General features: G+C 60.4%; 109 protein-coding genes and 1 tRNA gene (2 of these 110 only partly in view). 62 read left to right on the top strand and 48 right to left on the bottom strand.

The window, feature by feature from the left end:
* Positions 1-67: the 3' portion of an NAD(P)/FAD-dependent oxidoreductase gene (locus BM225_RS00515; protein WP_072706001.1), read on the top strand. The gene continues 1,259 nt to the left of window position 1, outside the view; only the last 67 of its 1,326 coding nucleotides appear in the window; the start codon falls outside the window, past its left edge; it ends in the stop codon at positions 65-67.
* A gap of 5 nt (positions 68-72) precedes the next feature.
* On the opposite strand, the gene BM225_RS00520 is transcribed toward BM225_RS00515, so the two are convergent.
* The gene (locus BM225_RS00520; RefSeq protein ID WP_072706002.1) at positions 73-1,173 is read right to left on the bottom strand and encodes an NAD(P)/FAD-dependent oxidoreductase; all 1,101 of its coding nucleotides are present in this window, start codon (positions 1,171-1,173) and stop codon (positions 73-75) included.
* Between the two features lie 102 nt (positions 1,174-1,275).
* Here BM225_RS00520 and BM225_RS00525 point away from each other — a divergent pair, with 102 nt between their 5' ends.
* The 8 genes from BM225_RS00525 to BM225_RS00560 all read left to right on the top strand — a co-directional run bounded on the left by BM225_RS00525 (position 1,276) and on the right by BM225_RS00560 (position 12,058).
* The gene (locus BM225_RS00525) at positions 1,276-2,151 is read left to right on the top strand and encodes a LysR family transcriptional regulator (protein ID WP_072706003.1); all 876 of its coding nucleotides are present in this window, start codon (positions 1,276-1,278) and stop codon (positions 2,149-2,151) included.
* Between the two features lie 75 nt (positions 2,152-2,226).
* On the top strand, positions 2,227-4,311 hold the full coding sequence (locus BM225_RS00530; protein ID WP_245780386.1) for a hydantoinase/oxoprolinase family protein: 2,085 nt from the start codon (positions 2,227-2,229) through the stop codon (positions 4,309-4,311).
* Between the two features lie 4 nt (positions 4,312-4,315).
* Positions 4,316-6,301: a hydantoinase B/oxoprolinase family protein gene (locus BM225_RS00535; protein WP_072706004.1), complete on the top strand. Its 1,986-nt coding sequence runs from the start codon at positions 4,316-4,318 to the stop codon at positions 6,299-6,301.
* Positions 6,298-6,603, top strand: a complete 306-nt coding sequence (locus BM225_RS00540) for a (2Fe-2S)-binding protein (RefSeq protein ID WP_072706005.1) — start codon at positions 6,298-6,300, stop codon at positions 6,601-6,603. The genes BM225_RS00535 and BM225_RS00540 overlap by 4 nt, the downstream gene beginning before the upstream one ends.
* Positions 6,600-7,961: an FAD/NAD(P)-dependent oxidoreductase gene (locus BM225_RS00545; protein WP_072706006.1), complete on the top strand. Its 1,362-nt coding sequence runs from the start codon at positions 6,600-6,602 to the stop codon at positions 7,959-7,961. Before BM225_RS00540 ends, BM225_RS00545 begins: the two co-directional genes overlap by 4 nt.
* A 126-nt stretch (positions 7,962-8,087) precedes the next feature.
* Positions 8,088-9,551, top strand: coding sequence for an aldehyde dehydrogenase family protein (locus tag BM225_RS00550; RefSeq protein ID WP_072706007.1), 1,464 nt, complete (start codon positions 8,088-8,090; stop codon positions 9,549-9,551).
* Positions 9,552-9,571: 20 nt separating this feature from the next.
* Positions 9,572-10,618: a tartrate dehydrogenase gene (locus tag BM225_RS00555; protein ID WP_072706008.1), complete on the top strand. Its 1,047-nt coding sequence runs from the start codon at positions 9,572-9,574 to the stop codon at positions 10,616-10,618.
* A 3-nt stretch (positions 10,619-10,621) separates the two neighbouring features.
* Positions 10,622-12,058: an NAD-dependent succinate-semialdehyde dehydrogenase gene (locus BM225_RS00560; protein ID WP_072706009.1), complete on the top strand. Its 1,437-nt coding sequence runs from the start codon at positions 10,622-10,624 to the stop codon at positions 12,056-12,058.
* Between the two features lie 69 nt (positions 12,059-12,127).
* Here the strand turns inward: BM225_RS00560 and BM225_RS00565 are convergent, their stop codons facing one another.
* From BM225_RS00565 to BM225_RS00590, 6 genes are read right to left on the bottom strand one after another with little or no spacing between them, the layout of a single operon-like run.
* On the bottom strand, positions 12,128-12,556 hold the full coding sequence (locus BM225_RS00565) for a c-type cytochrome (RefSeq protein ID WP_072706010.1): 429 nt from the start codon (positions 12,554-12,556) through the stop codon (positions 12,128-12,130).
* 18 nt (positions 12,557-12,574) lie between these two features.
* Positions 12,575-13,024: a c-type cytochrome gene (locus tag BM225_RS00570; protein ID WP_072706011.1), complete on the bottom strand. Its 450-nt coding sequence runs from the start codon at positions 13,022-13,024 to the stop codon at positions 12,575-12,577.
* Between the two features lie 4 nt (positions 13,025-13,028).
* Complete coding sequence (locus BM225_RS00575; protein WP_072706012.1) at positions 13,029-13,553, bottom strand: methylamine dehydrogenase light chain; 525 nt, start codon at positions 13,551-13,553, stop codon at positions 13,029-13,031.
* Positions 13,554-13,586: 33 nt separating this feature from the next.
* Positions 13,587-14,174, bottom strand: a complete 588-nt coding sequence (mauD, locus tag BM225_RS00580; protein WP_072706013.1) for a methylamine dehydrogenase accessory protein MauD — start codon at positions 14,172-14,174, stop codon at positions 13,587-13,589.
* A gap of 27 nt (positions 14,175-14,201) precedes the next feature.
* Positions 14,202-14,729: a MauE/DoxX family redox-associated membrane protein gene (locus BM225_RS00585; protein ID WP_072706014.1), complete on the bottom strand. Its 528-nt coding sequence runs from the start codon at positions 14,727-14,729 to the stop codon at positions 14,202-14,204.
* A 2-nt stretch (positions 14,730-14,731) separates the two neighbouring features.
* Positions 14,732-15,871 carry an amine dehydrogenase large subunit gene (locus tag BM225_RS00590; RefSeq protein ID WP_072706015.1) on the bottom strand — a complete coding sequence of 380 codons (1,140 nt, stop codon included), beginning with the start codon at positions 15,869-15,871 and terminating at the stop codon, positions 14,732-14,734.
* Positions 15,872-16,228: 357 nt separating this feature from the next.
* On the opposite strand from BM225_RS00590, the gene BM225_RS22260 reads away from it, so the two are divergent.
* A complete protein-coding gene (locus BM225_RS22260) occupies positions 16,229-17,005 on the top strand; it encodes a helix-turn-helix transcriptional regulator (RefSeq protein ID WP_177218550.1) in 777 nt (258 codons plus the stop codon).
* A gap of 509 nt (positions 17,006-17,514) precedes the next feature.
* Positions 17,515-18,555: a fatty acid desaturase gene (locus BM225_RS00600; protein WP_072706017.1), complete on the top strand. Its 1,041-nt coding sequence runs from the start codon at positions 17,515-17,517 to the stop codon at positions 18,553-18,555.
* 8 nt (positions 18,556-18,563) lie between these two features.
* On the opposite strand, the gene BM225_RS00605 is transcribed toward BM225_RS00600, so the two are convergent.
* Positions 18,564-21,116, bottom strand: a complete 2,553-nt coding sequence (locus BM225_RS00605) for an outer membrane protein assembly factor BamB family protein (protein WP_072706018.1) — start codon at positions 21,114-21,116, stop codon at positions 18,564-18,566.
* A gap of 257 nt (positions 21,117-21,373) precedes the next feature.
* On the opposite strand from BM225_RS00605, the gene mprF reads away from it, so the two are divergent.
* The 3 genes from mprF to BM225_RS00620 all read left to right on the top strand — a co-directional run bounded on the left by mprF (position 21,374) and on the right by BM225_RS00620 (position 26,733).
* Positions 21,374-23,926, top strand: coding sequence for a bifunctional lysylphosphatidylglycerol flippase/synthetase MprF (gene mprF / locus BM225_RS00610; protein ID WP_072706019.1), 2,553 nt, complete (start codon positions 21,374-21,376; stop codon positions 23,924-23,926).
* Between the two features lie 243 nt (positions 23,927-24,169).
* Positions 24,170-25,459, top strand: coding sequence for a calcium-binding protein (locus BM225_RS00615; RefSeq protein WP_072706020.1), 1,290 nt, complete (start codon positions 24,170-24,172; stop codon positions 25,457-25,459).
* 137 nt (positions 25,460-25,596) lie between these two features.
* Positions 25,597-26,733 (top strand): cytochrome-c peroxidase, encoded by a 1,137-nt coding sequence (locus tag BM225_RS00620; protein ID WP_072706021.1) that lies wholly within the window; start codon positions 25,597-25,599, stop codon positions 26,731-26,733.
* Positions 26,734-26,742: 9 nt separating this feature from the next.
* Here BM225_RS00620 and BM225_RS00625 read toward each other — a convergent pair whose 3' ends face one another.
* Positions 26,743-27,441, bottom strand: a complete 699-nt coding sequence (locus BM225_RS00625) for a DUF2161 domain-containing phosphodiesterase (protein WP_072706208.1) — start codon at positions 27,439-27,441, stop codon at positions 26,743-26,745.
* Between the two features lie 93 nt (positions 27,442-27,534).
* Here BM225_RS00625 and BM225_RS00630 point away from each other — a divergent pair, with 93 nt between their 5' ends.
* Positions 27,535-28,686: a WD40/YVTN/BNR-like repeat-containing protein gene (locus tag BM225_RS00630; protein ID WP_072706022.1), complete on the top strand. Its 1,152-nt coding sequence runs from the start codon at positions 27,535-27,537 to the stop codon at positions 28,684-28,686.
* Here the strand turns inward: BM225_RS00630 and BM225_RS00635 are convergent.
* Positions 28,683-29,279: a glutathione S-transferase family protein gene (locus tag BM225_RS00635; RefSeq protein ID WP_072706023.1), complete on the bottom strand. Its 597-nt coding sequence runs from the start codon at positions 29,277-29,279 to the stop codon at positions 28,683-28,685. The two genes, BM225_RS00630 and BM225_RS00635, sit on opposite strands and share 4 nt — an antisense overlap.
* Positions 29,280-29,353: 74 nt before the next feature.
* Between BM225_RS00635 and BM225_RS00640 the strand changes: the two genes are divergently transcribed.
* From BM225_RS00640 to BM225_RS00655, 3 genes are all read left to right on the top strand, one after another.
* Complete coding sequence (locus BM225_RS00640) at positions 29,354-30,055, top strand: helix-turn-helix transcriptional regulator (protein ID WP_072706024.1); 702 nt, start codon at positions 29,354-29,356, stop codon at positions 30,053-30,055.
* A 104-nt stretch (positions 30,056-30,159) separates the two neighbouring features.
* A complete protein-coding gene (locus tag BM225_RS00645; RefSeq protein WP_092463646.1) occupies positions 30,160-31,599 on the top strand; it encodes a TrkH family potassium uptake protein in 1,440 nt (479 codons plus the stop codon).
* 548 nt (positions 31,600-32,147) lie between these two features.
* Complete coding sequence (locus BM225_RS00655) at positions 32,148-33,032, top strand: DMT family transporter (RefSeq protein ID WP_218157034.1); 885 nt, start codon at positions 32,148-32,150, stop codon at positions 33,030-33,032.
* A gap of 55 nt (positions 33,033-33,087) precedes the next feature.
* Here BM225_RS00655 and BM225_RS00660 read toward each other — a convergent pair whose 3' ends face one another.
* The 13 genes from BM225_RS00660 to BM225_RS00720 all read right to left on the bottom strand — a co-directional run bounded on the left by BM225_RS00660 (position 33,088) and on the right by BM225_RS00720 (position 47,502).
* Positions 33,088-34,041: a DUF808 domain-containing protein gene (locus BM225_RS00660; protein WP_072706028.1), complete on the bottom strand. Its 954-nt coding sequence runs from the start codon at positions 34,039-34,041 to the stop codon at positions 33,088-33,090.
* Positions 34,042-34,100: 59 nt separating this feature from the next.
* Positions 34,101-35,090 carry a zinc-binding metallopeptidase family protein gene (locus tag BM225_RS00665; RefSeq protein WP_072706029.1) on the bottom strand — a complete coding sequence of 330 codons (990 nt, stop codon included), beginning with the start codon at positions 35,088-35,090 and terminating at the stop codon, positions 34,101-34,103.
* A gap of 130 nt (positions 35,091-35,220) precedes the next feature.
* The gene (locus tag BM225_RS00670; protein WP_072706030.1) at positions 35,221-36,204 is read right to left on the bottom strand and encodes an ABC transporter substrate-binding protein; all 984 of its coding nucleotides are present in this window, start codon (positions 36,202-36,204) and stop codon (positions 35,221-35,223) included.
* A gap of 51 nt (positions 36,205-36,255) precedes the next feature.
* Complete coding sequence (locus BM225_RS00675; protein ID WP_072706031.1) at positions 36,256-37,083, bottom strand: ABC transporter permease; 828 nt, start codon at positions 37,081-37,083, stop codon at positions 36,256-36,258.
* Positions 37,080-37,943, bottom strand: coding sequence for an ABC transporter permease (locus BM225_RS00680; RefSeq protein ID WP_072706032.1), 864 nt, complete (start codon positions 37,941-37,943; stop codon positions 37,080-37,082). Before BM225_RS00680 ends, BM225_RS00675 begins: the two co-directional genes overlap by 4 nt.
* Positions 37,940-38,716, bottom strand: a complete 777-nt coding sequence (locus BM225_RS00685) for an ABC transporter ATP-binding protein (protein WP_072706033.1) — start codon at positions 38,714-38,716, stop codon at positions 37,940-37,942. Before BM225_RS00685 ends, BM225_RS00680 begins: the two co-directional genes overlap by 4 nt.
* Before the next feature lie 60 nt (positions 38,717-38,776).
* Complete coding sequence (hydA, locus tag BM225_RS00690) at positions 38,777-40,228, bottom strand: dihydropyrimidinase (RefSeq protein ID WP_092463649.1); 1,452 nt, start codon at positions 40,226-40,228, stop codon at positions 38,777-38,779.
* A 64-nt stretch (positions 40,229-40,292) separates the two neighbouring features.
* Positions 40,293-40,688: a tautomerase family protein gene (locus BM225_RS00695; protein ID WP_072706035.1), complete on the bottom strand. Its 396-nt coding sequence runs from the start codon at positions 40,686-40,688 to the stop codon at positions 40,293-40,295.
* A 151-nt stretch (positions 40,689-40,839) separates the two neighbouring features.
* Positions 40,840-42,090 carry a Zn-dependent hydrolase gene (locus tag BM225_RS00700; protein WP_072706036.1) on the bottom strand — a complete coding sequence of 417 codons (1,251 nt, stop codon included), beginning with the start codon at positions 42,088-42,090 and terminating at the stop codon, positions 40,840-40,842.
* Positions 42,091-42,329: 239 nt separating this feature from the next.
* Positions 42,330-43,634 carry an NAD-dependent dihydropyrimidine dehydrogenase subunit PreA gene (gene preA / locus BM225_RS00705; protein WP_072706037.1) on the bottom strand — a complete coding sequence of 435 codons (1,305 nt, stop codon included), beginning with the start codon at positions 43,632-43,634 and terminating at the stop codon, positions 42,330-42,332.
* On the bottom strand, positions 43,634-44,971 hold the full coding sequence (locus tag BM225_RS00710) for an NAD(P)-dependent oxidoreductase (protein ID WP_072706038.1): 1,338 nt from the start codon (positions 44,969-44,971) through the stop codon (positions 43,634-43,636). Before BM225_RS00710 ends, preA begins: the two co-directional genes overlap by 1 nt.
* A 230-nt stretch (positions 44,972-45,201) precedes the next feature.
* Entirely contained in the window at positions 45,202-46,263 is a 1,062-nt protein-coding gene (locus tag BM225_RS00715) for an FAD-binding oxidoreductase (RefSeq protein WP_072706039.1), read from the bottom strand.
* A gap of 3 nt (positions 46,264-46,266) precedes the next feature.
* A complete protein-coding gene (locus BM225_RS00720; RefSeq protein WP_072706040.1) occupies positions 46,267-47,502 on the bottom strand; it encodes an aromatic ring-hydroxylating oxygenase subunit alpha in 1,236 nt (411 codons plus the stop codon).
* 169 nt (positions 47,503-47,671) lie between these two features.
* On the opposite strand from BM225_RS00720, the gene BM225_RS00725 reads away from it, so the two are divergent.
* On the top strand, positions 47,672-48,580 hold the full coding sequence (locus tag BM225_RS00725) for a LysR family transcriptional regulator (protein ID WP_072706041.1): 909 nt from the start codon (positions 47,672-47,674) through the stop codon (positions 48,578-48,580).
* Between the two features lie 264 nt (positions 48,581-48,844).
* A complete protein-coding gene (locus BM225_RS00730) occupies positions 48,845-50,536 on the top strand; it encodes a methyl-accepting chemotaxis protein (RefSeq protein ID WP_072706042.1) in 1,692 nt (563 codons plus the stop codon).
* 93 nt (positions 50,537-50,629) lie between these two features.
* Here BM225_RS00730 and fdhF read toward each other — a convergent pair whose 3' ends face one another.
* The gene (gene fdhF, locus BM225_RS00735; RefSeq protein WP_072706043.1) at positions 50,630-53,398 is read right to left on the bottom strand and encodes a formate dehydrogenase subunit alpha; all 2,769 of its coding nucleotides are present in this window, start codon (positions 53,396-53,398) and stop codon (positions 50,630-50,632) included.
* Positions 53,399-53,400: 2 nt separating this feature from the next.
* Entirely contained in the window at positions 53,401-55,092 is a 1,692-nt protein-coding gene (locus tag BM225_RS00740) for an NAD(P)H-dependent oxidoreductase subunit E (RefSeq protein ID WP_092463652.1), read from the bottom strand.
* Positions 55,093-55,253: 161 nt separating this feature from the next.
* Between BM225_RS00740 and BM225_RS00745 the strand changes: the two genes are divergently transcribed.
* Positions 55,254-55,481: a sulfurtransferase TusA family protein gene (locus BM225_RS00745; protein ID WP_072706045.1), complete on the top strand. Its 228-nt coding sequence runs from the start codon at positions 55,254-55,256 to the stop codon at positions 55,479-55,481.
* On the opposite strand, the gene BM225_RS00750 is transcribed toward BM225_RS00745, so the two are convergent.
* From BM225_RS00750 to BM225_RS00765, 4 genes are read right to left on the bottom strand one after another with little or no spacing between them, the layout of a single operon-like run.
* Complete coding sequence (locus tag BM225_RS00750; protein ID WP_072706046.1) at positions 55,478-57,559, bottom strand: molybdopterin-binding protein; 2,082 nt, start codon at positions 57,557-57,559, stop codon at positions 55,478-55,480. The two genes, BM225_RS00745 and BM225_RS00750, sit on opposite strands and share 4 nt — an antisense overlap.
* A 2-nt stretch (positions 57,560-57,561) precedes the next feature.
* Positions 57,562-58,053, bottom strand: coding sequence for a molybdopterin-guanine dinucleotide biosynthesis protein B (gene mobB / locus BM225_RS00755; RefSeq protein ID WP_072706047.1), 492 nt, complete (start codon positions 58,051-58,053; stop codon positions 57,562-57,564).
* Positions 58,050-58,658 carry a molybdenum cofactor guanylyltransferase MobA gene (gene mobA, locus BM225_RS00760; protein ID WP_072706048.1) on the bottom strand — a complete coding sequence of 203 codons (609 nt, stop codon included), beginning with the start codon at positions 58,656-58,658 and terminating at the stop codon, positions 58,050-58,052. Before mobA ends, mobB begins: the two co-directional genes overlap by 4 nt.
* Complete coding sequence (locus BM225_RS00765; RefSeq protein WP_072706049.1) at positions 58,651-59,520, bottom strand: formate dehydrogenase accessory sulfurtransferase FdhD; 870 nt, start codon at positions 59,518-59,520, stop codon at positions 58,651-58,653. The genes mobA and BM225_RS00765 overlap by 8 nt, the downstream gene beginning before the upstream one ends.
* 88 nt (positions 59,521-59,608) lie before the next feature.
* On the opposite strand from BM225_RS00765, the gene BM225_RS00770 reads away from it, so the two are divergent.
* From BM225_RS00770 to BM225_RS00785, 4 genes are all read left to right on the top strand, one after another.
* Entirely contained in the window at positions 59,609-60,112 is a 504-nt protein-coding gene (locus BM225_RS00770; RefSeq protein ID WP_072706050.1) for a DUF2478 domain-containing protein, read from the top strand.
* A gap of 108 nt (positions 60,113-60,220) precedes the next feature.
* Positions 60,221-60,925 (top strand): ABC transporter permease, encoded by a 705-nt coding sequence (locus BM225_RS00775; RefSeq protein WP_072706051.1) that lies wholly within the window; start codon positions 60,221-60,223, stop codon positions 60,923-60,925.
* A gap of 8 nt (positions 60,926-60,933) precedes the next feature.
* Positions 60,934-61,629 (top strand): ATP-binding cassette domain-containing protein, encoded by a 696-nt coding sequence (locus BM225_RS00780; protein ID WP_245780387.1) that lies wholly within the window; start codon positions 60,934-60,936, stop codon positions 61,627-61,629.
* Positions 61,626-62,429 carry an ABC transporter substrate-binding protein gene (locus tag BM225_RS00785; RefSeq protein ID WP_072706053.1) on the top strand — a complete coding sequence of 268 codons (804 nt, stop codon included), beginning with the start codon at positions 61,626-61,628 and terminating at the stop codon, positions 62,427-62,429. The genes BM225_RS00780 and BM225_RS00785 overlap by 4 nt, the downstream gene beginning before the upstream one ends.
* A 61-nt stretch (positions 62,430-62,490) precedes the next feature.
* On the opposite strand, the gene BM225_RS00790 is transcribed toward BM225_RS00785, so the two are convergent.
* The 5 genes from BM225_RS00790 to BM225_RS00810 all read right to left on the bottom strand — a co-directional run bounded on the left by BM225_RS00790 (position 62,491) and on the right by BM225_RS00810 (position 65,660).
* Positions 62,491-63,027, bottom strand: coding sequence for a cytochrome b (locus tag BM225_RS00790; protein ID WP_072706054.1), 537 nt, complete (start codon positions 63,025-63,027; stop codon positions 62,491-62,493).
* 147 nt (positions 63,028-63,174) lie between these two features.
* Complete coding sequence (locus BM225_RS00795) at positions 63,175-63,672, bottom strand: DUF6505 family protein (protein ID WP_072706055.1); 498 nt, start codon at positions 63,670-63,672, stop codon at positions 63,175-63,177.
* 1 nt (position 63,673) lies between these two features.
* Positions 63,674-64,405 (bottom strand): biotin/lipoate--protein ligase family protein, encoded by a 732-nt coding sequence (locus BM225_RS00800; RefSeq protein WP_072706056.1) that lies wholly within the window; start codon positions 64,403-64,405, stop codon positions 63,674-63,676.
* Positions 64,402-65,466 (bottom strand): iron-sulfur cluster carrier protein ApbC, encoded by a 1,065-nt coding sequence (gene apbC / locus BM225_RS00805; RefSeq protein ID WP_072706057.1) that lies wholly within the window; start codon positions 65,464-65,466, stop codon positions 64,402-64,404. The genes BM225_RS00800 and apbC overlap by 4 nt, the downstream gene beginning before the upstream one ends.
* The gene (locus tag BM225_RS00810) at positions 65,463-65,660 is read right to left on the bottom strand and encodes a DUF6494 family protein (RefSeq protein ID WP_072706058.1); all 198 of its coding nucleotides are present in this window, start codon (positions 65,658-65,660) and stop codon (positions 65,463-65,465) included. The genes apbC and BM225_RS00810 overlap by 4 nt, the downstream gene beginning before the upstream one ends.
* Before the next feature lie 62 nt (positions 65,661-65,722).
* Between BM225_RS00810 and BM225_RS00815 the strand changes: the two genes are divergently transcribed.
* Positions 65,723-66,463, top strand: coding sequence for a c-type cytochrome (locus BM225_RS00815; RefSeq protein WP_143095333.1), 741 nt, complete (start codon positions 65,723-65,725; stop codon positions 66,461-66,463).
* On the opposite strand, the gene BM225_RS00820 is transcribed toward BM225_RS00815, so the two are convergent.
* The gene (locus BM225_RS00820; RefSeq protein ID WP_072706060.1) at positions 66,457-68,406 is read right to left on the bottom strand and encodes a 4Fe-4S binding protein; all 1,950 of its coding nucleotides are present in this window, start codon (positions 68,404-68,406) and stop codon (positions 66,457-66,459) included. The genes BM225_RS00815 and BM225_RS00820 overlap by 7 nt on opposite strands.
* A gap of 347 nt (positions 68,407-68,753) precedes the next feature.
* Between BM225_RS00820 and BM225_RS00825 the strand changes: the two genes are divergently transcribed.
* The 10 genes from BM225_RS00825 to BM225_RS00865 all read left to right on the top strand — a co-directional run bounded on the left by BM225_RS00825 (position 68,754) and on the right by BM225_RS00865 (position 79,305).
* Positions 68,754-69,317 (top strand): DUF3305 domain-containing protein, encoded by a 564-nt coding sequence (locus tag BM225_RS00825; protein ID WP_245780388.1) that lies wholly within the window; start codon positions 68,754-68,756, stop codon positions 69,315-69,317.
* Positions 69,317-69,940 carry a DUF3306 domain-containing protein gene (locus BM225_RS00830; RefSeq protein ID WP_072706061.1) on the top strand — a complete coding sequence of 208 codons (624 nt, stop codon included), beginning with the start codon at positions 69,317-69,319 and terminating at the stop codon, positions 69,938-69,940. Before BM225_RS00825 ends, BM225_RS00830 begins: the two co-directional genes overlap by 1 nt.
* 8 nt (positions 69,941-69,948) lie before the next feature.
* Positions 69,949-70,560, top strand: a complete 612-nt coding sequence (locus BM225_RS00835; RefSeq protein ID WP_072706062.1) for a TorD/DmsD family molecular chaperone — start codon at positions 69,949-69,951, stop codon at positions 70,558-70,560.
* Positions 70,561-70,642: 82 nt separating this feature from the next.
* On the top strand, positions 70,643-70,837 hold the full coding sequence (locus BM225_RS00840; protein WP_092463658.1) for a twin-arginine translocation pathway signal protein: 195 nt from the start codon (positions 70,643-70,645) through the stop codon (positions 70,835-70,837).
* Between the two features lie 78 nt (positions 70,838-70,915).
* Complete coding sequence (locus BM225_RS00845) at positions 70,916-73,810, top strand: formate dehydrogenase subunit alpha (protein WP_072706064.1); 2,895 nt, start codon at positions 70,916-70,918, stop codon at positions 73,808-73,810.
* A gap of 12 nt (positions 73,811-73,822) precedes the next feature.
* Positions 73,823-74,419, top strand: coding sequence for a formate dehydrogenase FDH3 subunit beta (gene fdh3B, locus BM225_RS00850; RefSeq protein ID WP_072706065.1), 597 nt, complete (start codon positions 73,823-73,825; stop codon positions 74,417-74,419).
* 106 nt (positions 74,420-74,525) lie between these two features.
* Positions 74,526-75,767, top strand: a complete 1,242-nt coding sequence (locus BM225_RS00855; protein ID WP_420809837.1) for a formate dehydrogenase subunit gamma — start codon at positions 74,526-74,528, stop codon at positions 75,765-75,767.
* An 18-nt stretch (positions 75,768-75,785) separates the two neighbouring features.
* A complete protein-coding gene (locus BM225_RS22265) occupies positions 75,786-75,911 on the top strand; it encodes a hypothetical protein (protein WP_276326918.1) in 126 nt (41 codons plus the stop codon).
* A 24-nt stretch (positions 75,912-75,935) separates the two neighbouring features.
* Positions 75,936-77,312 carry a sigma-54-dependent transcriptional regulator gene (locus BM225_RS00860; protein ID WP_083595643.1) on the top strand — a complete coding sequence of 459 codons (1,377 nt, stop codon included), beginning with the start codon at positions 75,936-75,938 and terminating at the stop codon, positions 77,310-77,312.
* Positions 77,305-79,305 (top strand): sensor histidine kinase, encoded by a 2,001-nt coding sequence (locus BM225_RS00865; protein WP_072706067.1) that lies wholly within the window; start codon positions 77,305-77,307, stop codon positions 79,303-79,305. The genes BM225_RS00860 and BM225_RS00865 overlap by 8 nt, the downstream gene beginning before the upstream one ends.
* On the opposite strand, the gene BM225_RS00870 is transcribed toward BM225_RS00865, so the two are convergent.
* The 7 genes from BM225_RS00870 to BM225_RS00900 form a co-directional block, all read right to left on the bottom strand.
* On the bottom strand, positions 79,302-81,530 hold the full coding sequence (locus BM225_RS00870) for a hybrid sensor histidine kinase/response regulator (RefSeq protein ID WP_072706068.1): 2,229 nt from the start codon (positions 81,528-81,530) through the stop codon (positions 79,302-79,304). The genes BM225_RS00865 and BM225_RS00870 overlap by 4 nt on opposite strands.
* A 160-nt stretch (positions 81,531-81,690) precedes the next feature.
* Positions 81,691-82,959, bottom strand: coding sequence for an OpgC family protein (locus tag BM225_RS00875; protein WP_083595644.1), 1,269 nt, complete (start codon positions 82,957-82,959; stop codon positions 81,691-81,693).
* Positions 82,946-84,733 carry a glucans biosynthesis glucosyltransferase MdoH gene (gene mdoH, locus BM225_RS00880; protein WP_072706069.1) on the bottom strand — a complete coding sequence of 596 codons (1,788 nt, stop codon included), beginning with the start codon at positions 84,731-84,733 and terminating at the stop codon, positions 82,946-82,948. The genes BM225_RS00875 and mdoH overlap by 14 nt, the downstream gene beginning before the upstream one ends.
* Before the next feature lie 22 nt (positions 84,734-84,755).
* Complete coding sequence (locus tag BM225_RS00885; RefSeq protein WP_072706070.1) at positions 84,756-84,935, bottom strand: hypothetical protein; 180 nt, start codon at positions 84,933-84,935, stop codon at positions 84,756-84,758.
* The gene (locus BM225_RS00890; RefSeq protein ID WP_072706212.1) at positions 84,932-86,521 is read right to left on the bottom strand and encodes an OpgD/OpgG family glucan biosynthesis protein; all 1,590 of its coding nucleotides are present in this window, start codon (positions 86,519-86,521) and stop codon (positions 84,932-84,934) included. Before BM225_RS00890 ends, BM225_RS00885 begins: the two co-directional genes overlap by 4 nt.
* 629 nt (positions 86,522-87,150) lie before the next feature.
* Positions 87,151-88,341: an alpha/beta hydrolase gene (locus tag BM225_RS00895; RefSeq protein ID WP_143095334.1), complete on the bottom strand. Its 1,191-nt coding sequence runs from the start codon at positions 88,339-88,341 to the stop codon at positions 87,151-87,153.
* A gap of 89 nt (positions 88,342-88,430) precedes the next feature.
* Positions 88,431-88,504 (bottom strand) — tRNA-Cys (locus tag BM225_RS00900).
* A gap of 144 nt (positions 88,505-88,648) precedes the next feature.
* Between BM225_RS00900 and BM225_RS00905 the strand changes: the two genes are divergently transcribed.
* The 3 genes from BM225_RS00905 (at position 88,649) to BM225_RS21535 (ending at position 91,548) form a co-directional block, all read left to right on the top strand.
* Positions 88,649-89,299, top strand: a complete 651-nt coding sequence (locus BM225_RS00905) for a protein-L-isoaspartate O-methyltransferase family protein (protein ID WP_072706072.1) — start codon at positions 88,649-88,651, stop codon at positions 89,297-89,299.
* A 64-nt stretch (positions 89,300-89,363) separates the two neighbouring features.
* Positions 89,364-90,803 carry a TolC family outer membrane protein gene (locus BM225_RS00910; RefSeq protein ID WP_072706073.1) on the top strand — a complete coding sequence of 480 codons (1,440 nt, stop codon included), beginning with the start codon at positions 89,364-89,366 and terminating at the stop codon, positions 90,801-90,803.
* Between the two features lie 73 nt (positions 90,804-90,876).
* Complete coding sequence (locus BM225_RS21535) at positions 90,877-91,548, top strand: hypothetical protein (protein ID WP_072706074.1); 672 nt, start codon at positions 90,877-90,879, stop codon at positions 91,546-91,548.
* Between the two features lie 141 nt (positions 91,549-91,689).
* Here the strand turns inward: BM225_RS21535 and BM225_RS00920 are convergent, their stop codons facing one another.
* Positions 91,690-92,013, bottom strand: a complete 324-nt coding sequence (locus BM225_RS00920; protein ID WP_072706075.1) for a DUF6280 family protein — start codon at positions 92,011-92,013, stop codon at positions 91,690-91,692.
* 213 nt (positions 92,014-92,226) lie between these two features.
* Here BM225_RS00920 and efp point away from each other — a divergent pair, with 213 nt between their 5' ends.
* Positions 92,227-92,790, top strand: a complete 564-nt coding sequence (gene efp, locus BM225_RS00925) for an elongation factor P (protein WP_072706076.1) — start codon at positions 92,227-92,229, stop codon at positions 92,788-92,790.
* Positions 92,791-92,869: 79 nt separating this feature from the next.
* On the opposite strand, the gene BM225_RS00930 is transcribed toward efp, so the two are convergent.
* The 4 genes from BM225_RS00930 to BM225_RS00945 form a co-directional block, all read right to left on the bottom strand.
* Complete coding sequence (locus BM225_RS00930; protein ID WP_072706077.1) at positions 92,870-93,727, bottom strand: universal stress protein; 858 nt, start codon at positions 93,725-93,727, stop codon at positions 92,870-92,872.
* A 12-nt stretch (positions 93,728-93,739) separates the two neighbouring features.
* Positions 93,740-95,227 carry a SulP family inorganic anion transporter gene (locus tag BM225_RS00935; protein ID WP_072706078.1) on the bottom strand — a complete coding sequence of 496 codons (1,488 nt, stop codon included), beginning with the start codon at positions 95,225-95,227 and terminating at the stop codon, positions 93,740-93,742.
* Between the two features lie 130 nt (positions 95,228-95,357).
* Entirely contained in the window at positions 95,358-96,110 is a 753-nt protein-coding gene (ygfZ, locus tag BM225_RS00940; RefSeq protein WP_072706079.1) for a CAF17-like 4Fe-4S cluster assembly/insertion protein YgfZ, read from the bottom strand.
* A 51-nt stretch (positions 96,111-96,161) separates the two neighbouring features.
* On the bottom strand, positions 96,162-96,854 hold the full coding sequence (locus BM225_RS00945; protein WP_072706080.1) for a tyrosine-protein phosphatase: 693 nt from the start codon (positions 96,852-96,854) through the stop codon (positions 96,162-96,164).
* A 129-nt stretch (positions 96,855-96,983) separates the two neighbouring features.
* Between BM225_RS00945 and BM225_RS00950 the strand changes: the two genes are divergently transcribed.
* Positions 96,984-98,180 carry a pyridoxal-phosphate-dependent aminotransferase family protein gene (locus BM225_RS00950; protein WP_072706081.1) on the top strand — a complete coding sequence of 399 codons (1,197 nt, stop codon included), beginning with the start codon at positions 96,984-96,986 and terminating at the stop codon, positions 98,178-98,180.
* A gap of 9 nt (positions 98,181-98,189) precedes the next feature.
* Here the strand turns inward: BM225_RS00950 and BM225_RS00955 are convergent, their stop codons facing one another.
* A complete protein-coding gene (locus tag BM225_RS00955; RefSeq protein WP_072706082.1) occupies positions 98,190-99,140 on the bottom strand; it encodes an MBL fold metallo-hydrolase in 951 nt (316 codons plus the stop codon).
* 143 nt (positions 99,141-99,283) lie between these two features.
* Between BM225_RS00955 and BM225_RS00960 the strand changes: the two genes are divergently transcribed.
* From BM225_RS00960 to BM225_RS01060, 21 genes are all read left to right on the top strand, one after another.
* Positions 99,284-100,144: a hydroxymethylglutaryl-CoA lyase gene (locus tag BM225_RS00960; protein ID WP_092463661.1), complete on the top strand. Its 861-nt coding sequence runs from the start codon at positions 99,284-99,286 to the stop codon at positions 100,142-100,144.
* On the top strand, positions 100,137-100,919 hold the full coding sequence (locus BM225_RS00965; protein WP_072706084.1) for a crotonase/enoyl-CoA hydratase family protein: 783 nt from the start codon (positions 100,137-100,139) through the stop codon (positions 100,917-100,919). The genes BM225_RS00960 and BM225_RS00965 overlap by 8 nt, the downstream gene beginning before the upstream one ends.
* 175 nt (positions 100,920-101,094) lie before the next feature.
* A complete protein-coding gene (locus tag BM225_RS00970) occupies positions 101,095-101,460 on the top strand; it encodes an NADH-quinone oxidoreductase subunit A (protein WP_072706085.1) in 366 nt (121 codons plus the stop codon).
* On the top strand, positions 101,451-101,984 hold the full coding sequence (locus BM225_RS00975) for a NuoB/complex I 20 kDa subunit family protein (RefSeq protein WP_177218551.1): 534 nt from the start codon (positions 101,451-101,453) through the stop codon (positions 101,982-101,984). Before BM225_RS00970 ends, BM225_RS00975 begins: the two co-directional genes overlap by 10 nt.
* A gap of 6 nt (positions 101,985-101,990) precedes the next feature.
* On the top strand, positions 101,991-102,599 hold the full coding sequence (locus BM225_RS00980; protein ID WP_072706086.1) for an NADH-quinone oxidoreductase subunit C: 609 nt from the start codon (positions 101,991-101,993) through the stop codon (positions 102,597-102,599).
* A gap of 18 nt (positions 102,600-102,617) precedes the next feature.
* A complete protein-coding gene (locus tag BM225_RS00985; RefSeq protein WP_177218565.1) occupies positions 102,618-103,838 on the top strand; it encodes an NADH-quinone oxidoreductase subunit D in 1,221 nt (406 codons plus the stop codon).
* 96 nt (positions 103,839-103,934) lie between these two features.
* Positions 103,935-105,101, top strand: coding sequence for an NADH-quinone oxidoreductase subunit E (locus BM225_RS00990; RefSeq protein ID WP_072706088.1), 1,167 nt, complete (start codon positions 103,935-103,937; stop codon positions 105,099-105,101).
* 27 nt (positions 105,102-105,128) lie between these two features.
* Positions 105,129-105,449, top strand: coding sequence for a hypothetical protein (locus tag BM225_RS00995; protein WP_092463664.1), 321 nt, complete (start codon positions 105,129-105,131; stop codon positions 105,447-105,449).
* 69 nt (positions 105,450-105,518) lie between these two features.
* On the top strand, positions 105,519-105,746 hold the full coding sequence (locus BM225_RS01000) for a DUF5337 domain-containing protein (protein ID WP_072706090.1): 228 nt from the start codon (positions 105,519-105,521) through the stop codon (positions 105,744-105,746).
* Between the two features lie 6 nt (positions 105,747-105,752).
* A complete protein-coding gene (nuoF, locus tag BM225_RS01005; protein ID WP_072706091.1) occupies positions 105,753-107,054 on the top strand; it encodes an NADH-quinone oxidoreductase subunit NuoF in 1,302 nt (433 codons plus the stop codon).
* Between the two features lie 6 nt (positions 107,055-107,060).
* Entirely contained in the window at positions 107,061-107,564 is a 504-nt protein-coding gene (locus BM225_RS01010) for a DUF3291 domain-containing protein (protein ID WP_072706092.1), read from the top strand.
* A gap of 5 nt (positions 107,565-107,569) precedes the next feature.
* On the top strand, positions 107,570-107,893 hold the full coding sequence (locus tag BM225_RS01015) for a hypothetical protein (protein ID WP_072706093.1): 324 nt from the start codon (positions 107,570-107,572) through the stop codon (positions 107,891-107,893).
* Entirely contained in the window at positions 107,890-108,285 is a 396-nt protein-coding gene (locus BM225_RS01020; RefSeq protein ID WP_143095335.1) for a DUF5333 domain-containing protein, read from the top strand. Before BM225_RS01015 ends, BM225_RS01020 begins: the two co-directional genes overlap by 4 nt.
* A 2-nt stretch (positions 108,286-108,287) precedes the next feature.
* Positions 108,288-108,680 (top strand): DUF5333 family protein, encoded by a 393-nt coding sequence (locus BM225_RS01025; protein ID WP_072706095.1) that lies wholly within the window; start codon positions 108,288-108,290, stop codon positions 108,678-108,680.
* A 4-nt stretch (positions 108,681-108,684) separates the two neighbouring features.
* Positions 108,685-110,685, top strand: coding sequence for an NADH-quinone oxidoreductase subunit NuoG (gene nuoG, locus BM225_RS01030; protein WP_092463666.1), 2,001 nt, complete (start codon positions 108,685-108,687; stop codon positions 110,683-110,685).
* Entirely contained in the window at positions 110,685-111,083 is a 399-nt protein-coding gene (locus BM225_RS01035; protein ID WP_072706097.1) for a hypothetical protein, read from the top strand. Before nuoG ends, BM225_RS01035 begins: the two co-directional genes overlap by 1 nt.
* A 6-nt stretch (positions 111,084-111,089) precedes the next feature.
* Positions 111,090-112,127 carry an NADH-quinone oxidoreductase subunit NuoH gene (nuoH, locus tag BM225_RS01040; RefSeq protein ID WP_072706098.1) on the top strand — a complete coding sequence of 346 codons (1,038 nt, stop codon included), beginning with the start codon at positions 111,090-111,092 and terminating at the stop codon, positions 112,125-112,127.
* 1 nt (position 112,128) lies between these two features.
* Positions 112,129-112,314, top strand: a complete 186-nt coding sequence (locus tag BM225_RS01045) for a hypothetical protein (RefSeq protein ID WP_072706099.1) — start codon at positions 112,129-112,131, stop codon at positions 112,312-112,314.
* Positions 112,314-112,808, top strand: a complete 495-nt coding sequence (gene nuoI / locus BM225_RS01050) for an NADH-quinone oxidoreductase subunit NuoI (RefSeq protein WP_072706100.1) — start codon at positions 112,314-112,316, stop codon at positions 112,806-112,808. Before BM225_RS01045 ends, nuoI begins: the two co-directional genes overlap by 1 nt.
* Positions 112,805-113,212, top strand: coding sequence for a carboxymuconolactone decarboxylase family protein (locus tag BM225_RS01055; protein WP_072706101.1), 408 nt, complete (start codon positions 112,805-112,807; stop codon positions 113,210-113,212). Before nuoI ends, BM225_RS01055 begins: the two co-directional genes overlap by 4 nt.
* Positions 113,209-113,749, top strand: the 5' portion of a protein-coding gene (locus tag BM225_RS01060; protein ID WP_072706102.1) for an NADH-quinone oxidoreductase subunit J. The gene runs 68 nt beyond the window's last position; the window shows 541 of its 609 coding nt (coding positions 1-541); its start codon is at positions 113,209-113,211; its stop codon lies beyond the right edge, outside the window. Before BM225_RS01055 ends, BM225_RS01060 begins: the two co-directional genes overlap by 4 nt.

Genomic DNA, 113,749 nt, shown 5'->3' on the forward strand with positions numbered 1-113,749 from the left:
CGAGACGGCACAGTACAAACTGTCCCGCTTCCAAGGCACCCAATGGGGCAAGGTGGCCGAGTTCTGATGCCATCACGCGAACCGCGATATGCTGAACGCCTCCAGCGGCGTTTCGCACGCGCCGGTGGTGATCAGTTCGGCCATCGCATCGCCCACACCGGGCCCCAGCTGGAACCCGTGCCCGCAAAAGCCAAAGGCGTGGAACAACCCCTGAGTGGTGCCCGAAGCGCCCATCACGGGCAGGCCATTGGCCACGTATCCCTCGCACCCCGACCACTGGCGGATCACAGCCACATCGCGCAGGGCAGGGAAAATCTGCACCAACTGGCGGAGTTGTTCGGGCAGCACATCGAACTGCACCTTGGCATAGCCATCCGGCCCCACATCGGACCGCGGGACCCCGCCACCGAACACGATACTCCCCCGCTCGACCTGCCGGAAATAGGCCCCATGATGCTGCGCCCAAACGCCGATCACGGGCAGGATATGGTGGGGCATGGGCTCGGTCACGCCCATCTGCGGGCCGTGCATGGTCAGGGGGACGATTTCCCCGAAATCCGCGGCGATCTGGCGACCCCAAGCACCGGCGCAGTTCAGAACGGCCTCCGCGTGATAGGTTCCTTTGGTGGTCTCGACCGTGAAACCGGCCTCTGTCCTCTGAATGCTGGTGATGGTCGTGTGATCCAAAATCTCCGCCCCATCCCGCGCCGCCGCGCTGGCGAACGCTGGCGCGGCCAGCCTCGGGTTCGCCGATCCGTCATTGGGGGAAAAAGACGCCCCGATAGCGGTGGGCCCCAATATCGGGTAACGGTGGTGCAGTTCGGCGGCGGACAGTTCCTCCAACTTCAGCCCCCAATGCACGGCATCCTGAGCAAATCGGCGCATGTCGGCCAAGCTGGCCTCGTCAAAGATCAGCCGCAAGTGGCCCGTCGCGCGGAATTCGACGTCGCGTCCCAGCAGGGCTTCGGCTTGATGCCACAAGGCCAGCGACCGGTGCGCCAAGGGCAGTTGCGGCAAGTAGCGCCCCGACCGCCGAATGTTGCCGAACGACGCCACCGTCGCCCCCGCGCCGATATACCCGCGCTCGATCAGGCGCACCCGTGCCCCGCGCCGCGTCAGAAAGAACGCCGCCGCGCTGCCCATCAGCCCGCCCCCGATCACGATCACATCCATTCCGGCCCCCTGTTGCGTTTAGTCCATCTCAGCCCGACCACGAGGCAGGGGTCAAAGACGGGAAACAGGGTCGGCCATAAGCCGCTCTTATAGGAGGCCGCGATGCGCGCCAGACAGCTCGAGGTTTTCACCGCCGTCATGCGGGCGGGCACCGTGACAGGGGCGGCGCGGCTCTTGAACATTTCCCAGCCCGCGCTGTCTCAAGTTCTACTGCATTGCGAGGACGAGCTGGGCTTCCCACTGTTCGACCGTGAAAAGGGACGTCTGCGGCCCACCCCCGAAGCATTAGAATTGTACCCCGAGGCAGAGCGCCTTTTCGCCAGCCTCGAAGGGCTGCGCCGCAAGACGCAGGATCTGCGACTCGGGCGGGCGGGTCTGGTGCGGATCGCATCCTCGGCCCCACCCGCGATGTCCCTGCTGCCGCAGGTCATGGCGACGTTTCGGGCGCGTCATCCCGATATTTTGCTCCGGTCCCATGTTGCGCCGCTTGCCAGCTTGATCGCGATGCTCAGGGCGGGCGATGCGGCGCTGGCGCTGGCTTTGGATGACCGGCTCGCCCCTGACATTGACGTGGAAATCTTGCAGCGGGTGGGGTTCTGTTGCTTGCTGCCCGAAGGGCATCATTTGGCCGAAAAAGCCGCGCTGACCTTTGCTGATCTGGAGGCTGAACACGTCATTTCTTACCGCGCCGCGACCCGCCCCCATGACGAGTTGGACCAAGCCGCCAGAGCACAGGGCCTGCGGTTCACTCCCCAGCTCGAAATTGACGTATCTATCTCGGCCGTTGGATTTGTGCAGGCTGGTCTGGGGATCGCGGTGGTCGATGACCTGCTGCCTTGGGGGCAGTTTGCGGGGGTTGTCACGCGGCCTCTGACTGGATCGCCGGACATGCCGCTGGCCTTGCTGACATTGGCGGGCAAAGCCTTGTCCCGCGCCGAAACGCTGATGGCGGACCAGATCCGCGCCGCCATTCCATAAGTCCGCCTTATGGCCTGCCGCGCCATGCGTCTTGGACGGACGGGCCGCTTTCTGATGCCATCGAAGCCAACGGAAATGACCCAACCAGAGGCTTATCAGATGGACGGCAGCACCCCGATCCCCGACGGCGCGGACTGGAAAATCGGCGTCGATATCGGCGGCACTTTCATGGATTTCTGCGCGCTGGAAACGCGCTCGGGGTGGATTGCCTCGCTCAAGGTGCTGACCACCCCCGATGATCCGGGGGCCGAGCTGCTGACCGGCCTACGGTTGCTGACCGAGCGCGAGGGGCTGGCTCCCGAAACCGTCAGCCGCTTTGTTCACGGGACGACCGTCGGGATCAACACGATCATCCAGCGCAAAGGGGCCGATCTGGCACTGATCACCAACGCGGGCTTCGAGGATGTGATCGAGCTGGCCCGCCTGCGGATGCCTGACATGTATTCGCTGTTCTGCCACCGGCCCGACCCCCTGATCCCCCGCGAACGGATTTTCGGCGTGCCAGTACGGATGCGGGCGGGCGGTCAGGAAACGGTGCCCTTGGACCGCGCGGCCTTGGCGAACGCGGTGGCGGAGGCGCAGAATGCTGGCGCCGAGGGGGTGATCATCGCCTTTTTGCACAGCTGGTCGGACCCTGCCCAAGAGGCGCAGGCCAAGGCGTGGGTGCAGGAAATGGCGCCCGATCTGTTCGTCTTCACCTCGTCCGAGGTTTGGCCCGTGATCCGCGAATACGAACGCACCTCGACCGCGATCTTGAACGGCTATGTGCATCCGCGGGTGTCGGGTTATCTGACCGCTCTGCAAGACCGGCTGGTCGGGCAGGGTGTGCCAGCGCGGCCCATGCTGACCAAGTCGAACGGGGGCCTCATGACCGCTGGTGAGGGGCGCCGTGACTGCGTTTCTATGCTGCTGTCCGGTACGGCTTCGGGGGTGATCGGGGCGTCTTGGCTGGCACGTCAGGCAGGCGCGGACCGCGTGCTGACGCTGGATATCGGCGGCACATCTGCGGATTTCGCGCTGATCATCGACGGAGAGGTCCGGTTTGGCACCGACGAATTGATCGGGGAATTCCCGCTGCACATCCCGTCCGTTTCGGTCAGTTCAATCGGGATCGGAGGCGGCTCTATCGCGTCGGTGGACGACCACGGCGTGCTGCGCGTTGGGCCAGAGTCGGCTGGGTCTTTGCCCGGACCTGCCTGCTATGCTCGGGGGGGCGACCGCGCCACAGTGACCGACGCGATGGCGGTTTGCGGCTGGCTGGGGCATTCCCAGATGGCTTACGGGCAGCTCCAGATGGATGTGGATTTTGCTCGGGAAGTGATTGGCAGGCTGGCCGCGCAACTGGGCCGCGGGCTGGAAGAAACTGCCCAAGCCATCCTCGACATCGCCATTTCCGAAATGTTCGTCGAGGTCGAGAAACTGTCCTCTCGCGCGGGGGTGGACCTGCGGGACTTTGCCCTGATGCCGTTCGGCGGGGGCGGCCCGATGCTGGGGGCTTTTCTGGCCCGCGAATTGGGGATGCGCAGCGTGATCGCGCCGCGCAGACCGGGGGTTGTGTCCGCGTTGGGCGGACTTGTGGCGGATCTGCGCGGCGATTTCATCCGCACGATCTTTGCCGATCTGGAGGCGCTGGCGGGTGCACGTCTGACTGACGCCTACGACGATCTGGCCAGCGAAGGGCAGGCGTGGCTTCTGGCCCAAGGGCACCGAGGGGCGGGCGACCTGCGCCTCTCTGCGGATATGCGCTACGCGGGCCAAAGCTATGAAATCGAGGTGGCGATTGACACGGGCTGGCTGAACGACCCGAAAATGATTGCGCAGGCGTTCCACGAAACCCATCGCCGGATTTATGATTTTGACGACCCCGCAGGCCGGATCGAAGTCGTCAACCTGCGCCTGTCGGCCATTGGCGCGGCGCCGAAGCCCGAATTCCCAGTTCAAGCGGCTGATAGCGCGGCCGCCAATCCCAGCCGTCTCGTCCCCGTTTATCTGGCTGGCTGGCAGGACGTGCCCTTGTTCGACCGCGCCACCATTGGCGCTGGGGCCACGTTCGCAGGCCCCGCCATCGTGGCGCAAGAGGACACGACCTTTGCGATCCCCGATGGCACGACGGCCCACGTGGACGCCCACCTGAATATTCACCTGACCTATGCGGAGTGAGCCTATGTTCGACAAAATGACCCTTTCGGTGCTGGCCAACCATGCCCGCGCAGCGGCCGAGAACATGGCCCACACTCTGCACCGCACCGCCCATTCCGCGTTCGTCAAGGAAACTCAAGACTTCACCGTCATGCTGATGGACCGCGCGGGCGATACCTTTGCTGTCCCGATGAAACTGGGGGCCACGTGGTATCCGGGCCTGACCTATGGCCGCGCAATCGAGATGGTCGAGGATTACCGCCCCGGCGATGTGGCATTTACCAACGATCCTTATTCGGGCCACGTCGCAACCCACGCGCCGGACACCCACCTGTGGAAACCGGTCTTTGCGGACGGAGAGATCGTCGCGTGGACCGGCGGACACATTCACAACACGGATATGGGCGGCGCGGTGCCGGCGTCCTTGTCCCGTTCGCTGACCGAAATCCACCAAGAGGGCATCCGCTTTCCTCCGATGAAGCTGGTCCGCGAAGGCGTCTTTGACGAGCAAATCCTGCGGATTATGGAGACGAACGTCCGCAAGCCCACGCTGAACATCGGGGACATCAAGGCGCTCGTCGGCGCGCTCAATACCGGCGAGCGCAAGGTGCAGGCGATGATCCAGCGCTTTGGCAAGGCGGGGTTCGTGAACGGCGTCGCTGCCCTGATGGATCAGGCTGAGGCGCAGGCCCGTGCTGTGCTGACCGAAATCCCCGATGGCGATTATGTCTTTGCCGATTATGCCGACGAGGACAGCGATCAGGCTAACCCGTGCCGTCTGAAGCTGACCCTGAAGATCAGGGAGGACAGTGCGGTTCTGGATTTCACAGGGTCTGATCCGCAGCTGGCGTCATCCTTGAACGTGCCAAGCGGGGGTGACCCTCGCCATACCATGTTGCTTGTGGGGGTGTATTACGTGCTCTACACCATGAATCCGAGGATTTTGCTGAACACCGGCCTGACGCGCCCCTTCACCTGCATCGCGCCCGAAGGGACCGTCTTGAACCCCGTTGCCCCGGCTGCCGTGGGGATGCGGTCACTGACCTGCGCCCGCCTGCGGTCGGTGATCTTTGGCGCGTTCTCTCAGGCCATTCCCGACAGGATGCCTGCCGCGCCTGCGGGCAACAACTGCATCGTCAATGTCATGACCCGCGACGAGCGCACCCAGAAAACCGTGATCGCCGCCGTAAATCCTGTGGTCGGCGGCGGTGGAGGGATGCCTCATCGCGACGGCACGAACGGCTCGGGTGCGGACGCGGCCTATCTGAAAAACACGCCGATCGAGATCACCGAGACCGAAGTCCCCGTGGAATTCGTCTGCTACGGGCTGGCGCAGGACAGCGGTGGGGCGGGCTATTGGCGCGGCGGGCTGGCGACCGAGATGGCGTTCCGCGTCTTTGCACCCGACACGCGGATCACGGCGCGGAACCGCGACCGGTCGTTCTTTCGCCCTTGGGGGGTGATGGGGGGCAAGGCGGCGGGCCTGTCCGACATGGTCGTGAACGCAGGGACCAAGGCCGAGCACCGGTTGGGTGCAGTGGACACCGCTATTCTAGAGCCAGGGGATGTACTGACCGTGCGTTCGGCGGGCGGTGCGGGCCGAGGGTGCCCCTTGGACCGTCCTGCCGAACGGGTCGCGCGGGATGTGGCAGGGGGCTATGTCTCCGAAGCGGCTGCGCGGGATGAGTATGGCGTCGTGCTGGTGGATGGCGCGGTGGATGTGACGGCGACAGAGGCTTTGCGGGCATCGATGCCCCGCCACACAGAGCATTTCCATTACGGTCCAGAGAGGTCAACGTACGAGCAGCAGTGGACCGATGGGGCCTATGATTTGCTGACGGATATTCTGGCGGATCTGCCCATCCATTGGCGCTTCTTTGTGAAAACCGAGGTCTTCAAGCGGATGGAAGGGCGGTCCGGCGCTGCGGGCGTGGCTGCGGCCTTTGACGAAGTGTGCGTGCGGTTCTCTGAAGTGCCCCGTCCCGCTGCCTATGCACGAGCCGCAGAATGACCGGCGGCCGCGTACACAGATTGGCAGAAAGGGACCGCGCCGTTGTCGCCTTTCATCTGGACGGAGCGCCTGTCAGTGCGTTGTCCGGTGATACAGTGCTAACGGCGATCCTGAGTCTGCGTCCCATCCTGCGGCAGGCGGAATTCGGACCCGAGGGGCGTGCCGGCTTTTGTCTGATGGGGGCCTGTCAGGACTGCTGGATCTGGCAGGAGAGGGGCTTCCGTTTGCGTGCCTGTTCCACCGAAATCCGCAGCGGGATGCGGCTACGCACCGTAGCGCCGCAGGCGTGGGACAGGCCATGACGCGGGTGCTGATCGTCGGTGCGGGCCCTGCGGGAATGCGCGCTGCAGAGATGCTGGCCACGGCGGGTATCACCCCTGTGGTTGTGGACGAGGGCGCTCGGGCCGGCGGGCAGATCTACCGCCGTCCGCCGCGTGGGTTCATAAGACGCCCCGAGGCGCTATACGGCTCTGAAGCGTCCAAAGCCGTCGCGTTGCACCAATGCTTCGACACGTTGGTGACGCAGAATAGGGTAGAGTATCGCGCGCAGACCTCTGTCTTGGGGCTGGGGGATGGGACGGCGCACCTGTCAGGACCTGCGGGGTACGAGCAGATTGGTTTTGAGCGGCTCATTCTGGCAACGGGGGCGATGGACCGTGTTGTGCCCATTGCTGGCTGGCAAACAGGCGGGGTTTACACGCTGGGGGCCATGCAGATCGCGCTCAAGGCGCAGGGCGTTGCTCTGGGGCAGCAGATTGTGCTGCTGGGAACGGGGCCTTTGCTGACTTTGCTGGCCGCGCAGTTAGTGCAGTCTGGGGCAGATGTGCGCGCGGTGCTTGATACTTCTGACATGCTCGGGCAAGTGCGCGGAGGCGTGGCGATGGCTGCGGCGCGGCCTTGGGTCACTTTGCGCGGGCTCGGAATGCGCCGCCAATTGGGGCGCCGATATCACGCGGGGATCACTCCGCTGCGTATCGAGACGGACGAGCAGGGCCCAACCGCCGTGCACTGGCGCGATGCCAAGGGGACCCAGCACGTGACGTCTTGCGATGCGGTCGGGATGGGCTGGCACCTGCGCGCTGAAACGCACCTTGCTGATCTGGCAGGCGCGCAATTTTACTGGGACAAAGATTTCGCGCAGTGGCTGCCAGAGATCGACGGATTTGGCAGGGCGCGCGCAGACCTTTATCTCGCAGGGGACGGCGCCCGTTTGCTTGGGGCCGATGCGGCTGAAATCGCAGGGCGTTTGGCGGCCATAGCGTGTCTGCGTGATATGCACCTCGCTGCCCCTGATCCGACTGCAGATTTGCGCAGGATTGATCGGATGGAGCGGTTCGCGCGGGCCATGCAGCACGCGTTCCCTTGGCCCGCTGATCTAGTGCGTCAGGCCGACGATCACACGGTCCTATGCCGCTGCGAAGGCGTGACGGCGGGCGATTTGCGACAAACCGCCGACTGGTCCGGCCCCGAAGCGAACCGTGCCAAATCGCTGGGGCGTGTCGGAATGGGACGGTGCCAAGGGCGCTACTGTCAACTGGCCGGGGCAGAGGTGATTGCGGCCAAGGCTGGAATGCGCACCGAAGATGTCGGTCGACTGCGGTCTCAAGCGCCCGTGCGGCCCGTTCCCATCAGCGCTCTGATCCAAGACAGCTCTGACTGACGGCACAATCTTCTGCGCGGTGCCCCGTGCGCCGCAGTGGATTATGCCGCGTTGCCCAAGCATTCGGCAGCATTGCCCGCGCCCACCGCGGGATTTTCAACCTGACCCCTTGCGAAAGAACTTGCGATGACACTGGCCTTTGATCCTGCGACCCTGACCTTGCCTTGCGCGCACTACATCGGCGGCGCATATGTTTCGGCGACCGAGGAGATGACCGTGACCTCACCTTCGACTGGAATGGCGGTGGGCGCGGTGCCTATGGCTGACGCGGACACAGTGGATCGGGCAGTTCAGGCAGCACGCGATGCGCTGGCGACTTCTGGTTGGGCTGGATGCGCGCCGCGGGACCGGCTGAAGGCGTTGCACAAGTGGGCCGATCTGATCGAGGCCGAGGCCAGTACTCTGGCGGGGCTTGAGGTGATCTGTTCTTCGCGTCCCTACGCCCATGCCTTGACCGGAGATGTGGCTGTCACTGCTGAACAAATCCGGTTTTGCGCTGAATTCGCAGACAAAGAAGCAGGCGCGCTCGCCCCGACCAGTGACAGCAGTTTTGGCTATATCGACGATGCGCCCTATGGGGTGATCGGGGCGATCACGCCATGGAACTTTCCGATTTCCATGGCGGGGTGGAAGCTGGGTCCGGCCTTAGCCGCAGGAAATGCTGTGGTCCTGAAACCGTCCGAGATGACGCCTTATTCCACGCTCTACATGGCGGAATTGGCCGTGCGGGCAGGCATTCCCGCAGGCCTGATCAATGTGGTGATTGGCGATGGCCCGACCACGGGGAACGCGATTACAGGGCACGGGGGCATCGATAAGGTGTCTTTTACAGGATCGACCCGCGCAGGTGCCGCGATCATGGAGAATATCGCCCGCACCGGCATCAAACCCATGACGCTGGAATTGGGGGGCAAGAGCCCGATGGTGGTCTTTGCCGACGCCGATCTGGATCTGGCGGTAGACTGTCTGGATCGCGGCATTACCCCCAATGCAGGCCAATTCTGCGTGGCCGGATCGCGCATCATCGTCGCCCGAGAGATCGCCGATGAACTAGCCGCGCGGCTGGCCGAACGGTTCGCCAAATACCGCCCCATGGATACCTTTGCCGCTGATCCGGGGTTCTGCCCGATCATCTCGGACCGCCAGCTGCAGCGGATCGATAGCATCGTGAAGGCGGGTGCGCAGCAGGGCGGAGAAATCCTGTGTGGTGGGGCACATTTCGACCATCCGGGCAGCTTCTATCAGCCGACCCTGATCGCTGGTGTCGATGCCGCAAACCCCGCCGTGACCGAGGAAATCTTTGGCCCCGTTGCGACATTCCAGACCTTCGAGACCGAAGAAGAGGCGATGCAACTTGCGGTCCATCCGACCTACGGCCTTTGCGCGGGGCTCTTTACCCGCGATCTGTCCCGCGCGCTGCGTCTGTCGCGGAAACTCGAGGCAGGGACTGTCTGGATCAACCGCTATGGCCGCAGCCGCGACCACATACTGCCCACCGGCGGATGGAAAGCCTCTGGCCTAGGCAAGGATTTGGGCCGAGAGGCCTATCACGCCAACCGCCGCACGAAATCGGTGCTGATCGACCTCTGATCAGCCAAAGGAGACTATGAATGACCCCCTACAAGATCGCTCTGATCCCCGGTGATGGCATCGGTGTGGATGTGACCCAGGCCACGATGCAGGTGCTGGACGCGGCCGCCGCCAAGTTCGGTTTCGCGTTGGAGCCGACGACGTTCCCATGGTCCTGCGAATACTATCTGGAGCATGGGGCCATGATGCCCGCCGACGGGATCGAGACGCTGAAGGACTTCGATGCGATCTATCTGGGGGCGGTCGGCTGGCCCGCGACGGTGCCCGATGCGGTATCCTTGCACGGGCTGCTGCTGCCGATCCGCAAAGCCTTTAAGCAATACGCCAACATTCGGCCCCACCGCCTGCTGAACGGTGTCGAAGGCCCGCTAAAGGCCGAAGGGTTCGACATCCTGTGTATCCGTGAGAACACTGAAGGCGAGTATTCCGGCGCCGGTGGCCGTGTCCATCAGGGGCAGGGCAACGAGGTCGCTGTTGAAACCGCCATTTTCACCCGCGAAGGGGTGGAACGGATCATCCGGTTCGGCTTTGAACAGGCGATGATGCGCCGCAAGCATCTGACATCGGTCACAAAATCCAACGCGCAGAAATTCTCGATGGTGTTCTGGGACGAGGTGACGCGCGAGGTTGCCGCCGATTGCCCCGAAGTCACCGTCAGCCACATGCATATCGACGCTATGGCCGCCAAGATGGTGATGGCCCCGCAGGATCTGGACGTGATCGTCGCCTCGAACCTCTTTGGTGATATTCTGACCGATCTTGGGGCGGCCATTCAGGGCGGGCTAGGGTTTGCGGCCTCGGCCAATATCAGCCCCGATCGCGCGCTGCCGTCCATGTTCGAACCTGTCCACGGCTCGGCCCCCGATATCGCGGGGCAGGACATCGCGAACCCGATCGCGGCGATCTGGTCGGGGGCGATGATGCTGGACCATCTGGGTCAGACCGAAGCCTCAGCCGCTGTTCTGAAAGCGATTGAGGCCGCCACGGGACAGGGCATCGGCATCCGTCCGGGCCTGAACTCTACATCCGAAATCACAGCGGCGATCCTGTCCGCGCTGGAGGCTTGAGCCATGCAGTTGAACGATCCCGATCTTTTCCGTCAGGCCGCGTTGATCAACGGTGACTGGATTGCCCGCGATGATATGCCGGTGATCAACCCCGCCACCGCCGCGCCCATGGGCCATATGCCGGACTGCACGGCCGATGAAACGACCGAAGCCATCGCCGCCGCCGAAGAGGCGATGGTCGCGTGGAAGGCCAAGACCCATCTGGAACGCGCGGACCTGCTCATGGCGTGGTACGATCTGATGCTGGAACACGCCGACGATCTGGCGATGATCCTGACCTGCGAACAGGGTAAACCGCTGGCCGAGGCCAAGGGCGAGATCCTGTACGGCGCATCCTTCGTCCGCTGGTTCGCCGAAGAGGGGCGCCGCATCAACGGACACATCATCCCGTCGCCTGTCGCGGGCAAGAAGATTTTCGCGATGAAAGAGCCCGTGGGTGTCTGCGCGATCATCACCCCTTGGAATTTTCCGAACGCCATGATCACCCGCAAGGTCGCGCCGGGCCTCGCGGCGGGCTGCACCATGGTGATCAAGCCGTCGGACTTCACGCCCTATTCGGCGCTGGCCTTGGGTGTCTTGGCCGAGCGGGCGGGCATCCCCAAGGGCGTCCTGAACATCCTGACGGGCCGCCCCGAAGTCATCGGCGCGACCCTGACTTCCAGCCCCGTGGTGCGCAAACTGTCCTTTACCGGTTCGACCCGCGTGGGGGCTCTGCTGGCGGAACAATGCGCGCCGACCCTGAAAAAGATGTCGCTGGAATTGGGCGGCAACGCGCCGTTCATCGTGTTCAACGACGCCGATCTGGACGCCGCAGTCGAGGGCGCCATGGCCTCGAAGTTCCGCAATGGGGGGCAGACCTGCGTCTGCGCCAACCGAATTCTGGTGCAGTCGGGCATTCATGATGCGTTCGTTGCGGCTCTGGCGGCCAAGGTGGATGCGTTGAAAGTCGCTGCAGGCACCGAAGAGGGCGCGATGATCGGCCCGATGATCAACGCCGCCGCCATCGACAAGATCGATGCGCATGTGGCCGATGCCATGTCAAAAGGCGCGACCAAAGCCACCGCCGAGCGCGACTTGGCCGAAGGGTTCGCGGACCCTGTGGTGCTGGTGGGCGCGACTACCGACATGCGCTTGGCGTCCGAGGAAACCTTTGGCCCCGTTGCGCCGATCTTCAAGTTCGAGACCGAGGAAGAGGCGCTGGCCATCGCAAACGGCACGCCGTTCGGCCTCGCTGCGTATTTCTATACCACAGACATGGCGCGCGCGTTCCGCGTGGGCGAGGCGTTGCAGGCGGGCCTTGTGGGCCTGAACACCGGCGCGGTCAGCCATGCCGAGGCCCCGTTCGGGGGCGTCAAATCCTCGGGCCTGGGCCGCGAGGGCGCGCAGGAGGGGATTGAGGAATACCTAGAAACCAAAGCCTTCCACTTTGGTGGGCTCTGATCCGCGTAAAGCAATAAAAAGGGCCGCCAGAATGATCCGGCGGCCCCAATGCGTTCTGATGTGAGTGGTTTATGGCCAAGGGTAATCGACGATGCTGATCCCTTTTGTCTCTAGTTCTTGGACCACCGCGCGGCGGGCGACGACGATATCGGTCATCGGCAAGGCGCGGCGGCGGGTGACCTCTTGGGTGGTGAAGTCGGGGGCCTCGGTGGTGTCAAAGGTCGCAATGACATAGTTCATGACCGACGCGATTTCGCTGTCCGACAGGGACGAGGCGATCACGCCGGGAACGTGCATCATGTAGTCACGGCCCGCCTCGGTGTTGGCGATATGGCCGACCGAGCCGGGGAATGGGGGGACGCCGCCCTCTGCGGTGCCCATGCCTTCGATCCCGTGGCAGCCTGTGCAGCGCAGGATGTAGTTGCCGCGCGCCGACATCTCGGCGGTGGCAGGGCTGGCTGTCAGGGCGATCAGCCCAAGGGCAAAGAGTCGTTTCATCGGTGCGGCTCCTTTCGGTTATTCAGCCGGACGCGCCGCCATCAGGGCGGCATTGTCCGGCAATTCCGCGCGTACGGCGGCGACGCTTTCGACAGTGGCGTCGGCTTCGGTTTCCCCGAGTTCACCCGCGACATATGTTGCGATGGCGGCCAGCTCAGCGTCCTCGATCTGGGGCAGAGGCGGCATGCGCAGGCCCGCATACATCTGGCCATCCACGGTCATAGTCCCGTGCAATCCGGCGATGACTACGGCGGCCACATAATCAGTCGGCGCGTCCATGGCCTGCCAGAAGGCAGGGCGGTTCAACGGTGGCGCAAAGCCAGGGTTTCCGGTGCCGCCCTCGGCGTGGCAGACCGCGCAGTTGTCGTTAAATAGGGTCGTTCCGTCGATCTCTTGGGCTTGCGCAGGGAGGCTGGCGCCAAGGATCAGGCAGCCCGCGACACGGGCTGCAAAATAGTTCAGATGCATCGGGTTACTCCGCAAGGCCAACCACGACCGACACGGTGCAGTGGTAGCCCTTGTCGGTGTTCGCCATGCACCAGTTGATGTCGTTATACAGGCCCATGCGGTAGCCGGGGCGCTCGCCTTCGGAGGTGTAGCAGAAGGTTGCCGAATTCACGGTCGGCTTGCCACAGCAGTCGTTGTAGCTGACCAGATAGTCCTTGCCATCATCAGGGTTCGAGCAGGTGCCGACCCAAGATACGGCCGAGACGGTCGACCCCGGAGGGCACGAGGTCAGCGAGCCGCCAGAAGCCGAGCACAGGTTGCCATCCAACGCGCAGTGGCGCCAGTAGCTGCACTCGTCCTCGGGCAGGGCTCCGGCGGCAGAGGCACGGCGGTCGAAGGGCAGGATCGGGGTCGCGACGGCGGCACCCAGCACCGACACACCTGCGCGGGCCAGAAAACTGCGGCGGCCGAATTCGCGGGCACTTGCGCGGGTGCGGGTCTCGACCACTTTGTCGAGCTTGGAGAAGAGACGGTCAAACAGACTGTTCATGTTGGTTTCCTTTGTCAGAAAATTCGGGATGGATCAGGCCGGCAGGGCAGCGGCGGCCTGAACCGAGGCGATGCCGGTTTCCGAGGCGGTAAAGAGGCTTTCGAGCTGTTCGCGGCTGTTCACGAGACCTTTGGCGCGGACTTTGCCATCGGGGCCGATCAGCACGGCAAAGGGCAGCTTGGCGACCTTGAAGGTCATCCCCAGCTCGGAACTGAGCGCGTAGGGGAAGCTTTGCAGGTTCTCGGATTCGATCAGGCGGCGGTGGATGGCCTCGCGGCCATCCGAGGCCAGAACGACGTCCAGCCAGCGGCCTTCGTCATCGCGGATAGAGCGCAGGGCGGGCAGCAGGGCCTTGCAGATCGGGCAGGTGGTGGACAAGAAGAACACCAGTTGCGCGCGTCCCTCTGGGCCGCCAAGGGGCAGTTCCGCGCCGTTCAAGTTGGGCAGGGTCAGGGCGGGTACCCGTACGCCGATGTCGGGGCCAGAGTCGCTGATCATCGCGCCCACGGGGGACACACGCTCGTACAAAATGCCGATCTGGCGGGCGAGGGCAAAGATCACCGCAATCTGCACCAGAACCGCAATCCACAGGGCGATGTTCGAAAAGATAAGAAGTTCCATGAAATTATCCTTGTGTCTTACGTCAAGTCACGGGGTCTGGCGGATGTTGGGCAGGTGCGAGGCCAGCTTTTCCACGACCGAGTAGATCGCGAAAAAGGTCAGCCCCGTGGCAATCGCCACAGCCGCGCCTGCCGGCCCCACGGTGCCCGAAGGCAGCAGCGCGACGGACAGGGCGATCAGCGCCAGCACAGCGTTCCGGCCCAGAGTCAGCCCCGACACGATCTGGGGCGCACCCCCGCAGCCGCAGTCGATCCGGTCGCGGCCCGCTCGCAGGGCCAGCGTCATCAGGACGCCGTACCCTGCGAACAGCCCCGCAGCGGCCAGAGCCGCGCCCTCCCGCGTGAGGGGCAGCAGCAACCCCAACACGATCAGCGGCTCGATGACGGCGAGAAACCGGACAATTGCGGGTGTTATGGTGTCAGGGACCAGCCCGTAGCCTTGGGCAAAGCCGACCGTTTCGGGATAGTTCTGCCATTTGTGCAGGGCTGCCCGCACCAGCACTGCGGTCAGGAAACAGACCGCCGCTGCCGAGGTATATGAACCCAGATCTGCCATGCTTATTGATCCAGCTTGATCAGGGTCGGGAAGCCGGCCAGACCTTCGAATTCACCTGCCATCTCAAAGGTGACTTCGTCGCCAAGGGTCACGTCATACTTGACCAGAGCGCCTTCTTCGCTGGCGGCAAAGATGATCGGGGCTTCGGTCTGGGTGACGGCTAGGCCATTCTCGTGGTGCGCGTGCCCACGGCCGACCACGGTTTTCGAGGTCATGTTGACGGCCCAGATTTCTTCGGCTGCGTTCTTGTGGCTGCCGTCATACTTGCCCGAATGCATCAGGACGAACGCGGTGTCAGAGGGCGCGTGATAGGCGATCAGCTCCGACCCGCTGGGGGCCCAACCGCCAAGAGTGCCTTCGGTGATCGAGAATTTGTCCAGCAGCACAGCGGATTCGCCGCTGTCATCAACCACATAGAGATTGCCGGTGAACGAGACGAACACCAGATTTTCGCCGACGCGGGTCGGGTTGCTGAAAAGTGCATCGTCATCGACGTCAAAGATCTTCTCGGAGCTTGCGGGCTCGGAATATGTGCCGTCCGCCTCGAAAGTGAAGGATTTCAGAGTGCCGTCGCCGCAGATGGTGCTAAACTTCATGCCCTCGGTCGCGGGAATGGCCAGCCAGCAGCCGGGGATCGGGATTTCGGCAATTTGCTCACCCGCCGCCAGATCGACCAGCGACAAAGAGGTCGCGGGGGTCGCGTTCTGGGCCAGCAGGTAGTCTTCGCCGCTGACAAAGGTCAGCAAGCCGGGCTGGCTTTCGACCTGTGCCATCTTGTTGGACACTTCGATCTCGCGCTTCAGCTTCAGGGTCTGGACGTCCCACTCCTGCACAACCGCGGTCAGATCGCCGAAGGTGTAGCGCTCCATGTAAACCGAGGAGGTGAACAGGGTGTCGCCCGCCGCGTTCAGGGTCATCTGGCCCACGGTGCCGGGGCCGACGTTGCCCTTCATTGTCAGTTCGTCCGAGCCCACCACGTAGACAGAACTGGGACCGGCCCAAGCCTGATCCATGACGAACACGTTGTGGCCCGGATCGATGGTTTCTTTGACGGTCAGGGTTTCGGGCTCGATGGCCTCTTGCGCAACGGCGGGCGCAGCCAGAGCCATCAAGGCCAGAGCCATGGCGGTACTGTATTTCATTCTTGGTCTCCTGTCGGTGAGTTCCCGATCAGGCTATGCCGCAGGTGCAGCACCGGACTATCCACGTTCCCCCATTAAATTTGCGCAAAAATCGAGCACTCTGCGAAAACTGTTCGTGCGGTAGAATGTAACGCTTTGACAAAAGGCGTCTTGCAGGCGCAGCAATAGAAAGAAGAATAAGACCACTCCCCTTGTTTTCAGGATATTTACATGGTTCCCGACCAAGTCTTGTGTCGCGCGCCGTCCGATCCGCAGATTTCAGAGCATAAATTTTCAAGCTTTGTGGATCAGGAAAAGGCGCTCCCAAAATTTGATCAAATTTATCGTCAACTGACCCCCGGTTGCTTTGAGGGATTCGTGAAATCCGTTGATTACGGCACGCTGACGCTGACCCACGAAGCGATGAATCAGGGACTGGAACAGCAGGTGTCAGTGAACGATGGCACGGTCGCGATCGGCTTTGTCATGGGGGCAGGGCACATGTACGACCTGTTCAAGAACGAGGTATTCAACGGACAGGTCGCTGTTTTGCCCGGCGGGCACGAACATGTCAGCTACGTGGCTGAAAAGACAGAGTTTGTGATCGCGTCGATTGCGCGAGAAGAGGTGCCGGACGACATGCTGACGGGCCGGACCTTGCCGTCCGAGGTTGCCAAGCCCGTAGGGGCATGGATTAGAGGTTTGATCGGCATGGCGGGCAGTGCGAGCGAGGCCAAGGGCCTGACGACGATGCTACCGGAGCTAGTGATGGACCGCTTGTCGCTGCTGTTCGGCTATCCAGAGGCGCGGGTTTTGCGCAATAATCACCACGACGTGGTCGTGCTGAAGCGGATCCTTGAGGCCTGCGAAGAGCTTCCAGCCGAGGAAATGACCGTCTCGCGGTTGTCGAAACACCTCAACATGTCGCGGACGGATTTGCGGACTGCTTGCCAGACGACAACCGGATTTCGTCTGGACGAGATGCTAACGTCGCGCCGCCTGAGCGATGTGTACCGCATCCTGCGCGAAGGTGAATTTGGTCAGGTCAACGTTACCCAAGCCGCGCTGGATCATGGGTTTACGCACTTTGGGCGGTTCTCTGCCGCCTATCGCCAGATGTTCGGCGAAAGGCCATCCGAGACCCTGCGCGCCTGAGCGTTGACGCCGAATGACCCATGAAATCTGCTGATTTCCGACGATACCTCGGAAATAATTTTGCTAGCGCACGCGCCCTTTGGACGCAGCGCTCTGGCTTGATTTACGCTCAGAAAGAGAGCGCGCCAGATACCGTGAAGGGGCGGGATCTGTAAGCATCGCATTCAGTGCTCGATGCGACCGGCGCTTGAAGGCGCGCTACATAGCTCCCGCACTCTGTCAACGTTTTCATGACGTTGTGCGTCAATTTTCACGCGTGAAAAGTCCGTCTTGCCACTAAAATGCGCCACGGACTGGTTGATCCTAGGCGGCAGCGGCCCTGTCCAAGTGGCCCCTACGTCACCCATTGCGGGCACAAACTTTGGCGAGCGCATTCGCATAGATTGACTGTCAAAGGGCGGGCTCATCTGCAATTCTTCTTTCTCGATAGGTGTGTTTTGTGTAAATCGGCGCACGGCTTGTTCGTTTTTGCGAATGGAGCCCCATTAAAAAAGTGAACGAGCCGGACAATGAACGCAGAGAAAACCGAAGCAGTGATCCGCACCGAGCGGGAATGGGTGCGGGTGCTTGCCAAGTATCGTGATCCCGTACTGTCCCGTAGCATCACCGAAATCGCCGTCACTCTGGGGCCGCTTCTGGCGCTTTGGGGTGTGGGCATTTGGCTGTCGAGTGTTTTGCCGATCCTGGCACTACCCGTCGCGGCGGTTGCAGGCCTGTTTCTGGTCCGCGCGTTCATTCTGCAGCACGACTGCGGGCACGGCTCATTGCTGCCCAATCGCAAGGCGCAGGACATGCTGGGCCGCATGATGGGCATTCTGACCGTCACCCCCTATGCAGTATGGCGTCAAACTCACGCGGTGCACCACTCGGCTGCGGGCCATCTGGACAAGCGCGGCATGGGAGACGTGACCACCCTGACCACCGAGGAATACCGCGCGCGCGGCTTCTGGGGGCGTCTGGGCTATCGCGCGTACCGTCATCCTCTGTTCCTGTTCGGCTTGGCGCCTGCGCTGTTGTTCCTGTTCCAGAACCGCATCCCGCTGGGTCTGATGAACGAGCGTCGCTACTGGACCAGCGCAATGGGCACCAATCTGGCGATCCTTGGTCTGCTGGCGGTGTTCTGGCTGATCGGCGGCTGGTCCGCGATCCTGCTGGTATGGCTGCCTTCTGTGGTCGTGGGCGCGACTGTGGGCGTGTGGCTGTTCTACATCCAGCACCAGTTCGAAGAGACCTGCTGGGATGACAGCACCGATTGGGATTTGCACCACGCGGCTCTGCACGGCAGCTCGCATTACATCATGCCCGGTTGGATGGCGTGGATGGTGGGCTATATCGGCATCCACCACGTGCACCACCTGTACAGCCGTATTCCGTTCTACCGTCTGCCTGAAGTTCTGCGCGACTACCCCGCGCTGGGAGAGGCGCAGCAGCTGACCATTGGCGAAAGCTTCGCCTGCGCACGCCGTCACCTGTGGGACGTGAAAACCCGTCGCCTGCTGACCTTCCGCGAATATGCGGCGCTTCTGCGCAATGAAATGGCTGTTGCCTGAGCCGCGGCTCAGAGCAACAGGTCACCTTCGGTCAATACATTGATCCGCGTGACGAGCACCGAGAAATCTGCTTGCCCGTCACCTGTCACATCCGCACTCAGCAGCATGTGACGTCCCGTATCCTCGGCCCAGACAGAGTAGGCAGCGGCGCTGTCCGACCACTTCAGAGCCTGCGATCCGGCCTTGTTCTCGTTTCCATCAATAGCTGACAGGTCGATCAGGTCCTCGCCTGCGTTGAACTGATAGAGCTTGTCCCGCTCGCGCGCTCGCGGCCCGCTGTCCTCGGTGTCGGTAAAGACAAAGGTGTCGACGTCGCTATCTCGCCCCGCATAGAGCCGATCCTGACCTTCGCCGCCGGTGATGGTATCTGCCCCAGCGTTGCCCTTTATCGTATTGTCTTGGTCAGAGCCCGTCAGGCTGTCGTCGCCGCGCCCTGCGATCACATTCTCGATCGAAATGAATCGGTCTTGCCCTTGGCCGGTGTTCTGGAACCGGATGCTCGACAGATCAATGGTCAGGTCGTCGTCGCCTTTGAAGAGGGCGGTGTCCTCTCCGATCCCGCCGGCCAGAATATCTTTGCCATCGCCGCCGATCAGGGTGTCGTCGCCCTCCAGCCCCAACAAAGTGTCCCCGCCACGTTTGCCGATCAGCCTGTCGCCCCCAGCGGTTCCATCCAGATCATCTGCCCCACGTGTGCCGCGCAGGGTTTCTCCATCACTGTTCAAAGCCGCCTCGTTTTCCCAGATGGTGATGCCGCGCTCGGACGGGTCGGACATGTCGCGCCCCAGAACCACAAAGTACCCATCGTTCTCGGTCAGGAAAGACCACTGAGCTTGTTCGCCGCCATCGCGGGTGGTGTCTGAGGCGTCCTCGTATCCGGTTTCGGTCGCGCCGGTCAGGTCGCTGACCGTGATCCCGCCGCGGTCCGCCTGATAGAGCCATTGCTCGTCCGCGCTAAACTGCACCGTCCCATAGCGCCCCGAATTGCCGATCAGATCGCCCGTTTCCGCGTCATAAATCCCGCCAGAGGAATCCGCCACATAGGCTCCATCGGGGGAAAACACCGCGTCCATCCACGCCTCTTTGCGCCAGAGTACATCTCCGGTGTCGAGGTCGATGACGGACACTTCCTTGGACTTGGTGCCCACGGCCACCTTGGTCCCGTCGGGCGAGATGTCGAGCCCGTTCACAAAGGGCCAGCCGCCGATCTCGGCCTTCCAAATCAGATCACCGGTCGCGGTGTCCAACTTGTACAGATAGTTGTCTCCTGCGCCGACCAGCACGGACTCGCCATCCTCGCAAAAGACGATCTTGCGCACCTGTCCCTGAACCAAGGTGCTGTCCCAGATCATGTTGCCTTTGCGAACGTTGTACATGGACAGATTGCCGAAACTGCCGCCCGACAAGAGCCGCGTCCCTGAGGCGTTCATCCCGATCTCTAGGCCTTCGATCGCGCGGTTGCCGGTCTGGCCATAGCTTTCCCGCCAGATTTCGCTGCCATCGGTGCCGTCCAGCACAACCAGATCGCCTGTATAGCCGCTGGGGCCTGTGTGCGGTGTGGTCAGATAGGCCACGAACGCGCCGTCTTCGGACATGGCGCCGCCCCACGCCTCCCATCCGGTGTCGTGGGTCCACAAGACATCACCGTCAAAGGTCATTTTGACTAGCGTGCTGTTTTCCTTGTGATCGGCACGTTCTTCATCCGTCGATCCGGCCCAATTCTCCTGTCCGGGGATGGCGACAAACGTCCCCTCCATTTCAGAGGCGGCCCCGCGCCAAAATCCGGTGTCCGTGTCCATCGCGGTGCCCACCGTGAACACATCCGGCGTTGCGTCCGTCTCCAACAGCGTTTCGCGGATACGCTCGTCCAGATCGGCGCCGGTGTAGACCGCGCTCTCGATCTCTTCGCCAGAGACGCGCACGAACCAATCGTCCCGCTCGGGAACATCGACAGAAAACCGCAGCTTGCCGTCATTGATCGTGCTCTCGACGCTGTACCACTGGCCATATTCTGTGCCCACCTCGACCATCACACGGTCGATCCCCGCGGGCAGCGTAAATGTCCCCGACAGGTTCTGATCGCCAGAGGGCAGGGCGGCTCCGTCCGTGTTCACAAAGGTGATCGGGACCGTCAGCGACATTGTCACGTCAGCGTCTTGCAGTAGTGACAGATCGCGCCAAGCATCCTGAGTTTTGCTGATGTAGAAGGTAAAGCTGTAGGTGGCGGTCTCGCCGACCTCTGGCGGGGTGTTGCCAAACCGTGTCTCGTAGACGCCGCTGAGCCAGTTCTGAACAATCAGGCTCTCGCCCGCGTCCAGCGTGATTAATCCGCCGTTGGGAAAGGTGGCAAAGCCTCCCGAATCCACAGGCAGGGGCCAGCCTTCTAATCCGTTGCCCTCTTCGTCCTGCACGGCGACTTGGTAGTAGAGCGTCGGGGTCGTGTCGGAGGAAGTATTCGTCAGTAGAAGTTGAGCATTCCGGTGGACCCCGTCGAGCACTGCATCAAACTCGTCTTGTGATAGATAGCTGAGGGTCAGCCCGTTCCAGTGCGTTGTCGTCATCCCCTGCTTCCTCTGACCTATTGAACAATCCTGACGAGAGTTTACGCTTCGCTCCCCACTGCGAAAGATATCAAACGGAGTGGGTCGGTGACCCATTTTGGCCCCCAAGGTCGGCACAAACGGGCCACGTGACGGCAGGGAAGCGTTTGGTCCTACTTTACAAATCCCGCGGATCGCGCAGTTTGATCATGAGAAGTCATTCCATACCGCAGCCGTTCTGTGCCATAGCAGCACAATTCCAAAGGGCAGGAGCACACGTGTCGGGTCAAACTCTTCAGGTTCTGCGCAGGGCGTTTCCGATCCTGCTGGGGGCTGTGCTGTTTGCTATGGGCATTTACGCGCTGCTCCATTTGCTGCGTGATGTGGACTCCGGCGCGATCCTGGCCCAGATCAAATCAACTCCGTGGACGGCGCTTTGGGGGGCCATCGGCGGCACGTTTGTCGCCTATGTCGCGCTGGCCTTTTATGACGTTTACGCCCTGCGTTATATCGGGAAATCCTTGTCCGGCGGGATCGTCGCCCTTGGCGGTTTTCTGGGATACGCCTTTGGCAATACGATTGGTGTCAGTGTCGTGTCGGGCGGTGCAGTCCGCTACCGGATCTATTCTGCCTATGGTTTGAATGCGTTCGAGGTTGCGGCTATCTCGGGTTACATCGGGCTTGCGCTTGGGACGGGGCTCACACTGGTCGGATTGGCTGCGTTGGCGGTCCATCCCCACGCCGTGATCGGCTATCTGCCATATGGTCCTATGACTGTGCGTGTCGTCGCGGGCGGTCTCTTTGCTGTGTCCGTTGCGTTGATTGTCTGGATGTCCTTTGCCGACAGGCGGTTGACTGTGATGGGCTATCAGCTGCGCATGCCGCCGCCGCGCGATTTGGGCGGGCAGGTGATCGTAGTGCTCCTCGATATTGCCAGCGCCTCGTTTGCCTTGTGGATCCTGCTGCCTGCGGGCAAGCCGGATTTCGCAACCTTTGTCGCGATTTATTCGACGGCCATGATGGTCGGCGTCCTAAGCCACGTGCCCGGCGGGGTGGGGGTGTTCGAAACGGTTGTGATCGGCACGCTGCCCGCCGACGTTCCTGTGGGGGATGCCGCCGCCGCGCTACTGCTGTTCCGCTTGATCTACTATCTCGTCCCCTTTGCAATTGGCTTTTTGATTGTCGCCTTGAACGAAGCGCGCGTGGCTGGCGGCTGGGTGGGCCGCTTGCTGTCCCGCCTGCCAGCGCCGATGCAGCCCGCGCTGTCGACCTTGCACGGGCTCGTGCCGTCGCTGACGGGGTTGGTGGCCTTTGGATACGGGATTTATCTGCTCGCGATTACCATGATCCCGTCCGTGCGGACCGACGCAATGGCCGAAGGCGATCTGATCTCCACACTGCTCCGCGAGGGCGGCACGCTCGCTTCTGCCGTGGCAGGGGTTACGCTCCTGATCATCGCGCACGGCCTCGCGCGGCGGGTGTCTTCGGCCTATTGGCTGGCGATTGTGACACTCTTGGGCGGCGCTGCGGGGGCGCTGCTGGACGGTGGCAACTGGCCAAGTGCGCTCGTCCTCTCGCTTGGCGTCTTGGCGCTGTTGCCCCTGCACAAGTCCTTTGACCGCCACGGCCCGCTGACCCAAGGCGTCTTTGGCCCGCGTTGGTTCCTGATGATGACGGCGGTGGTCTGTGCCACGGCGGCTTTTGCCTACTATGTGAACCGCACGGTGCCCTATACCACCGATCTCTGGGTCGAATTTGCGCCGGATTCTGACACGCCTCGGGCGCTGCGATCTGGGCTGGCGGCGTCGGCAATGCTGCTTTTCTTCTGTTTGTTCTTGGCTTTGCGCCCCACACAGCAGCGCAGCGGCTCGGCACCAGACCCGATGGCCCGCGCGGCCGCCATCTTGCAGCAGACCCAAGATCCCGCAGGCTGGCTGGCCCTGACCGGAGACAAAAAGCTGCTCTTTTCCGAGCAGAACGATGCCTTTTTGATGTATGCGGTGTATCGCGGGCGCTGGGTGGCCTTTGGTGATCCGATTGGCAACCCAGAGCGGTTTGCAAGCCTTGGGGCGCAGTTCATTGATCAGGCGGCGCGGGCCAATGCCCGACCAGTGCTGTATGGCGTCAGTCAGGCGCATTTGCCGATCTGGACCGATCTGGGCTTTGGTATGAACCGGATCGGGGACGAGGCCATCGTGAACCTGAAGGGTCGCGGCACAACACCCCCGACTGACCTGACCTTCGAGGTCCTGCATCCGCCGCACAACCACGTTTTCACAGAGCTCAAAGAGGTGTCTGATGCGTGGCTTCACGGTGCCTCTGGGCAGGACAAAAAATTCTCGGTCGGGCTGTTCGCACCCGAGTATTTGTCGAATTTCGAGATTGCGGTGCTGCGCCGCGCAGGCCAGATCGTGGCGTTTGCCAACCTGCTGCCGGCCAATAACGGCCAGACCCAAGGCGTCGATTTGCTGCGATATCGCCCCGAAGAAGGGGCAGAGATCATCGGCACCCTGCTGTCACATTCTATGGCCTATGCAGCCGAGACGGGCGCGCAGTATTTCAGTTTGGGCATCGCGCCGCTTGCAGGTCTGTCGGACAAAACAGTGGGCCGGACATGGAACCAGTTTGGCCGCTTGATCTATCGTCACGGCGGCGCGTTCGACAGTTTCGAAGCGTTGCGCACTTTCAAGCAGTGGTTCGACCCCGAATGGCACCCGCGCTATGTCGCGCTGCCACCAAACGTCTCGCCTTTGGTGATCATGAGCGACATGGCATCCTTGGTGTCCGGGTTGCCTCGGCGTCAGCGGTTGCGCCAATCAAAGACCTCGTGATCTGATTCCCGCAGGGGATCGTTGTCCTATTCTTTCAAAATGATCGCGTTTGGCGCACCGCTCCCAAGCGGCTCGAAACACCTGATATCCCCCGAATGATATAGGAAAATTCCACGAAATCGGGCCCTAAACTTCAGGTCTATATCCGTTCTTGACGTAAAATCTAACATTCCGACGATTATCAACCTGCCTGTTTTTCGGTCATCTTTGGGTCAATCTCAGACGCACTAACGGAGCACGACGATGTCCTCGAACGACCTGTACAGCTTTACCTTCGACAACACTGGCGCCATCACAGCCGTATTCGAAGTCTCTCATAATGGCACACTTGAGGCTGAGGGGATCGATTGGGACGAGACCTACAGCCTGCTTGATGGCTATGTGGTCAAGACCGAAACCGAAAACGGCCAGACCGAGTACGAAATCTACGAAGAGGACGCGACTACCGGCTACTGGCGCGAGATCGCAGAAGGCTACGGCACCGTCGACAGCACCACATTGGCGCAGATCGTGGCGGCCGGCACGACGTCTTCCAGTTCTGACGACGACGATGGCTCTGACGACGACCACGACGGGTCGGGCGACGATCACGGTGGCCTTTCGGGTGATTTGTACAGCTTTGTGCTGGATGCAACAGGCACGTCTGTGACTGCAGTTTACGAGGTCGAAGACGACGGCTCCCTTGAGCAGGAAACCATCGACGCAAACGAAACCTATACCGTTTCGGGCGACTACGTGGTCGAGGTTGAGACCTATTCCTATGGGACCGAATGGAGTGTCTATCAGCTAGATGCCACCACTGGCTATTACGCCGAGGTTGCAGAAGGCGAGGGCACACCTGACCTGACCGACATTGACGCTCTTGTCGCGGCCTACGTGCCTGGTTCCTACACGCGCTACCACGACGACGACAGCTATGACGGGTCGGACGACCGCGACGACTTTGAGGGCAACTCGGACGACAACCGTTTCGTCGGAAACGGCGGCCACGACCGGATGCGCGGCAATGGCGGCAACGATGACATGGACGGTGGCCGTGGCAAAGACCGTCTCTTTGGCGGTGCGGGCGACGACACGATCTCTGGTGGAGAGGGCCGCGACATGATCAAAGGCGGCGCGGGCAATGACAGCCTTGCGGGCGAGGCTGGCAATGACCGCCTGTTCGGCAACGGTGGAAATGACACGCTGGACGGCGGCGATGGCAAAGACCGCCTGAAGGGCGGCGCCGGCAATGACGTCTTGGATGGCGGTGCGGATAACGACCGTCTGTTCGGGAACGCGGGCGATGACACTCTGACCGGCGGTGCGGGCGAAGATCGCTTTATCTTCAAAGACGCCGATGGCGCTGACACCATTTCGGACTTCGAGATCGGCGTGGACCTGATCAAGATCGATACGGAACTGGAAGAGACTTTCGCGGATATCACGATCACAGACAGCGGTGCGGATGCGCTCGTGACCTACTCGGGGGGCAGCATCACGCTAACCGACGTTGATGCCACTCTGCTGACGGCGGACAGCTTCGACTTCTGATCGGGCCGCGATCCTGAAATCCAAAAGAGGCTCCTTCGGGGGCCTCTTGCGTTTTGTCGCATGGGGGTGCATGCCTCGGGCACTGTACCTTATTGAAAGACTCGGCAACTCAGCTGGCGCAGTTCAGGAGCGTACCCATGGTTCAAATTCGAAACGGTTTTCTGGCCTGCGTTCTGTCGGGGATGGCTGCGCTACCCGTCGGGGCGGCTGGGCCCTTGGATACGGTCGAGGCGCTGGGAGAATCTCTGTTCTTTGACACCAACCTCTCTGCGAACCGGACACAGGCTTGCGCGACCTGCCACGATCCCGAGAGCGGGTTCGCCGATCCGCGCGGAATGGCATCCATCGGGGATGATGGGGCGTCATTCGGGGACCGCAACGCCCCCACGCTGACCTATGCCGCCCTGACGCCAGAGTTCGGGCGCAACAAGGATGGACGCTGGCATGGTGGCCAATTCTGGGAGGGACGCGCCGCGCGGCTCGAGGATCAGGCGGGCGGACCGCCCCTGAACCCGATCGAGATGGGGATGCCGGACAAAGCGTCTGTGGTGGACCGCCTGAAAGAGAACGAAAGCTACGTTGCGGCCTTTGGATCGCTGTACGGCGAAGGGACGCTGGATGATGCCGACGCTGGCTTTGCAGCCATGACCGCTGCACTCGCCGCATTCGAACGCACGGGCCAGTTTCAGACGTTTGACAGCAAGTACGACCGCTACCTGCGCGGCGATGCAAAGCTGACATCCGAAGAGTTGTTGGGCGAGACGCTGTTCTTTTCCCAGCAGTTCACCAACTGCAACATGTGCCATCAGCTCAATGAACGGCCTGGGGCAGAGGGCGAGACCTTTACCAACTACCAGTTCTTTAACATTGGCGTTCCGCGGAATCCTGACCTTCGGGCGCTGAACGGGATCGGGATGGATGTCTTGGACGCGGGCTTGGGCGCGCACCCCAAACTGAAGGAAGACGGCCACCGCGGGAAGTTCAAAGTACCCACTCTGCGCAATGTCGCTGTGACGGCTCCTTACATGCACAACGGAGTGTTCGAGGACCTGCGCACGGTCGTTCTGTTTTACAATAAATACAACTCTGTGTCCGAAGCCCGTCAGATCAACACAGAGACCGGAGAGCCATTTGGCCCGCCGCCCGTGCCGGAAACGTTGGCCGAGGTGGAGTTGACCGAAGGACCGGCTCTTAAGGATCGCGAGATCGACGCGATTGTTGCGTTCCTCAAAACTTTGACCGACGCGCGGTACGAGCATTTGCTGGCCGACTAGGCGCAGCGCTTACGCATTTAGCGCGGCGATGTCGTCTGCATGCAGCGTGATGGCTTCGAGGCCTTTGGGCGTGACGATGTAGCGCCCGCGTTCAGGCCGCTCAAACCAGCCATAGTGATCGGCCCGCAGGATTTTGCCCGCTGTCGTCACCCCTGTGGCGCGGGCGATCTCGGCGGGTGGGCAAGGGTCTTTGCCGGCCATGTAGACCAGACAGCGCAAGGCATCCTGCCGATACGCTGTCATGCGTTTGGTGCCCGTTGTGCCGCCCTTGTTCGGGTCGCCCACGCGGCGCTCGAATTCGCGCAGCAGACGGCCAAGCCGCTTGGTGTTTTTGCGCGGCGTATAATCCTCGGGGTCCAAATGAGCGGTGACGCTGCATTTTTTCACGTCGACGGCCAGCAGCCCCAGCCCTAAACGGCGGCACAGACGCGTGATGTCTTTGTATCGTAGTTTCCACCCGCGATCGCTGGACACAGGCACTGCCAGATATACCGTGTCGCTCACAGTCTGACGCTCGACCCCCTGAAAGATCAGAGCGAGCGAAAAAGTCGTTTTCAGCTCCACGATCACAGGCGGCTCTTCGCCGCGCACGGCCATGACATCGCAGGCTCCGATCTCGGCTTTGACGGTGTAGCCTTGGCCTTCGAGATAGTTTTTGACAGGTTCATAAAGGTCGGCTTCGCGCATGGGGCCGAGGTAACAGCGCATCTGCAGGATCGTCAACGTCGCACGCAAAAGACACTGAGCGGACGCGCCGGCCTGTGATACCCTGGGGTTGTATATTGCCAGAGGGAAAGCGCGATGCGCGTTACGCAGGTACTGATCGGCACGACCAAAGGGGCTTTCTTGTTGCATGGGTCGGTGGACCCCGATGGATGGACCGTCTCGGGCCCACATTGCGATGGGTGGCCCATTCATCATGTCATTGGCGATCCTGAAACAGGGCATCTGTGGGCGGGGGGCGGCGGCGATTGGTCCGGCGCTGGTGTCTGGCGTTCGACCGATGGGGGCCAGACATGGACGCTGGCAAGGCTGACCAAAGGCATGATGGATGACTGGGCCGAAAATGACCCTGATTTCGCGCAGATGGTCGGCTGGACTTCCGAGCCGACGCCCTTTGGCGAGGAATTTTCGCAAGTCTGGTCCATGGCGGTCGCGCACGGCGTTGTCTATGCGGGAACGAAGCCTGCGGGACTGTTGGCCAGCCATGATGGCGGTGTCACTTGGCAGAAGGTGTCAGGGCTGACCGATCACCCATCACGTCCCGATTGGAATGGTGGCGCTTCGGGGCTCATTTTGCACAGCATCGTCCCAAGCCCGGACGACCCCCGGAAAATGTGGGTGGGCATCTCTGCCGCTGGGGTCTTTGCTACCGAAGATGGCGGCGCGACATGGGAGCGGCGCAACCGGTTGGCCAATGCAGCGGCCTGCACCCATCACCACCATCCCGCGGCTCCTAAGGATGGTGAAACAGGCCACTGTGTGCACAACATTGCTCATGGTGCGGGGCAGGGGGACCTGCTGTACCAACAGAACCACCACGGTGTCTGGCGCTCTGTTGATGGTGGCCGCAGTTGGGAGGATGTGACCGATGGCTTGCCCTCGACCTTTGGCTTTCCGATTGGGGCGCATCCCCGCGATCCGCAGACGGCATGGACGATCCCCTTGAACGGTGACACGCAGGGTCGGTTCCCGCCTAACGCTGCCGCTGCTGTGTGGCGCACGCGCGATGGTGGGCAAAGCTGGCACGCCATGCGCCAAGGACTTCCACAAACCGCCTGCTTTTTTACGGTGCTGCGGCAGGCCATGGCGGTGGATCCTGCCAGTCCGGCAGGGGTGTATTTCGGCACCAACAGCGGATCGGTCTTTGCCAGCTTTGACGAAGGGGACAACTGGCACGAGATAGCCCGCCACCTGCCCACCATTCAATCTGTCGAGGTGCTGGGGCCCTAGGCTGGGGCCATCTCTTCTGCGACGACCTGCGCAACCGAGGGGCGTTCACTGCAGCGCGCCACCCAGTCGCGAATGCGGGCATTGTCGGGCACCATATGCGGCATCCATTGGAACGGGCTGGCGCATAGCAAATCCGCCGCAGAATAGTGCTTACCAAGCAGATACGGTCCCTTCTGAAGCGCACGGTCGAGGCTGGCGATGACATCGTCAAAACTGCCATAGGCCCTGATCAACTCAGGCGTGGCCTGATCCAGCATAGTCATGATGAAAACCGGCTCCATCACCCCTTGGTAATAGGACAGCCAAGCGAGATAGGCTCCGCGTCCCGGTTCGCCGACCTTTGGCGCCAGTCCGGCGTCGGGGTATTTGTCCGTCAAGTACAGCACGATGGCTCCGCGTTCGCGCAAATGTTCGGCGCCGTCGACCAGATAGGGCACGCGGCCTTCGGGGTGGGGGTTCTTGGGATCGGGCCCCCCCGATCCATCGGGGCGCCGGACGGTGACGGTCTGCACGTCGATCGTCGGGTCCAACTCGCGTACAAGTGCCAGAATGGACGAAGAGCGCGACATCGGGGCGTGGTAGAGCGTGGTCATGGGATTGTGTCCTTTCGGTTGTAATAGGACTCTTCTAATCTGGCCCTGCTGACAATTCCTGTCAGGAGGATGCCATGGCCCGTACAGATCGTTTGATGCGTTTGATGGATGCGCTGCGCCGCACACGCGGGCCTGTCACTGCACAGCAATTGGCTCAGGAAACGGGTGTTTCTAACCGCCAACTCTATCGTGATATTGCCACGCTGCGCGCAGGCGGTGCACTGATCGACGGCGAGGCGGGCTTGGGCTACACGCTGACCGAAGACAGCGCTTTGCCGCCTCAAAGCTTTAGCCGGCTCGAGATTGAGGCACTGGTGCTGGCGCTGTCTGGGTTGGACCAACTGGCCGATCCGGCGCTGACGCGGGCGGGGCAGGACGCGATGGCACGTATCATTGCCACTCTGCCCGACCGTCAGGCGCGGCAGGCCATGAATACCGCCTTGCGCAGCTTTCGCCGCCCTGATGACCGCCCGCCCGTGACTATCGACATGACCCTGCTGCGCGAGGCGATCTGGGAAGAGCACAGCGTCACCTTTCACTACACCGACCTGAAGGGGCGCGGCACCGATCGCGAAGTCTGGCCGCTGGCGCTGTCCTATGGCGAGGGCCATCTGATGCTACTGGGGCATTGCCGGACCCGTATGGATTTTAGGCTGTTTCACGTCCCCAAGATGCAAGATTTGGCGACAGGCACCGAAAGCTTTCGCCCGAGGCGCGTCGCACTTGTCCGCGAATTTGCGCAGACACGGGGTAAACTGCCAGAAGTTCGAAGCTGATCACATCCGTGTGTCCCAACGCTCGCAGGCTCGTACCTCGCGGCCCGCAGGCGTAAGCGTTTGGGCGTGGGCCCCGTCTGGTCTGCTCTGTTGGGGTGCCGCAGATGCACTTTGTCATATTCATCAACGGCGCCGTGCTCATCTTCTTTGGTGGGGCGATGGGGCTGGATGCGATCCTTTTTCAATCGACAAACCGGATCTTCTTGCTGGGTGGCCTTCTGACAGCCTTTGCGGGCAGCATGCTGACCCTCGCGGCTCGCCAATCGCAGGTGCAGATGGCGCGGCTGGATGCCTTTGTCATGACGTCGTCTGTGTGGATGACAGCGGCTGTCGCAGGCGGAGTGCCCCTATTCCTGTGGGGTATGACCCCAGCAGACGCATTCTTTGAGGCGATGTCGGGGATCACCACCACAGGCTCTACCGTGATGAGCGGGCTCGATAAGACACCCCGTGGGATTATCTTCTGGAGGGCCATGCTTCAGGCGGTCGGAGGCGTCGGCTTTGTCGTAACTGCGATTGCGGTTATGCCGGTGCTCAAGGTTGGTGGCATGCAGCTGTTTCGCACCGAAAGCTCTGACAAAGGTGACAAGGAGATGCGAAACGCGGCCATGTTCGCGGCGGCCACGTTGCGGGTTTATCTGGCGCTGATCACGCTTTGCGCTCTGTTATATCTGGCGGGGGGCATGTCGCTTTTCGATGCGATCACCCATGCGATGACCACGCTGTCGACGGGGGGATACTCTGGCTATGACGCGTCTTTCGGTCATTTTCAGAGCCCATTTCTGCAGTGGACCTGCACCGGATTTATGTTGCTCGGGGCGTTGCCTTTTGCGTGGTATATCCGCGTGGTGAACCGGCGCGTGTTCCGCAACGATCAGGTCAGTGCAATGCTCTGGTGTTTGGCGATTGTCATCCTGCTCCTGACGGCGCGGTTGATCGCGACCTCCCACCATGCCCCGCTCGAGGCGCTGCGGCTTGTGGCCTTCAACGTCGTTTCTGTGGTGACAACGACGGGTTACGCAACAGCGGACTATACGGGGTGGGGGCCGCTCTTTGTTACGGCGTTTTTCTTCCTGACCGCAGTCGGTGGGTGTACCGGATCGACCGCCGGAGGGGGCAAAGCGATGCGCTGGCTGCTGGCTTGGCGCGCCGTGGTGGCCAAGGTCACGAACCTACAGTCCAAGCACCGCGTCACCCGCATTAAGTTTCAGGGGCAAGCCGTTGAAGAAGATGTGTTAAATGGCGTTGTTGTCTTCTTGGTGTTCTATTTTGCGACGTTCCTTATGTTGACCATCGTACTGGCGTTGTTGGGACTGGATTTGGAGACTGCAACAAGCGGCGCCCTGACCGCTTTGGCGAATGTGGGGCCCGGGGTTGGGTCCCTCATCGGACCGGCTGGAAACTTCGCCGCGCTTAGTGATGCGGTGAAGACTGTTCTTGCGTTCGGAATGTATCTGGGACGGCTGGAGATGCTGACGGTTCTGGTCTTGTTCACTCCAGTGTTCTGGCGTGAATACGGGCTGCACTTGCGCCCGCCTCGCTGACACGGCGCGTAGGTTTCCATTTACAGACCAAGAGCCGCGGGCGTATCCTGTGCGCGACTGTTGCATCCCGTGCGGCAGTCAAGGTGCAAGCCCGTCGGCGAAGCAATGCGGGAGGAGAGGATCAATGACACCAACCGGATGGCGCAGCTTGTCAACATTGCGTCAATATCGGGATTGCGCGCATCAACCTTGCGCGCGGCCTGTGCCACATCCAAAGCTGCCGTAATACCGCTTATAAAACAGCAGGCCGTAGAGCTTGGCGAATATGGCACCTGCGCCAACGCCGCTGACTGGCGCGCATGCGCACCAAATTGTCGGTCGGATCCCAAGCGCGCATCGAAGCCATGTCGCTAAACCGCTCGGGGCAAAGCGCTGGAGCACCGAGGTCATCGTCTTTCTCTGCTCGGATCGTGCCAGTGACGGAATTGCGCAAATGGATGGCCGCTGGCGAGGGGGTTGGACAGCACCAGCGGCTGCCACCTAAATGCCGCTAAAGATACAGGGCGTGGCCGTCCGGCCGCGTTTGAACTCATTTTACATAGGTCTCTATGACACAGATTTCCGCGCGCTCGAATGTCAAAGGGATCGCTCTTATGACGCTCGGGATGTTTAGCTTCGGCTCTGCTGATACGATCGCCAAATTCATGACGGGCGGATACCACCCCATGCAGATCGCAGGCATACGGCAATCCGGCCTGCTGATCGGTGTCCTGCTTTTTGTGCTGCTCACGCGCACCAATCCGCTGCGTACCAAGAAACCAAAGCTGCAAGTGTTTCGCGGGCTTTGCGCGACCGTGTCGGGCGTGCTGTTCGTCGTTGGTCTGCGGTACATCCCCTTGACCGACGCCAGTTCGATCGCCTTTGTCGCGCCGTTCTTTGTGACGATCCTAGGGGCTGTCTTTTTGGGGGAATACGTCGGTGTGCGCCGAATTGTGGCGATCACGATGGGATTTGTCGGCACTTTGGTGATTATCCGGCCGGGCTTTGACAGTTTTCATCCAGCCTACCTCATCGTCGTATTCTCTGCCTTCCTGTTTGCCACGCGGCAGGTGGTGTCGCGCTCTTTGGCTGGGGTAGACTCCACTGTGACCACGGTTGCCTTTACTGCGATTACCAGCGTGTGCCTCTTGGCGGTGGTGCAGCCCTTTGTGTGGAAGCCTGTCGCCCAAGAAGACATCCTGCTTTTCGCCATCTATGCGGCGTGCAGCGGATTTGGCGAGCTTTTGGTGATCAAGGCGCTCGAGATTTCCCAAGCTGTGGTTGTGGCGCCCTTGCAGTACACCATGATTTTTTGGACGACGGGCTATGGCTACCTGATCTTTGGCAACCTGCCGGATATGTTCACGGTCATCGGCGCTGGCATCATTGTCGCCTCGGGGCTTTATACTTTGCTGCGCACCAAAGCGCGGGTGCCGCGTGTTGGACCGTTCTAAACTGAAAGCCTTGGTCGCCATTGTTCAGCGACCAAGGTAGTCGAGCGGGAAACGATCAGTGGGCTTTCTTGCCGAGCAGACCCATGACAAAGCCGACCAGCGGGATCAAAACCGCGCCGACCGCCAAGCCGATCAAACCGTCAAGGAAAGCCGTCACGAACCATTCCAACGCACCTTGGAACTGCACGACCATCTGCGAGAGGTTGACCGCAATGTGGTGGATGAAATCATAGGGGCCGTGGACGCCCAACTCGTGCAGACTGTGGACCAGAATAGAACCGCCCACCCAGATCATCGCTGCAGTGCCGACAACGATCAGAACGTGCATCAAGATGGGCATGGCGCGAACGATGAACCGGCCCACAGCGCGCGTTGCACCAAGCCGACCGTTCTTTGCCAACGACAGACCGACATCGTCCGCTTTGACGATCAGTGCCACGGCGCCGTAGACGACGATCGTGATCAGCAGCCCGGCGACGGCCAGTACGGCTGCCTTCATGATCAGGCTTTCCTCGGCTGGGACCGCAGACAGCACGATGGTCATGATCTCGGCCGATAGAATGAAATCCGTCTGGATTGCGCCTTTGACCTTGTCGTCTTCCATGGTCTTGCCGGCGGCCTTTTCCTTGATCGCGTCGGCTTGATCATGGTGCTTGGGGCTGATGGCGTGCCAGACTTTCTCTGTGCCCTCATACGCCAGATAGCAGCCGCCAATCATTAGCAGGGGGTAGACGAGCCACGGGGCAAAGATCGACAGCAGAAGCGCCGCAGGCAGCAAAAGCACCAGCTTGTTAAAGAGCGAACCCTTGGTGATTTTCCAGACGATGGGCAATTCGCGCTCTGGCTTGAAACCGTGCACGTATTTGGGGGTCACTGCGGCGTCGTCGATCACCGCACCTGCTGTCTTGGTCGAGGCTTTGACAGCCTGTCCCACCACGTCATCCACCGAGGCAGAGGCCACTTTGGCAATAGCTGCCACGTCATCCAGTAGGGCGATCAATCCGCTCATGAGGTTCTTCGAAGTCCTAAATCGTTATCTCTGGTGTATAGCCGAGCCGTCCGCAGCGGTCACGCCACCAGATTTGTCTGCGTCATGCTTTGCGCGTTCCGGCGCAGATAGCGGTGGGCCAGGGCGAGCTTGGTTTTGACCTGATCGGTTAGAATAAATGGATAGAGATCAGGAAGATCCAGCGCGCGGTTCACGTGGTTGATCGCGAGGGTCGCGTCTACCGCCATGCGGATGAGTGTGTCGGTATCACCAGAGGCATAGGCGTCAAACCCACTGTCAGGCCCGCCTTGGACATGGATGCCAGCCGCTTGGGCGCTGTCCAACAGATCGACCAGGTGCAAGAGATGCGCCGTGGTTTCAGCCCAGTCCTCGTGCGGGTGAGAGGTCGCGTAGCTGGTGATATGGGTTTGCCCTGCGGGGGCGGGGTTCTCGTAGTGGACTTTCAGTGCTTCGCCGTAGTCGGCGCGTTCGTCACCGAACAGATCGCGGAACTCGGTCAGGAACTGCTGATCTTCGGACAGGCGCAGGAACAGGAAGTGCGCCATCTCGTGGCGCATGTGGCCGACCATGGTTCGGTACAGCTCGCCTAAAGCTGCGCGGCGGCGGGCCAGAATGACAGGGCTTGCCTCGGTGACGTTGATGGTGATCTCGCCATCCGCGTGGCCCATGATCACGTTTTCTTTGCCCTCTGTCGTCTTTTCGCCAAGCAATTGGAAGACGGGCCGAGCGCCAGAGTCGGAGGCATCGAACCAACCCCAGCGGCCCAAATTCGCCAGCATCCAGCGTTTGGCGGCCTCGGTCTGGGCCCACAGACTGACATTTTTCGGCAGTTCAATGTCCGGCACGGTCTCGGTCATCGCGCAGGATCGGCAGAATTTCCCATCAGTCGCAGCCCAGTTGCAGTTGATCTGTTCGCGGTTTGCACAGACCGGCGCGTTGGTGGTCATCACCTGCGCTTCGGGGTCAAACACGAGCGTCTGCCCACAGGTGCAGGCGAGATTGTCGAAATAGACGCGGCGGGAGCAGGCGGGGCAGTGGAAAATTTGCATGTCAAAACTCAGGGAGAGAAGGTGTATCCGGCTCAACCTATAGCAGGTCGCTCTGGTTCCGCATGCCCTTAGTTTTCGACAAGAGGATGAAGTCAGCCGGCGCATCGCAAAAATGCGCCGGCTGTGTCGATTAGTTCAGCGCTTTGTCGGTGATCGCGTGGGTCCACGCGCCTTCGGGCTCTTTGGTGATCACGGGGTCAGAACCGCCGCCCATCAGAGTCTCGACGGTGCGGGTGTAATCCGCCTCGTCCAGAGCGCCGTTCGAACCTGCGGTCAGCTTCGCCACTTCGCCCATCATGCGGACCTGATGGCTTAGGGTCTGCGCGCCGGTTTCATCGTATTCCAGCACGATTTCGGCGGCCGCTTCGGGGTTCTCTTCGGCCCATTTCCAGCCCTTCATCGAGGCGGCCACGAAGCGCACCATCTTGTCCTCGAACGCGGGGTCGCCAAGGTTCTCTTCCAGAACGTACAGGCCGTCTTCCAGTGTCGCGACGCCCTCGTCCTCGTACTTGAAGGTGATCAGGTCATCCTCGGAGATGCCCGCATCGATGACCTGCCAGTATTCGTTATAGGTCATGGTCGAGATACACGCCGCCTGACCCTGCAGCAGAGGATCGACGTTGAAGCCTTGCTTCAGGACTTCGACGCCCTCTTCGCCGCCATCGGTCGGGATCTCCAGCTTCGACATCCACGACAGGAATGGGTACTCGTTGCCAAAGAACCAGACGCCAAGTGTCTTGCCGGGGAAATCCTCGGGCGAGGCGACGCCGTTCTCTTTCAGACAGGTCAGCATCATGCCCGACGATTTGAAGGGCTGCGCGATGTTCACGATCGGCGCGCCGTTTTCGCGGGCCGCGAGAGCTGAGGGCATCCAGTCCACCATCACGTCCGCGCCGCCACCCAGCAGCACCTGAACGGGGGCAATGTCGGGGCCGCCCGCTTTGATTTCGACGTCCAGATCGGCCTCTTCGTAGTAGCCGTTTTCCAGCGCCACGTAGTAGCCTGCGAACTGCGCCTGCGTGACCCACTTCAGTTGCAGGGTGACATCATCGGCGGCAAACGCGCCGGTGGCCATCGCGGCCAGAGATACAGCACTGGTCAGTAGAGTTTTCATGTGAACAACCTCCGAGTTGTGGTGCCGGATTTCCGGCTTTTTGTGACGGGATTACCCGCGTTGGGACGGGTGCCAGAAAGTCACCCGTTGTTCGATGTAGGACACGAGCCCATAGAGCGCGGAACCTGCAATCGCAGCTACCGTGATTTCGGCCCAGACCATGTCCAGATTCAAGCGCCCGACCTCGGTCGAGATGCGAAAGCCCATGCCCTTGATCGGAGAGCCGAAAAACTCGGCAACAATGGCTCCGATCAGCGCCAGGGTGGTCGCGATTTTCAGACCGTTAAAGATGAACGGCATGGCGGTGGGGATGCGCAGCTTGGCCAGCGTCTGGACGTAGGACGCATTGTAGGTCCGCATCAAATCGCGCTGCATGTTATCGCTGGCTTGCAGGCCTGCAACGGTGTTCACCAGCATGGGGAAGAACACCATGATCACAACGACGGCGGCTTTGGACTGCCAGTCGAAGCCGAACCACATCACAAGGATCGGTGCGACGCCCACGATGGGCAGGGCGGCGACGAAGTTCCCGATGGGCAGCAGGCCCCGCTGCAGAAACGGCGAGCGGTCGATGATGATCGCAGTAACGAACGCCGCGCCGCAGCCGATGATATAGCCACTGAACGCGCCCTTGATGATGGTCTGGACGAAATCCTCCCACAGGGTCGGGATTTCGCTGGCAAAGGTCAGCGCGATGTCCGTGGGCGGGGGTAGGATCACGGGGCTGACCCCGAATAGGCGCACGGTCAGCTCCCACAGCAGCAGAAGGGTGATGCCGAACAGGATCGGCACGAACCACGCGGTTTTGGTGCTGCGGGCAAGGCGGGTGTTCAGCCACCACAGGCCGATCCACACCAAAAGGATAATCGCGATCTTCATGCGGCCATCCCCATTTTGCGCAGGGTGATCTTTTCGATCACGCCGACGATGATGACGAGGCTCGCCGCCAGTAGGGCGGCCGCAAACAGCGCCGACCATATCTGCACGGTTTGCCCGTAATACGACCCACTCAACAGACGCGCGCCAAGACCACGGGTCGCCCCAGAGGGCAGCTCGGCCACGATGGTGCCAACCAAGGATGCCGCCACACCCACTTTGAGCGAAGCAAACAGATAGGGCATCGAAGAGGGCAGGCGCAGTTTCCAGAAAGTCTGGTTGTCCGAGGCGCTATAGGTCCGCATCAGGTCCAGCTGCATGGCATCGGGCGCACGTAGGCCTTTGACCATGCCGACCGCGACGGGGAAAAAGCTGAGGTAGGCGGCGATGATGGACTTCGGGATCAGCCCCGAGATGCCCATACTGTTCAGAACCACAATGATCATGGGCGCAATGGCAAGGATCGGGATGGTTTGGGACGCAATTGCCCAAGGCATCACCCCCAGCTCCATCGCGCGGTTATGGGTGATGCCGATGGCCAGCAGAATGCCCGCCGTGGTGCCAATCGCGAAGCCCAGCAGGGTCGCGGACAGGGTGACCCAGCCGTGGAACACCAGACTACGTTTCGACGTGATCTTTTTCTGGGCCGTGGTGGCCCAGAGTTCTGCGGCCACCTGATGGGGCGCGGGCAGGACGGGGCGCTCTTGGTTCAGGGTGTCGCGGACAACTTCGCTGAAGGTGACCTCGGTGCCCGCACGGTTCGCTTGGGCATAGGTCCAAGCTGCGTTCATCTTGATCGCGGCGGCATACCAGACTGCCACGATGACCAAGAGCACGGTCAGGATGGGCAGGATATTCCTCATGTGTTGTGCCCCTCGCGCAGACCTTCGCGGACGCGGTGGGCGATCTCGATGAATTCGGGCGTATCGCGGATTTCGAGGGGGCGCTCACGGGGCAAGGGGCTCTCGATCACGTCGGTGATACGGCCGGGGCGGGGGGACATGACCACGATCTTGGTGGACAGATACACCGCTTCGGGGATCGAGTGGGTGACGAAACAGATCGTCTTGCCGGTACGGTCCCACAGCTTTAGAAGTTCCTCGTTCAGCTTGTCGCGGACGATTTCATCCAGCGCGCCAAAGGGTTCGTCCATCAGCAGGATATCCGCGTCAAACGCCAAGGCCCGCGCGATCGAGGCGCGCTGCTGCATCCCGCCAGACAGCTGCCACGGGAATTTCTTGCCGAAACCGGACAGGTCCACCAGATCGAGCACGCGCTTAACCCGTTCGTCCATCTCGGCCTTGGGGTAGCCCATGATTTCCAAAGGCAGCTTGATGTTCTTCTCAATCGTGCGCCACGGATAGAGCCCTGCGGCCTGAAACACATAGCCGTACGACCGCGCCTTGCGCGCCTCGTCCGGCGACAGCCCGTTGACGGTCAGCGATCCGCCTGTAGGTGTTTCCAGTGCTGCAATACAGCGCAGCAGAGTGGTCTTGCCGCAACCTGACGGGCCGATAAAGGACACGAAGTCTCCTTTGTCGATCTGCAGGTTCACGTCTTTGAGGGCGTGGACGGGTGCGTCTTTGGTCTGGAAGGTCAGGTCGACCCCCGACGCATCAATCACTGGCTTTTTCATAAGGTCTTCTTTGCTGGCAATTTTATTGGGGGCAGGCGCGGGGCCCGCCCCAAACGGGCTTTATACGCCAGTGGCCGGAATGCCGCTACGCTCGACGGGGCGGGGCGCGGTCAGTTCCTTCCACTTGGACAGGGCTTTGTTGACGGTCGCATTGGGATCGCGTGCAACGAATTCACCATGCCCTTCTTTCGCTTTCAAGTCGCCCTTGTCGACAGCAACATAACCGCGGGTCAGCACGTAACGAGGCAGGGCCGAGACCTCGACGCCTTCGAACACGTTGTAATCAATGGCAGAAGCCTGTTTGTCCGCGCTGATAGTTTTCTTCATCGAAGGATCCATGACCACGATATCTGCGTCCGATCCCACCAGAATAGCGCCCTTCTTTGGGTAACAATTCAGGATTTTCGCGATGTTGGTCGAGGTGACGGCCACAAATTCGTTCATCGTGATGCGGCCGGTGTCCACGCCATACGTCCAAAGCACGGGCAGACGGTCTTCGAGCCCGCCTGTGCCGTTCGGGATCTTCGAGAAATCGCCCACGCCGTAGCGTTTCTGATCCGTGGTAAAGGCGCAGTGGTCGGTTGCCACACAGGACAGAGTGCCCGACGCCAGACCGGCCCAAAGGCTGTCCTGATGCTGTTTGTTGCGGAAGGGCGGCGACATCACGCGGCGGGCGGCGTGGTCCCAGTCTTCGTTGAAGTACTCGCTTTCATCCAGAACAAGGTGCTGGATCAGCGGCTCGCCCCAAACGCGCTTGCCCTGCATCTTCGCGCGGCGAATGGCCTCGTGCGCCTCTTCGCAAGAGGTGTGGACCACATAGAGCGGCGCCCCCGCCATATCCGCGATCATAATGGCGCGGTTGGTGGCCTCGCCTTCGACTTGCGTGGGGCGCGAGTAGGCGTGTCCCTCGGGGCCTGTGTTGCCCTCGGCCAGCAGCTTGGCGGTCAGCTCGGCAACCACATCGCCATTTTCCGCATGGACGAGCGGTGTCGCCCCCAGCTCCGCGCAGCGGCTGAAGCTGGCGTAAAGCTCGTCATCGTTGACCATCAGCGCACCTTTGTAGGCGAGGAAGTGCTTGAAGGTGTTGATGCCCTTTTCGGTGACGGCCTTCATTTCGTCAAAGACCTGTTCGCTCCACCATGTGATCGCCATGTGGTAGCTGTAATCACAAGAGGCCTGCGCCGACTTGTTGTCCCAGACTTGCAATGCGTCCAGCAGGCTCTGACCGGGAGAGGGCAGGGCGAAATCGACAACCATCGTGGTGCCGCCCGCCAGTGCAGCACGGGTGCCGCTGGCGAAGTCGTCCGCCGAATAGGTGCCCATGAACGGCATCTCTAGGTGGGTGTGGGGGTCGATCCCGCCGGGCATGACATAGCAGCCGGCTGCGTCCAGAACCTCGTCCCCGCTCAGTTCGGGGCCAATCTCGATGATCTTGCCCCCGTCGATTTTCACATCTGCCTTGTAGGTCAGATCGGCGGTGACAACGGTGCCGCCCTTGATGACTGTGGTCATTGGTATCTCCCTGTTCTGGATTGGGCGCGGGCAGACCTGTCCGCACCCATCCAGTGCAGAGAGATCAGCCCAATTCGCCGGTAACGTATTGGGCGCGACCAAAGCCAAAGCTCCAGTCGGCCTGAGTGTTCTCGAAGATCGAGATCATAAGGTCTTTCGGATCGAGCCCGCAGACATCTTGCAGCTTGGCCGCGAGCTTGTCGAAAAAGGCCAGCTTGGCCTCTTGCGAACGGGGCGAGGTAAAGACCTGCACCAGAATTTGCTCGGACGGGTCCCGTTCGAAGCCAAGTCCCGTGTCCTCTAGGATCATCTGATCGGGCTTGTGCTCTGTCACGATCTGGTAGCGGTCGCGCTGAGGGACCCCAAAGACGTCGACCACCACCTCGTGTGCCGCATCCAGCAGGGTGCGGGTGGCTTCGGGTGTGCGGCCTTCTTGAACATAAAAGCGGATAAGAGGCATGATCGCTCCTTTCGGTCGAAAACTGGTCACTGTGCGCCGCGCGGGTTTGATGCGCGGCGCTTCCTGACCAGAGATAAGACTTCGGGGCTCTCATAAAACGCTCAATGTTGCAGTGTGGTCTTGCAGAATTTCCTGTACGAGTTGGGGTATCTCACTCTTGGATTTGCGCAGTTTCCAGTGCGGCGTGCAGCAAGACGTCGGTTCCGGCGGCCGCCCATTCCGGGCTGATCTCTTCGGCCTCGTTGTGGGACAGGCCGTCCACGCAGGGGCACATGATCATCGCGGTCGGGGCGACATCGTTGATCCAGCAGGCGTCGTGACCCGCACCGGACACGATGTCCATGTGCGAATACCCCAGCGTTTCTGCCGCGTTACGGATCGACGTGACCAACCCTTCGTCAAAGGCGGGCGGGTCGAACTGACCGACCACCTCGGTCTCTAGGCCGACGCCAATCTCTTCGCACAGCTTCGGCGCCTTCTCGTAGAACTCATCAAGCATCGCGTCGATGATCTCTGGCAGGTGCGAGCGCAGATCGACGGTAAAAACCACCTTGCCTGGGATGATGTTGCGCGAGTTCGGGTAAACGTCGATATGCCCGATCGCACCAACGGCGTTGGGCTGGTGCTTCATGGCGATCTCGTGCACCAACTCGGTGATGCGCGCCAATCCGCGCCCTGCATTCTTGCGCATGGGCATGGGGGTGGAGCCTGTGTGGCTTTCTTTGCCCGTCACGGTGCACTGGACCCAGCGAAGGCCCTGACCGTGGGTAACAACGCCGATATCCTTGCCCTCAGCCTCCAGAATGGGGCCCTGTTCGATATGCAGCTCCAGCATGGCGTGCATCTTGCGAGCGCCAACGGGCTCGTCGCCCTTCCAACCAATACGCTCCAGCTCGTCGCCAAAGCGTTTGCCCTTGGCGTCCACGCGGTCATAGGCCCAGTCCTGCGTGTGAATGCCTGCGAAAACGCCAGACGCCAGCATAGCAGGGGCAAAGCGTGTGCCTTCTTCGTTCGACCAGTTGGCGATGACGATCGGGTGCTTGGTCTTGATGTCCAGATCGTTCATGGTCCGGACCGCCTCTAGCGCGCCCAAAACCCCCAGAACGCCGTCATACTTCCCGCCCGTGGGCTGGGTATCCAAGTGGCTGCCCATATAGACGGGCAGAGCGTCGGGATCGGTGCCCTCGCGGGTCATGAACATGTTGCCCATGGTGTCCACGCCCATGGTCATGCCCTCGGCCTCGCACCACTTCTGGAAAAGGGCGCGGCCCTCGGCATCCTCGTCAGTGAGGGTCTGGCGGTTGTTGCCCCCCGCAATTCCGGGGCCGATTTTGGCCATCTCCATCAGGCTGTCCCACAGCCGTTCTTTGTTGATCTTCAGGTTCTCTCCGGCGGCAACCATCGGTGGTATCCTTTTCGTTCTGTCGGCAGTCCCGTGTGGGGGCGGGAGGGGCGCCCAATGCGGCGCCCTGCGTCTGCCCTTAGTGGAATGGCGTCTTGACCATCTGGTCAAACCTTTTCGCAAAACCTACGCAAAAACATCGCGGAAGGGGTGGGGCGTAGGCCGGACGGCTCGGGTGTTTGCGTAAAAAATAGGCAAATGGAAAACCTGTATCCGGCCCGTTGAATTGCCCTGCAGCGTCACTCGGCCGCTGTGGCGGATGGATTGTTTGGGTGCGTGGTCCAGTTGGCATAGTCGCCCGACACAATCTTGCCCGTGCGTTCATCCACAGCGCCTGCGGGCAGAGTCTCCATCGTGATGCAGTTTTCGACGGGGCAAACGTTGACGCACAGATTGCAGGCCACGCATTCGTCGTCTTGCACCTCGAACACGCGGTCCTCGGACATGGTGATGGCTTGGTGGCTGGTGTCTTCGCACGCGGCATAACAGCGGCCACACTTGATGCAGTCGTCTTGGCTGATCCGCGCCTTGGTCACGTGGTTCAGGTTCAGGTACTGCCAGTCCGTGACGTTCGGAACTGCCGACCCGATAAAGTCCGAGGTGCTGGTGTATCCCTTTTCGTCCATCCACTGGGACAGTCCGCTGATCATCTCCTGCACGACCTTGAAGCCATACGTCATCGCTGCCGTACAAACCTGTACGTTGCCAGCGCCCAAGACCATGAACTCGGCCGCGTCGCGCCACGTGGTCACGCCGCCAATGCCACTGATCGGAAGGTCACGTGTCTCTGGATTGCGCGCGATCTCTGCCACCATGTTCAGGGCAATCGGCTTGACCGCTGGGCCGCACATGCCGCCATGGGTGCCCTTGCCGTCAATGGTGGGTTCTGGCGCCATGCTGTCCAAGTCGACAGAGGTGATTGAATTGATCGTGTTGATCAGGGACACCGCGTCCGCGCCGCCTCGTTTCGCTGCCTCGGCAGGGTAGAGCACATTGGTGATGTTCGGCGTCAGCTTCACGATCACCGGCAGGTCAGTGGCCTCTTTGCACCATCGGGCGACCATTTCGATGTATTCAGGCACCTGACCGACGGCAGAGCCCATCCCGCGCTCGGCCATCCCATGCGGGCAGCCAAAGTTAAGTTCGAACCCGTCACAGCCGGTCTCTGCTATGCGCGGCAGGATCTCTTTCCACGCGGCCTCTTCGCAAGGCACCATGACAGAGGCAATGAGCGCACGGTCGGGGTAGTCCTTTTTCACACGGGTCATTTCCTCGAGGTTCACCTCGAGCGGTCGGTCGGTGATCAGTTCCAGATTGTTCAGGGCAAGCAGTCGGCGATCCGCCCCATGGATCGCACCATATCGGGGACCGTTTACATTAACCACGGGCGGGCCTTCCATCCCGAGGGTCTTCCAGACCACGCCACCCCAGCCTGCTTCAAAGGCACGTCGGACGTTGTACTCTTTGTCTGTGGGCGGGGCAGAGGCCAGCCAGAACGGATTGGGTGAGGAAATGCCAAGGAAATTTGTCGTAAGATCGGCCATTATTTGCCTCCCATCAGAACGGTGTGGATGTTCATGGCAGCGTCGCGCCCTTCGGCAACGGCCGTAACGGTCAGGTCGTCTCCGCCGCTTGCACAGTCTCCGCCTGCCCACACACCGGGGGCCGAGGTGTGTCCGGCCGCATCAACCTTGATCTTGCCTTTCTCGAACTCCAAACCTCGGGGGGCAGCACTCAGGGTCTGTCCTATCGCGCGGAACAGCTGATCGGCGGGCAGGGTAAAGGTGTCGTCGGTCAGGACTAGCTTGCCCTCCACACTCTCTGTGTAGGCCAACGTGACACCGGTCAGGCTGCCATTTCCAGTCACCCCGATAGGCACGACGTTGTAAAGAATGCGCACGCCTTTGCTGGCTGCGAGCTTTTGTTCGAACGCCGAAGCGGCCATAGCCTCTTTGCCGCGGCGATAGGCAATGGTGACCTCCTCGGCGCCCAAGAGCTTGGCTTGAACGGCGGCATCCACGGCAGTCATGCCGCCGCCGATGACGACCACGCGGCGTCCTATGGGCATCTTGCTTAGGTCGCTGGACTGGCGCAATTCGGCAATGAAATCCACGGCATCCGCGACGCCCACTTTGGCGTCGTCCAGTCCCAAGGCATTCACCGCCCCCAGACCCATCCCTAAAAAGACCGCATCATAATCCTCTTGCAGGCCTTCGAGCGAAATGTGCTGACCCAGCTTTGCCTCATGACGAATTTCGATCCCGCCAATCTGCAGCAGCCAGTCGACTTCCTTTTGCGCAAAGTTTTCAACGGATTTGTAGCTGGCGATCCCGTATTCGTTCAGGCCGCCAGACTTGGGGCGGGCCTCGTAGACCACAACCTGATGCCCCAGCATCGCGAGCCGGTGCGCACAGGCCAATCCTGCGGGTCCTGCTCCGACAACAGCAACTGTGCGACCTGTCGGTTCGGCGCGGTCAAAGGGGTGGATACCCTTGGCCATCACCGTATCGGTCGCGTAGCGCTGCAAGCGGCCAATCTCGACCGGTTGGCCCTCGGCTGTTTCGCGTACGCAGGCCTCTTCGCACAGGGTTTCAGTGGGGCAAACACGGGCGCACATCCCGCCAAGAATGTTCTGCTCGAAAATGGTCTTTGCGGCGGCGTCCTGTGTCCCCGTCGCGATCTGCCGGATGAACAGCGGAATATCGATGCTGGTCGGGCAGGCGGTCATGCATGGTGCGTCATGACAGAAGTAGCAGCGATCCGCCGCCACATGGGCCTCGTGCGGATCGAGCGGGGCGTGCAAGTCACAGAAGTTTTCCTGGAGCACCGGGTCTGGCAGCCGGCCGGCCACGATCCCGTTTTCTCTGGGGCTGGTTGTCATTCTTTCCTCGTCTGTCGGTCTTTTGATCCGATACAACGAGAAATTTTACCACTTGGTCAAATAATATTTTGACCGAATGGTAAGATAAATGCGGCGCCGCACAGATTTTCAGCGTGCAGCGCGAGCTTTCTTCTGGCGCAAGGACTACGGTGAGCGTCGCCAATACAAACGGCAAGAGGGGGCAAACGCCCCCTCGAATTCCTTCAGATCATCCAGACTGGTGTTGAAGCTTAGGCTTCGATCTCCACCGTTCCGATTGGATGTGAACAGCAGGCCAGAATGTAGCCCTCTGCGATGTCCTCTTCAGTGATGCCGCCGTTGTGGACCATGTGCACATCGCCAGAGACCTTCTTGGTCTTGCAGGTGCCACACACGCCAAAGCTACAGCCCGATGGAATGTTGTGCCCCGCCTGACGGGCGACGGCCAGCACGGTGTCTGTCTCTTGGCATTTGACGCGCTCGCCGGATCCGACAAAGACGATTTCGGACTTCGCGTCCTCTTCGGGGACGGCGTCCTCGGGGACATCCTCGACCTCGGGCAGAGGCGCATGGAAGCTCTCTTGGAAATAGCGCGACATGTCGAAGCCCAGACCGGCCAATGCCTCGCGAACAGAGGTCATGAAGGCTTCTGGGCCACAGCAATACACGTCCCGTTCCAGATAGTCGGGGGCCATCAGACCCAACATCAGCTGGTTGAAGCGGCCTTGGTAGCCGGTCCAAGGGCGATAACGGTCCGATCCGGACACAACCCATTTCAGGTCGATGCCGTTGGCACGGCTGGCCATGTGCTCTAGCCGCTCGCGGAAGATGATGTCCGACGGGCGGCGCGCGCAGTTTACAAAGACGATGTCAGGGTCGCGCCCCAAGTCGTACAGATAGGTCGTCATTGACATCATCGGAGTGATGCCTGTGCCCGCCGAGATGAACAGCAGCTTGCCGTCCGGCTTGCCCGCGTTGGTAAATGTTCCGCCGGGGCCGGTCGCTTTGACCTGTGTGCCCACGGTCAGATTGTCCAGCATCCAGCGGGTGCCGATGGAGTTGTCCTGCGCTTTGACCGTGACCGTGATCGACATGGGGCGCGAGGGCGAAGACGAGATGGTGTAAGTCCGATAGAGCGGCCCCCCCGGTACCGGCAGTTCCAAGGTCAGGAACTGGCCCGGATCAAAGCGGAACAGTGCGCCCGAGGGTGCTTGGAAGCAGAACGTGACCACATCGCGGGTCTCGGCCAAGACCGAGACGCACTCAAGGGGCTCTTTATCCGTCCAGAATGTCGGTTTGTCGGGAAGGGCCATAGATTACTCCGCTGCCAGTCGGGTGGGGGTCAGGGAACGCTCCAGCGTTTCGGCGTACCAATCGACGAACTGCGCCACGCCTGTCTCTTCGATCGGCGAGTAGGGACCGGGTTGGTAAACGGGCGAGTTGATGCCCTTTTGGTTGTTTTCAACCACAACGCGGTCTTCGTCGTTGGTGTGCTCCCAAACCTCGGTCAGGCGCTTCAGGTCGTAATCAACACCTTCGACCGCATCTTTGTGCACCAGCCATGTGGTCGTGACTTGGGTCTCGGTGGGGCTGACAGGCGTCACGCGGAAGGTGATCGAGTGATCCGGCAGGAAGTGGTTCCACGTTGTGGGGTAGTGGAACTTCAGCAGCGTGCCCGCATCTTGCAGCGCGACGCGGCCCAGATTTTTGGCCACAGCTGGTTTGGTGTCCATGGTGTAGCTGACTGCGCCCTCTTGCAGGGGCTGACGTGCCAGACGGTACTGGCCATTGTCCGAGATTTTGAACTGCGATGGCGCTCCTGCGGCCTCGCAACGGTCATAGTGGGCTTGCAGACGCGGGGGAACGCTGCCGTCGGGCAAGATGCCTGCGACGTCGGGATCCAGCGGGAACGACCGGCACAAAGAAGGGTGGTTGCCGCTGCAGTGATAGCACTCGCGGTTGTTTTCCCAGACCAGTTTCCAGTTGCCATTCTCAGTGATGCTCGACACGTGGGCGACTTTTGCATCGGTCAGGTCGTGCACTTCCAGATAGGGGCGGGCAACAGCAGCGAACTCGTCGAAATCAGGCGCTTCGTCTGCCAGACAGATATAGACCAGACCGCAGAGTTCGCGGCAGTGCACCGGCTTCAGCCCGTGCTGGCTGGCGTCGAAATCCGCGCCCATATCGCGGGCGTACAGCAGCTTGCCGTCCAGCTCGTAGGTCCACTGGTGGTAGGGGCAGACCAACTTGGGCACGTGGCCCGAGGCAACCTTGCACAGAACAGAGCCGCGATGGCGGCAAGAGTTGTGCATTGCGCGGATCACGCCGTCCTGACCGCGGATGATGATGACGCTGTAGTCGCCGACGGTGTGCACCACATAGCTGCCACCTTTGGTCAGCTGCGCCGCAGGGATGGCGAACAGCCACTCGCGGTAAAAGATGTTCTGCATGTCCAGATCGAAAATCTCTGGTGCGGTGTAAAACGGGCGTTCGAGCGAATAACCGGAGCGGCGACGGGCCAGCAGGTCGGTGATGTTGAGAGAGCCGTCCATGGGAGGGGTCCTGTGTGCGGATAAACCTGTATTATGGAGTGACCGTTTTTCACATCCTGTCTCCAAGACAACGCCAATAATTCTCAGCTTGAGGTGAATTGAATTCATCTGTAGCTTTGTCAGGGCCCTGACAGGCATGCACATTCCCGTATTTTGGAACAGATGGTTTATGGCAAAACGCCCCTACGACATGCCCTCGATGACGTCTTTGGCCTGTTTTGAGTCGGCGGCGAGACATCAGAGCTTCAAATTGGCTGCAGCAGAGCTGAATGTGACCCCTGCCGCCGTGTCGCATCAGATCAAGGGACTGGAGCGGGATCTGGGGCGCCAACTGTTCCGAAGGCATCATCGCGGTGTCGAATTAAGTGAGAGTGGCGCTTATTTATTCATCGCAGTGCAGCGTGGGTTCGAGGGAATCTCTGACTCTGTCAGCCAGCTGCGCATTCGCGCCGAGCGGACCGATGTGGTCGTCCACGCCAGCACCGCCGTCAGCGCCCTGTGGTTGACCCCGCGGCTCGCGACGTTTTGGAAGCATCACCCTGAAACCATTGTATCGCAACACGTCAGTGACGAGCCTGTTGCCACCAGCAATTGTGACCTGAGTATCGAATATGGCCCCCTGCCAGACGACGTGCCCGACAGCATTCGGCCTCTGTTCAACGGCCAAATCCTGGCTTTGGGCAGTCCCGCGTTCAAAGAGCAGAACCGAATCGAAACGCTCGATGATCTGGCGCACGTTCCCCTGATCCATCTGACGGCCGAAGATCGGGATTGGACCAAGTGGTCGGACTGGTTCGAAGCCCTGAATACCGACTACGAAGAGGGGCGGGGGTTTTGGGTGAACAACTACGTGGTCGCGCTCGGGGCTGCGCAGGATGATATGGGGGCTGTTCTGGGCTGGACCGAACTCCTTGGCGACCGGATGGCAACCGGTAAATTGGTGCCCCTCGTGCCCGAGGGAATCGCCACTCCCAAAGACTTCTACGTTCGGATACATCCTGATGCGCCCCCGTCAGCAAACCGGCTGGCAGACTGGCTTACACAACCTCTGACCATGCGGCAAAGCGCCTTTGGATAGGTTTGCGGCTCGAAAGCCCTAGAAAATAAAGGTGAAAAGGCGATTTTGCAGCGCAGCAAAGTGCCAGAGACATCAAACATAATAAGACTTTAGCCCTATCGCCGAGAGTCGAGCCGGTACGTCATGTGGTATAGGTTTGGCATCCCTTTGCCGTGGGGCTACTACGCGGGCATTTGTAAGCAGTTTATTGTCGCTGAAACTGTGGCAGCAGGGCCTGTATTCATGGGGGATACAGCAGGGCGCCACCTTTTATCAGGGACTGCCATGCGCTTCACTTTAAAGTCTAAACTCATCCTAACCTTCGGGGCGGTGTTCGCGATGTCTGCGGGTTCTTTGACGCTCGCTCTGAATGACTTTCAACGCGTGAACACGTCTTTCAGTCACATCATGGAAGATCAGGAAGTCGATATTCGCGCCATCAGTGTCATCGCAGAGGCCGAAATCGGAATCCGCGCCAAAGTAGGTGAAGCCCTGGTTGGCTTGGACGGCACTGGCGAAGAGCGCATCATCGCTCTGCAAAACGAGATCACAGCCCTGTCCGATACGATGGTTTTGAACCTAGAGGAATTGGCTGCAGACGCTGATGCCGAAGAGGCCGAGCTGTACCGCGATCTGATGACTGCGCACGACGCTGCCATGGTGGTGAACAACGCCACCATCGGGTACGAGCTTCAGGGCGACGGCATGGCGAATATCAATTTCCACAACGCGGCCAAATCGGCGACTGATGACGTTGTTGAGATCACCGAAGAGATCCGTGGTCACCTGCTGGATCACATGGAAGAGGCCGTTGCTGCGTCGCAAGCGCTGTATGAACGTGCCCGCCTTCTGCTTGTCTCTGTCGGCATTGCCAGCATTCTGGTCGGCACGATCTGCGCCTTCTTCATTATCACATCGCTCACCCGCGGTCTGCGCAAAGCTGTTGCCCAAGCACGGAGTGTGTCCGAAGGCGATCTTCGTGCGATTGCGACCTTCAAGCGCAACGACGAAGTGGGTGATGTGCTGCACGCACAGAATGACATGGTCCTGAAGCTGCGGAGCACTGTGGGCAACGTTGCCTCTGCCGCTCGCAACGTGGCGGCTGGTGCGAACCAGATGGCTTCGACTTCGGAATCGCTGGCGACCGACTCCACCACTCAGGCAGCTTCGACCGAGCGTGTGTCGAGCGCGGTCGAGCAGATGTCTGGCAATATTGCCAGCACCTCGGAAAACGCGAGCCTGACCGAAGAGATTGCTGTGAAGTCGGCGAACGACGCAGCGGAATCCGGCAAAGTGGTCGGGGATGCGGTCAAAGCGATGCGCGCCATTGCAGAGCGTATCAACGTGGTGCAGGAAATCGCCCGTCAGACCGACCTGTTGGCTCTGAACGCAGCGGTTGAAGCGGCCCGCGCTGGTGAACATGGTCGCGGTTTTGCGGTTGTGGCCTCTGAGGTGCGCAAGCTGGCCGAGAACAGCCAGAAGGCGGCCTCGGAAATTTCTGCTCTGTCGGCCAACACCGTCCAGTCCGCTGCTGCGGCAGGCAAAATGCTCGAGGATCTGGTGCCTGACATTGGCCGGACGTCGGAGCTGGTGACCCAGATTTCTCAGGCTTCGCGTGAACTGGCGAACGGGTCGCAGAACATCTCAGGCTCTGTGCAGGAACTGGACCGCATCACCCAGTCGACCAGCTCGGCCTCCGAGGAGATGTCCTCGGCTGCGACCGAACTCTCCAGTCAGGCAGAGCAGCTTGCCGATACCATCTCGTTCTTCCGCACAGGCGAAGACGATGAAATCTCGGAAGGTGCCGCATGGATGCGCGCCAGTGACAAGGTGGCCGATGTCGCGCCGGTTGCTGACGTCCCCGCACCGACACTGACCCACGAGACCCACGCGGATGCAGATTTCGTTGCGGATGACGGCACCGTGCACAAACCCGAAGGCAAAAAGAAAGAAACCTTCGAATTCAATCTCGGCTGATCCCGACCCCCACTTTATCGGGAGCAGTCAAGACAAGGCAGCGCAGGACCCCCATCCTGCGCTGCCTTTTTATTTTCAGAATGTCGGCGCGGGTTAGAGCGCCGATACCTTGACCGCTGCGAACTTGAACTCCGGGATTTTACCATAGGGATCAAGCGCAGGGTTGGTCAGCACGTTGGCCGCAGCTTCCACATAGGCAAAGGGCACAAACACCATGTCAGGCGACACCGCACGGTCCTCTCGGGCCAGCAGGGTGATGCTGCCACGGCGGGTTTCCAGCTTGACCTTGTCACCGACCTGAACCCCCAGCTTGCGCAGGGTGGACGGGTGGAGCGAGCAGTTCGCCTCTGGCTCGATCGCGTCTAGAACGGTGCTGCGGCGGGTCATCGAGCCTGTGTGCCAATGCTCTAGCTGGCGGCCCGTGGTCATGATCATCGGGTAGTCGGCATCGGGGGCCTCGTCCGGCGGGATCACGTCGGCAGGCGTAAACTTCGCCCGTCCGCCCGCCCGCGGGAATTCGTCGCCAAACACAATCGCCTGACCGGGGTCTTCGGGCGACAGGGACGGGTAGGTGACGGCATTCTCGCCTTCCAGACGATCCCACGTGATGTTGTCGAGGCTGGGCATCCCCTCTTTCATCTCGGCAAAGACCTGACTGGGGTGGGTGTAGGTCCAGTCGAGCCCCAGCTTCTGCGCCAAGGCCACGGTGATCGCCCAATCCTCGCGCGCCTCACCCGGAGGCGTCGCAGCCGCGCGGCCCATCTGAACCTGACGGTTGGTGTTCGTGACCGTGCCGTTCTTTTCGTAGAACGCTGCAGCGGGCAGGACCACATCCGCATAGTTCGCCGTTTCCGTCAGGAAGATGTCTTGAACGACCAGACACTCCAGCTTGGCCAGCGCCTCGCGGGCGTGGGTCACGTCGGGATCGGACATGGCGGGGTTTTCCCCCAGCACATACATGCCCTTAATCTCGCCCGCGTGGACGCCATCAAGGATTTCGGTGACGGTCAGACCCTTTTGGTTACTGAAGTCATCGGTTCCCCAGATTTTATTGAAATGGCCGCGAATTTTGTCGTCGGTCACGTCCTGATAGTCGGGCAGGAACATGGGGATCAGGCCCGCATCGGACGCGCCCTGAACGTTGTTCTGACCGCGCAGGGGGTGCAGACCAGCGCCCGGTTTGCCCACGTTGCCGGTCATAAGCGCCAGCGAAATCAGGCAGCGCGAGTTGTCCGTGCCGTGGATGTGCTGCGACACGCCCATGCCCCAGAAGATCATACCTGCCTCGGCCGATGCAAAATCACGGGCCACGGTACGGATGGTCTGGGCATCAATGCCGCAGATCTCGGCCATCTTCTCGGGGGCAAAGCCAGCAAGGTGCTGCTTCTCAGCCTCCCAGTTTTCGGTGTGCTGGTCGATGTAGGACTGGTCGTACAGACCTTCTTCGACGATCACGCACATGATCGCATTCAGCAGGGCCACGTCGGTGCCGGGGCGGAACTGGACCATATGCTCGGCGTGGCGCTTCATGGCGGTGCCGCGCGGGTCCATGATGATCAGCTTGCCGCCGCGCTTGGCGAACTGCTTGAAGTAGGTCGCAGCCACAGGGTGGTTTTCGCTGGGGTTGGCCCCGATGACGATCGCCACATCCGCATTCTCGATCTCGTTAAAGGTCGCGGTCACAGCGCCGCTGCCCACGTTCTCCATCAGCGCGGCCACGGAACTGGCGTGGCACAGACGCGTGCAGTGGTCCACATTGTTGTGGCCAAAGCCCTGACGGATCAGCTTCTGGAACAGATAGGCCTCTTCGTTGGTGCACTTGGCACTGCCGAACCCGGCGACGCTTGGGCCGCCGTAGCTGTCACGCAGACCGCCAAGGCCGTTCGCAGCCGCATCCAGCGCCTCTTCCCACGTGGCCTCGCGGAAGTGCGTAAAGGGGTTCGCAGGGTCCACCGCCATCTCTTTGGGCGCGTTTTCCAAACGGATCAGCGGCTTGGTCAAGCGGTGGGGGTGGTGGATGTAGTCGTAGCCAAAGCGGCCCTTCACACACAGGCGGCCTTCGTTGGCGGGGCCGTTGATGCCCTCGACATACTTTACCTTGCCGTCCTTGAGCTTCAGGCTGACCTGACAGCCGACCCCGCAGAAAGGGCAGACGGACTGCACTTCGTTGTCGTAATCGGTGCTATCGCCCTGCTGGTCCGCGTCGAGAACGGTCGAGGGCATGAGCGCGCCCGTTGGGCAGGCCTGCACGCATTCACCGCAGGCCACACAGGAACTGGCGCCCATATCGTCGTCCAGATCGAACACGGGAAAGGCGTCGTGCCCACGGCCGCCCATGCCGATCACATCGTTCACCTGCACTTCGCGGCAGGCCCGCACGCAGAGACCGCACTGGATGCAGGCATCAAGGTTGACGCGCATGGCCACATGGCTGTCATCAAGCAGGGGGATGCGGTCCACATCCAGTGTCGGAAAACGGCTCTCGGTCACGCCTTGTGCGTCAGCCATGTCCCACAGGTGGCTGCCCGCGTCATGGGCGGCCTCGCGCTCTGGCTGGTCGGCCAGCAGCAGTTCCATCACCATAGCGCGGGATTTGACCGCGCGCTCGCTCTCGGTCTTAACCGTCATGCCGTTCGACGGGTTTCGGCAGCAGGACGCAGCCAAGGTCCGCTCGCCATCAATCTCGACCACACAAGCGCGGCAGTTGCCGTCGGGGCGGTAGCCGGTCTGGGGCTTGTGGCACAGGTGCGGGATGGTTTTGCCGTGGCGCTGCGCGACCTCCCAGATGGTTTCGCCATCCACGGCGGTGACTTGTTCGCCGTCGAGGGTAAAGGTGACCTGTTCGATGTTGTTGCCGTCCATGATCACACCTCCTCGCTGAAATGTTGCATCACTAGCTTGATGGGGTTGGGGGCCGCTTGGCCGAGGCCGCAGATCGACGCGTCGGTCATGACCTCGCACAGATCGGTCAGAAGTTCGCGGTCCCATGTGTCGGCCTGCATCAGCTTCACGGCCTTTTCGCAGCCAACGCGGCAGGGGGTGCACTGGCCGCAGCTTTCGGATTCAAAGAACCGGAGCATGTTCAGGGCGGCATCGCGAGCGCTGTCCTGATCCGACAGAACGACCACAGCGGCGGACCCGATAAAGGTGCCGTGGGGTTGCAGCGTGTCAAAGTCGAGCGGCACGTCGTTCATATGCGCGGGCAGCAGACCCGAAGAAGGGCCACCGGGCTGGTAGGCTTTGAAGGTGTGCCCCTCGGCCATGCCACCAGCGGCGGCGATGATGTCTAGAATGGTCGAGCCGGCGGGCAGCAGGTAGACGCCCGGATTTGCGACGCGGCCAGAGACTGAGTAGTTCCGCAGGCCGGTGCGTTCGTTGTGGACCACGGTGTTCATGACCTCGGGACCTTCGCGGCAGATCATGGCCACCCAGTGCAGGGTTTCGACGTTATGCACCAGCGTTGGGCGGTCAAAGATTCCGACCTGCGCCACGTACGGCGGACGCAGGCGGGGAATGCCGCGCTTACCTTCGATGCTCTCGATCATCGCGCTTTCTTCGCCACAGATATAGGCGCCTGCGCCGCGGCGCAGGTCGATATAGCCAGCCTCTACGATGCCAGCCTCTTCCAGCGCGGCGATCTCTTTGCGCAGCAGCTTCAGCACGGAGGGGTATTCGTCGCGCATGTAGATAAAGCATTTATCCGCCTCGACGGCCCACGCGGCGATCAGCATCCCCTCAAGAAAGACATGCGGCTCGCGCTCCAGATGGTAGCGGTCTTTGAAAGTGCCAGGCTCGCCTTCGTCCCCGTTCACAGCCAGATAACGGGGGCCTGCTTCGGCACGGACAAAGCCCCATTTTTTGCCGGACGGAAAGCCAGCACCGCCTAGGCCGCGCAGACCGGCGGACAGCAGCATGTCCTGTACCTGTTCCCAATCGCCGCCATCGCGGTACTGGGCCAGCTTGTCGTAGCCACCCCGGGCTTGGTAGGCGGTCAGGTCTTCGTATTCAGGCATGATGGGATGGAAGTCGCCGCCAGCGATGACGTCTTCGATCAGGGCAGGGGTGGCATTGTCCACATGGCGGTGGCCCAGTTCGACAACCGGTGCGGTGTCACAGCGGCCCATACAAGGTGCGCGCAGCACGCGGACCTTGGCGGGGTCCATGCCGGACTCCAGCGCGGTGATCAGAGCCTCTGATCCGGCCAGTTCGCAGGACAAGGAGTCGCACACGCGGATGGTCAAATCTGGGGGCGGGGTTTCGCCCTCTTTGACCAGATCGAAGTGCGCATAGAAGCTGGCCACCTCCCAAACCTCGGCCATGGACAGGCGCATCTCCTCGGCCAATGCGCGCAGATGGGGCGCGGACAGGTGGCCATAGCGATCCTGAATCAGGTGTAGATGCTCGATCAGCAGGTCACGGCGGCGGGGGCGGTCCCCCAAGAGATCCTTGACCTCGGTCCATGCTTGTTCATCCAGCGGACGCCCCTTGGTGTGGGCGCGTCCCTTCTTGCCGCTGCGGCCTGACGTCCACGGGACGTCTTTGTGATCCAGAGCCATCTAATTTGCCTTCCCGAAGCCGGTGGGTTTCCGACGCAAGTGCCCACAAATGGGGGCAGAAAATCAACTCACAATTTATTTGGAGTTTGCATGCGCACACTATCATATCGGCGGCGATATAAAGATGGACACCGACATAAGTGGGCCCTAAATCGACACTCATGGAATGGAACGAAGAAATTGATGCGATCGGACTTTTGTGCCCGCTGCCTGTTTTGAAGGCACGCAAGCGCCTAAAGGGCATGGAGTCTGGTCAGGTTCTGCGTCTGGTTGCAACTGATCCGGCGGCCGTAATTGACGTACCGCATTTCTGTTTCGAGAGCGGGAATGAACTGATCAGCCAGTCGGACGAGGGCGAGAGCCAGATCTACCTGATCCGCAAGGCCTAACGCAGGCCGAGCATCGCATAGGGAATGTATCTGACCGGCGTGCCGTGGGTGATTTCTGCGGCCTCATCGGGCAGTTCCACCAGCCCGTCGGCCCATGACAGGCCGCTGATCCGGCCTGACCCTTCGGACTTGAACGCCTCTGCCTTGCCTTGGTCGTTCAGCCGCGCTCGCAGGTATTCTCGGCGGCCTGCTTTCTTGTGCTTTTCAAAAGCCGCGGGGACGGTAAAGCCCACAGGCTCTGCCCATCCGCTGCCCGCCATCAGGGATAGGGCGGGGCGGGCAAAGACCAGCGCACAGACCAGCGCCGCCACGGGGTTCCCGGGCAAGCCAAACACGGGGGTGCCGTCCCACATCGCCAGCGCCAAGGGGCGACCCGGTTTCAGGGCAATGCGCCAGCTGGATAGGGTGCCCTTGGTCCGTAGCAGATGCGAGACGTGATCCTCATCCCCTGCAGAGGCGCCGCCAGAGGTCAGGATGACATCGACGTTCGCTCTGTCCAGAGTGCGTTCGATCAGTTTTGGGTCGTCCTCGCAGTGGCCCAGATCGACGGGGGCGTACCCCCATCCGTTCAGCAGGCTGAGAAGCATCGGGCGATTTGCGTCGAAAATCTGGTGGGGCAGGGCGTCCATATCGGGGCGGGCGATAAGCTCGTCTCCCGTGGACAGAACACCGACACGAAGAGGCTCATAGACCTGCACATCGGCGATCCCGAGCGCGGACAGCAGCGCGATATCCGGTGCGCGTAGAACATGGCCCGCACGGATGGCGGTTTGGCCCGATTCCACATCCTCGCCCGCTTTTCGCGTGTTGGCGCGGGGCTTGACCGGCCCGTCAAAGATCACAGAGGCCCCGTCGAGGGCGCAGTCTTCCTCCAGCACCACCGTGTCTACGCCATCGGGCAGGATTGCGCCCGTCAGGATGCGAACTGCTGCGCCATGGGGCACAGCGCCATCGAAGGGTTGACCGGCGGCAGCGCGGCCCTGAAGCAGCGGCAATTTTTGCGGGCCATCGCTCGTGGCCTCGTGCGCGAACCCGTAACCGTCCACGGCGGAATTTGGACGGGGCGGGTTGGATCTGCGAGCCACAGCATCAGCGGCCAGAATGCAGCCCTGTGCCTTGTGGCTGTTGATTGTCTCGACGCCCTTTATCGGATGGAGCGCCTGTTTCAGCTTGTCCAAGGCGGCGTCGACGGGCACCCAGTTCACCCCTTGGGGCATGGCGAAACAGTCGTTCCGTAGGCGGGGCGGCAGGATGGCAGAGGGCTCCGCCGCACGCAGGGCGAGTTCGTGGTTCAGGCCAAGGATATGGCCCTCTTTGGTCGGCTCCACATCGAACAAAGGGGGCAGCGTTCCGCCCGCATTCAGCACCCACAAGGCTTGCGCCAGTAGTTCGACCTGAGCCTGATCGAGCACCATATCAGGATGTCGGGACAGGTGCGCGCGGACCTCAGCGCTTAGGATCGAAGGGTAGACCTCGGCGATGGTCACGCGGCTGATCGGGTCAAACGGCCAGACGGTCGCGCCCTGTTCGCGCAAGCGGTAGACCATGGGCATTCCGGTCAAGGATTGCGCCCCGACCGCGCCCGCACCAGCCAGTTGCCAGCAGGATTTCGGGTTTAGTCCATTGGCTTGCGCAACCTCTTCGCAGGCGCGCCATTCGGGCAGAGCGCTGGCGGGCTTGGTGCGCGGCAAATGCGGTGTGTCTGCCTTTGCTCCATTGCCCCAAAAGGGACCGTCGCCCTCGAGACGTTGGTTCAGTTCGGCCGCCACGTGCCGGTAATTAGACAGGTTTTTCGCCGTGTCCGTGTGGTTGGTCGCAAGATGGCGCCATAGTCCGGCAGCATCCACCCCCAGCCGTTCCAAAGCCGCAGCAGGAAATGACAGCGAAAAATCCACGCCGATCAGCAGACGGTCGCCCTCGGCCAGTAGCGCGCTTAGGCGCTCTTCAGCCTGCATCCGCGTGGGGATGTTCTCGGACCGCACGCCAGAGCCATCCGCAATCGCCAGCCAGATACTGTCCTTGCCGGTTTTCGGCGTTCCGGCGGCGGACCAGTCCAAAATGGCGATGCGGTCAAACATGGTTACAGCCCTGTTTCAGCGGCGATAAAGTCGGCGATTGCCGCGGTGTCGTTCAGGTCGAACTGGGGCTTGTCGATGTCCAAGGGTGTGTCGGTCGCAATCGCGCGGATCGTCGTGCTGTCGGTCGCAAGCGGCGCGCGGCCCGTTTCGGCGCGCACGCACTCGACCTTTGGGTGGGCGTCGCGTTTGAAGCCTTCGATCAGGATCAGGTCCACGGGGGACATGCGCGCCAAGAGCTCGTGGAGGGGCGGCTCGCCCTCGTCCCGCAGCTCGTGCATCAGGGCCCAGCGGTTAGGCGAGGCGAGCATGACTTCGGTCGCGCCGGCCTCTCGGTGGCGGAAACTGTCGCGGCCCGGTTGGTCCACATCAGTGGTGTGATGGGCGTGCTTGATGGTCGAGACACGGTACCCTCGGGCGGTGAATTCGGCCACGAGACGCTCCATCAATCCGGTTTTTCCAGAATTCTTCCAACCGGTTACGCCGTAAACTTTCACAAGGCCTCCAAGAGGCGTTCGGCCTCGGTAATGTCGTCGGGGGTGTTAACGTTGAAAAAGGGATCAACAGGATCGGTGTCAAAAATGGCAAGGCCCGCGTCGTGCTGATCGGTCCACATCACGATCTTGCGGAGCCCGTTTTGCAGGTCGTCGCGCAGGTCATCCCGCAGGGCCACAGGCCAGAGGCCAAAGGTCGGCTGACGCCAGATTTTCTCGCCTTCGCGGGTGGCGGCAAGGGCGAGGCCACTCGGGCCAGCGGCCTGCTGTAGGCGGTCCACCAGATCGGCGGGGAAAAAGGGCGTATCGGCGGCGGCGGTCACGATCGCCTCGTGTCCATTTGCAGCGGCCCAGTCAAGGCCCGCGAGAACGCCCGCCAAGGGACCGGGGTGGTCGGGCAAGGTATCAGGCAGCACAGGCAAGTCGTAGTCCGTAAACCGCGCGGGATCTCCGTTGGCGTTCAGGGCGATCGGGCCGGACTGAGGGCGCATACGGTCCAGCACGTGGTCCAGCAGGGGCTTGCCGCCGATGGTGCGCAGACCCTTGTCGCCGCCGCCCATACGGGTCGCTTTGCCGCCAGCAAGGATCACTGCGGGGGGCTTAGTCATGATCTGCTCCCTTGCGGCGGTGCTTGCGACCCTCGTCGCCCACGGCAGAGACATCGGCGTCGCGGATCAGGCGTTCCTCGCCCGATAGGCAGACAAAGCGCTGACCCCGCATGCGGCCAATCACGGTCAGACCGACTTGGCGGGCGATTTCCACCCCCCACGCGGTGAAGCCAGAGCGCGACGCCAGCACCGGAATGCCCATCATCGCAGTCTTGATCACCATTTCAGAGGTCAGGCGGCCCGTGGTGTACAGGATTTTGTCATCAGGCGAGACGCCGTGCTGGAACATGTAGCCCGAGATTTTGTCGACGGCGTTGTGTCGGCCCACATCCTCCATGTACACCAAGGGCTTGTCGCCGCAGCATAGGACTGTGCCGTGGATCGCGCCAGCCTCCAAATAGAGGGAGGGGGTGGTGTTGATCTCTTTGGCCAGTGAGTACAGCCAAGAGGTGCGGACAGGGGTTGCAGGCAGGGTCAGCCCCTCGAGCCCCTCCATCATGTCACCGAACACAGTGCCCACGGCGCAGCCAGAAGTACGGGTCTTTTTCTTGACCTTCTCTTCGTAGCTGGTCTGGCGGGTGGTGCGGACCACGACCGTTTCGATATCTTCTTCGTAGTCGATACCGGTGACCACGTCGTCGTCCCGCAGCATCCCTTGATTGCGCAGGAACCCCAGCGCCAAATATTCGGGGTAGTCCCCGATGGTCATGGCGGTGACGATTTCCTGACTGTTGAGATAGATGGTCAGGGGGCGTTCCTCGACGACCGAGACGTCGACCTCGGCCCCTGTGTGATCGTGCCCCGTCACGCGCCGCGTGAGGCGCGGGTCCGATGGGTTCGGCAGTATGGGATCGTGGTCCATTGGGCGAGGTTCCGCAGCAAGTGGTTGCTTTTTTTGATTTCGGGGCATCATTTATGCCGCACCGAGGTTTTGCAAGGGGGAGGTCTGCATGCTGGGATATGTTGTCGGTCTGGGGCGCGGCGACGCGGATCGCTGTCTGGTCAAAGTGTCCGAGATGCTGCGCGAGGCAGGGGTCAGCATGGCTGGCGCGGTGCAGTTCAATATCGAGACCGATCCCGCCTACAAATGCCAGATGGACCTTCATATTCTGACGGGTGCGGACGTTGTGCGGATTTCTCAGGACCTTGGGACCCTCTCGCAGGGGTGCCGTCTGGACCCCGAGGGGCTGGAGCGCGCAGTGGGCCTTGTGGCCAGTGCGCTAGAGGCTGACCCGCAGGTGATGATCCTGAATAAATTCGGAAAACAAGAGCTGGACGGCCGCGGATTTCGCCCCGTGATCGGAGAGGCTTTGGGTCGTGGTATCCCCGTCCTGACCGCTGTCGCTCCCGGCAATGTGGAGGGATTTCGCGCTTTTGCCGATGACTTCGGGCAGGAACTGCCCGCAGAGCCAGAGACGGTCATGGATTGGGTGCGGACCCAGATCGACGGCTAGGGTGGACAAATTGTCCACCTGATTTTCCAGAAACCCCAATTTGTCCATTTAGCGCGTTTTTGCGGGATGTTACCCCGTCCTGACCTAACAGACACGGTGTGACCCAAGATGAATTCGATCGGAGATGGATTGTGGCAAGCGGCGCGACTCGTTGCGACGTTCGACCCTGATCTGGTCGAGATTACGGCGCTGTCCTTGCGCGTCTCGTTGGGCGCGACAGTCATTGCGTCTTTGATCGGGCTGCCGCTGGGGGCGTGGCTTGCGGTGAACCGCTTTCCCGCCCGCCGCTTTGTGATCGCGATCCTGAATGCGCTCATGGGACTGCCGCCAGTGGTGGTGGGTCTGATGGTCTACATGCTGTTCTCGCGCTCTGGGCCATTCGGTGTTCTGGGCCTGCTGTTCACGCCGACCGCGATGGTCATTGCGCAAGTCATTATCATCACGCCTATTATTGCCTCTGTCGCGCACCAAGCGATCCGCGAGCTTTGGGCGGATTATCATGACTTGCTCATCTCGCTTCAGGCGACGCGGTTGCAGCGGATCAAAACCCTGCTCTGGGACGGACGCCGCGCCTTGATGACCGCGTCATTGGCTGGCTTCGGTCGCGCCATCGGAGAGGTCGGGGCGATCATGATCGTCGGCGGCAACATCGACCATGCCACACGGGTCCTGACCACTGCCATCGCGTTGGAGACCGGCAAAGGGGAGTTCGACATGGCGCTGGCCTTGGGCTTTGTGCTGATCGGGCTCGCGATCCTTGTGAATTTGGGGCTGCACTTTATCAGCCGTACAGAACGGGGGGCACGTTGGTGAGTGGCTGGGTGACCCTTACCGGCGTGTCTGTGCGCCGCCGTGGCCGGTCCATTCTGGGGCCGCTGGATGCCTCTCTGAACGGGGGCGGTCTGTCGATCCTGATGGGGCCGAACGGGGCGGGCAAGACAACCTTGCTGCGCGCCCTGCATGGGCTGGAGCGTGTGAGCACCGGAGATATCCATTGGACCGATCCAAAGGACGCCGAGGGGCGAAACCAAGGTTTTGTGTTTCAGACGCCTGTGTTGATGCGCCGCTCTGTGCTGGACTGCATCGCGTACCCTTTGCAGCTCGATGGTGTGAAACGGGCAGAGGCCCGCGAACAGGCCCGCGCCCGTGCCAATGAAGTTGGGCTGAACGTCAATCTTGATCAGGCGGTGATGTTCTTGTCGGGCGGAGAGAAGCAAAAGATGGCCTTGGCCCGCGCGCTGATGCGCCGTCCGCGCATCCTGTTTCTGGACGAGCCCTGCGCGAATCTCGATGGCCGATCGGTCAAGGAAATCGAAGAAATCCTGCTGCGGATCAAAGACGGCGGTACCCGCATTCTGATGTCCACTCACGATCTGGGGCAGGCACGGCGGCTCGCGGACAGTGTCCTGTTCCTGCATGCGGGCAAGTTGGTGGAACAAGCAATTGGGGACGACTTTTTTCGCGCCCCGCAAACGGCCGAGGCAAAGGCCTATCTTAAGGGAGAGATCCTACTATGACATTCAAAACAGTCGTTTTGGGGGCGGTTGCCGCTCTGATGACCTCGACCGCCGCAATGGCCGAAGAGATGAAAATGGCGGTGACCACGTCCTTTGCGAACTCTGGTCTCGCGGATGTTCTGCTGCCCGAGATCAAAGAAGATACCGGCATCGAAGTGCAGCTCTTGATCGTTGGCACGGGTCAGGCGCTGGCTCTGGGCGCGGCGGGCGATGTGGATGCGGTACTGGTCCACTCCAAAGCGGCCGAGGAAAAGTGGTTGGCTGCGGGCAATGGCACCCACCGCACAGAAATCATGTATAACGATTTTGTCTTTGTCGGCCCGCAGGCGGACCCTGCCGAAGCTGGCGCGGCAGAGGCTGCGACTGGCGCATTGCAAGCCATTGCAGGGGCAGAAGCCCCCTTTGTCAGCCGCGGCGATGACAGCGGCACCCACAAGATGGAGCTGCGTCTGTGGAAAGCCGCGGACGTGACGCCCGAGGGCGACTGGTACAAAGCGGTGGGGCAGGGCATGGGCGCGGCGCTGAACACTGCATCAGGCATGAACGCCTACATCATGTCGGACCGCGCCAGCTGGCTGAAATTTGCGAACAAGGGCGATCTGGGCATCGTCTTCGAGGGCGATCCGGTGCTGTTCAATCAGTACGCCTATCTGCCTGTGAACCCCGAGAAGCACCCGCACGTGAAAACTGACCTCGTCAACCAACTTGAGGCATGGCTGCTGAGCGATGAAGCGGCAGAACTGATCAACGCCTACACCATCGAAGGCCAGCAGCTCTTCGTTTATAACGCTGGCGAGTGATCTCTTATCAGGTCTGGAAAGGATAGCAGCGCCTCAGTGGGCGCTGCTTTTTCGTGTGAAGTTAGCTAGTCATCCGCTGCAACTGTCCGTCGCGTTGGATCAAATGGTGCCAGCCCACGGCCATCGCGATGTGGCCCAGAACGATCAGCGCCAAAATCCAACCCAGCTCGCCATGCCACTCGGATGGCGCCTGCATCCAAGCAATCTCAGCCTCGCGGGGGGCAAAGATGGTCATGCCCAGATAGCTTAGGCCGCGGTCGCTGCCTGCTGCCGCCAGAATGCGCGTGCCGGGCACGACAATCATCAGGGCGTAAAGTGCTGCGTGTCCTGCCTGAGCCGCAGCGCCAAGGGCGCCGCTGTGCGCAGGACGGCGTTGTAGATTGATCAGCCCCCAGATGCCGCGCAAGAGCACCAGAACGAACAATGTAATCCCAAGGTCGACGTGATAGCTCCACAGCGTTTCCCGAAGGGCGTTTTCGCGTGGCAAAGCCCAATGAGCTGCGGCAGAAGCGAATTGGGCCAAGAAAAGCAAGGCCATGCCCCAATGGAGGGCGCGCGAGATCAAGCCATATCGGCTGGGGGTGTCCTGAAGGGGCATCTGTGCTCCGATCTGTTGTTCATTCAGATAAAGCAACAGTGCACACGCAGCATTTGTTCCGCAAAGCATTGTGCGAATGCGAACGGTACCGTGTTCGGCTGTGAGGAGGTGTGGTGAAATGAGCAGGCGAACTTGCCTGCGCCGCCGTTAGTGGCTGTGCCCGTGATCGTCATCCAAAGAGCCGTGGATCGCGAACTGCTCTAGCCCCGCATCACTGGGTTCAATGAACCGGAACTCTTCGCGTACGCCCGCATCGGTCAGGGAGCGTGCCACCGTCAGAACGATATTCGGGCTGTGATCGGCGCAAAGCTCTGCCATCTGGGCCAGCTCTTCTTGGGCGACGGGCAAGGCGGCCTCGACGCTGGGGGCGTTATACACCTGCACGAAATGCTGGGCCAAAGATTGGCAAAGGGCGTCGTATTCGGACGGCTCGATCTGGGTCACGGCGACAAAGGTGACACGGCCATACGTCTCGAGCCCCAACCAGCCGTTGGCAAAGGCTTGGCGGGCTTTGCCGACCAGATCGCCTTCGCCCCAGTTGGAGAACTCAAAGCCCCCCGAGATGCACCATTCTCCGGTACGGGCAGGCGAATGGAACACGTTGCGGTCGCTTTCATCAAAGTGGATCGCGCGAGCGAGGTGCATTTTAAACCCTTTCGGCCAGTGTGGTCAGGGGGATCAGGCGGGTGTCTTCGCCTGCTTTCAGGATCATCCCGAAGTTTTCATCAACGCCAAGGAAACGACCGCCAATGCGTTCTCCGGGCAGGGTCACGGCGGTATCTTCGCCAAGTTGCCAGACCAGCCCGCGCCATTCGCGGTAGAGCGTGGCCAGACCGTTCGGGTGTTCAAGCTCGCCAAGCCAAAGGAGGGCGTGCTTGGACCATCCTTCGAGCAGGTCCATGGCATCAACCTCGCCAGCGCCTTCTTGGTCTAGCGCCGTCCAGTCCGGGGTTTCCCCAGGCTCAATCTCTGCCTTGTCAGGCAAGCGCAGTGTCAGTTCGAGCGAGACGATCATCCAGTCAGGAATGTCGTCGGCATTGAGTGTGCTGGAATAAAGTCGCATGCCGCCTGCGTGCCCGCCATTCAGGCGGATGCCGCCCGCCCATTCCAGATGGACAGCGGTTTCCGGTGGGACCAACACGCCAAGAGCGTTCTGCAGACCCACGCCGCAAGCGACCAGCGCGGACGCGGCATGGGACAGGGGTGTTTCGGGGGCCAGCACCAGCGCGGCCCGCATTCGGTCATCTGTCAATGACCAAACCAAAAGGCCCGCATCAGTGCCGCGCTGCGCCTCGGCGCTGGCAATGGTCAGAGGGTTGGCCGGACCTGCGGCCATCCCCTTGATCAGTGGCGGAAACTGAGGCGCGACGCGGATCATGCGTTGCCGTCCGCAATCAGTTGCTTGGCAATTCCGCGGAAGACTTGGGCCTGCGGGCTGTCGGGCTGGCTGACCACAATCGGAGCGCCGCCATCAGAGGCCGTCCGGATGTCGAGATGAAGCGGCACTTCGGCCAGCAGGGGCACGCCCATCTTCTCGGCTTGCTTGGCAACGCCGCCATGACCAAAGATGTGCTCTTCGTGGCCGCAGTTCGAGCAGATGTGCGTGCTCATATTCTCGATCAAGCCATAGATCGGCACGTTCAGCTTGTTGAACATGTCGATCCCCTTGCGGGCGTCGAGCAGCGCAATGTCTTGCGGGGTCGAGACCACGATCGCGCCGTTCAGGTGCGTCTTCTGCGCGAGGGTCATTTGCACGTCACCAGTGCCCGGCGGTAGGTCCACGATCAGGACGTCCAAGGCGCCCCACTGCACTTGGAACAACATCTGCTGCAGTGCGCCCATCAGCATCGGACCACGCCAGACGACAGCTTCGTCCTCTTGAGTCATCAGACCCAGCGACATCATGGTGACGCCGTGGTTGCGCAGGGGCAGGATAGTTTTGTTGTCGGGCGAGGCCGGGCGGCCCGTGACCCCCAGCATCCGCGGCTGGCTGGGACCATAGACGTCGGCATCCAAGAGCCCGACTTTGCGCCCTTCGGCGGCCAGAGCGGTGGCGATGTTGGCGGACACGGTGGATTTGCCCACGCCGCCCTTGCCCGAGGCTATGGCGATGATGCGCGCCACACCGGGCACGGCTTCGGGACCTGCGGGCTTGGGACGGGCGGTGCCCTTGAGTTCTGGCGGCTTTGGCGCTGCCGAGTGGGCGGTCATTGCGACCGACACCTTGTCGATTCCCAGCGATTTCAGTTTGGCCTCGGCTTCGGCCCGAGCCTTTTCCATCGGGTCGGCTTTCGCAGGGTCAATTTCCATGACAAAGCGCACGCCGTTTTCGTCCACTGTCAGCGCGCGGACCAGACCTGCGGCCACAAGATCGTTGCCGGTGACCGGATCTTTGACGGTTTTCAGGGCGTTCAGAACGTCCTCGCGGGTCACGCTCATGCTTGCTTTCCTTTGATTTCGCCAGTGACAACGTGTTCAACACCCAGATCCTCGATGGTCATGACCACCTTGATCTGCCGTGCCTTTGACGGATCTACGCCCTCGGCGCGCAGGGCTTCTTCGATGGCCTGCTGCGAGGTCACACCGACCTGCTTGAGAAATTTGCGGATCGACATGTTAAGATCGTCATCCATTGGCGTCTCCTGTTCGTTTCAATTTCCGTTGACCCAAGGGCGCGGCGGTCCATACTTGGTCCATGGAAAGGACCACTGGAATACTGGCTGGCCTGATGCTCGCGGCGCTGATGGTGCGCCCCGCCATGGCCCAAGAGGTGCGGACCTTTGGTTTGCAAGCCGACACGGCGCTGCAGACCTCGGGTTTGCTTGACTATATCTTGCCGCGCTTTGCCCTCAAGACCGGAAGGCGCGTTGACCCCGACTTGGCTCCCGATGTGAGCTTGGGCGTAGGGCAGGGCGATCCGGTTTTTACGTACCAAGATGATGTTTACGGAGCGCAGGCCCTGAGCGAAAGCGACGCCGCGGCGCGTTTCTTGGACTGGCTGCGCTCTGACGTGGGCATCAAAACCGTACTGACCTATGCCGAACATAGCGGGGAGCCCTTCGCAGAGGTCAGCAAAGAGGTAGAGGCCGATGTGATCTATTTCGAAGGGGATGCGAATGCGGGCCACGACGTTGCTGCGGCCCATTGCACGCGTTGCCACAAAGTGTCCCCCGAGGATCGGAGCACGATTGGCTCCACGCCGTCCTTCATGGCGCTCAAAGCGATCCCCGATTGGGCGGATCGGTTTGCACAGTTCTACCTGCTGAACCCGCATCCGTCCTTTATCCAGATCGAGGATATGACCGCCCCCTTTGACCCGCGCAGGCCGCCGTCGCTCGTCCCGGTCGAGATTACCGTGGACGAGTTGAACGACCTGTTGGCCTATGTGCAGAGCGTCGCGCCTGCGGACCTTGGGGCAGAGGTGGCGCATCAGTGATCGCGGCGCTTGAGGTAGTCGTCAGTGGTGCGAACGCGTGGGCGCTCTGCCGAGGCAAAGGGATTTGACTCGTTGTGATACTGGGCCTGAATGCGGCAGGTGTCACACATCTGGATCAGACGACCCGCGCCATTGCCTTCGAACATGGAATGCTTGCCTTCGAGCTTTTGCATGATCTTTTCGACCGTGGATTTCACGCCAAAGGGCTTGTTGCACTCAATGCAGCAGAAGGGCTCTTCTTCGTTCAGGGTGACCAGCTTCATCGCCTCGTCCGAAGGATTGAAGCGCGGCTCTAGCGTGATCGCCTGCTCGGGGCAAATGGTAGCGCAGATGCCGCATTGCAGGCAGGCGTCCTCTTGGAAACGCAGCTCGGGTTTGTCAGGGTTGTCCACCAGTGCGCCCGAAGGGCAGAGCGAGACGCAGGACAGGCACAGGGTACACGCGTCCTTGTTCACGACGGTCGCGCCATAGGGCGCTCCGGCGGGCAAAGCGACCGGCGCGTCGTCGTCCAATAGGGATTTCGCGGCCACGCGCGCGACTTGGCGGCGGTCACCCATCATCAACTTTGGCGCGACATCGAGGGGCGTGATTTCAGCATCATAGAGTGCACTGCTCAGGCCGTCCGGTGTTTCTGCATCAATCATAGAGAGACGATCATCGCCGCCCATGGCGTTCGCCAATGCGATCTCGCGCTCGATGGGGTCACGCTCGGTGCGGGGGCTTGGTAGGATCTGAACGCTCGCAAATCCGCTGACCAGCGCGGCCAGCATTTCTGCGTGTCCAAACTCGGCCAGCGCGGCAATCGAAAGGGGGATCACGTCAGCGGGCAGGCCACGGTCAAACCGCGCCGCGAGGCTGATCATCTCGGCCCCGTGGGTGTCGTCGTGGACCAGTAGGCGGGGCGCTTTGCCGCCGGCCTTGGCATAGGTTTCGGCTAGCGTGCGGACGCGGGTCAGAATGTGGCTGACAGGCGGGGCGTCGTACTTGATCGCTCCCGATGGGCACAGGGACGCACAGGCGCCGCATCCTGCGCAGACCATCGGGTCCACATCCACATGTTCGCCCGCGGGAAAGATTGCGCCGGTCGGACAGATGTCCAAGCAGCGAGTACAGCCGGTTTGCTCGGCGCGGGAGTGGGCGCACAGATGGGGCTCTAGCGACAAGTAGAGTGTTTTTTCAAAGGTGCCCACTAGATCGCGTGCCTGCGTGACGACCTCTGCCACCGCAGGTTGGCTGCCCGGATCAGCGCGCAGGTAGCCATCGCGTTTATGCGGCGCAGGGAAGAGCGACGTTTGACCGCTAAGGTCGACGATCACATCGCACTGAGTCTCAGCACCGTCGCGCGGCGCCGTCAGAGCAAAGCCGCCGCGGCCCGATGGGTCGATCATCTGGAACTGATCAATCCGCAGCTTGAAGTCGCCAAAGCTGCCAGTCGCTTTGGCTAATTTGCCCCGTACAACTTCATAGGCGCGTGTTAGCGGCAGTTCCGCATCATCGGTCAGCAGAACAGTCACGGCCAAGGTCTCTGACAGCTTGTCCGCCGCAGGCAAGGCCACGGCGCCCGCGCCAATGATCAGGCACATGCCCTCTGACGTCACATCAATGGTCTTGGTTGCGGGGGCGGGCGCTAGCGCCTCTGCCACCAGCGCGGCCATTTTGGGGCTGGCGTCATTTTCATCATTCCAGCCCGCGCGGTCGCGAATGTCGACGAAAAGTGGCACCTCGGCTGACAATTCAGTTGCCAGTTCTTCGAACCTTTGGGCCTCTTGCTGACAGGCGATGATGGCATTGCCGGACGAGATGGCCTTGGCCGCGCTTTCAGTCTCTTTGGTGCAGAGTGCCGTATGGATCTTAGAACATGTCAGGCCGGTCGCGCCTTCGATACGTGACGGATCAATCTTCTGAGATCCTGAACAATCGCACAAAATCAGTTGCTTAGTCATCATCCTCTCCCCGGGCTGATACTGGCTGGGTGGCGCGGCCTGTCGGCGCAGGGGGCAGCTAGGCATGTTTCCCCCGCAAACGTAAAGCGTGAAATGAAGTGATTCGCGCGGATTTCCACATCAAAATTCCCGACTAAAAAAGACGGAAAGGTAAATCTGGACAAATCGTCTAGGCTAAAATTTCGACCTTTTGGGAAAACTGGACATTTTGTCCCTAGCGCTATCTCGAAACTGAAAAGCGATGTGCCGAATGCGGTTTGGGTTGGACAGCACCGGACCAGCGAAGGCATCAAAGTAAGCAAGAGTGTGCGATGGTACACCGAGACGAAGGGGGGAACATATCCACGATGGCACTGATCACTGACACCATGCCTGTCGGCCTGATCATTCGTAAGCAGCCCGGCGTTACGCGCTGGGTCAAGTGGATATGGCAGCCTGTTGGGCTGATCCCTGGCGCTGGTGATGCGGAGTGGCGCGAGTTGCGCCGTGACGGCGATACTGTGGAGTATCATGCAGCGACCCTAAACCTGACCATTTATTCGTCCGACACGGATGCGTACCGCGCGACCCTGAACTCGCGCACGCCAAGCCTTTATGTGGTAATGAGCGATGCGGCGGATCCGGTGAATGGATGCCCTTGGACCCCCAAGCTGATCACAGTGAACGCGTTCGAGGGTCAGGGGTACAACGAAAGCGGCGAAGGCTTGGTGGAACTGGTCCCGATGCCTGTGCCGATGATCGCATGGCTGCGCGATTTCATTGAAAAGCATCACGTCGAAGAAGAGTTCATCAAACGCCGCCGCGATAAAAAGCGGATTGATCTGGTTGAGGACGGCAAGGGCGATATCCGCATCCGTCAGACCTCTGACGTGTTCCGTGCGCCTCGTAACTCGTCGGGGAGGGTGAACTGATGGCCCGTGATTTCTGGAGCCGCCGCCGCGCTGCCGTGCATGCCGAAGCTGAGGCCGAGGCGCTGGAGAGCCAGCGCCTGACGGAAGCGCAAGAGGCCGAAGAGCGCGCCAAGCGCGAAGCGGAAAAGACGGACGAAGAGTTGCTTGCTGAACTGGGTCTGCCAGATCCGGACAGCATGGAGCAGGGCGATGACTTCTCGGCATTCATGTCGAAGGCCGTCCCCCAGCGCTTGCGGACACGCGCGCTGCGCAAACTGTGGGTGTCGAACCCGCTGCTCGCCAATTTGGATGGCATGGTCGACTACGCGGACGACTTTCGCGACTCTGCCGTTGTGATCCCTGACCTGAAGACCGCTTATCAGGTCGGCAAGGGCATGATGGCCCACGTTCAGAAGCTGGCTGCCGAGGCCGAAGCCTTGGCAGGTGCGCGTGAAATGCCGGAAGAGGTCGCCAACACCGACGAGGCGCCTGTTGAAGAGACAGTTTCCGCGGATTCGTCTGAAAACGAGCAACCCGCAACACGTGCCGAGACGCCGGACACCACACCAGACGACACGCACGATGACGACGCGCAGCCGATGCCGCGGCGTCACATGCGCTTTGTTTTTGCCGATAGCCACTGAGGACGCTCATGACGCAGGCCGCTGTACAAACCCCGCAGATCACACCCGAGGATAAACTTCGGGCGGAACTGTATGACTTTCTCGCTGCATTGCTGGCGAACCCGCCGACCGAAGGGTTGCTGCGCAATACCGCGAAGCTGACCGGTGACGAGACCGATTTGGGGCAGGGTATCCAGACGCTGGCCACTCTGGCGGGCAAGACCAGTGCAAAGGCTGCAGAGCGCGAGTTCAACACCCTGTTTATCGGCATCGGTCGCGGCGAGCTCCTGCCCTATGCCAGCTACTACATGACCGGTTTCTTGAACGAAAAGCCGCTGGCCAGTCTGCGCCGCGATATGGCTGAACAGCAGATCCGCCGTGCACCCAACGTGTACGAACCCGAAGACAACATCGCCAGCCTGATGGAGATGATGGCAGGCCTGATCGAGGGTCGCTTTGGCACGCCCGCTAGCATTGGCCAGCAGCAGACGTTCTTTAACCGCCACATCGCGCCATGGGCGTCGCCGTTCTTTGCGGACCTGGAAAAGGCTCAGAACTCGGTGCTCTACGCGCCGGTCGGGACCGTGGGCAAAGTGTTTATGCAAATTGAAACCGAGGCATTCCGGCTCGCCGGAAACTGAGCTTCGAGACCATCGCTTCGGGCCATGTGGGCCCGCGGCATCATCTGGCCCCACGGGGCCGCGAAACAGGAGGACACCAACGATGTCAGACACGCGCAAGGACCAAGGGTCCAGCCGTCGAGAGTTTCTGAAACTGGCAGCGACCAGCGCGCCTGCTGCCGTGGCCGTCGTGGCAACGAGCGCAACCAGCGCAGAGGCCGCCACGGATGCCAAGCCCGCTTCGGGCATGAAAGATACGGCGCAGACTCGCGCTTACTATCAGACCGCCCGCTTCTAAGGACGGTCCGGCTTTAGGATTGGAAAGACCTAGCACGAGCGACGGGCCATCGGCCCTAGCGAGCAAGGGGAGGCAAAAATGCTAAGAAAAAAGACGAACGGAGTCGCCCGCTCTACACAGCGCGCATCACTCCTGTCCGCAGCAGCGGAGAAATCCGTCGACCGCCGCGCATTCCTGCGTGGGTCCGGTCTGGCGATCGGCGGTCTGACCGCCTTGGGTGTCACCGGCGGCACTGTGACCAAAGCCGACGCGCAAGAAAGCGTGGCACGCGCGGTGGATACCGTGAAGTCCGTATGTACCCACTGCTCGGTCGGTTGTACCGTCGTGGCAGAAGTGGACAATGGCGTCTGGATCGGTCAGGAGCCCGGATACGACAGCCCGTTCAACCTTGGCTCGCACTGTGCCAAAGGCGCGGCTGTGCGAGAGCACGCCCACGGTGAACGCCGCCTGAAGTACCCCATGAAGAAGGTCAACGGTGAGTGGACCCGCATCTCTTGGGAGCAGGCGATCAACGAAATCGGCGACAAGATGATGTCGATCCGCGAAGAAAGCGGTCCCGACAGCGTCTACTGGCTGGGTTCGGCCAAGCACAACAACGAACAGGCCTACCTGTTCCGCAAGTTTGCGGCCTACTGGGGCACCAACAACGTCGACCACCAGGCACGTATCTGTCACTCGACCACCGTTGCGGGTGTTGCGAACACATGGGGCTACGGCGCCATGACCAACAGCTACAACGACATCCATAACTCCAAGGCGATCTTCATCATCGGCGGCAACCCTGCCGAGGCGCACCCCGTCTCGCTGTTGCACGTGCTGAAGGCCAAAGAGGAAAACAACGCACCCCTGATCGTCTGCGATCCGCGCTTCACTCGGACTGCGGCCCACGCGGACGAATATGTGCGTTTCCGTCCCGGCACTGACGTTGCGCTGGTCTGGGGCATCCTGTGGCACATCTTTGAAAACGGCTGGGAGGACAAAGAGTTCATCCGTACCCGCGTCTGGGGCATGGACCAGATCAAGGAAGAAGTCGCCAAGTGGAACCCCGAAGAGACAGAGCGTGTCACCGGAGCGCCCGGTGCGCAGCTGGAACGCGTGGCTCGCACGCTGGTCAACAGCCGTCCCGGCACCGTGATCTGGTGCATGGGTGGCACCCAGCACACCAACGGTAACAACAACACCCGCGCCTACTGCATTCTGCAGCTTGCCCTTGGCAACATGGGCGTCTCGGGTGGCGGCACCAACATCTTCCGCGGCCACGACAACGTGCAGGGCGCGACCGACCTTGGCGTTCTGTCGCACACTCTGCCGGGCTACTACGGCCTGTCTTCGGGCGCATGGGCGCACTGGGGCCGTGTCTGGGGCGAGGATATGGACTGGCTCAAGGGCCAATTCCAGTCCGAGACCGATGCCGACGGCAAAGATGTCAACCTGATGGAGCGGACCGGTATTCCGGTGTCCCGCTGGATCGACGGTGTTCTCGAAGATGCCGAAAACATCGACCAGCCCGACAACGTGCGTGCCATGGTTCTGTGGGGCCACGCGCCCAACTCGCAGACCCGTATGACCGAGATGAAAACGGCGATGGAAAAGCTCGACATGCTTGTCGTGATTGATCCGTTCCCCACTGTTTCGGCCGTGCTGCATGACCGCACCGATGGTGTCTACCTGCTGCCCGCGACCACCCAGTTCGAAACCCGTGGCTCTGTGACCGCCTCGAACCGCTCGATCCAGTGGCGCGATCAGGTTGTGGACCCGCTGTTTGAATCGAAGCCCGACCACGTCATCATCGCGAAATTCGCGAACAAGTTCGGCTTTGCCGACCGCCTGTTCCGCAACATCGAGATGGAAGACGCGGAAACGCCCAACATCGAAAGCATCACCCGCGAGTTCAACGCAGGTATGTGGACTGTTGGCTACACCGGCCAGTCGCCCGAGCGCATCAAGCTGCACATGGCGAACCAGCACACCTTTGACAAAACGACGCTCAAGGCTGTTGGTGGACCCGCAGACGGGGATTACTACGGTATGCCGTGGCCCTGCTGGGGCACCCCCGAGATGAAGCATCCCGGCTCGCCCAACCTCTATGACATCAACAAGCCTGTGGCGGATGGCGGCTTGCCCTTCCGTGCGCGCTATGGTGTCGAGCGGAACGGCGACAATCTCTTGGCCGAAGGGGTGTCGAACCCCGGTGCGGACATTCAGGACGGTTATCCCGAGTTCACCATGCAGATGCTGATGGATCTGGGGTGGGATAGCGATCTGACAGACGAGGAGCGCGCGTCCATCGACGCTGTGGCTGGTCCGGGCACGAACTGGAAGACCGACCTATCGGGTGGTATCCAGCGCGTCGCGATCAAGCATGGTTGTGCACCCTATGGGAACGCCAAGGCCCGTGCTGTGGTCTGGACCTTCCCGGATCCGGTGCCGCTCCACCGCGAGCCGCTCTACACCAACCGCCGCGATCTGGTCGAAGACTATCCGACCTACGAAGACCGCAAGCTGTACCGTCTGCCGACCATGTATGCGTCGATCCAGAAGAACGACTTCAGCAATGATTATCCGATCATTCTGACCTCGGGCCGACTGGTCGAATACGAAGGTGGCGGCGACGAGACACGTTCGAACCCGTGGCTGGCAGAACTTCAGCAGGAAATGTTTGTCGAAATGAACCCGCGCGATGCCAACAACCTTGGTGTACGGGACGGCAGCATGGTCTGGGTCGAAGGCCCCGAGGGCGGCAAGGTCAAGGTGAAAGCCATGATCACCGAACGTGTGGGCAATGGCGTGGCGTTCATGCCGTTCCACTTTGGCGGTCACTTCCAAGGACAGGATCTGCGGGACAAATATCCCGATGGTGCAGACCCCTATGTCTTGGGTGAATCGACCAACACGGCGCAGACCTATGGCTATGACTCGGTGACCCTCATGCAGGAAACCAAAGCCACCCTCTGCAAGATCAGCGCAGCCTAAGGAGACAAGGATATGGCAAGAGCAAAATTTCTCTGCGACGCCGAGCGCTGCATCGAGTGTAACGCCTGCGTCACCGCCTGTAAGAACGAGCACGAAGTGCCGTGGGGCATCAACCGCCGCCGTGTGATCACCATCAACGACGGCAAACCCGGTGAGCGTTCGATCTCGGTCGCTTGTATGCACTGCTCGGACGCGCCCTGTATGGCCGTCTGTCCAACCGATTGCTTCTACCAGACCGAAGACGGTGTGGTGCTGCACTCGAAGGACCTGTGCATTGGCTGCGGCTATTGCTTCTACGCGTGCCCCTTTGGCGCGCCGCAGTACCCGCAGGCAGGCAACTTCGGCACCCGCGGCAAGATGGACAAGTGTACCTTCTGCGCCGGTGGCCCCGAGGCCGACAACTCGGTCGAGGAGTTCCAGAAGTACGGTCGCAACCGTATCGCCGAAGGCAAGCTGCCGATCTGCGCCGAAATGTGCTCGACCAAGGCACTTCTGGCTGGCGACGGCGACATCGTGTCGGCGATCTACCGCGAGCGCGTTGTAGCCCGTGGCTTCGGCTCCGGGGCTTGGGGTTGGGGCACTGCTTACGAGCAGAAGGCCGGCAACTGATCCGATTGATCCGCGCCCTGACAGACAGGGCGCGGGATGTGAAACAAAGTGCCCGCGGATTACCATAGTCCGCGGGCGCATCTTCTGAATTCAGGGACCTTCGGGAATGGCGCGCAGTTCTATCAGATTTCTAACCCTTCTGGTGGCGGCCTTTATGACGCTGACCAGCGCGGCTTCGGCCCAGACCGTACCGGCAGAGGGCGAGCCCCGCGCGGAAACAGGCGGGGCCCAGACCCTAGAAGACATCCTGCGCCGGCAGGAAAACCAGAAGCTGGACGACAGCTTCCGCAGTGACAACATCGGCAACCCTGACGCAGCCGCGCCCGCAACAGGTCAGCTTGGCACCTTGGGCGGCGTGTCGGACGCAGAATTCTGGCGGGCCTACCGATATAACGAGCTGGACGAACTGGGGACAGTCAAAGCATCGGCCAAGGGGCCGTCGGGCGATACCTCGGTCACGCAGGTGGTCATTCAGGACACCGGCATGACCTGGCTGAAGTTCCGCCGTGGCCCGCTCAAGGAATATGGCGGCTACCTTTTGCTGGGGACCATCGCGATCCTTGCCGTATTCTTCCTGTTCCGTGGCCGCATCATGATTGATGGCGGGAAATCGGGAAAAACCATCACGCGTTTCAAAGGGATCGAACGGTTTGCCCACTGGACTTTGGCGGGCAGCTTTGTGCTCTTGGCGATCACCGGTCTGGTGCAGTTGTTCGGCCGCTTCTTTATCATCCCGCTGATTGGGCACGAGGCCTTTGCGCCCGTCGCCATTGGTGGGAAGTGGATCCACAACAACGTCTCTTGGGCGTTCATGCTGGGTCTGGTGATGGTCACCGTCATGTGGGTCAAACACAACATCCCCAACAAGCTGGACCTGAAATGGTTCGCGGTTGGCGGCGGTCTCTTTTCCAAGGGCGTGCACCCGCCCGCCAAGAAATTTAATGCCGGTCAGAAGATCATCTTCTGGGGCGTCATCTTCCTTGGTGTCTCGATCTCTGTGTCTGGTCTGTCGCTGCTGTTCCCGTTCGAATTGCCCATGTTCGCGGCCACCTTTGCCCATATGAACGATTTGGGCCTGCCGCAGCTGTTCGGAATGGAGGCTCTGCCCACCGATCTGGCGCCGCACACGGAAATGCAGCTGTCACAGACATGGCATGCGATCGTTGGCTTCCTGTTTATGGCGTTGATCATCGGTCACATCTATATCGGTTCGATCGGTATGGAAGGCGCGTTTGACGCCATGGGCAGCGGTCAGGTGGACGAACAATGGGCCAAGGAACACCATGGCCTGTGGTACGAAGAAGTCACCGGCAAGCCCGCCTACAAAGACGCCCATCCGGCGGAATAAGAGCAAGGAGCAGAAGTTATGAAAGCGATGTTCATTGCCTTTGTCGGGATATTCGTGATTGCCGTCGCGGCGGATCAGGTCCTGCACCGCGCCGGTTTCGCGATTGACGAGGTTACGTCCGCCCCGTCGGTTCGGTTAGACTAAGCCGAACAGTCAGAGCGGATAGAGATGACCAGCAATCTTCAACCCACCGTGCAGCCCCCCACCGAGGGGGCTGCGCAGTCTCATATCGACCGAGCGATCCGTCACGTCTCCATTCTGGTCGTGGACGACGAGCCCGGGATGCGGAACTATCTGACCCGCACGTTGGAGCCCCGCTGCAAGAAAGTCATGGCCGCCGCCAGTGCAGAAGAGGCGAGCGCATTGCTGGATGCGCATCACTTCGATCTGGTGCTCTTGGACAACGTCATGCCAGGGCAATCTGGTCTGGATTGGTTGGCCGAGCAGCGCCGCGTAGGCCTGTTCGCTGAAGCGATTCTGATGACCGCCTACGCCGATCTGGAAACGGCCATCCACGCGATGCGGGTGGGGGCCTCGGATTTCGTTCTGAAGCCGTTCCGGTCCAATCAAATCCTGAACGCGGTCAATCGCTGCATGGTGCAAAAGTACCTGCGTCGTGAGAACTTCCTGCTTAAATACGAACTGCAGGCCGATAGTCTGGCCGCCCGTGGCCGTTTGATCGGCACCTCTCCGGGGATCGAAAGCGTGCGCAAGACGCTAGAACGCGTTGCACCTATGCCCACACCGGTCTTGTTCACGGGCGAAAGCGGCACAGGCAAGGAAATCTGCGCCCGCACGCTGCACGCCATGTCGGACCGCGCCAACGCGCCCTTTGTCCCGATCAACTGCGCCAGCATTTCACCGGATCGTCTGTCGCAGGACCTGTTCGGTGATCCGAACCAGCCCGGATCGGATGGCCTGTTGGTCCATGCGTCCGGCGGCACGATTTTCCTTGATGAAGTGGCCGAGCTTCCCCTGCCGATGCAGGGCGAGCTTTTGCGTGTGCTAGAGGATGGCAGCCTGCGCCCCCACGGGTCAGAGCGCGAGATGCCCCTGAATTTGCGGTTTGTGTTTGCGACCAACGCCGATCTGGACAAGGCGATGGACGAAGGTCGCTTCCGCCGCGACCTGTATCACCGGATCAACGTGGTCAACATTCAGATGCCCCCCTTGCGCGAACGGGTCGGAGATATCCCAGAATTAGCGGAGCTATTTATGGGCAAATTCTCGCGGCAGCTGGGGGTGGAGCCGCTGGTGCTTACAGATCACGTACTTTTGAACATGGCCCGCTACGATTGGCAGGGCAATGTCAGAGAGCTGAAGAACTTGATCGAACGCTCTCTCATCCTTGGAGAATTTCCTCCGGAATTCGCAGGCAACACCGAAGACAGCGACAATGAGCCTGTTGAAAGCTTGCATGCGGTCGAACGTCGGCACATCCTGAGCGTGCTGGAAGCCTGTGGCGGCAACCGTGCCGAGGCGGCGCGGCGTCTTGGGGTCAGCCGCAAGACGATCGACCGTAAATGCAGCATGTGGAATGTCTGACAGACTCACGACTCCGGTAAGCCTACGTAACACAGTGCGCGCGCGCCTCTTGGTGATCGCGCTGTTGCCTATTCTGATCCTGTTGCCTTTGCTCTTGGTCACTGCGGTCAAAAGTTGGTCCGACCGATTGAATGAAGTGCTGATCGCCAAAGTGTCTGGTGAATTGACCGTGGCGCGTCAACATCTGGAAGGGCTGGTCGAAGATCGCAGCGCGGCCATTGACGCATTGGGTCGGTCGGCCCTGTTTCGCGATCAAGCCCGCACGGATATGGCAGATTTTCTGGAACGTCAGCGGCGGCAAATGGGGCTCGATTTCCTGTACTACGTTACCCCGCGGGCCTACGTGATTATGGCGGGCGGCAGCGGCGGGGTGGCCGACCCGCGCAACTGGCCCGTGGTAAACGCGGCATTGAACGGGCGCAGCGGGGCGGCCATTGACGTATTTGCAGAGAGCGATCTTGCGTCCTTGTCTCCCGATCTTGCTGCACGGGCCCGCATTGAACTATTGCCGACCCAAGGCGCTGTTCCTTCGGATCGCGCGGTTGAATCCCGCGGGATGGTGGTGCACGCGGCGGCGCCCGCGCCGGGTGGGGCCTTGGTGGGCGGCGTTCTGTTGAACCGCAACCTCGGTTTCATCGACGATATCAACGATCTGGTCTACCCAGAGGGCAGCCTGACTGGCGGCACTGACGGCACGGCCACGCTGTTCTTGGACGACGTGCGGGTCAGCACGAATGTGCGCTTGTTCGAAGGGCAGCGCGCCCTTGGCACCCGCGTCTCTGCCGAAGTCCGCGACCGCGTCTTGCAGACGGGGGATGTTTGGACGGCCCGCGCCTTTGTGGTGAACGATTGGTATATATCGGCCTACGAGCCGATCCGCGACAGCTTCAATCGGCGGATTGGCATGCTTTATGTAGGCTTCCTAGAAGAGCCCTTCCGCCAAGCCGAGCAGCGGACCCAGATGGTGATCTGGTTTAGCTTCTTGGCGGTCATCGCGGTCACGGTGCCCGTTCTGCTCTTTTTTGCGCGCTCGATCTTCGTACCCCTTGAACGGATGAACCATGCCATTGCCCGCGTCGAAGGCGGCGATTTGAGTGCGCGGTCCGAGATTTCGGGCAGGGATGACGAGATTGCGCGTTTGGCGGCCCACCTTGATAGTCTGCTTGACCAGATCCAAGAGCGGGACCGCCGTTTGCGCAACTGGGCTGAAGAGCTCGAGACCCGCGTGACGGAGCGGACTGCAGACCTGCAAGAGGTGAACCGCCAGCTAGAAATCACGACACGCCAGTTGATCCTGTCCGAAAAACTGGCCGCGTTGGGCGAGATCACCGCTGGGGTTGCCCACGAGATCAACAATCCTCTAGCCGTGATCCAAGGCAATCTGGACGTCATTCAGGACCTGATGGGCGAGAGCGCACTGGAATACCGGACCGAATTTAAGCTGATCCAAGAGCAAATTCAGGCGATCAGCATTCTGGTGACCAAGCTGCTGAGTTTCTCGCGCCCCGAAGAATTCGACCTGCCCGAAGAGGGGCTTTGCCCGGATCGGGTGATCGAAGCAACGGTGCCCTTGGTGCAGCATACGCTGTCGAACACGAATGTTTCGCTTCATCTGGACCTATCGGCCAAAGGCGAGGTCGTGATGAATGAAACAGAACTGCAGCAGGTGATCGTGAATCTGATCACGAATGGCGTCCAAGCGATGCCTGACGGCGGCCAGATCACTGTGCGCAGCCACCGCGATGACGGGTGGGCACGCCCCATGGTAGTGATCGAAGTCTGCGATACCGGTTCGGGGATGGCCGAAGAGGTGCGGGCCAAGGTCTTTGACCCGTTCTTTTCGACCAAGGGGGCGAAGGGGACAGGTCTGGGGCTGTCGATCACGCGGGATATCCTGCGCCGCGCAGGCGGGTCAATCAGCGTGAGCAGCGAAGCGGGCAAAGGGGCGTGTTTCACGATCCGCTTGCCCGTGAAACAGCCGATGGTTTACTAGTCCGGTAGGTCCAACTGCTCTTTGAGTGTTTGCATGACATCGGCGCCGCGGAAGGGTTTACTGATACAAGCATTGAAGCCAGCAGCGCGGTATTCGCGGATCTGATCCGGCATCACGTTTGCCGAAATCGCGATGCAGGGCGGGCGTTTCTTGCCGGTCTTGCGGGCGATAGCGTCAATTGCCCCTAGCGCAGTCAGCCCGTCCATTTCGGGCATTGATATATCCAGTAGGACCGCGTCCCAATCCGTGTCAGGAAAGCGCTCGACGGCCTCGCGCCCGTCAGAGACCATGACAGCTTTGATCCCAGCGCGTTTCAGCAGGCTACCAAGTACGAGCCGGTTCGTTCCGTTGTCATCTGCGGCTAGAATATTCAGGCCCTCAAGCGCCTTGGATGGTTCCAGTTTCTCGATAACGGTTTCTTTGGCTGCGGCCCTGCGCGCTTTGACCTCGGAAGCGAGGGGAAGAGGCAGCGTGATCTTGACCAAGGTGCCTGCGCCCTTGCGGCTCGAGATATCGACGCGGCCGTTCATCATGCTGACCAGTCGGCGCACGATAGACATTCCCAGACCGGTGCCCCCATAGCGGCGGGTGATGGCACCGTCGGCTTGTTCGAAATCCTCAAAAATGCGGCTGATTTGTTCTTCGGTCATGCCGATGCCGGTGTCGATCACTGAAAAGACTACATCGCCATAACTGGGGTTCGACATGCGCAGGGTTACACTGCCAACGTCGGTAAACTTGATCGCGTTGCCTAGCAGGTTGTTCAGGATTTGCATCAAGCGCATAGGGTCACCTACGCGGCGGGGGCCATTCTGGTCTGCCTCGACGTTCAATTGCACATTCTTGGCTTCGGCAGACAGACGGTTCAGGCCCGACGCGCGTCGGATGATTTCGCGGGTGTCGAACTCCTCTGGCATCAGAGCGAGTTTGCCAGCCTCGATCTTGGACAGGTCGAGAATGTCATTGAGGATGTTCAAGAGCACGTCACCGGATTGCCGGATGGTCTCGACCATCTCTGCATGACGGGGAGAGGTGATCTCGTGCGACAGGACCTCTGCCATGCCCAGAATGCCATTCAAGGGCGTGCGGATTTCGTGGCTCATATTCGCGATGAACTGCGACTTCATCCGATTGGCGCTTTCGGCCTTGTGAACGGCGCGGCTCAGCTCTGCGTTGGTGCTGCGGATGTCGGTAATGTCCTTGAGCAGCAGGGTCCAGCCCATGCAATTGGCCGAGTCCCGCAACGGCTTGTCGATGGGGATCACGCGCAATTCAAAAGCGCGGTCGGCGACCTCGAACACGGTGTTTTTGGGGAAGCTGGGATCGAAGGCGAGTGTGTTCAATTCGTCCCAGTCAGACAGCTTGGTGATGCCTGTATGCCCGCTGATCTCGAGCAAGCGCTCGAACGATGGGTTGGTGACCTTGAACGTTCCGCTCTCGTCAATGACGACCACGGGCTGTTCGGCGTCATAAAAGAGGTAGTTCTTTGCCACAGAGGCCACGTCGAACATGCTGTTCGTCATGATGATGCGCACCAGAAGCATCATCACAAACGAAAACAGAAATGGCGTCGGATCAAACCCAAAAAAAGACAGATCAAAAATCACATAGGCGACATTCCCGACGGTCGGAATGAGCGTAATTGTCAGCAGGTACAAAAAGTACCCACGGTAGGCTTCGCGAGCGCGCAGCACACCTTGGGCGACGATCAAAACCCCGCCCGCCATAAAGACATAGAGGTAAGCGACCGCGAGAAAGAATAGGGGCCCGTGCGCGTAGTCCAGAGCGGGGCCTTGGGCGGTCTCTATGACTTTTGTTTCTGGCAGATAGAAAAGCTGATGTTCGGAGTTTGTCGTCGCCATCAGCACGATCACCGTCGGTGCGACGATGAGCGAGGCAAGCCGTGGCAGGCTGATCGTGACCGTTCGCGCATGCGAATAGTCGAACAGGAAATAACACCAAGCCGTCGGCAGTAGCGCGATGAACAAATAGCTGAACTCGGCCCAGAACATTTTGCAGTTGGGAGCGGCGGCCAGCAGTTCCATCAGGACCAGCGTCAGCCACCCCATCGTCGCCAAGTAGCCGATCAAGAAAAAGGGCCGTCCGTGGAACTCGCGCTTGCGCAGGATCATCACACCGGCTGCACAGACCCCTGCCAACGTGCCCATAGCTAGATAGGCAGGCAGTTGGGGCGCGGTAAAATCAAAACATTGAGGCAAGTGCACAGCGGACGTCCCTTGGAAATTAGGCGCGGGCGCTGCGCCGTTCCATCAGAACTGCCAGAGAACACCACAATAAAGGAGGTGCCCTCTGGGCTAAACCACTGAGTAATTCGGGGAGGTTTCGCCTATGACCTCTCCTTTCGGGCAGGTCGGCGCAATCGGACTAGGCCCGAGGGGTTGTTTGCGCCGCGGTACCGAGCGTGTCGAAGGCCGGTTCTGGCGCGGGCGCGATCAGGCCTTGGGGCTTTTTCGGCTTGAGCGATATCGCTTCGGCGACCCACGCGATCAAGATCATAAGTGCCACGCCTACCAAGGGCAGTGTCCACGTCAGCCATTCGGTGTGGTCCGTCGCATTCAGGATCACTTGGCCCGTCAAAGACATCAGCGTCCCAGTTGAAAACACAAGCAAACCTTGGCGTCCCATCAGGGCCAAAGGCTTTGTCCAGTTCTGGGCACACAGGCGCAGCACGATCCCAGCATGGGCCAGCACATAGGTGAGCGCCATAACGTGCAACATCCGAGGCAGCCCAACAAAGGTTTTGTCGTGCGCCACAAGGTGAAACGGTGCCCCCGCACGGCCTGCCATGAGCATGAACTGGTTCATGCCTTTGCCCAAGGGCGGGATCTTCATCCATGCCAGAACGAACAGCAAGAAGCAGATCGCCCCCCAAAAGAGCAGGGGTTTATAAGGGATGAATTGTTTGCCCTGCCGTTTACTCAGGCCAGTCATCAGGCCAGCAACGAACAGCACCTGCCACGCAAGCGGGTTAAAGAACCATCCGCCCGGATTGGGGAACGCAGGGATGTTCCAGCGATAAAGTCCAGTCAGAAACCAGAAGGCCACAGACAGCGCCATCATCAGCGCAGGGCTGCGCAGACCTACGAGGATCGCGATGGGGGCGGTTATCAGGAGCACCGAATAGGCGGGCAGGATGTTCACATATCCGAGTTGGTGCCCAAGGGTCGGGATGCCCACCAGCGCCTCTGCCGTGTTGCCAAAAACGCGGGTCAGGTTGATCTTCGTGATCATCTCGGGGACGCCGAGCCATAGTGCGCCCGCGCTGAAAATCGCGATAGCCCACGCGGTCAGCAAGATTTGCGTCATATACAGCGTCCACGCGCGCGACCACATCGGCTGGATCGCAGCCCACAAGCTGCCGGTTCCGCGCTGCGCCTGCATGAAGCGGCCGGAATAGGCCAGACCAGCCGCCATACCGGACAGCATAAAGAACGCCTCGGCCGCGTCGGAAAAGCCGAAGTTCCGGTTGGTGTAATCTTCGTAGGGATTGCCCGGCACATGGTTGATAAAAATCATGACCAAGGCGAGGCCGCGAAAAACATCAAGACGGGGATCGCGAGGTTTTGAGGGGCCGGCGGTGTGGCTGGCTGATGCCTTGGGAAACGGCACCAGCTTGGCTTCAGGCTGTGACATGTTTGGAAAGTCCTTCGCTGGCAGACGCGTTCGGAACGTTCTCTGACTGCCAGCGGGCGTGAATACGATGATAAAGGTCCACCACAGGCGCAACACTGCGCTCTTCGGGGGTGATAAACAGGAAATGGGTCAGGGGCCGCGAGGTGATCGCGATCAGAATGGGCGCCAGCAGCATGGGGACACAAACCGGCAGTAGCCACAGAGTTAAATCCGGTGCGATGTAGTGCACCACTGTCAACGCAATGGCGCCGGTGCCCGTGATCCACATGCCCGCGCCGATGCCTTGCCACAGGGTTAGTTTGCCTTCGCCGCGTTGGTTCGACGGCCAACCGCCATCCTTGCCCAGCAGTACCTGAATAACGGCACGGCTTTGGTACATCAGCATGATCGGTGCGAGGAACGAGGACAGGATAATCTCTGTCGCTACGGATAGAGCCGCGCGTAGGGTGCCGCCAAAGCCGTCGATCCGACCCTCGCGGGCGACCGAGGTCAGGATCAGGAACTTGGGCACGATCAGCAAACCGACGATCCCGAGGAACAGAGCGGTAATCTCTTTGGTCCGATCATCGGGGAACACAGGAAACAGCTGGTAAGGCTCTGGGAAGTAATCAGGCAGGGGCGCCATGATCGTCGCCAGAACCGAGGCTACCAGAAAACAAGCCCAAATCAGCGAAACGATGTAGGCAAAGATACCCTGTACGAAAACAAAGCGGCTCCACGCTGCCAGACCGGGTGCAAATAGCAGGCGTGTGTGCTGCAGGTTGCCCTGACACCAGCGGCGGTCACGGCGGGCATAGGATAAAATGTTTTCGGGGCCCTCTTCGTAAGAGCCACCCATCGTTTCATCGACCAGAACCTTCCACCCGTTGCGCGCTAAGAGAGCGGCTTCGACGTAGTCGTGGCTCAGGATGTGGCCACCAAAGGGCGGTGGGCCGTTCAACTCGGGCAAAGCGCAGCTTTCGGCAAACGCGCGCACACGGATGATCGCATTGTGCCCCCAGAAGGGACCTGTCGATCCCTGCATCCGGGCAAGCCCGCGGCTGAAAATCGGGCTGTGGAAGCTGGCGGCGAACTGCATGGCGCGCCCGAAAAAGGAGTTGGCGTTCACGATTTTCGGCAGGGTTTGCAGCAGGCCAATGTCCGTGTCTGCCTGCATCCGAGCTACCATACGGCGGATCGTGGCGCCTTCCATCAGACTGTCCGCGTCTAGAATGACGGCCAACTCATAGGCGCCACCGGATTTGCGAATGAAATCTTCGATATTTCCTGCTTTGCGGCCACGGTTGTCCGTGCGGCGTCGATAGAAGATGCGACCACGGCCCTGCGTTTCTTCGATCAGGCGGCGGTAAACCTGTTCTTCGGCACGAGCGTTGAGCGGGTCACGGGTGTCCGACAGGATCGCGATGTCAGCGGGCAAGCCCGCTGCTTCGAGCGATCGGTCCATCGCCGCGATGCGGGCAAATGTGGAAACGGGATCTTCGTTACAGATCGGGACCAGAACGACTGTAGGAGGCACCGGCTCTGTCAGATCGGGCGCTGGGACGGGTCGATGTCGTGCGGCAAGACCCAAGCAGGCTTGCGCCGCGCCCCACGCAAGCCAAGCTGTTGTGATCAGGATCAGGACGCCCCGCAGGATGTCCCAGATATCAACCCCGTCCTGAATGGTCGCATCGACCATCAGAACGGTGGCTGCCGTCGCAGAGACTGCGGCAAAAGCCAGTGTCGCGATGCGGTAAAATAGAGTGCGACGGTCTAGCGGCGGCAGGCGTCTCATTTTTAAATTCGGAATCTAGAGATCAGGCCCACTGGCGGGGAACCAGAAGGCGGATCAAGCTGGAAAAGGTCAGGCGAGCATCGTCTCGGCGTTCAATGACCTGCTGGGGCATGTCCAGAGGCGCCGAGGGCGGTGCTGCGAAATTATCCATAGCCTCGAGCTCGGGAGCGCGGGCGTGGGTAGTGCGGATCTGAATGGTCATTCCTTCATCCACTGATAAAGCCATGTTTCGGTCAGAGTCTGCTCGTAGCCTTCGACGGCTGCCTTGAGTTCAACAACAGAATCCGAGGTCGCTTTGACTTCGATCACGAGCCGCCAAATGTCCGTTCCGCTGATCTTGCTCAGAATGGCTTCGGCAACTTCGCCTCGGTTCACTGTTACTGTGGGTTCAACGTCTGCATCGCCAGGAAGTTCCGACAGCGTGCCGCCTTGGAAATCGACGACGAATTTCCGCGTATCGGCCTTTTCTTCGATACCCGCGACCCCACCTTCGCCGACGCGCGTCCGGATTACACGGGCGCGGGTGGCCGATCCATCGCCCTCGGGCGCGAAGCCCCAGTGCATGCGGTAGCTGAGTTCGATGGACTGTCCGGCCTCTGCCGGAGCTTCGGGGATCCAGAAAGCGACGATGTTGTCGTTCGTTTCCATATCAGACGGGATTTCCACCAAACGGACAGAGCCTTTGCCCCAGTCGCCCTTGGGTTCGATCATCAGCGAGGGGCGCTTTTCGTAATGCGCCTGCGCGTCAAGATAGCTGTCGAAATCACGGCTGCGTTGGACCAATCCAAAGGACTTGGGGTTTTCTGCACCAAGATAAGAGCTCGCCAGACGCATCGGGTTTTTGAGCGGACGATAGAATGTCTCGCCGCTTTGGGTGTTCAGGACCAACGCCTCGCTGTCATGCACGGCGGCGCGGAAATCATCAAAGTCGCCTTTGTCGTTGCCAGCAAACAGGAACATCGAGGTCAGCGGTGCAATGCCCAATTGTTCCACATCGTTGCGCATAAAGAGGCGGGCGGTGACGTCGACGATGGTCGAGTCGCCAGGATTAACGACAAAGCGATAGGCCCCCGTGACCGAGCGGCTGGTGAGCGCCGCGCAGATGGTCACAGTGTCAGAGTAGGGCGTGGGGCGTTCTAGCCAGAATTCGGAAAAGCGGGGGAATTCTTCGGACCCCGACAGACCTGTATTCACCGCCAGACCGCGGGCGCTTAGCCCGTAGACGTTGTCGCGGCCCAGAGCGCGGAAGTAGCTCGCGCCAAGGAACACGATCAGTTCGTCAAAAATATCGGCGCGGTTCATGGGCGCGTGGATGCGGAAACCAGCAACGCCGGGCATTTCGGCATTTTCGGGCACACCAAGGCTTTCGGGGTAGTAGAAGTCCTTGGTCGAGAAGGTCATCGGCCGCGACTCGCCGTTCACCACCTCGTTGATGTGCACAGGCTGTTTGAACAGCCAGCCCAGATGAAACGCGTGCATACGGAAGTGCTGGCCCTGATCCTGCCACCGAGCGCGTTCTGGCAAGAAGCGGATGCGTTGGTACGCGTCGTAGTTCAGGTCTGCCAGAAAGCCGCCGATTGTTTCCGGATCAGGGAGCGGGGCTTCGGCTGCTTTCTTCATCCGCTCGGACAACATGTCGAACGAGAACGGCTCTCCAAGCGCTTCCTGTGCTTTCGCATAGGTTGCGGATGTCAATGCGGGCGCTGCAGCAGAGCAAGCGAGTCCGGCAAGAAAGGCACGCCGGTTGAACGCGGGGTATTCGAGACGTGGGGTAGTAAGCTGCTGCATCTTAAACAATAGCGACTCCAGCAAAAAACGTGATTGGTACCAATCCTCTTATTTTAATCACAGGCACTGTTGCGCAAGAGGGAAAGTTATTGCTGCACGGCAGAAAATCGCTGATCGGCGGATTTGCACAAACTGGCGTCAGTCGGCGTCTTGCGTCCGTTTCTTAAGTCAATTCGCACGGCGAATCCGCAGGTTTATCCTTTTATCTCTATGGTTTATAAGGGGTTCTTGCACCGTTTTAGACCACTTTGAGACTCTTGCCCCCTTTGGACCGGCTACTACTGTTAGTGGTCCTGACATCCGTGCTGCACTGCAGATAGAGTTGGGTGTTACCTTGTTGCACTAAGTCAAATTTTTGTGCGCGGACAGAAGGTGATTGAAAAGGCACTTGGCAGACAAAATCGGACGAGTCGCATCGGCAGATCGCTGCCCAACCTGTGCGATTCCACGATCAGAATCGCTATCTCAGCGGGCGAGTTCACCGGATGCGCTCGTCATCTTCTGCGGGAATGGGCCGTGTTGTCTGGGTTCGACAAACGCATGCTATGCAAAATTGTCGATAGTTCGTGCAAAATCCGACGGAAGATGAGGCCCCCGTTGAGCCCCGTAATAGCAGCTGTACAGGAGTTCTAGGCTCTGGCGCGCTTCTTCGGCGAAGCGAGGGCGGTCTCTGCCCGCTTGATTGCTTGCCGAAAGAAGGGCCCGCGTCGGCGTGCAAGAATAGCTTTTCCGAGCTTAATCACCAGAGAGTACCGACGCGCTGCCTCGAGCCGTGCGATCAGCTCTTTGTGGTAGCGATTGTTGTCACGGCGTGCCCGCAAATACTTGTAGAACTTGGGTCGCGTCAGGGTGCCGCCTACGCAATCCAGTATCACTGGTTTCAGAATACCAATCTGCTGCCAGAGAGAGGCAATGCGGTGTCCGAAGTAACGGCATTGGAATTTTTGTACGTTCTCACCGGAAAAGAGAGCCGCGTGCATCGCGTCCAGATGTTGGGTCGGATCATAGAACACGTAAACCCTGTGCGCGGCGGCAATCATCTTGGGCGCAAAGCCGTAGCGCGACGAAAAATTGCGATGCCATGCTTTTTTGTAGCGCGTCTCCCAAGAGGCGATGTCGCGATCAAGCGTGGCTTGGGGGGAAATGCAAATGACGGTCGCGTCGGGGCAGGCGGAGGAAAAGGCAGCCGCTGCATAGCCGCCCATGGAAGCACCATAGAAAATCACCTGCTCAAACTGATCGAAAAACCTCTCGTCCCGAAGTCGATCAAAGAAATCAAAAACGGCCTCGTCGCGATACCATGTCCAGCCTTGGGCCATCATCCCGAGCATCGACCAGCCATTGGTTTCTACAAAATGGTGCCCCCAAGGCATCCGTGTATCGGCATGTTCAAACACGTGGTCGAGGTTTTCAAACGTAACAATTAGTGTTTCGCCGCGCTTAACAAACAGGGCAGAGTGCAGATCCCCGATCTGCTCAAAGAATCCCTCTTTCTCGCCAATTTCGGCAAGGTTGGCTTTCCAGTCTTTTTGCTTCTGCTCGGCTTCGGACATCAAAGTCTCTGAGTTTGACTTGCCAACAGGGGCGTCGCCGCTTGGAAACTCGCAAAAAGGTACATCTGAACAGGCGTCGCCGCTTGATCGCGGCAGTGTCGTTGCAACGTGTTCTAAGGCCAAAGGTATCGTCTGCGCGCTGTCCGAACAATTGATTTCTTTGGTCTGATCTGAGGGCAGGCGAAGCGGAGCGTGTTTCATTGGGGATCCAGAGCATGTACCGGTCGGTCTTAGATGCTCAGATATTAATCCCGCAATCGTGTCCAAATTGAGAACTATCTCAGGAGAATAAGGGACAATCGCGTGGCAACTGCGACGCGCAAAGTCCGTATATCACTGTCAAATGAGGATTTAAGTGGAGGCGAGTACCGGAATCGAACCGGTGTACACGGATTTGCAATCCGCTGCGTCACCACTCCGCCAACTCGCCGCCGTGGTGTGGTTCGCGCTGATTAGACGATCCATTCGGGGGGCGCAAGCCCTCATGTTCGATGAAACGACGATACAACCGTTGCCGTGCCTGTGGTAATGTGGCATGACCCCAAAGACCTCACTGAACGAAAGAGTTTAGTCCATGACTGATTTCGCAAATCGCCGCACAATGATGGTGGATACGCAGGTCCGCCCCTCGGACGTGACCAAGTTTAACGTGATCGAAGCGATGCTGGCAGTTCCCCGCGAAGTCTACGTCCCCGAAGCGCGTAAAGAAGCCGCTTATATGGGGGAAAACATTGAACTGGCGGCCGACCGTGTTGTTCTGGAGCCCCGCACAACAGGCAAACTGCTGGACGCGCTCGATATCCAGCCCGATGAGCTGGTGCTCGATCTGGGCTGCGCATATGGCTATTCTGCTGCAGTCATTGCCCATCTCGCCGAGGCTGTTATCGCTGTTGAAGCCGAAGATTTCGCCAAAGAAGCCGAAGCCAACCTGAGCCAGAACGGCGTCGATAACGTCGCTGTCGTCGAAGGTGAGTTGGCGGCAGGAGCGGCCAAGCACGGTCCTTATGATGTCATCGTTATCGAAGGCGGCGTCGAGGAGTTGCCAACCGCCATCGCGGATCAGTTGAAAGAGGGCGGTCGAATCGGCTGCATCTTTCAAGAGGGCGCATTGGGCACTGTTAAAATCGGTTACAAACTGGATGGCCTGATCAATTGGCGCTATTCGTTCAATGCCGGCGCTCCGGTGTTAAAAGGATTTGCAAAACAGCCAAGCTTTGCGCTCTGAACCTTGCGGCATGGGTGTTGATTTTTAAAGATGTCCCATGCGTTAGGGGCGAAGGAGTTTGTAAATGGCGGATTTTAAGAAGTACCTGCGGGGCGGCGTAGCGGCTCTCGCGCTCTCGGTTGCGGCAGCACTACCTGCAAGCGCAGATACCCTGGGAGACGCCCTGGTCAAAGCCTACAAGAATAGCGGTCTGCTGGAACAAAACCGTGCGCTGCTGCGCGCGGCGGACGAGGATGTGGCCGGCGCGGTCGCTGAACTGCGTCCCATTCTTGGATATTCGGCTGGCATTACCTCTAGCCGTGATTTCACGGTGACCGGCACAAGCACGAACCGGATTGAGACCGGCGTCGACGAGACCACGCTTGGAACGCTGGGGCTGACCGCGAGCTTGCTCCTTTACGACGGCGGCGCGTCTCGTATGGGGATTGATGTGGCCAAGGAAGCCGTCCTTGCGACCCGCCAAACACTGCGGGCGGCAGAGCAGACCGTTCTGCTAAATGCAGTGGCCGCCTACATGAACGTTCTGGCGTCGGGCCAGATCGTTACCCTGCAGCAAAATAACTTGCGTGTGCTGAGCGAACAGCTTCGTGCTGCACGTGAACGCTTTGACGTGGGCGAAATCACTCGCACTGATGTAGCGCTGTCCGAAGCGGCGCGCGCGAGCTCGAACAGCGATCTCGTGGCAGCACAGGGCGACTTGGCCGACTCGCGCGCCGGTTACATCACCGCCGTGGGCGAGGGTGCTGGCTCCGTGAGCACGCCTGGTGCATTTCCTGTCGCCGTGGACACAGTCGAAGAAGCCCTGCGCATTGCGATGCGCAGCCATCCGACGCTTCTTGCGGCGCAGCACGCAGTCACTCAGGTAGAACTTGGCGTGAAGATCGCTCAGGCGGCACGCAAGCCAGAGGTGACGCTTGGCGCGGAATTGGGACATACGCGTTTCTTGGCAGAAGACACGGATCGCTCCGAGGGGAACTACACAAATAGTGCATCGGTTGGCTTAAACGTCACTGGCCCCATCTATTACGGCGGCGCGATTAGCTCTGCTGTGCGCCAGGCAATGGCGCGTCGCGATTCGGCGCGCGCTGAGCTGTTGCAAACGAAACTGTCGGTCGAAGAGGCCGTGCGTGTCGCGTACTCGGCGCTGACCCAAGCCCGCGCCGCCCGCGACGCGGCCGAAGAATCGATCCGTGCGAACACTGTGGCGTATCGCGGTGTCCGTGAAGAGGCTTCGCTCGGCGCGCGGACCACTCTGGACGTTCTGGATGCAGAGCAGGACCTGCTGGATGCGCGTGCATCGAGCATTACTGCAGCTGCCAATGAATATATCGCGGCCTACTCGCTGCTATCCGCTATGGGTCTGCTAAACGTGGAGTATCTGAAGCTCAACGTGCCGACCTATGATCCCGAAGCCTACTATAACACGGTCAAGAACGCGCCTGCCATGATCAACACCCGTGGTGAGAAGCTGGACGACGTCCTGCGCGCGATCGGCAAAAAGTAACAGTTCTGCTGGCAAACGGTTGTGAGATCGCGTGCCAGCGGCTACCCTTACCCCAGTGTTTCGTGAGGGTTTCATGTCAGAGCCAACCACCAGCGTAGATATCGAGGATGTCCTCACGTCGATCCGGCGGCTTGTGTCGGAAGAGGCGCATGATGCTGTTCTCGATCAAGTGAAGCCTCAGCGTTCTGCAGATCGGCTGGTCTTGACACCTGCGCTGCGGATTGCAGACGCAGAGACGCCGCCCGAGGCTGCTGAGGGCACTGACGACAGCGGACCGGACATACCCCCAGCCGAGCATGAAGATGTCGCTGAGGCGCCGCTTCTGCTCAACCGTGGGCCCTCTGACAATCTGTCGATCAATCACAAGATTTCGTCACTCAGCGCTGCGGTCAGCCGAGCCGCTGAGGAGTACGAGCCCGAAGAGGGCGACATGTTTGGGGGACTCTCCAAAACGCCGCTGCCGTGGGCCGAAACACATCCCAACGACCCGCTGTCCGGCAGGGCCGAAGGGGAAGACGCCTCTGACATGGATGGCGATGCATTTGAGGACGAGACGATCGACGATCATGACGATACAGCGAGCGGCAGTCTCGTTGGCCTGAACGAGGACATGCTGCGTGCCATGGTGGCTCAGATTGTCCGCGAAGAACTGCAGGGCGAGATGGGCGAGCGTATCACGCGCAACGTCCGCAAGTTGATCCGACGCGAAATCAACCGTGCGCTGGCGATCCAAGACCTCGCCTGAAGTGATCCTGATTTAAATAAACGAGAGCGCTCCGGCGCTCTTTTTTTATAGCGTGGATCTTCCAAGGCGGGGCAGGGCGGAATAAAAAAGGGTGCGCCCGGTGCGCACCCTTTTTTTATCGGGGATATCAGAAAGCCGGAGTTATGCGGCGTCCAGATGCATTACGGCAGCGTTGCGACGCTCGCTCTCTTCGCGCGACAGCGCAACAGAGGTACGAACACCCTTGGCAACGAATTCCATCAGGCCAGAGACAACGCGTTCGCTGGGGTCGATCCCTGCGCAGGACAACACTTCGCGCCCATCACGCGAACGTGCCCAACGTGCGATTTGCTCGGGCCCATTGCCGTATTTTTTATCATCGGCGATGGCATCATCTAGAGCCGCCAACACAACAGCGGCAAAAAGTTTGCGTGCACGGTTGCCCTGTTCATTACTGTAGGCCGTGCCGTCAACGAAATCTTTCATGATTCGTCCTTGTTGTTTCGATCTTGCGTCTTGGGGCGTGGCGCGCTTTATGACGTAATTATGTCGATTCTGGCAACCTGTTTTTGAATGCCTGCTATGCATTTTGTGCATAGCTTCAACATGTATATGGCGCGTCTACTACGCTTGCTTTGGTCTTGAGCCCCAGATATAGGGATCAAAATCCTAATATCAACCGTCCTGCAAGGTAGTCTTATGCCCAAGATCAACGGTAACGAAATCCGTCCCGGCTATGTACTGGAACACAATGGCGGCCTTTGGGGCGCTGTCAAAGTCGATCACGTCAAACCCGGCAAGGGCGGCGCATTCGCTCAGGTCGAGATGAAGAACCTGCGCAACGGCTCTAAGCTGAACGAACGTTTCCGCAGCGCCGACAAAGTCGAGCGTGTGCGTCTGGAGCAGAAAGACCAGCAGTTCTTGTATGAGTCCGACGGCATGCTGGTGTTCATGGATGCAGAGACCTATGACCAGATCGAGCTGCCCGCTGACATCCTTGGTGATCGCCGTCCCTTCCTTCAGGATGGCATGACCATCGTCGTGGAATTCTACGAAAGCGAAGCGCTGAACGCGACTCTTCCCCAGAAGGTCCAGTGCAAGATCGAAGAGACCGAGCCGGTTGTCAAAGGCCAGACCGCAGCGAACAGCTTCAAGCCAGCGATCTTGGACAATGGTGTCAAGGTGATGGTGCCTCCCTTCGTCGGTCAGGACGAAGAGATCATCGTGAATACCGAAACCATGGAATACGTCGAACGCGCATAAGAAAAGCGGCCCGTTTCGGGGCCGCTCTGAACGCATTTAGATAAATGAGGCCCGCCTGAAGTGCTCAGGCGGGTCTTTCTTATTTCATCAGCACGATTGGCACTTTGCAGCTGCGGATCATTTCGGTGGTGGTCGAGCCGATGATCATGCTGCGAATGCGCGAATGGCCATAGGCGCCCATGACCAGCAGGTCGTAGCCTTCGTGGTCGGTCATATCGCCAAGCACGTGGTCAGGGCTGCCCTGCACGATCTTGGTGGTCGCGGTGTGGCCGCCAGCGGCCAGTGTGGCCGCAGCGCTGTCCAGATCGGCGCGCAGGCTATCGCTCTCGGTGCCGACAGTCACGACGGTCACGTCTAGGCCCGCAAACAGCGGGTCGCGCGCAACTGTGTCGATTGCCTTCATCGAGGAGACGCCACCATCATAGGCGATCAGGACCTTCTTGGGCTCTGAGTAGGCGCGGTTGGCAACGAAAACGGGCTTCGAGGTCGCACGCACGATCCGCTCTAGGTTCGAGCCAAGGTGCAGTTTGGCGAAATCCGCCGCCTCTCCGCGTTTGCCAATCGCCAGCATTGAGGCGCTGGCTTCGCGCTCTGACACGGTATCGATCAAGTCACCGCTACGCAGGCGGGTGCTGACTGTGATTTCACCGTGCTGTTCCACGATGGCTTTGCCGTCCTCTAGGATGGCGCGGCCCGTGGCTTGCGCCAGCTTGTTGCGCTGCGCGTCCAGCGAGCTCAGCTCTTCGAGCAGGGCGGTGCGGGCCCCCAGACGGATCGAGCCGGACAGGTCTTGCTCGGCGCCGCCCTCGCGGCGACCAAGCACGTGTGTCAGTTCGACCGAGGCCGCGCTGCGGGCTGCGATCCAACCCACATAATGGCACAGGCTTTCCGAGTAGGCCGAGCCGTCGATCAGGGCGAGGATGTTAGAATTGCTCATCTGGTCCGCTCCTTAGTGCGACATCAACTTGTCCATGCCGCCCGGTTTGTCGTGCAGCGCCAGACGGTCAACGATGGTTTGCGAGGCGTCATTCAGGCCAAGGATTTCGACCTCTGCGCCCTCACGGCGGAACTTGAGCACAGCCATGTCCAGCACCGCAACCGACGAAATGTCCCAGATGTGGGCATGGGTGACGTCGATGGTGACTTTTTCCAGCGCTTCGCGGAAGTCGAACGCCTTCATGAAGTCTTCGGCAGAGGCAAAGAACAGCTGTCCTTCGACGTGGTAGGTGCGGGCGCGGCCATCTGCGGACAGCTCGGAGCGAACGCGGAACAGTTGCGAAATCTTCCACGCAAAGAAGATGCCCGACAGCAGCACACCGGTCAGCACGCCAATCGCCAAGTTGTGGGTCCAGACCACGACGACGACAGTTGCCACCATCACGATTGAGGATGAGGCAGGGTGTTCCCGCAGATCCTTGATCGAGGACCAGCTGAACGTACCAACCGACACCATGATCATGATCGCCACAAGTGCGGGCATCGGGATCAGGCCGACCCAGTCGCCAAGCACCACGCAGAAAATCAGCAGCATCACACCGGCAAAGGCACAGGACAGACGGCCACGACCACCGGATTTGACGTTGATCATCGACTGGCCGATCATAGCACACCCTGCCATGCCGCCGATAAACCCGGTGCAGAAGTTCGCGACGCCTTGGCCGATGCATTCCTGATTGCGGTCCGAGGTGGTGTCGGTCAGATCGTCCACCAAGTTCTGGGTCATGAGCGATTCCAGCAGGCCCACAGCGGCCACCGCGGCAGCGTAGGGGAATACAATCTGCAAAGTCTCTAGGTTCAGCGGAACATCAGGCAGCAGGAACACGGGCAGGGTGTCGGGCAGAGCGCCCATGTCGGACACTGTACGCACGTCCCAGCCAAAGAGGATCGCGGCTGCTGTCAGAACCAAAATGTTCACCAGCGGTGACGGCACCGCTTTGGTCACGTACGGGAACAGGTAGATGATCGCGAGGCCCGCAACGACCAGCGGGAAGGTCAGAAACGGCACATTGGACGGATCCAACTCGGGCAACTGCGCGAGGAAAATCAGGATCGCCAGCGCGTTCACAAAGCCCGTCATCACAGATCGCGACACGAACCGCATCACAAAACCAAGTCGGGCAAAGCCTGCTATCACCTGCAGCACACCGGCCAAGATTGTTGCGGCCAGCAGGTACTCAAGACCGTGATCGCGGACCAGCGTAACCATCAGAACCGCAGTCGCGGCGGTGGCGGCGCTGATCATGCCGGGGCGCCCGCCGACGATGGCGGTCAGAACGGCGATCGAGAAAGAGGCATAGAGACCCACTTTGGGGTCGACACCTGCGATAATGGAAAAGGCGATGGCTTCGGGGATCAGCGCAAGGGCAACGACAAGGCCCGACAAAAGGTCGGCGCGCACATTGCCGAACCATTGCTGGCGATAGGCGGTCAAGTTCATCTCGTGTCCGATTGTTCTGGTCCGGCCCCGCTGCGGGGGCCAGAACGGTGGCAGTTGATTGGCGCTAACGGGCCAAGGCACTTGCCGCGCGTTATAGAGACTTAAGACAAAGGAACAACCGCCCCGAACTTTATCCCACGGACTGTGGCATAGAAATCTGCGCAGAGTCGGCGCTCAAGGCGCCATTTGCACGGTCAAAGCGCAGATATGCGATGGCTTGGCTGCCTGACTGGGTAAACAGCGTGCCGGCTGTTTTGCCGTCCTCGGTTTTGATTTCGGAGCCAACAGGGGCGCTGCCGTAGACGTCCACTGTCACCAAACCTTTGCGCAGTTCTGTTTTGTGCTTCATGCGGGCGGTGACCTCTTGGCCCACATAGCACCCCTTTTTGAAGTCGACGCCGTTCAGACGCTCGAAACCCGCTTCGAGGATGAAGGTATCGCCAGTCAGTTCGATCCCGCTCTCCGGGATGCAGTGCGCCACGCGGATTGCGTCCCAGTCCGAGCCATCGTCGCCTTCGGTCTCGCCATAAAGACGCCAGCCAAGGGCAGGGTGGCGGGGATCCTCGACGGCGCCCTCTGGCGCCTCGCCAGTGCCACGCTGTACCTTGAGAGGGCTCTCGCTGATCTGCGCATCGGCGCGAAGTTTGTACATGTTCAGTCGCTGAACCAAGCCCGCCGCCAGAGGCTCTGCCACGTCCAGCAGGATTGCATCGCCGTGGGCCACCAGCAGGAAGTCGGCCAGATATTTCCCCTGCGGGGTCAGAATAGCCGTGTACATCGCGCCGTCCTTGAGACGGGCCATGTCATTGGTCACAATGTTCTGCAGAAAATCGCGGGCGTCGGGGCCGGTGATCTCGTAAATCTTGCGGGCGTGCTCTGGCATGGGAACTCCTTTGCGCCAGAGGTAGGCGCAAAGATGCCCGAGTAAAAGACCTTAGCGCTCGAACATTGGCGTTGCGTTGAACTTCTTTTGCAAGCCTTTGTAGTCGTAGTCCGTCTGCACCCACTCGCGGAAGGGGATGTGCCCTTTGGTGTTGATCCGCTCTTCGTAAGCGTCCAGCACGTGATCCAAGATGCCGGTCTTGGTGTAGCGCTGGTGAAAGTACTTCCACGCCAGCATCTTCTTGGCTTCGGCAACAGGCGCGTTTTCCTGATCCAGCAGGTAGATCGCACTGGCAAAGCCTGCGCGGTCTGCACCGGATTTGCAGTGCATGACAAAAGGGCGCTCGATCGTGTCAAACGTCTCCAGCACTTCCATGATCCGCTCGGGGCGCGGGGCCTTGCGGGCATAGAGCTTGCGATTGATCAGGGTCATCCCCAGTGCGTCGGTCGCCTCTTTCTCAAAAAGGTAGTGGGCATAGGTGTCCACGCCGCGCAAATTCAGCACCGTATTAATGCCGCGTTTCTTGAACTTCTTCAGGCGGTAGGGGTCGGGTTGGTTAGAACGCCACACGCCGGGGGCGATTTCGAACTCGTTGGTCCACAGGTAACGCAGGAACATATGGTCGATGAACTGCAGGTGCATGTGCGCCGTGAACCGCTTGTACGGCGTCGAGATGTCGTCCCCGAAGGAATTGCGGAACCGCACTTCGAGGTCGAAGATCCAGTCTTTGATCTTTTTCAACATTCTTTACCGTCCTGAATTCCAAGCCACGTTGCCCTATCGCCTAACATGTGTCGAGGCAAGAGGTTGGGGGGAATTGACGTTATGACTTCTGAGACTAAGGTCGCGGGACATTATTATACGGAGCCTGTCATGAGTCTTGCGAACGGTCGTTCCCACCTTGCTATCCCCGGTCCTTCGATCATGCCGGACCGCGTGTTGCAGGCGATGCACCAACCCGCTCCGAATATCTACGAAGGCGCTTTGGTCGAGCTGACCGCCGGATTGGTCCCCGATTTGAAATGGGTCGCTGGCACAGAGCACCACGTTGCCATGTATATATCTAACGGTCATGGCGTTTGGGAGGCCGCGCTGGCGAATACTGTCGCGCCGGGAGAAAAGGTACTGGTGCCGTCCTGTGGCCGGTTCGGTCACGGATGGGCGGAATTCGCGACCCGCATGGGGATCGAGGTCGAGTTGATCGATTTCGGCAAACGCGCGCCGATGGACCTAGAGGTCGTGGGCCGCGCGCTCGAGGCGGACAAGGATCACAAGATCAAAGCCGTTCTGGCGACCCACGTGGATACCTCGTCCTCTGTGCTGAATGACATTCCGGCTCTACGCAAACTGATAGACGATCTGGGGCATCCGGCGATGCTGTGGGCTGACTGCGTCGCGTCCATGGGCTGTGACCGGTTCGAGATGGACGCATGGGGCGTCGATCTGGCCATCACCGCCAGCCAGAAGGGCTTGATGACCCCGCCCGGTATGGCTTTCATATTCTTCTCGCCCAAGGCGCAGGCCGCCCGCGAGGGGATGAAGATGGTCTCGCCCCACTGGGACTGGAACGCGCGCGCCTTCCCGCAGATGTTCTATGAATTCTTTGGGGGTACCGCGCCGACGCACCACCTGTTCGCGTTGCGCGAAGCCCTGAACATGATGCGCGAGGAAGGGCTCGAGTCGATTTGGAAGCGTCACGACGTTCTGGCTCGCGCCCTTTGGGCGGCTGCGGACGTCTGGGGGCAAGACGGTCCGATGGAGTTGAACATCGCCGACCCCGCCTGCCGGAGTCGCGCGGTGACCTCTTTGCGGTTGGAAAGCCCGAACGCGACTGCGTTGCGTGACTGGGTCTCCGCGAACGCGGGTGTAACTTTAGGGATCGGCCTCGGGATGGTCGAGATGGGTGATCCCGCGTGGCACGGGTTCTTCCGCGTCGGCCACATGGGGCACCTGAACGCTCACGGCATGATGGGTGTGATCGGCGTGATGGAAGCGGGGCTTCAAGCCCTGCAAATTCCGCACACTGGCGGGGCCGTGGCCGCCGCCGCAGGCGTCATCGCCAAAGGCTAACGGAGTGGGTTATTCCCACTCCATCTCCTCATAGACGCGGCCCGCGTTCTTGGTGGCGAGCTCTTCGAACGTGTCGAGGTGCTTCCACCGCTCTTGATCCACATAGTAGGCGCCCGCCAAATCGCCGCCCTCATCTATATGCGCACCGATCTTGTCCCGCAGGTCGAGCAGATAATCACGGGTGTAGCGGCGCACTTGCTCAAAGTTGGTCGGGTGTCCATGACCGGGGATCACGTAGGTCGGCGCCAGTGGCTCTAGCTTTTCGTCCCACGTTTCGATCCAGCATTTGGTGCAGGTGCCTTGGAAAATCGGTAGCATGCGCTCATGGAACGCGATGTCGCCCGCGATCATTATGCCCCACTGCGGAATCCAGACTTGCGTGTCACCCGGATCGTGCGCAGGGCCCAGATGCAGAACCTGAATGTCGACGCCGCCCAAGGACACAGTTTCACTTTCCGTAAAGCTGCGCGTGGGCAGGGCGATGGTGGTGCCTTCGGCCTTGTCCCGATTGTACCGCTGCATTCCCTGAAGAATGAAATCGGCCTCCTCCTCAAACGCTGCAGTCGCGTCCACGTGGGCCAAAATCTCGACGCCTCGCTCCGCCCAATAGGAATTGCCGAGCATCGCGTGCCCTTGGCCATTCTCGTTGATCACCAGAACAACGGGTTGGTCCGTAACGGCCCTGATTTCTTCGTGCAGGGCTGCCGCCAGTCGATAGGACGCGCCACCATTGATCACCACCACGCCTTCGTCTGTCACAATGAAAGACAGATTATTATTGTGGCCGGAGTTTTCGTAGGTCGGCGGAGCGGTCGCGCCGATGGCGGAAAAGACATGTGGGATGACTTCGACCGGCTTGGCGTAAAGTTCGGATTGCGGATACTGGTCCGGAATGTCTTCGCTTGCGGTGGCAAAGGTGGCGCTCGCACTTAGAAGCGCGGCGATGAAAAATCTGGTCATGTGAAATCCTCCCGAAACAGATAAATACATATGAATGTATATCGGTAAAGCCGAGAATGTTCTGTGACTGTCAGAAAGGGGTTGCCGAGTTAAGTGAACATCTGTTCAATTAAGTTGATCCGGACCGCTCGGGGAGGGGCAGTATGGAACAGGTAGAGATTTTTGAGGTCGGTCCAAGGGACGGTCTGCAAAACGAAAAGCAGTTGATCCCAACCGCTGACAAAGTGGCATTGGTCGATCTGCTAAGCACAGCAGGCTTCCGGCGGATTGAGGTCGCCAGCTTTGTGAGCCCCAAATGGGTTCCGCAGATGGCAGATAGCGCCGAAGTGTTGGGGGCGATCAGGCGAGGGCAGGGGATTTCCTATGCCGCATTGACCCCGAACATGCGGGGATTAGAAGGTGCGATCGCAGCCAAAGCAGATGAGATCGCGATTTTCGCCTCGGCATCCGAGGGGTTTTCCAAGGCCAACCTGAATTGCACCATCGACGAAAGCTTTGACCGTTTTGCCCCCGTTGCGGAAGCCGCGCGGGAGGCCGGTCTGCCGGTACGAGGCTATGTCAGCTGCGTGACTGACTGCCCTTATGACGGACAAATTGACCCTGCCGCTGCAGCGCGGGTGGTCGAGCGGCTTCTGACCTTTGGCTGTTACGAGGTGTCCTTGGGCGACACGATTGGTCAAGCGCAGCCAGAGAGATTGGCAGCCATGTTGGACGCAGTCTTGGCCGTGATACCCGCCGGCAAACTGGCGGGCCATTATCATGACACCGCGGGTAGGGCGCTGAGGAACATCGAGGTCTCCTTGGACAAAGGTCTGCGCGTATTCGACGCCGCCGTCGGTGGATTGGGGGGATGCCCTTATGCGCCCGGCGCAGCGGGCAACGTCGCAACAGAGGCCGTCCATCGGCGCCTGACAGAGTTGGGGCTGAGCACTGGCCTCGACCCTGACATTCTTGAAGAAGCGGCGGCATTTGCTCGCCAGATCAGAGGGGCGAGCGATGCCTGATACCATCCGCATTGACCAAGACGACCGCGGTGTCGCAACCCTTTGGCTAACCCGCACTGAAAAGCATAATGCCATGTCAGCACTCATGATGGATGAATTGCGTCATGCGGCCGAAACGCTTGGCTCTGATGATTCCGTCCGTGTGGTGATTCTGGCAGCCGAAGGAAAAACCTTTTGCGCTGGCGGGGATCTGGCGTGGATGCGGGACCAATTCGAAGCAGACTCTGCCACTCGAATGAGCGAAGCCCGTAGACTAGCAGAGATGTTACTGGCGCTGGATCGTCTGCCAAAGCCCCTGATCGGCCGACTTCAAGGCAATGCGCTGGGGGGCGGCGTGGGCCTTGCATCGGTCTGCGACTGCGCCATCGGGGCGGACCACATTCAAATGGGACTTACGGAAGTCAAGCTCGGTTTGATCCCCGCGACCATCGGACCGTATGTTATCGCTCGCATGGGAGCGGCACGCGCGCGGCAAGTTTTTTTCCAGGGGCGTGTTTTCGACGCACCCGAGGCAGAGAGGCTGGGACTCCTGTCGCGTGTGGTTTCCCCTGAAAATCTGGACGAAGCAGTCGAGGCCGAGGTCGCTCCCTACCTGAAGACAGCCCCCGGCGCTGTTGCACGTGCGAAGGCGCTGGTGCGTGAGTTGGGCGGGGGGGCTGACGCCGCGCAAATCGATGTTTCTGTTACAGCTTTGGCCGAAATCTGGGCAGGTGACGAGTCGTCCGAGGGAATCGCATCCTTCTTTGAACGCCGCCCTGCAGCATGGACAAAGTGACCACATCCGTAGCGTGCAGAAAAAAACCGGTGTACTTATGTACACAAAGGATTTTTTCAACATTCCACTTTGTGAATAAGTGCCTGTCTGTGTTGACCCTTTGAGGGGTCAGGCGTAAGAAGCAGGCCAAGCATAGCAGCCAGTGAATGCGTCTATCGCAGGAAAGGAGCCACGCGTGGAAGAGATGCTACGGGAATACCTCCCCATTATCATCTTTCTGGCGGTCGCAATCGGCCTCGGGATCGTGCTGATCCTAGCAGCAGCCATTATCGCCGTCCGCAACCCCGACCCCGAAAAGGTCAGCGCATATGAGTGTGGCTTTAACGCCTTTGACGATGCGCGCATGAAGTTCGACGTCCGGTTCTACCTCGTGTCGATCCTGTTCATCATTTTCGACCTCGAAATCGCCTTCCTGTTCCCTTGGGCCGTTGCGTTCAAGGACATCAGCATGGTCGGCTTCTGGTCCATGATGTTGTTCCTTGGCGTGCTGACCGTCGGCTTTGCCTATGAATGGAAGAAGGGAGCACTCGAATGGGAGTGATGACCGGAGCCAACACCGCAGGTTTCGACCGTGAGGTCGCAACCCAGCAGTTGAACAAAGAGCTGCAGGACAAAGGTTTCCTGCTGACCTCGACCGAGGATATCATCAACTGGGCACGTACCGGTTCGCTGCACTGGATGACCTTTGGTCTGGCGTGCTGCGCGGTCGAGATGATGCACACCTCGATGCCCCGTTACGATCTGGAACGCTTTGGTACCGCCCCGCGCGCATCCCCGCGTCAGTCGGACCTGATGATCGTGGCCGGCACCCTGACAAACAAGATGGCGCCCGCGCTTCGCAAGGTTTATGACCAGATGCCCGAGCCGCGTTACGTGATCTCGATGGGCTCCTGCGCGAACGGTGGCGGCTACTATCACTACAGCTATTCGGTTGTGCGTGGCTGTGACCGTGTCGTTCCTGTGGACGTCTATGTTCCCGGGTGCCCCCCGACTGCAGAAGCGCTGGTGTACGGCATCCTGCAGCTGCAGCGTAAAATCCGCCGCACCGGTACGATCGAAAGGTAAGGCCCCATGTCCGACGCTTTGAAAGAACTTGGTGCGCACATCGAAATGCAGCGTCCTGACTGTGTTATCGGTTGGGATGTCGCTTACGGCGAGCTGAACGTTGATGTGGCGCTGTCGAACATCGTCGCTTTCGTCGATTGGCTGAAGACCGACGCGACCTGCAAATTCAACTCGCTGGTCGACATCACGGCTGTGGACTACCCCGAGCGCGCCAAGCGTTTCGACGTGGTCTACCACTTCCTGTCGATGTACCAGAACCACCGTATTCGTGTGCGCGTTGCGACCCGTGAAGAGGACGTTGTGCCCTCGATCACCCCAGTGCACCCCAGCGCGAACTGGTTCGAGCGTGAAGTGTTCGACATGTTCGGGATCCTGTTCTCGGGTCACCCCGACCTGCGCCGCCTGCTGACGGACTACGGTTTCCGTGGCCACCCCCTGCGCAAGGACTTCCCGACCACCGGTTACACCGAAGTCCGCTACGACGAAGAGCAGAAGCGCGTCGTCTATGAACCGGTGAAACTTGTTCAGGAATACCGCCAGTTCGACTTCATGTCGCCTTGGGAGGGTGCCGAGTACATCCTGCCCGGTGACGAGAAGTCCAAGGCGAACGGTTAAGGGAAGGCTTGTGACATGATGGATGGCGCAAAATTCGACGACGCCCTGACCGGCGAACAGAAGATCCGCAACTTCAACCTGAACTTCGGCCCGCAGCACCCTGCGGCGCACGGCGTTCTGCGTCTGGTTCTGGAACTGGACGGCGAGATTGTGGAGCGTGTGGACCCGCACATCGGCCTGCTGCACCGTGGCACCGAAAAACTGATGGAAAGCCGCACGTACCTGCAGAACCTGCCGTATCTGGACCGCCTCGACTACGTGGCGCCCATGAACCAGGAACACGCATGGTGTCTGGCGATCGAAAAGCTGACCGGCACTGTGGTGCCTCGCCGAGCGAGCCTAATCCGCGTTCTGTTCTCGGAAATTGGCCGCATTCTGAATCACCTCTTGAACGTCACCACGCAGGCGATGGACGTTGGCGCGCTGACCCCGCCGCTGTGGGGCTTTGAAGAGCGTGAAAAGCTGATGATCTTCTACGAGCGCGCCTGTGGTGCACGCTTGCACGCAGCGTATTTCCGCCCCGGTGGTGTCCACCAGGATCTGCCTCCTGCGCTGATCGACGACATCGAGGATTGGGCCAAGAACGAATTCCCCCAGTTTATGGAGGATCTCGACGGCCTGCTGACCGAGAACCGTATCTTCAAACAGCGTAACGCCGACATCGGCGTTGTGACCGAAGAAGACATCCAAGAATGGGGTTTCTCGGGCGTGATGGTGCGCGGTTCGGGCCTTGCTTGGGACTTGCGCCGCGCGCAGCCCTACGAGTGCTACGACGAGTTCGACTTCCAGATCCCTGTCGGCAAGAACGGTGACTGCTACGACCGCTACCTCGTCCGTATGGAAGAGATGCGTCAGTCGATCCGCATCATCCTGCAAGCTGTTGAAAAATTGCGGATGCCGGAAAACCAGGGCGACGTGCTGGCACGTGGCAAGATGACTCCGCCGAAGCGTGGCGAGATGAAGACCTCGATGGAGGCTCTGATCCACCACTTCAAACTCTACACCGAAGGCTTCCACGTGCCCGAAGGTGAGGTTTATGCGGCTGTCGAAGCGCCCAAAGGCGAGTTTGGCGTCTACATCAAGTCCGACGGTTCCAACAAACCCTACCGCGCCAAGCTGCGCGCGCCAGGGTACCTGCACCTGCAGGCGATGGATCACCTGACCCGCGGCCACCAGCTGGCTGACGTGGCGGCGATCATCGGAACCATGGATGTCGTGTTCGGCGAAATCGACCGCTGACCTAATTTCGCGCCTGCCCCGACGGGGCGGGCGACATACTGCTACATCGCGGCCCCAGCGCTGGCGCGCCGCAAGACCCGTAAGGACCGTAAAGATATGCTTCGCCGTCTGCATCCTGAACAACCCGAGAGCTTTGCGTTCACGCCTGACAACCAGAAGTGGGCCGAAGCGCAGATCCAGAAGTATCCCGACGGCCGTGCCGCCAGTGCCATTATTCCGCTGCTGTGGCGTGCTCAGGAACAGGAAGGCTGGCTGAGCCGCCCTGCGATTGAACACGTGGCAGAGATGCTGGGCATGGCGTACATCCGTGCACTCGAAGTCGCGACATTTTACTTCATGTTCCAGCTGCAACCCGTTGGTTCCGTTGCACACTTCCAGATTTGCGGCACCACAAGCTGCATGATCATGGGCGCAGAAGATCTGGTGTCGGTCTGCAAGAAGAAGATCGCAGCCAAGGCGCATCAGGTGTCCGAGGACGGCAAGTTCAGCTGGGAAGAGGTCGAGTGCCTCGGTGCTTGCACCAACGCGCCCATGGCTCAGATCGGCAAAGACTACTACGAAGACCTGACCCCTGAGGGTTTGGAAAAGATGATCGACGACATGGCCAAAGGCGAGGTTCCGCTGCCCGGTCCCGCGAATGGCCGCTATACGTCGGAACCCAAGGGCGGTCTGACCGCGCTGACCGAAGGTGACCGCGAGCACGAGTACAACGGCTCGGTTCAGCTGGCGCACGACATCGGCGACACCCTGAAGCGTATCGACGGGACCGAAGTTCCGTTCTCGGCGCCTTGGCTCGACAAGGCGGCCGATCACGGCTCGCGTCAGGCAGGTGGACCGCAGACCCAGCGCGAAGCAGCAGCCGACGCCCCCGCGACGAAGCCGGTCGCAGATGATAGCGCGGCCAAGCCCGAGACCGACACCACTAAGCCGGTCGCCACAGAAAACAAAGACGAGCCTGTCGCAACCGAGGCAGACAAGCCCGCGACTTTGGACGCTGCACGTGATGGTCAAGCCGACGATCTGAAACTGATCAAGGGCGTTGGTCCCAAGCTCGAAGAAATGCTGAATGGCATGGGCTTCTACCACTTTGACCAGATCGCTGCCTGGACCGACAAGGAACTGGCATGGGTCGATCAGAACCTCGAAGGGTTCAAAGGCCGCGCGAGCCGTGACGAGTGGGTCTCTCAGGCCAAGCAACTCGCCTCAGGCGAGGAAACCGAGTTCGCTGCACGTGCCAAGAAAGACGGCATTTACGACAACTAATCGACTGACCGGGACACAGCCTTCGCAATGACCACCGAAACCTACAAGATGGACCATACCGCCGCATGCTGGGGCATTGCGGGTGTGTTGGCTGTGATTGTGTTCGGTATGTCCTTGGGGATGGCTGAATTCTCGGTCATCGTGTCGCTTGCATGGTCTGGCATCATGTTCCTGAGCGCGGGGCTCTACCTGATGTGGATGCTCTGCCCCGAGGAATTGGGCGTCGGCGTTGCTGAGTTGTCCCATGTTTCCCAGTCGACAGTACTGGGAGCTGAAATGTCACCCGTCTCGCCGGTTGGCTCCACGTTTCGCGAGGGCGCGGAACAGGGGACCGGCGCAGAGGGGTAAGTCGCGTCGCAGGGCATTCTGCGGCACAGATGTGGGGGTAGGGCCCCCGAGCAAGGAGTAGATGGGCGCATGAGCAGCCATCAAGACCAACATACCGCCCGTCAGGGCCGGACCCTGGCCTTGGTTGTTGCCGGCACCATGCTGGTTTGGATGGCGGCGCAGTGGCTTGGTCCCCGTTTGGGATTGCCGGTGCGATACGTCTTCTTGTTTGATTTCGCTGCGTTGGCGGCCTTTGTCTGGGCCATCGTCGTGGCATTCCGGATCTGGCGTACCAACCGTCACGACAATGAAAGGTGATCTCTCATGCTGAAGGATCAGGACCGCATCTTTACCAACATCTACGGGATGCAAGACCGTAGCCTGAAGGGCGCAATGAAGCGCGGCCATTGGGACAAAACTGCTGATCTGATCGCGCTGGGTCGCGACGAGATTATCGAGCGCATGAAGGCATCCGGCCTGCGCGGTCGCGGCGGTGCGGGCTTCCCCACCGGTTTGAAGTGGTCGTTCATGCCCAAGCAGAGCGACGGCCGCCCTGCCTATCTGGTTATCAACGCGGACGAATCCGAGCCCGGCACCTGTAAAGACCGCGAGATCATGCGTCACGATCCGCACACCCTGATCGAGGGTGCGCTGATTGCGTCGTTCGCGATGAACGCAAACACCTGCTACATCTACATCCGCGGCGAATACATCCGCGAGCGCGAGGCGCTGCAGGCCGCGATTGACGAATGCTACGACGCTGGCCTGCTGGGTAAGAATGCAGCAAAGTCGGGCTTTGACTTTGACCTCTACCTGCACCACGGCGCGGGCGCATACATCTGCGGCGAAGAGACCGCTCTGATCGAAAGCCTCGAAGGCAAAAAGGGCATGCCCCGGATGAAGCCGCCATTCCCCGCGATGGCTGGTCTCTATGGGTGCCCGACCACCGTGAACAACGTTGAGTCGATCGCAGTTGTGCCGACCATTCTGCGTCGCGGCCCCGAGTGGTTCGCGGGCTTTGGCCGTCCCAACAACGCGGGCACCAAGCTGTTCGCGATCTCGGGCCATGTGAACAACCCCTGCGTCGTCGAAGAAGCGATGTCGATCTCGTTCGAAGAACTGATCGAAAAGCATTGCGGCGGCATCCGTGGCGGCTGGGACAACCTGCTGGCGGTTATCCCCGGCGGTTCGTCCGTGCCCTGTGTCCGCGGCGAAAAGATGCGCGATGCGGTCATGGACTTTGACTACCTGCGCGGCGAACTGGGCTCGGGCCTTGGCACCGCAGCGGTGATCGTCATGGACAAGCAGACTGACATCGTCAAAGCGATCTGGCGCCTGTCGAAGTTCTACAAGCACGAGAGCTGTGGCCAGTGTACCCCTTGCCGTGAAGGCACCGGCTGGATGATGCGCGTCATGGACCGTCTGGTTCGCGGCGAAGCCGAGCTGGAAGAAATCGACATGCTGTTCCAAGTGACCAAGCAGGTCGAAGGCCACACCATCTGTGCTCTGGGTGACGCGGCTGCATGGCCGATCCAAGGTCTGATCCGCAACTTCCGCGAGGAAATCGAGGATCGCATCAAGGCTCAGAAGGCTGGGAAAATCAGCGCAGCGGTTGCGGCGGAGTAAGACCCAGTGCAGCAGCCCCTCAACCACCATCTGGCAGAGCTGAACGTCGGGCGCCTTGTTGCGCCGACTGACGATCCGCGCGTGGCCGAGTTCATGGGTGCGATTGACCGCATCAATGGCCTTGGCAAGCGGATGCCCGGCTTTGTCTGGATGATGGAAGGGTCGGGCGAGCCCGGCACCGGCAATACCGAAGCCAAGATCGGCGGTGATCCGAAGTACGTCAGTAACCTGACAGTTTGGGAAAATGTCGAGGCGCTGGAAAGCTTTGTCTGGAACACCGTTCATCGCCAGTTCTACGAGCGTAGAACCGAATGGTTCGAAGTGCTTGGCGAGATGCATTTCGTGATGTGGTGGGTGCCCGAGGGGCATCGGCCCTCGCTCGAAGAAGGTCTCGAGAAGTTGGCGCATCTGCGCGAGAACGGTGCCAGCGATTTTGCGTTTGATTGGGCATGGCTCGAGCAGGCGAAACTATACAAGGCAGGGCGCTGCGGCGCCATTGCTGCGGAGTGATTGGTATGCGTGGTCTGACAGCAACTCTTCTGATCTCGGCGCTGGCTCTGTCGGCTTGCGGCAAGGATCCTTATGAATATGCGGGCTCGAACCACCGCGCGAAGGTCAAGTCAGCTCGTTCAGACCGTGCTGTGATGGTCATCCCCACCAAGCGTGTATCTGACGGCCTGGAAGGCGCAAAGGCTGCGGCGGAATTCGAAGCAACCCGTCACTGCATCCACTATTTCGGTACGTCTGACATCAACTGGACCGTTGGGCCCGACACAGCCGATGACCAACTACCGATCGATGGTGAAGTCGTGACCTTCTCCGGGGAGTGCGCGGCGTGAGAGCAGCTATCCTCATAGCAACGCTTTTCGCGGCGGGGACGGCTCAGGCCAAAGTTCCGCTCAGCGATGTGAAGCCAATCAATGATGGGCTGACCGCTGTTGCGATCGCGGACCATATCCGTGTGAACTGTGACAATATCTCGGCCCGTCTCGTTGTGGCGTGGCGCTATATCGGTCAGCTCGAAGATCAGGCCAAAGAGATGGGGTACTCGGAAGACGAGATCGAAGATTTCGTCACCGATAAGTCCGAGAAGAAGCGTGTGGCTGGTTTGGCGGCGGACTACATTCGCGCCCACAACGCGCAGCCCAAGGACGCCAAGACCCTGTGTGCCCTTGGCCGTGCCGAGATCGCCGCAAACTCGCCCATTGGCCAACTTCTGAGGGAGAATTGAGAATGCGCAAGCTGATCCTGCTCTCCGCCGCTGTTCTGATGCCCTTGGCCGCACAGGCGCGGGATATCACTGCGGACGAGACTGTGCGCGGGTTCGTAACGACTTCGGTTCTGGCGGCAAAGGTCGCGCAGGGCTGTAAAAAGATTTCTGTTTCGACAGAGGGGCTTCTGGCCTTGCAGCTGGATGTGACCGCGCATATCGAAGCGGAAAATTACACCGTCGAAGAAGCAGCGCCTTTGCAGGACGCTGCCTTCAACGAAGAGATCGAAGAGGCCGCTGTGGCCCAGATCAAGGAACGTGGCTTCGACCCGCAAAAGGCCAAGGACCTTTGCGCGTTCGGGACCGAAGAGATGACGAAGGGCAGCCCCGTGGGCGCTGTTCTGGAAAGCAGGTGAGAAGATGACGGAACTTCGCAAGATCATCATTGACGACAAAGAGATCGAGGTCGATCCCGCCATGACCTTGATTCAGGCCTGTGAAGAGGCTGGGGTCGAAATTCCGCGCTTCTGCTATCACGAGCGCCTGACCATCGCGGGCAACTGCCGCATGTGCCTTGTCGAGGTTGTCGGCGGTCCGCCGAAGCCCGCAGCCAGCTGCGCAATGCAGGTCCGTGACCTGCGCCCTGGCCCCGAAGGCCAACCGCCCGTCGTGAAAACCAACTCGCCCATGGTCAAAAAGGCCCGCGAAGGCGTGATGGAATTCCTGCTGATCAACCACCCGCTGGATTGCCCGATCTGCGATCAGGGCGGCGAGTGCGACCTGCAAGATCAGGCGATGGCGTATGGTGTGGACTTCTCGCGCTACCGCGAGCCCAAGCGCGCCGTGGACAACCTGAACCTTGGGCCGCTTGTCGGCACCGCGATGACCCGCTGCATCAGCTGCACCCGCTGCGTGCGCTTCACCACCGAAGTCGCTGGTATCACCCAGATGGGCCAGACCGGCCGCGGCGAGGATGCGGAAATCACCAGCTACCTGAACCAGACTCTGGACAGCGAGCTGCAGGGCAACATCATCGACTTGTGCCCCGTTGGTGCGCTGACTTCGAAGCCCTACGCCTTTACCGCGCGTCCTTGGGAACTGACCAAGACTGAAACCATCGACGTGATGGACGCTCTGGGGTCAAACATCCGCGTGGACACCAAAGGTCGCGAAGTTATGCGCATTATCCCGCGCAACAACGATGGTGTGAACGAAGAGTGGCTGTCGGACAAATCGCGTTTCGTCTGGGACGGCCTGCGTCGTCAGCGTCTGGATCGCCCCTATGTCCGTGAGAACGGCAAGCTGCGCCCCGCATCGTGGGAAGAAGCGCTTAGCGCTGCCGCTGCGGCAATGAAAGGCAAGAAGGTCGCTGGTCTGATCGGTGATCTGGTCCCTGTTGAGGCTGCCTACGCTCTGAAGCAACTGGTCGAAGGTTTGGGTGGCAACGTCGAATGCCGCACCGATGGCGCGAAATTGCCTGCGGGCGTTCGCGGCGCCTACGCTGGCACTGCAGCAATCGAGGATCTGGACGACGCGGCAGAAATCCTGCTGGTTGGCACCAACCCCCGCGCTGAAGCACCAGTTCTGAATGCACGCATCCGCAAGGCTTGGCTGCGCGGCGCGAACGTGTCGATGATCGGCGAAGGTGTCGACCTGACCTATGACTACACCCACGTCGGCACCGACCGCGCGGCTCTGGCCGATGCGTCTGTCAACGGTGGCGTGATCATCGTGGGGCAGGGCGCTCTGAACGAGCTGGACGGCGAAGCTGTTCTGGCGTCTGTCTTCAAGATGGCCGCTGCTTCGGGCGCGAAGGTTCTGGTTCTGCACACCGCAGCATCGCGCGTTGGCGCGATGGACGTGAACGCTGTGACCGAGGGCGGCCTAAAGGCGGCTCTGGACGGCGCAGATGTGATCTACAACCTTGGCGCAGACGAAGTCGAAATCGACGCTGGCGCAACTGTGATCTATCAGGGCAGCCACGGCGACCGCGGTGCACACCGCGCGGACATTATTCTGCCCGGCGCAGCCTATGTCGAAGAGCAGGGCCTGTTCGTGAACACCGAAGGCCGTCCGCAGCTGGCGCTGCGCGCAGCCTTCCCTCCGGGTGAAGCCAAAGAAAACTGGGCCATCCTGCGTGCGCTGTCCACGCATCTGGACGCTACCCAGCCGTGGGACACTCTGATCCAGCTGCGTCAGGCGCTGGTCGGTGATGTTGCACACCTCGCGATGGTGGATCAGGTGATCGAGAACGAAGCCCCCAGCCTCGAGGACAAACCTCTGGGCAAGGGCGAGGCGACCTTCGTCTATGCGGTCAAAGATCACTACCTGACCAACCCGATTGCCCGCGCGAGCGCATTGATGGCCGAACTGTCGGCCAATGCCAAAGCGCGCCGCGACCAGAAGATCGCCGCTGAGTAATGCGCGGCGCGGTTGCCATATCCTGCGGCCTGATGGCCTTGTCGGTTGCGGCCTGTGCCTCGACCGATGCGGCTGCACCTGTGCCCTTTTCCCCCGAGTATAGCGGTGTTCGCACTGCGCTGCTCGAGGGTGACCTGGTGAATTTCCTGGTCGAAATGAAGGGTGCGCGGGGCGCAAGCGATGTGGAAGCCTATGCAGAGTGTGCGGCCGCGCAATATGCGCTGATCCGCGGATACGGTTTTGCCCGCCATGTGCGGACGAATGTAGATAATCAGGGTAGCCTTTGGCGAGCAGATGCGGTTTACACCATCTCGCCGGCGCTGCCGCGCGGCCTTAGCACGATTGACGCCGAAGTCACCGTGCAGAACTGCGCAGAAAACGGAATACCGACGGTGTGAGGACCTATGGCTGACTTTTTCACCACCCCTTTGGGCGTCTTCGTCATCATCCTAGCTCAGTGCCTTGCCGTGCTGGGGTTCGTGATGGTTTCGCTGCTCTTTCTCGTTTACGGCGACCGTAAAATCTGGGCTGCGGTCCAGATGCGTCGTGGCCCCAACGTGGTGGGCGTCTTCGGCTTGCTGCAGTCGGTGGCTGACGCGCTGAAATACGTCACCAAAGAGATCGTCATTCCGGCGGGCTCGGACAAGGTTGTCTTTATGATGGCCCCGCTGACCAGCTTTGTTCTGGCGGTGATTGCTTGGGCGGTGATCCCGTTCGCAGATGGCTGGGTCGTCTCTGACATCAACGTTGCGATCCTTTACGTCTTCGCCGTTAGCTCGCTCGAGGTTTATGGCGTGATTATGGGCGGTTGGGCGTCGAACTCAAAGTACCCGTTCCTTGGCTCGCTGCGCTCGGCGGCTCAGATGATTTCTTATGAGGTCTCCATCGGTCTGATCATCATCGGTGTGATCATCTCGACTGGTTCGATGAACTTCGGCGACATCGTTGCTGCTCAGGATGGCCGCTTTGGTTTCTTCAGCTGGTACTGGCTGCCGCACCTGCCGATGGTCTTCCTTTTCTTCATCTCGGCGCTGGCGGAAACCAACCGTCCTCCGTTCGACCTTCCCGAAGCTGAATCCGAACTGGTCGCCGGCTATCAGGTGGAATACAGCTCGACCCCGTTCTTGCTGTTCATGGCCGGTGAATACATCGCGATCTTCCTGATGTGCGCGCTGACCTCGCTGCTGTTCTTTGGTGGCTGGCTGTCGCCGATCCCCGGTCTGCCCGATGGCGTTCTGTGGATGGTTGCGAAGATGGCGTTCTTCTTCTTCCTGTTCGCAATGGTCAAAGCGATCACCCCGCGTTACCGCTACGACCAGCTGATGCGTCTGGGCTGGAAAATCTTCCTGCCGCTGTCGCTGGGTTGGGTCGTGATCGTCTCCTTCTTTGCCAAGTTCGAACTGTTCTGGGGTGCGTATGCCCGCTGGACAGTAGGGGGCTGATATGGACCTGCGCGACTCCATTCTGGAGGCGAAATACAAGGACATGATCTCGCTCGCCGATTTCATCGTCACGGACTGCAACCTGCCGGCTGAGGACGCGGATGGACATCCGCTGCCCCAGCAATCGGAACTCGCCGCTGCCATCTTTCGGTGGGCAGCGATGACCGGAACCCACGGAGAGAGCTAATGGCTGACATCGACTATACCCGCGCGGCCAAGTACTTCCTGCTCGCGGACTTCTTCAAAGGCTTCAAGCTTGGCATGAAGTATTTCTTCGCACCCAAGCCGACCGTGAACTACCCCCACGAGAAAGGCCCGCTGTCGCCTCGTTTCCGTGGCGAACACGCCCTGCGCCGCTATCCCAACGGCGAAGAGCGCTGCATCGCCTGCAAACTCTGCGAAGCGATTTGCCCCGCGCAGGCCATTACCATCGACGCCGAGCCCCGCGATGACGGCAGCCGCCGCACCACGCGCTACGACATCGACATGACCAAGTGCATCTACTGCGGTTTCTGCCAGGAAGCTTGCCCCGTAGACGCGATTGTCGAGGGCCCGAACTTCGAATTTGCGACCGAAACCCGCGAGGAATTGTTCTACAACAAGGAAAAGCTCCTTGAGAACGGTGCACGCTGGGAAGCAGAGATCGCCCGTAACCTCGAGCTGGATGCACCTTACCGATGACCGACGCCAAGAACATCTTCGAGCAGATGATGGCTCAATCGCTGGAAATGGCGAAGGCCATCAACCCCGCGCTTGAGAACTTCTCGCCCAAAGACTTCGAGGCAATGTGGCCGACGGTCCCGCGGGATATGATGGAACTTGCTTTTGGCAAGACCATGAATCCCGAAGGTCTGGACAGCAAGACGCGGCTGCTTTTGACGCTGGCAGGTCTGACCTGTCAGGGCGCAGTGGCCGAACCCCAAATTCGTCTGACCGTGCGCCACGCGCTCGAGGCAGGCGCAACCAAACAGGAGATCGCCGAGGCTATTGGCCAGATGGCGATGTTCGCGGGTATTCCCGCCATGTCCAAAGCGGCGTCCATCGCCCAAGAGGTCATGGCAGAGACAAAGGACGAACCGAAATGAGCGTAGCTGAACTTTCCTTCTACCTCTTCGCGCTAAGCACCGTGATCGGCGGTCTGATGACCGTGCTTGGACGCAACCCCGTTCACTCGGTGCTCTGGCTCATTCTGGCGTTCATTTCGTCGGCGGGTCTGTTTGTACTGATGGGCGCTGAATTTGTGGCGATGCTGTTGGTCATCGTTTATGTGGGCGCGGTCGCTGTGCTCTTCCTCTTTGTGGTCATGATGCTGGACGTCGACTTTGCAGAGCTGAAGGCCGGCATGGCCAAGTATCTGCCGGTCGCGCTTTTGATTGCTGTGATCCTGATGATGCAGTTTGCCATGGCGTTCGGCGCATGGGACAGCAGCGAACTGGCCGAAGGTCTGCGCGCAGCACCCGTCGCGGCGGATGTTCAGAACACCGCGCAGCTGGGTGGCCTGATCTACGACAAATACTTCCTCCTGTTCCAACTCGCGGGCCTGATCCTGCTGGTCGCGATGATCGGTGCGATTGTGCTGACCCTGCGCCACCGTCCGGACGTCAAGCGCCAGAACGTTCTGG

This window comes from Donghicola eburneus (assembly GCF_900115865.1).
Lineage (GTDB): Bacteria > Pseudomonadota > Alphaproteobacteria > Rhodobacterales > Rhodobacteraceae > Donghicola > Donghicola eburneus.

Excerpts from the sequence above, each read along its gene's own strand:
- BM225_RS00520 (WP_072706002.1), bottom strand. The coding sequence starts at position 1,173 with ATGGATGTGATCGTGATCGGGGGCGGGCTGATGGGCAGCGCGGCGGCG.
- BM225_RS00525 (WP_072706003.1), top strand. The coding sequence starts at position 1,276 with ATGCGCGCCAGACAGCTCGAGGTTTTCACCGCCGTCATGCGGGCGGGC.
- BM225_RS00530 (WP_245780386.1), top strand. The coding sequence starts at position 2,227 with ATGACCCAACCAGAGGCTTATCAGATGGACGGCAGCACCCCGATCCCC.
- BM225_RS00535 (WP_072706004.1), top strand. The coding sequence starts at position 4,316 with ATGTTCGACAAAATGACCCTTTCGGTGCTGGCCAACCATGCCCGCGCA.
- BM225_RS00540 (WP_072706005.1), top strand. The coding sequence starts at position 6,298 with ATGACCGGCGGCCGCGTACACAGATTGGCAGAAAGGGACCGCGCCGTT.
- BM225_RS00545 (WP_072706006.1), top strand. The coding sequence starts at position 6,600 with ATGACGCGGGTGCTGATCGTCGGTGCGGGCCCTGCGGGAATGCGCGCT.
- BM225_RS00550 (WP_072706007.1), top strand. The coding sequence starts at position 8,088 with ATGACACTGGCCTTTGATCCTGCGACCCTGACCTTGCCTTGCGCGCAC.
- BM225_RS00555 (WP_072706008.1), top strand. The coding sequence starts at position 9,572 with ATGACCCCCTACAAGATCGCTCTGATCCCCGGTGATGGCATCGGTGTG.
- BM225_RS00560 (WP_072706009.1), top strand. The coding sequence starts at position 10,622 with ATGCAGTTGAACGATCCCGATCTTTTCCGTCAGGCCGCGTTGATCAAC.
- BM225_RS00565 (WP_072706010.1), bottom strand. The coding sequence starts at position 12,556 with ATGAAACGACTCTTTGCCCTTGGGCTGATCGCCCTGACAGCCAGCCCT.
- BM225_RS00570 (WP_072706011.1), bottom strand. The coding sequence starts at position 13,024 with ATGCATCTGAACTATTTTGCAGCCCGTGTCGCGGGCTGCCTGATCCTT.
- BM225_RS00575 (WP_072706012.1), bottom strand. The coding sequence starts at position 13,553 with ATGAACAGTCTGTTTGACCGTCTCTTCTCCAAGCTCGACAAAGTGGTC.
- mauD (WP_072706013.1), bottom strand. The coding sequence starts at position 14,174 with ATGGAACTTCTTATCTTTTCGAACATCGCCCTGTGGATTGCGGTTCTG.
- BM225_RS00585 (WP_072706014.1), bottom strand. The coding sequence starts at position 14,729 with ATGGCAGATCTGGGTTCATATACCTCGGCAGCGGCGGTCTGTTTCCTG.
- BM225_RS00590 (WP_072706015.1), bottom strand. The coding sequence starts at position 15,871 with ATGAAATACAGTACCGCCATGGCTCTGGCCTTGATGGCTCTGGCTGCG.
- BM225_RS00600 (WP_072706017.1), top strand. The coding sequence starts at position 17,515 with ATGAACGCAGAGAAAACCGAAGCAGTGATCCGCACCGAGCGGGAATGG.
- BM225_RS00605 (WP_072706018.1), bottom strand. The coding sequence starts at position 21,116 with ATGACGACAACGCACTGGAACGGGCTGACCCTCAGCTATCTATCACAA.
- BM225_RS00615 (WP_072706020.1), top strand. The coding sequence starts at position 24,170 with ATGTCCTCGAACGACCTGTACAGCTTTACCTTCGACAACACTGGCGCC.
- BM225_RS00620 (WP_072706021.1), top strand. The coding sequence starts at position 25,597 with ATGGTTCAAATTCGAAACGGTTTTCTGGCCTGCGTTCTGTCGGGGATG.
- BM225_RS00625 (WP_072706208.1), bottom strand. The coding sequence starts at position 27,441 with ATGCGCTGTTACCTCGGCCCCATGCGCGAAGCCGACCTTTATGAACCT.
- BM225_RS00630 (WP_072706022.1), top strand. The coding sequence starts at position 27,535 with ATGCGCGTTACGCAGGTACTGATCGGCACGACCAAAGGGGCTTTCTTG.
- BM225_RS00635 (WP_072706023.1), bottom strand. The coding sequence starts at position 29,279 with ATGACCACGCTCTACCACGCCCCGATGTCGCGCTCTTCGTCCATTCTG.
- BM225_RS00640 (WP_072706024.1), top strand. The coding sequence starts at position 29,354 with ATGGCCCGTACAGATCGTTTGATGCGTTTGATGGATGCGCTGCGCCGC.
- BM225_RS00645 (WP_092463646.1), top strand. The coding sequence starts at position 30,160 with ATGCACTTTGTCATATTCATCAACGGCGCCGTGCTCATCTTCTTTGGT.
- BM225_RS00655 (WP_218157034.1), top strand. The coding sequence starts at position 32,148 with ATGACACAGATTTCCGCGCGCTCGAATGTCAAAGGGATCGCTCTTATG.
- BM225_RS00660 (WP_072706028.1), bottom strand. The coding sequence starts at position 34,041 with ATGAGCGGATTGATCGCCCTACTGGATGACGTGGCAGCTATTGCCAAA.
- BM225_RS00665 (WP_072706029.1), bottom strand. The coding sequence starts at position 35,090 with ATGCAAATTTTCCACTGCCCCGCCTGCTCCCGCCGCGTCTATTTCGAC.
- BM225_RS00670 (WP_072706030.1), bottom strand. The coding sequence starts at position 36,204 with ATGAAAACTCTACTGACCAGTGCTGTATCTCTGGCCGCGATGGCCACC.
- BM225_RS00675 (WP_072706031.1), bottom strand. The coding sequence starts at position 37,083 with ATGAAGATCGCGATTATCCTTTTGGTGTGGATCGGCCTGTGGTGGCTG.
- BM225_RS00680 (WP_072706032.1), bottom strand. The coding sequence starts at position 37,943 with ATGAGGAATATCCTGCCCATCCTGACCGTGCTCTTGGTCATCGTGGCA.
- BM225_RS00685 (WP_072706033.1), bottom strand. The coding sequence starts at position 38,716 with ATGAAAAAGCCAGTGATTGATGCGTCGGGGGTCGACCTGACCTTCCAG.
- hydA (WP_092463649.1), bottom strand. The coding sequence starts at position 40,228 with ATGACCACAGTCATCAAGGGCGGCACCGTTGTCACCGCCGATCTGACC.
- BM225_RS00695 (WP_072706035.1), bottom strand. The coding sequence starts at position 40,688 with ATGCCTCTTATCCGCTTTTATGTTCAAGAAGGCCGCACACCCGAAGCC.
- BM225_RS00700 (WP_072706036.1), bottom strand. The coding sequence starts at position 42,090 with ATGGTTGCCGCCGGAGAGAACCTGAAGATCAACAAAGAACGGCTGTGG.
- preA (WP_072706037.1), bottom strand. The coding sequence starts at position 43,634 with ATGGCCGATCTTACGACAAATTTCCTTGGCATTTCCTCACCCAATCCG.
- BM225_RS00710 (WP_072706038.1), bottom strand. The coding sequence starts at position 44,971 with ATGACAACCAGCCCCAGAGAAAACGGGATCGTGGCCGGCCGGCTGCCA.
- BM225_RS00715 (WP_072706039.1), bottom strand. The coding sequence starts at position 46,263 with ATGGCCCTTCCCGACAAACCGACATTCTGGACGGATAAAGAGCCCCTT.
- BM225_RS00720 (WP_072706040.1), bottom strand. The coding sequence starts at position 47,502 with ATGGACGGCTCTCTCAACATCACCGACCTGCTGGCCCGTCGCCGCTCC.
- BM225_RS00725 (WP_072706041.1), top strand. The coding sequence starts at position 47,672 with ATGGCAAAACGCCCCTACGACATGCCCTCGATGACGTCTTTGGCCTGT.
- BM225_RS00730 (WP_072706042.1), top strand. The coding sequence starts at position 48,845 with ATGCGCTTCACTTTAAAGTCTAAACTCATCCTAACCTTCGGGGCGGTG.
- fdhF (WP_072706043.1), bottom strand. The coding sequence starts at position 53,398 with ATGGACGGCAACAACATCGAACAGGTCACCTTTACCCTCGACGGCGAA.
- BM225_RS00740 (WP_092463652.1), bottom strand. The coding sequence starts at position 55,092 with ATGGCTCTGGATCACAAAGACGTCCCGTGGACGTCAGGCCGCAGCGGC.
- BM225_RS00745 (WP_072706045.1), top strand. The coding sequence starts at position 55,254 with ATGGAATGGAACGAAGAAATTGATGCGATCGGACTTTTGTGCCCGCTG.
- BM225_RS00750 (WP_072706046.1), bottom strand. The coding sequence starts at position 57,559 with ATGTTTGACCGCATCGCCATTTTGGACTGGTCCGCCGCCGGAACGCCG.
- mobA (WP_072706048.1), bottom strand. The coding sequence starts at position 58,658 with ATGACTAAGCCCCCCGCAGTGATCCTTGCTGGCGGCAAAGCGACCCGT.
- BM225_RS00765 (WP_072706049.1), bottom strand. The coding sequence starts at position 59,520 with ATGGACCACGATCCCATACTGCCGAACCCATCGGACCCGCGCCTCACG.
- BM225_RS00770 (WP_072706050.1), top strand. The coding sequence starts at position 59,609 with ATGCTGGGATATGTTGTCGGTCTGGGGCGCGGCGACGCGGATCGCTGT.
- BM225_RS00775 (WP_072706051.1), top strand. The coding sequence starts at position 60,221 with ATGAATTCGATCGGAGATGGATTGTGGCAAGCGGCGCGACTCGTTGCG.
- BM225_RS00785 (WP_072706053.1), top strand. The coding sequence starts at position 61,626 with ATGACATTCAAAACAGTCGTTTTGGGGGCGGTTGCCGCTCTGATGACC.
- BM225_RS00790 (WP_072706054.1), bottom strand. The coding sequence starts at position 63,027 with ATGCCCCTTCAGGACACCCCCAGCCGATATGGCTTGATCTCGCGCGCC.
- BM225_RS00795 (WP_072706055.1), bottom strand. The coding sequence starts at position 63,672 with ATGCACCTCGCTCGCGCGATCCACTTTGATGAAAGCGACCGCAACGTG.
- BM225_RS00800 (WP_072706056.1), bottom strand. The coding sequence starts at position 64,405 with ATGATCCGCGTCGCGCCTCAGTTTCCGCCACTGATCAAGGGGATGGCC.
- apbC (WP_072706057.1), bottom strand. The coding sequence starts at position 65,466 with ATGAGCGTGACCCGCGAGGACGTTCTGAACGCCCTGAAAACCGTCAAA.
- BM225_RS00810 (WP_072706058.1), bottom strand. The coding sequence starts at position 65,660 with ATGGATGACGATCTTAACATGTCGATCCGCAAATTTCTCAAGCAGGTC.
- BM225_RS00815 (WP_143095333.1), top strand. The coding sequence starts at position 65,723 with ATGGAAAGGACCACTGGAATACTGGCTGGCCTGATGCTCGCGGCGCTG.
- BM225_RS00820 (WP_072706060.1), bottom strand. The coding sequence starts at position 68,406 with ATGACTAAGCAACTGATTTTGTGCGATTGTTCAGGATCTCAGAAGATT.
- BM225_RS00825 (WP_245780388.1), top strand. The coding sequence starts at position 68,754 with ATGGCACTGATCACTGACACCATGCCTGTCGGCCTGATCATTCGTAAG.
- BM225_RS00830 (WP_072706061.1), top strand. The coding sequence starts at position 69,317 with ATGGCCCGTGATTTCTGGAGCCGCCGCCGCGCTGCCGTGCATGCCGAA.
- BM225_RS00835 (WP_072706062.1), top strand. The coding sequence starts at position 69,949 with ATGACGCAGGCCGCTGTACAAACCCCGCAGATCACACCCGAGGATAAA.
- BM225_RS00840 (WP_092463658.1), top strand. The coding sequence starts at position 70,643 with ATGTCAGACACGCGCAAGGACCAAGGGTCCAGCCGTCGAGAGTTTCTG.
- BM225_RS00845 (WP_072706064.1), top strand. The coding sequence starts at position 70,916 with ATGCTAAGAAAAAAGACGAACGGAGTCGCCCGCTCTACACAGCGCGCA.
- fdh3B (WP_072706065.1), top strand. The coding sequence starts at position 73,823 with ATGGCAAGAGCAAAATTTCTCTGCGACGCCGAGCGCTGCATCGAGTGT.
- BM225_RS00855 (WP_420809837.1), top strand. The coding sequence starts at position 74,526 with ATGGCGCGCAGTTCTATCAGATTTCTAACCCTTCTGGTGGCGGCCTTT.
- BM225_RS22265 (WP_276326918.1), top strand. The coding sequence starts at position 75,786 with ATGAAAGCGATGTTCATTGCCTTTGTCGGGATATTCGTGATTGCCGTC.
- BM225_RS00860 (WP_083595643.1), top strand. The coding sequence starts at position 75,936 with ATGACCAGCAATCTTCAACCCACCGTGCAGCCCCCCACCGAGGGGGCT.
- BM225_RS00865 (WP_072706067.1), top strand. The coding sequence starts at position 77,305 with ATGTCTGACAGACTCACGACTCCGGTAAGCCTACGTAACACAGTGCGC.
- BM225_RS00875 (WP_083595644.1), bottom strand. The coding sequence starts at position 82,959 with ATGTCACAGCCTGAAGCCAAGCTGGTGCCGTTTCCCAAGGCATCAGCC.
- mdoH (WP_072706069.1), bottom strand. The coding sequence starts at position 84,733 with ATGAGACGCCTGCCGCCGCTAGACCGTCGCACTCTATTTTACCGCATC.
- BM225_RS00885 (WP_072706070.1), bottom strand. The coding sequence starts at position 84,935 with ATGACCATTCAGATCCGCACTACCCACGCCCGCGCTCCCGAGCTCGAG.
- BM225_RS00890 (WP_072706212.1), bottom strand. The coding sequence starts at position 86,521 with ATGCAGCAGCTTACTACCCCACGTCTCGAATACCCCGCGTTCAACCGG.
- BM225_RS00905 (WP_072706072.1), top strand. The coding sequence starts at position 88,649 with ATGACTGATTTCGCAAATCGCCGCACAATGATGGTGGATACGCAGGTC.
- BM225_RS00910 (WP_072706073.1), top strand. The coding sequence starts at position 89,364 with ATGGCGGATTTTAAGAAGTACCTGCGGGGCGGCGTAGCGGCTCTCGCG.
- BM225_RS21535 (WP_072706074.1), top strand. The coding sequence starts at position 90,877 with ATGTCAGAGCCAACCACCAGCGTAGATATCGAGGATGTCCTCACGTCG.
- BM225_RS00920 (WP_072706075.1), bottom strand. The coding sequence starts at position 92,013 with ATGAAAGATTTCGTTGACGGCACGGCCTACAGTAATGAACAGGGCAAC.
- efp (WP_072706076.1), top strand. The coding sequence starts at position 92,227 with ATGCCCAAGATCAACGGTAACGAAATCCGTCCCGGCTATGTACTGGAA.
- BM225_RS00930 (WP_072706077.1), bottom strand. The coding sequence starts at position 93,727 with ATGAGCAATTCTAACATCCTCGCCCTGATCGACGGCTCGGCCTACTCG.
- BM225_RS00935 (WP_072706078.1), bottom strand. The coding sequence starts at position 95,227 with ATGAACTTGACCGCCTATCGCCAGCAATGGTTCGGCAATGTGCGCGCC.
- ygfZ (WP_072706079.1), bottom strand. The coding sequence starts at position 96,110 with ATGCCAGAGCACGCCCGCAAGATTTACGAGATCACCGGCCCCGACGCC.
- BM225_RS00945 (WP_072706080.1), bottom strand. The coding sequence starts at position 96,854 with ATGTTGAAAAAGATCAAAGACTGGATCTTCGACCTCGAAGTGCGGTTC.
- BM225_RS00950 (WP_072706081.1), top strand. The coding sequence starts at position 96,984 with ATGAGTCTTGCGAACGGTCGTTCCCACCTTGCTATCCCCGGTCCTTCG.
- BM225_RS00955 (WP_072706082.1), bottom strand. The coding sequence starts at position 99,140 with ATGACCAGATTTTTCATCGCCGCGCTTCTAAGTGCGAGCGCCACCTTT.
- BM225_RS00960 (WP_092463661.1), top strand. The coding sequence starts at position 99,284 with ATGGAACAGGTAGAGATTTTTGAGGTCGGTCCAAGGGACGGTCTGCAA.
- BM225_RS00965 (WP_072706084.1), top strand. The coding sequence starts at position 100,137 with ATGCCTGATACCATCCGCATTGACCAAGACGACCGCGGTGTCGCAACC.
- BM225_RS00975 (WP_177218551.1), top strand. The coding sequence starts at position 101,451 with ATGGGAGTGATGACCGGAGCCAACACCGCAGGTTTCGACCGTGAGGTC.
- BM225_RS00980 (WP_072706086.1), top strand. The coding sequence starts at position 101,991 with ATGTCCGACGCTTTGAAAGAACTTGGTGCGCACATCGAAATGCAGCGT.
- BM225_RS00985 (WP_177218565.1), top strand. The coding sequence starts at position 102,618 with ATGGATGGCGCAAAATTCGACGACGCCCTGACCGGCGAACAGAAGATC.
- BM225_RS00990 (WP_072706088.1), top strand. The coding sequence starts at position 103,935 with ATGCTTCGCCGTCTGCATCCTGAACAACCCGAGAGCTTTGCGTTCACG.
- BM225_RS00995 (WP_092463664.1), top strand. The coding sequence starts at position 105,129 with ATGACCACCGAAACCTACAAGATGGACCATACCGCCGCATGCTGGGGC.
- BM225_RS01000 (WP_072706090.1), top strand. The coding sequence starts at position 105,519 with ATGAGCAGCCATCAAGACCAACATACCGCCCGTCAGGGCCGGACCCTG.
- nuoF (WP_072706091.1), top strand. The coding sequence starts at position 105,753 with ATGCTGAAGGATCAGGACCGCATCTTTACCAACATCTACGGGATGCAA.
- BM225_RS01015 (WP_072706093.1), top strand. The coding sequence starts at position 107,570 with ATGCGTGGTCTGACAGCAACTCTTCTGATCTCGGCGCTGGCTCTGTCG.
- BM225_RS01025 (WP_072706095.1), top strand. The coding sequence starts at position 108,288 with ATGCGCAAGCTGATCCTGCTCTCCGCCGCTGTTCTGATGCCCTTGGCC.
- nuoG (WP_092463666.1), top strand. The coding sequence starts at position 108,685 with ATGACGGAACTTCGCAAGATCATCATTGACGACAAAGAGATCGAGGTC.
- BM225_RS01035 (WP_072706097.1), top strand. The coding sequence starts at position 110,685 with ATGCGCGGCGCGGTTGCCATATCCTGCGGCCTGATGGCCTTGTCGGTT.
- nuoH (WP_072706098.1), top strand. The coding sequence starts at position 111,090 with ATGGCTGACTTTTTCACCACCCCTTTGGGCGTCTTCGTCATCATCCTA.
- BM225_RS01045 (WP_072706099.1), top strand. The coding sequence starts at position 112,129 with ATGGACCTGCGCGACTCCATTCTGGAGGCGAAATACAAGGACATGATC.
- nuoI (WP_072706100.1), top strand. The coding sequence starts at position 112,314 with ATGGCTGACATCGACTATACCCGCGCGGCCAAGTACTTCCTGCTCGCG.
- BM225_RS01055 (WP_072706101.1), top strand. The coding sequence starts at position 112,805 with ATGACCGACGCCAAGAACATCTTCGAGCAGATGATGGCTCAATCGCTG.